At 67.2% G+C, this 115,343-nt stretch carries 102 protein-coding genes and 1 pseudogene (2 of these 103 cut by a window edge); 16 read left to right on the forward strand and 87 right to left on the reverse strand.

What is annotated here, in order from left to right; translation table 11 throughout:
• The 5 genes from BIZ42_RS18380 to acnA form a co-directional block, all read right to left on the reverse strand.
• Nucleotides 1–181: the 5' end (the start) of a crotonase/enoyl-CoA hydratase family protein gene (locus BIZ42_RS18380; protein ID WP_070427299.1), read on the reverse strand. Its footprint begins 689 nt before the window's first position; 181 of the gene's 870 nt are visible here — the first part of the coding sequence; its start codon is at nt 179–181; its stop codon lies off the left edge, out of view.
• A gap of 158 nt (nt 182–339) precedes the next feature.
• A complete protein-coding gene (locus BIZ42_RS18385) occupies nt 340–2,016 on the reverse strand; it encodes a long-chain fatty acid--CoA ligase (RefSeq protein WP_046273435.1) in 1,677 nt (558 codons plus the stop codon).
• 199 nt (nt 2,017–2,215) lie between these two features.
• On the reverse strand, nt 2,216–2,881 hold the full coding sequence (locus BIZ42_RS18390) for an AAA family ATPase (RefSeq protein WP_070427300.1): 666 nt from the start codon (nt 2,879–2,881) through the stop codon (nt 2,216–2,218).
• A complete protein-coding gene (locus tag BIZ42_RS18395) occupies nt 2,881–3,252 on the reverse strand; it encodes a type II toxin-antitoxin system prevent-host-death family antitoxin (RefSeq protein WP_070427301.1) in 372 nt (123 codons plus the stop codon). The genes BIZ42_RS18390 and BIZ42_RS18395 overlap by 1 nt, the downstream gene beginning before the upstream one ends.
• A gap of 193 nt (nt 3,253–3,445) precedes the next feature.
• The gene (acnA, locus tag BIZ42_RS18400) at nt 3,446–6,202 is read right to left on the reverse strand and encodes an aconitate hydratase AcnA (RefSeq protein WP_070427302.1); all 2,757 of its coding nucleotides are present in this window, start codon (nt 6,200–6,202) and stop codon (nt 3,446–3,448) included.
• A gap of 284 nt (nt 6,203–6,486) precedes the next feature.
• On the opposite strand from acnA, the gene BIZ42_RS18405 reads away from it, so the two are divergent.
• Genes BIZ42_RS18405 through acnB form a run of 3 tightly spaced genes read left to right on the forward strand, consistent with a single transcriptional unit; the run spans nt 6,487 to nt 9,752 of the window.
• Nucleotides 6,487–6,711, forward strand: coding sequence for an AbrB/MazE/SpoVT family DNA-binding domain-containing protein (locus tag BIZ42_RS18405; protein WP_019182937.1), 225 nt, complete (start codon nt 6,487–6,489; stop codon nt 6,709–6,711).
• Nucleotides 6,712–6,718: 7 nt separating this feature from the next.
• Entirely contained in the window at nt 6,719–7,117 is a 399-nt protein-coding gene (locus BIZ42_RS18410; protein WP_019182936.1) for a type II toxin-antitoxin system VapC family toxin, read from the forward strand.
• Between the two features lie 49 nt (nt 7,118–7,166).
• A complete protein-coding gene (acnB, locus tag BIZ42_RS18415) occupies nt 7,167–9,752 on the forward strand; it encodes a bifunctional aconitate hydratase 2/2-methylisocitrate dehydratase (RefSeq protein ID WP_070427303.1) in 2,586 nt (861 codons plus the stop codon).
• A gap of 104 nt (nt 9,753–9,856) precedes the next feature.
• Here acnB and BIZ42_RS18420 read toward each other — a convergent pair whose 3' ends face one another.
• Nucleotides 9,857–11,110, reverse strand: coding sequence for a LysR family transcriptional regulator (locus BIZ42_RS18420; protein WP_070427304.1), 1,254 nt, complete (start codon nt 11,108–11,110; stop codon nt 9,857–9,859).
• 101 nt (nt 11,111–11,211) lie between these two features.
• Between BIZ42_RS18420 and BIZ42_RS18425 the strand changes: the two genes are divergently transcribed.
• The 6 genes from BIZ42_RS18425 to BIZ42_RS18450 all read left to right on the forward strand — a co-directional run bounded on the left by BIZ42_RS18425 (nt 11,212) and on the right by BIZ42_RS18450 (nt 17,594).
• The gene (locus BIZ42_RS18425; protein ID WP_070427305.1) at nt 11,212–11,883 is read left to right on the forward strand and encodes a 4-carboxy-4-hydroxy-2-oxoadipate aldolase/oxaloacetate decarboxylase; all 672 of its coding nucleotides are present in this window, start codon (nt 11,212–11,214) and stop codon (nt 11,881–11,883) included.
• Nucleotides 11,876–12,931, forward strand: a complete 1,056-nt coding sequence (locus BIZ42_RS18430; protein WP_070427306.1) for a 4-oxalomesaconate tautomerase — start codon at nt 11,876–11,878, stop codon at nt 12,929–12,931. Before BIZ42_RS18425 ends, BIZ42_RS18430 begins: the two co-directional genes overlap by 8 nt.
• Before the next feature lie 42 nt (nt 12,932–12,973).
• Complete coding sequence (gene dctA, locus BIZ42_RS18435; protein ID WP_046273429.1) at nt 12,974–14,287, forward strand: C4-dicarboxylate transporter DctA; 1,314 nt, start codon at nt 12,974–12,976, stop codon at nt 14,285–14,287.
• A gap of 76 nt (nt 14,288–14,363) precedes the next feature.
• Nucleotides 14,364–15,659 carry a carbohydrate porin gene (locus BIZ42_RS18440; protein ID WP_070427307.1) on the forward strand — a complete coding sequence of 432 codons (1,296 nt, stop codon included), beginning with the start codon at nt 14,364–14,366 and terminating at the stop codon, nt 15,657–15,659.
• A gap of 23 nt (nt 15,660–15,682) precedes the next feature.
• Nucleotides 15,683–16,705 (forward strand): amidohydrolase family protein, encoded by a 1,023-nt coding sequence (locus BIZ42_RS18445; RefSeq protein ID WP_070427308.1) that lies wholly within the window; start codon nt 15,683–15,685, stop codon nt 16,703–16,705.
• A 13-nt stretch (nt 16,706–16,718) separates the two neighbouring features.
• Nucleotides 16,719–17,594 (forward strand): amidohydrolase family protein, encoded by an 876-nt coding sequence (locus BIZ42_RS18450; RefSeq protein WP_237393529.1) that lies wholly within the window; start codon nt 16,719–16,721, stop codon nt 17,592–17,594.
• A gap of 23 nt (nt 17,595–17,617) precedes the next feature.
• On the opposite strand, the gene BIZ42_RS18455 is transcribed toward BIZ42_RS18450, so the two are convergent.
• From BIZ42_RS18455 to BIZ42_RS18785, 68 genes and pseudogenes are all read right to left on the reverse strand, one after another.
• Nucleotides 17,618–18,688, reverse strand: coding sequence for a chemotaxis response regulator protein-glutamate methylesterase (locus BIZ42_RS18455; protein ID WP_070427310.1), 1,071 nt, complete (start codon nt 18,686–18,688; stop codon nt 17,618–17,620).
• Nucleotides 18,685–19,281 carry a chemoreceptor glutamine deamidase CheD gene (cheD, locus tag BIZ42_RS18460; protein WP_019182926.1) on the reverse strand — a complete coding sequence of 199 codons (597 nt, stop codon included), beginning with the start codon at nt 19,279–19,281 and terminating at the stop codon, nt 18,685–18,687. The genes BIZ42_RS18455 and cheD overlap by 4 nt, the downstream gene beginning before the upstream one ends.
• Nucleotides 19,278–20,138, reverse strand: coding sequence for a CheR family methyltransferase (locus tag BIZ42_RS18465; protein WP_019182925.1), 861 nt, complete (start codon nt 20,136–20,138; stop codon nt 19,278–19,280). The genes cheD and BIZ42_RS18465 overlap by 4 nt, the downstream gene beginning before the upstream one ends.
• 53 nt (nt 20,139–20,191) lie before the next feature.
• On the reverse strand, nt 20,192–22,465 hold the full coding sequence (locus BIZ42_RS18470; protein WP_070427311.1) for a methyl-accepting chemotaxis protein: 2,274 nt from the start codon (nt 22,463–22,465) through the stop codon (nt 20,192–20,194).
• A gap of 180 nt (nt 22,466–22,645) precedes the next feature.
• Nucleotides 22,646–25,006 (reverse strand): methyl-accepting chemotaxis protein, encoded by a 2,361-nt coding sequence (locus BIZ42_RS18475; RefSeq protein WP_070427312.1) that lies wholly within the window; start codon nt 25,004–25,006, stop codon nt 22,646–22,648.
• Nucleotides 25,007–25,102: 96 nt separating this feature from the next.
• Nucleotides 25,103–25,486: a hypothetical protein gene (locus BIZ42_RS18480; protein WP_019182922.1), complete on the reverse strand. Its 384-nt coding sequence runs from the start codon at nt 25,484–25,486 to the stop codon at nt 25,103–25,105.
• A gap of 173 nt (nt 25,487–25,659) precedes the next feature.
• Nucleotides 25,660–26,151, reverse strand: coding sequence for a chemotaxis protein CheW (locus tag BIZ42_RS18485; RefSeq protein WP_019182921.1), 492 nt, complete (start codon nt 26,149–26,151; stop codon nt 25,660–25,662).
• 159 nt (nt 26,152–26,310) lie between these two features.
• Entirely contained in the window at nt 26,311–27,090 is a 780-nt protein-coding gene (locus BIZ42_RS18490; protein ID WP_070427313.1) for a flagellar brake protein, read from the reverse strand.
• Between the two features lie 183 nt (nt 27,091–27,273).
• Nucleotides 27,274–29,517: a methyl-accepting chemotaxis protein gene (locus BIZ42_RS18495; RefSeq protein ID WP_070427314.1), complete on the reverse strand. Its 2,244-nt coding sequence runs from the start codon at nt 29,515–29,517 to the stop codon at nt 27,274–27,276.
• A 387-nt stretch (nt 29,518–29,904) separates the two neighbouring features.
• Nucleotides 29,905–31,887, reverse strand: coding sequence for a chemotaxis protein CheA (locus BIZ42_RS18500; RefSeq protein WP_070427315.1), 1,983 nt, complete (start codon nt 31,885–31,887; stop codon nt 29,905–29,907).
• A gap of 45 nt (nt 31,888–31,932) precedes the next feature.
• Nucleotides 31,933–32,298 (reverse strand): response regulator, encoded by a 366-nt coding sequence (locus BIZ42_RS18505; RefSeq protein ID WP_019182916.1) that lies wholly within the window; start codon nt 32,296–32,298, stop codon nt 31,933–31,935.
• Complete coding sequence (locus BIZ42_RS18510; RefSeq protein ID WP_019182915.1) at nt 32,295–32,603, reverse strand: STAS domain-containing protein; 309 nt, start codon at nt 32,601–32,603, stop codon at nt 32,295–32,297. The genes BIZ42_RS18505 and BIZ42_RS18510 overlap by 4 nt, the downstream gene beginning before the upstream one ends.
• Before the next feature lie 88 nt (nt 32,604–32,691).
• Entirely contained in the window at nt 32,692–33,843 is a 1,152-nt protein-coding gene (locus BIZ42_RS18515) for a chemotaxis protein CheW (RefSeq protein ID WP_070427316.1), read from the reverse strand.
• On the reverse strand, nt 33,840–34,622 hold the full coding sequence (locus BIZ42_RS18520) for a ParA family protein (protein WP_070427596.1): 783 nt from the start codon (nt 34,620–34,622) through the stop codon (nt 33,840–33,842). The genes BIZ42_RS18515 and BIZ42_RS18520 overlap by 4 nt, the downstream gene beginning before the upstream one ends.
• A 170-nt stretch (nt 34,623–34,792) precedes the next feature.
• Nucleotides 34,793–35,638, reverse strand: a pseudogene (gene motD / locus BIZ42_RS18525) (flagellar motor protein MotD); the annotation flags it as partial.
• Nucleotide 35,639: 1 nt separating this feature from the next.
• Complete coding sequence (locus BIZ42_RS18530) at nt 35,640–36,380, reverse strand: flagellar motor protein (RefSeq protein WP_019182911.1); 741 nt, start codon at nt 36,378–36,380, stop codon at nt 35,640–35,642.
• Nucleotides 36,381–36,459: 79 nt separating this feature from the next.
• The gene (locus BIZ42_RS18535) at nt 36,460–38,313 is read right to left on the reverse strand and encodes a chemotaxis protein CheA (protein ID WP_070427318.1); all 1,854 of its coding nucleotides are present in this window, start codon (nt 38,311–38,313) and stop codon (nt 36,460–36,462) included.
• A gap of 5 nt (nt 38,314–38,318) precedes the next feature.
• Nucleotides 38,319–38,933: a protein phosphatase CheZ gene (locus BIZ42_RS18540; protein ID WP_070427319.1), complete on the reverse strand. Its 615-nt coding sequence runs from the start codon at nt 38,931–38,933 to the stop codon at nt 38,319–38,321.
• Nucleotides 38,933–39,325 carry a chemotaxis response regulator CheY gene (gene cheY, locus BIZ42_RS18545; protein WP_019182908.1) on the reverse strand — a complete coding sequence of 131 codons (393 nt, stop codon included), beginning with the start codon at nt 39,323–39,325 and terminating at the stop codon, nt 38,933–38,935. The genes BIZ42_RS18540 and cheY overlap by 1 nt, the downstream gene beginning before the upstream one ends.
• A 16-nt stretch (nt 39,326–39,341) precedes the next feature.
• On the reverse strand, nt 39,342–40,088 hold the full coding sequence (locus tag BIZ42_RS18550) for an RNA polymerase sigma factor FliA (protein WP_019182907.1): 747 nt from the start codon (nt 40,086–40,088) through the stop codon (nt 39,342–39,344).
• Nucleotides 40,085–40,972, reverse strand: a complete 888-nt coding sequence (locus BIZ42_RS18555; protein ID WP_019182906.1) for a MinD/ParA family protein — start codon at nt 40,970–40,972, stop codon at nt 40,085–40,087. The genes BIZ42_RS18550 and BIZ42_RS18555 overlap by 4 nt, the downstream gene beginning before the upstream one ends.
• Nucleotides 40,959–42,689, reverse strand: a complete 1,731-nt coding sequence (gene flhF, locus BIZ42_RS18560; RefSeq protein ID WP_070427597.1) for a flagellar biosynthesis protein FlhF — start codon at nt 42,687–42,689, stop codon at nt 40,959–40,961. Before flhF ends, BIZ42_RS18555 begins: the two co-directional genes overlap by 14 nt.
• Nucleotides 42,690–42,838: 149 nt before the next feature.
• Nucleotides 42,839–44,920 (reverse strand): flagellar biosynthesis protein FlhA, encoded by a 2,082-nt coding sequence (flhA, locus tag BIZ42_RS18565; RefSeq protein WP_026070046.1) that lies wholly within the window; start codon nt 44,918–44,920, stop codon nt 42,839–42,841.
• Between the two features lie 17 nt (nt 44,921–44,937).
• Nucleotides 44,938–46,068, reverse strand: a complete 1,131-nt coding sequence (gene flhB, locus BIZ42_RS18570; protein WP_070427320.1) for a flagellar biosynthesis protein FlhB — start codon at nt 46,066–46,068, stop codon at nt 44,938–44,940.
• A gap of 54 nt (nt 46,069–46,122) precedes the next feature.
• On the reverse strand, nt 46,123–46,875 hold the full coding sequence (locus BIZ42_RS19800) for a hypothetical protein (RefSeq protein WP_216636698.1): 753 nt from the start codon (nt 46,873–46,875) through the stop codon (nt 46,123–46,125).
• A gap of 48 nt (nt 46,876–46,923) precedes the next feature.
• Nucleotides 46,924–47,484: a hypothetical protein gene (locus BIZ42_RS19805; protein ID WP_216636699.1), complete on the reverse strand. Its 561-nt coding sequence runs from the start codon at nt 47,482–47,484 to the stop codon at nt 46,924–46,926.
• On the reverse strand, nt 47,481–53,783 hold the full coding sequence (locus BIZ42_RS18580; RefSeq protein WP_070427321.1) for an AAA domain-containing protein: 6,303 nt from the start codon (nt 53,781–53,783) through the stop codon (nt 47,481–47,483). The genes BIZ42_RS19805 and BIZ42_RS18580 overlap by 4 nt, the downstream gene beginning before the upstream one ends.
• 4 nt (nt 53,784–53,787) lie before the next feature.
• On the reverse strand, nt 53,788–54,447 hold the full coding sequence (locus BIZ42_RS18585) for a 4Fe-4S single cluster domain-containing protein (RefSeq protein ID WP_070427322.1): 660 nt from the start codon (nt 54,445–54,447) through the stop codon (nt 53,788–53,790).
• A complete protein-coding gene (locus BIZ42_RS18590; protein WP_070427323.1) occupies nt 54,444–56,276 on the reverse strand; it encodes an AAA family ATPase in 1,833 nt (610 codons plus the stop codon). The genes BIZ42_RS18585 and BIZ42_RS18590 overlap by 4 nt, the downstream gene beginning before the upstream one ends.
• Before the next feature lie 70 nt (nt 56,277–56,346).
• Nucleotides 56,347–58,491: a bifunctional diguanylate cyclase/phosphodiesterase gene (locus BIZ42_RS18595; RefSeq protein WP_070427324.1), complete on the reverse strand. Its 2,145-nt coding sequence runs from the start codon at nt 58,489–58,491 to the stop codon at nt 56,347–56,349.
• 179 nt (nt 58,492–58,670) lie between these two features.
• Entirely contained in the window at nt 58,671–59,462 is a 792-nt protein-coding gene (gene fliR / locus BIZ42_RS18600) for a flagellar biosynthetic protein FliR (RefSeq protein ID WP_046273537.1), read from the reverse strand.
• Nucleotides 59,463–59,473: 11 nt separating this feature from the next.
• Complete coding sequence (locus BIZ42_RS18605) at nt 59,474–59,743, reverse strand: flagellar biosynthetic protein FliQ (RefSeq protein ID WP_019184809.1); 270 nt, start codon at nt 59,741–59,743, stop codon at nt 59,474–59,476.
• A gap of 39 nt (nt 59,744–59,782) precedes the next feature.
• Nucleotides 59,783–60,565: a flagellar type III secretion system pore protein FliP gene (fliP, locus tag BIZ42_RS18610; protein WP_019184808.1), complete on the reverse strand. Its 783-nt coding sequence runs from the start codon at nt 60,563–60,565 to the stop codon at nt 59,783–59,785.
• Nucleotides 60,566–60,567: 2 nt separating this feature from the next.
• The gene (fliO, locus tag BIZ42_RS18615; protein WP_019184807.1) at nt 60,568–60,969 is read right to left on the reverse strand and encodes a flagellar biosynthetic protein FliO; all 402 of its coding nucleotides are present in this window, start codon (nt 60,967–60,969) and stop codon (nt 60,568–60,570) included.
• Complete coding sequence (gene fliN / locus BIZ42_RS18620; protein WP_046273536.1) at nt 60,966–61,304, reverse strand: flagellar motor switch protein FliN; 339 nt, start codon at nt 61,302–61,304, stop codon at nt 60,966–60,968. Before fliN ends, fliO begins: the two co-directional genes overlap by 4 nt.
• Nucleotides 61,301–62,308, reverse strand: coding sequence for a flagellar motor switch protein FliM (gene fliM, locus BIZ42_RS18625; protein ID WP_019184805.1), 1,008 nt, complete (start codon nt 62,306–62,308; stop codon nt 61,301–61,303). Before fliM ends, fliN begins: the two co-directional genes overlap by 4 nt.
• Before the next feature lie 8 nt (nt 62,309–62,316).
• Nucleotides 62,317–62,835, reverse strand: a complete 519-nt coding sequence (locus BIZ42_RS18630; protein WP_046273534.1) for a flagellar basal body-associated FliL family protein — start codon at nt 62,833–62,835, stop codon at nt 62,317–62,319.
• Nucleotides 62,836–62,956: 121 nt separating this feature from the next.
• The gene (locus BIZ42_RS18635) at nt 62,957–64,117 is read right to left on the reverse strand and encodes a flagellar hook-length control protein FliK (RefSeq protein WP_070427325.1); all 1,161 of its coding nucleotides are present in this window, start codon (nt 64,115–64,117) and stop codon (nt 62,957–62,959) included.
• Nucleotides 64,117–64,575: a flagellar export protein FliJ gene (gene fliJ, locus BIZ42_RS18640; protein ID WP_019184802.1), complete on the reverse strand. Its 459-nt coding sequence runs from the start codon at nt 64,573–64,575 to the stop codon at nt 64,117–64,119. The genes BIZ42_RS18635 and fliJ overlap by 1 nt, the downstream gene beginning before the upstream one ends.
• A 3-nt stretch (nt 64,576–64,578) precedes the next feature.
• The gene (locus tag BIZ42_RS18645) at nt 64,579–65,958 is read right to left on the reverse strand and encodes a FliI/YscN family ATPase (RefSeq protein WP_019184801.1); all 1,380 of its coding nucleotides are present in this window, start codon (nt 65,956–65,958) and stop codon (nt 64,579–64,581) included.
• The gene (locus BIZ42_RS18650; protein ID WP_046274284.1) at nt 65,955–66,590 is read right to left on the reverse strand and encodes a FliH/SctL family protein; all 636 of its coding nucleotides are present in this window, start codon (nt 66,588–66,590) and stop codon (nt 65,955–65,957) included. Before BIZ42_RS18650 ends, BIZ42_RS18645 begins: the two co-directional genes overlap by 4 nt.
• The gene (gene fliG / locus BIZ42_RS18655) at nt 66,587–67,573 is read right to left on the reverse strand and encodes a flagellar motor switch protein FliG (protein WP_026070041.1); all 987 of its coding nucleotides are present in this window, start codon (nt 67,571–67,573) and stop codon (nt 66,587–66,589) included. The genes BIZ42_RS18650 and fliG overlap by 4 nt, the downstream gene beginning before the upstream one ends.
• 13 nt (nt 67,574–67,586) lie before the next feature.
• Nucleotides 67,587–69,227, reverse strand: coding sequence for a flagellar basal-body MS-ring/collar protein FliF (fliF, locus tag BIZ42_RS18660; protein WP_019184798.1), 1,641 nt, complete (start codon nt 69,225–69,227; stop codon nt 67,587–67,589).
• Nucleotides 69,228–69,239: 12 nt separating this feature from the next.
• On the reverse strand, nt 69,240–69,602 hold the full coding sequence (gene fliE / locus BIZ42_RS18665) for a flagellar hook-basal body complex protein FliE (protein WP_070427326.1): 363 nt from the start codon (nt 69,600–69,602) through the stop codon (nt 69,240–69,242).
• A 798-nt stretch (nt 69,603–70,400) separates the two neighbouring features.
• Nucleotides 70,401–70,913 carry an SUKH-4 family immunity protein gene (locus BIZ42_RS18670; RefSeq protein ID WP_070427327.1) on the reverse strand — a complete coding sequence of 171 codons (513 nt, stop codon included), beginning with the start codon at nt 70,911–70,913 and terminating at the stop codon, nt 70,401–70,403.
• A gap of 198 nt (nt 70,914–71,111) precedes the next feature.
• Nucleotides 71,112–72,608: a sigma-54 dependent transcriptional regulator gene (locus BIZ42_RS18675; protein WP_070427328.1), complete on the reverse strand. Its 1,497-nt coding sequence runs from the start codon at nt 72,606–72,608 to the stop codon at nt 71,112–71,114.
• Nucleotides 72,605–72,982, reverse strand: a complete 378-nt coding sequence (locus tag BIZ42_RS18680) for a response regulator transcription factor (protein ID WP_026070040.1) — start codon at nt 72,980–72,982, stop codon at nt 72,605–72,607. Before BIZ42_RS18680 ends, BIZ42_RS18675 begins: the two co-directional genes overlap by 4 nt.
• A gap of 14 nt (nt 72,983–72,996) precedes the next feature.
• The gene (rpoN, locus tag BIZ42_RS18685; protein WP_070427329.1) at nt 72,997–74,409 is read right to left on the reverse strand and encodes an RNA polymerase factor sigma-54; all 1,413 of its coding nucleotides are present in this window, start codon (nt 74,407–74,409) and stop codon (nt 72,997–72,999) included.
• A gap of 263 nt (nt 74,410–74,672) precedes the next feature.
• Nucleotides 74,673–75,305, reverse strand: a complete 633-nt coding sequence (locus BIZ42_RS18690) for a response regulator transcription factor (RefSeq protein ID WP_026070039.1) — start codon at nt 75,303–75,305, stop codon at nt 74,673–74,675.
• Nucleotides 75,306–75,392: 87 nt separating this feature from the next.
• The gene (locus BIZ42_RS18695) at nt 75,393–75,974 is read right to left on the reverse strand and encodes a PilZ domain-containing protein (RefSeq protein WP_019184792.1); all 582 of its coding nucleotides are present in this window, start codon (nt 75,972–75,974) and stop codon (nt 75,393–75,395) included.
• Entirely contained in the window at nt 75,971–76,267 is a 297-nt protein-coding gene (locus tag BIZ42_RS18700) for a hypothetical protein (protein ID WP_070427330.1), read from the reverse strand. Before BIZ42_RS18700 ends, BIZ42_RS18695 begins: the two co-directional genes overlap by 4 nt.
• Nucleotides 76,264–76,680, reverse strand: coding sequence for a flagellar export chaperone FliS (fliS, locus tag BIZ42_RS18705; protein WP_070427331.1), 417 nt, complete (start codon nt 76,678–76,680; stop codon nt 76,264–76,266). Before fliS ends, BIZ42_RS18700 begins: the two co-directional genes overlap by 4 nt.
• A 128-nt stretch (nt 76,681–76,808) precedes the next feature.
• Nucleotides 76,809–78,191, reverse strand: coding sequence for a flagellar filament capping protein FliD (gene fliD, locus BIZ42_RS18710; protein ID WP_070427332.1), 1,383 nt, complete (start codon nt 78,189–78,191; stop codon nt 76,809–76,811).
• A gap of 454 nt (nt 78,192–78,645) precedes the next feature.
• Nucleotides 78,646–79,869: a flagellin gene (locus tag BIZ42_RS18715; protein WP_070427333.1), complete on the reverse strand. Its 1,224-nt coding sequence runs from the start codon at nt 79,867–79,869 to the stop codon at nt 78,646–78,648.
• An 81-nt stretch (nt 79,870–79,950) separates the two neighbouring features.
• Nucleotides 79,951–81,168: a flagellin gene (locus tag BIZ42_RS18720; RefSeq protein WP_070427334.1), complete on the reverse strand. Its 1,218-nt coding sequence runs from the start codon at nt 81,166–81,168 to the stop codon at nt 79,951–79,953.
• A 72-nt stretch (nt 81,169–81,240) separates the two neighbouring features.
• On the reverse strand, nt 81,241–82,464 hold the full coding sequence (locus tag BIZ42_RS18725) for a flagellin (RefSeq protein ID WP_070427335.1): 1,224 nt from the start codon (nt 82,462–82,464) through the stop codon (nt 81,241–81,243).
• A gap of 339 nt (nt 82,465–82,803) precedes the next feature.
• Nucleotides 82,804–84,006, reverse strand: a complete 1,203-nt coding sequence (gene flgL / locus BIZ42_RS18730) for a flagellar hook-associated protein FlgL (RefSeq protein ID WP_070427336.1) — start codon at nt 84,004–84,006, stop codon at nt 82,804–82,806.
• On the reverse strand, nt 84,003–85,883 hold the full coding sequence (gene flgK, locus BIZ42_RS18735; protein ID WP_070427337.1) for a flagellar hook-associated protein FlgK: 1,881 nt from the start codon (nt 85,881–85,883) through the stop codon (nt 84,003–84,005). Before flgK ends, flgL begins: the two co-directional genes overlap by 4 nt.
• A gap of 8 nt (nt 85,884–85,891) precedes the next feature.
• Nucleotides 85,892–87,106 carry a flagellar assembly peptidoglycan hydrolase FlgJ gene (gene flgJ, locus BIZ42_RS18740; RefSeq protein WP_070427338.1) on the reverse strand — a complete coding sequence of 405 codons (1,215 nt, stop codon included), beginning with the start codon at nt 87,104–87,106 and terminating at the stop codon, nt 85,892–85,894.
• 1 nt (nt 87,107) lies between these two features.
• On the reverse strand, nt 87,108–88,319 hold the full coding sequence (locus BIZ42_RS18745) for a flagellar basal body P-ring protein FlgI (RefSeq protein ID WP_237393531.1): 1,212 nt from the start codon (nt 88,317–88,319) through the stop codon (nt 87,108–87,110).
• 67 nt (nt 88,320–88,386) lie between these two features.
• Nucleotides 88,387–89,079 (reverse strand): flagellar basal body L-ring protein FlgH, encoded by a 693-nt coding sequence (flgH, locus tag BIZ42_RS18750; RefSeq protein ID WP_070427340.1) that lies wholly within the window; start codon nt 89,077–89,079, stop codon nt 88,387–88,389.
• 22 nt (nt 89,080–89,101) lie between these two features.
• Complete coding sequence (gene flgG, locus BIZ42_RS18755) at nt 89,102–89,887, reverse strand: flagellar basal-body rod protein FlgG (protein WP_019184780.1); 786 nt, start codon at nt 89,885–89,887, stop codon at nt 89,102–89,104.
• Nucleotides 89,888–89,992: 105 nt separating this feature from the next.
• A complete protein-coding gene (locus BIZ42_RS18760; protein ID WP_019184779.1) occupies nt 89,993–90,748 on the reverse strand; it encodes a flagellar basal body rod protein FlgF in 756 nt (251 codons plus the stop codon).
• A gap of 32 nt (nt 90,749–90,780) precedes the next feature.
• Nucleotides 90,781–92,004 carry a flagellar hook protein FlgE gene (gene flgE / locus BIZ42_RS18765; RefSeq protein WP_070427341.1) on the reverse strand — a complete coding sequence of 408 codons (1,224 nt, stop codon included), beginning with the start codon at nt 92,002–92,004 and terminating at the stop codon, nt 90,781–90,783.
• 31 nt (nt 92,005–92,035) lie between these two features.
• Nucleotides 92,036–92,722, reverse strand: coding sequence for a flagellar hook capping FlgD N-terminal domain-containing protein (locus tag BIZ42_RS18770; RefSeq protein ID WP_070427342.1), 687 nt, complete (start codon nt 92,720–92,722; stop codon nt 92,036–92,038).
• 26 nt (nt 92,723–92,748) lie between these two features.
• Nucleotides 92,749–93,156: a flagellar basal body rod protein FlgC gene (flgC, locus tag BIZ42_RS18775; RefSeq protein WP_019184776.1), complete on the reverse strand. Its 408-nt coding sequence runs from the start codon at nt 93,154–93,156 to the stop codon at nt 92,749–92,751.
• A gap of 3 nt (nt 93,157–93,159) precedes the next feature.
• Complete coding sequence (flgB, locus tag BIZ42_RS18780; protein ID WP_070427343.1) at nt 93,160–93,555, reverse strand: flagellar basal body rod protein FlgB; 396 nt, start codon at nt 93,553–93,555, stop codon at nt 93,160–93,162.
• A 159-nt stretch (nt 93,556–93,714) separates the two neighbouring features.
• Nucleotides 93,715–94,659 carry a chemotaxis protein gene (locus tag BIZ42_RS18785; protein ID WP_070427598.1) on the reverse strand — a complete coding sequence of 315 codons (945 nt, stop codon included), beginning with the start codon at nt 94,657–94,659 and terminating at the stop codon, nt 93,715–93,717.
• A 105-nt stretch (nt 94,660–94,764) separates the two neighbouring features.
• On the opposite strand from BIZ42_RS18785, the gene flgA reads away from it, so the two are divergent.
• From flgA to BIZ42_RS18805, 4 genes are all read left to right on the forward strand, one after another.
• The gene (flgA, locus tag BIZ42_RS18790) at nt 94,765–95,412 is read left to right on the forward strand and encodes a flagellar basal body P-ring formation chaperone FlgA (RefSeq protein WP_070427344.1); all 648 of its coding nucleotides are present in this window, start codon (nt 94,765–94,767) and stop codon (nt 95,410–95,412) included.
• 109 nt (nt 95,413–95,521) lie between these two features.
• A complete protein-coding gene (gene flgM, locus BIZ42_RS18795) occupies nt 95,522–95,824 on the forward strand; it encodes a flagellar biosynthesis anti-sigma factor FlgM (RefSeq protein ID WP_019184772.1) in 303 nt (100 codons plus the stop codon).
• A 2-nt stretch (nt 95,825–95,826) separates the two neighbouring features.
• A complete protein-coding gene (locus BIZ42_RS18800) occupies nt 95,827–96,159 on the forward strand; it encodes a hypothetical protein (RefSeq protein ID WP_026070037.1) in 333 nt (110 codons plus the stop codon).
• Nucleotides 96,160–96,243: 84 nt separating this feature from the next.
• A complete protein-coding gene (locus BIZ42_RS18805; protein WP_026070036.1) occupies nt 96,244–97,467 on the forward strand; it encodes an ATP-binding protein in 1,224 nt (407 codons plus the stop codon).
• Between the two features lie 168 nt (nt 97,468–97,635).
• Here BIZ42_RS18805 and BIZ42_RS18810 read toward each other — a convergent pair whose 3' ends face one another.
• Nucleotides 97,636–99,393 (reverse strand): EAL domain-containing protein, encoded by a 1,758-nt coding sequence (locus tag BIZ42_RS18810; RefSeq protein WP_070427345.1) that lies wholly within the window; start codon nt 99,391–99,393, stop codon nt 97,636–97,638.
• Nucleotides 99,394–99,397: 4 nt separating this feature from the next.
• Complete coding sequence (locus tag BIZ42_RS18815) at nt 99,398–101,503, reverse strand: PAS domain S-box protein (protein ID WP_070427346.1); 2,106 nt, start codon at nt 101,501–101,503, stop codon at nt 99,398–99,400.
• 150 nt (nt 101,504–101,653) lie between these two features.
• Here BIZ42_RS18815 and BIZ42_RS18820 point away from each other — a divergent pair, with 150 nt between their 5' ends.
• Entirely contained in the window at nt 101,654–104,440 is a 2,787-nt protein-coding gene (locus BIZ42_RS18820) for a bifunctional diguanylate cyclase/phosphodiesterase (RefSeq protein WP_070427599.1), read from the forward strand.
• Between the two features lie 367 nt (nt 104,441–104,807).
• Here the strand turns inward: BIZ42_RS18820 and BIZ42_RS18825 are convergent, their stop codons facing one another.
• The 8 genes from BIZ42_RS18825 to BIZ42_RS18860 all read right to left on the reverse strand — a co-directional run bounded on the left by BIZ42_RS18825 (nt 104,808) and on the right by BIZ42_RS18860 (nt 110,926).
• Nucleotides 104,808–105,215 carry a hypothetical protein gene (locus BIZ42_RS18825; RefSeq protein ID WP_237393532.1) on the reverse strand — a complete coding sequence of 136 codons (408 nt, stop codon included), beginning with the start codon at nt 105,213–105,215 and terminating at the stop codon, nt 104,808–104,810.
• Nucleotides 105,216–105,286: 71 nt separating this feature from the next.
• Nucleotides 105,287–106,369 (reverse strand): GAD-like domain-containing protein, encoded by a 1,083-nt coding sequence (locus BIZ42_RS18830; RefSeq protein ID WP_070427347.1) that lies wholly within the window; start codon nt 106,367–106,369, stop codon nt 105,287–105,289.
• Between the two features lie 153 nt (nt 106,370–106,522).
• Complete coding sequence (locus tag BIZ42_RS18835) at nt 106,523–106,828, reverse strand: hypothetical protein (protein WP_070427348.1); 306 nt, start codon at nt 106,826–106,828, stop codon at nt 106,523–106,525.
• 98 nt (nt 106,829–106,926) lie between these two features.
• The gene (locus BIZ42_RS18840) at nt 106,927–108,117 is read right to left on the reverse strand and encodes a methyl-accepting chemotaxis protein (RefSeq protein WP_019184765.1); all 1,191 of its coding nucleotides are present in this window, start codon (nt 108,115–108,117) and stop codon (nt 106,927–106,929) included.
• A gap of 134 nt (nt 108,118–108,251) precedes the next feature.
• On the reverse strand, nt 108,252–108,866 hold the full coding sequence (gene hflD, locus BIZ42_RS18845) for a high frequency lysogenization protein HflD (RefSeq protein WP_070427349.1): 615 nt from the start codon (nt 108,864–108,866) through the stop codon (nt 108,252–108,254).
• The gene (gene mnmA / locus BIZ42_RS18850) at nt 108,863–110,002 is read right to left on the reverse strand and encodes a tRNA 2-thiouridine(34) synthase MnmA (protein ID WP_070427350.1); all 1,140 of its coding nucleotides are present in this window, start codon (nt 110,000–110,002) and stop codon (nt 108,863–108,865) included. The genes hflD and mnmA overlap by 4 nt, the downstream gene beginning before the upstream one ends.
• On the reverse strand, nt 109,999–110,460 hold the full coding sequence (locus BIZ42_RS18855; protein ID WP_070427351.1) for an NUDIX hydrolase: 462 nt from the start codon (nt 110,458–110,460) through the stop codon (nt 109,999–110,001). Before BIZ42_RS18855 ends, mnmA begins: the two co-directional genes overlap by 4 nt.
• Nucleotide 110,461: 1 nt before the next feature.
• Nucleotides 110,462–110,926, reverse strand: a complete 465-nt coding sequence (locus tag BIZ42_RS18860) for a hypothetical protein (RefSeq protein WP_019184761.1) — start codon at nt 110,924–110,926, stop codon at nt 110,462–110,464.
• A gap of 94 nt (nt 110,927–111,020) precedes the next feature.
• Here BIZ42_RS18860 and clpS point away from each other — a divergent pair, with 94 nt between their 5' ends.
• Together clpS and clpA are read left to right on the forward strand one after the other, a co-directional pair.
• Complete coding sequence (clpS, locus tag BIZ42_RS18865; RefSeq protein WP_019184760.1) at nt 111,021–111,353, forward strand: ATP-dependent Clp protease adapter ClpS; 333 nt, start codon at nt 111,021–111,023, stop codon at nt 111,351–111,353.
• A 379-nt stretch (nt 111,354–111,732) separates the two neighbouring features.
• Nucleotides 111,733–114,012 carry an ATP-dependent Clp protease ATP-binding subunit ClpA gene (clpA, locus tag BIZ42_RS18870; protein WP_019184759.1) on the forward strand — a complete coding sequence of 760 codons (2,280 nt, stop codon included), beginning with the start codon at nt 111,733–111,735 and terminating at the stop codon, nt 114,010–114,012.
• 96 nt (nt 114,013–114,108) lie between these two features.
• Here clpA and BIZ42_RS18875 read toward each other — a convergent pair whose 3' ends face one another.
• The 3 genes from BIZ42_RS18875 to aat form a co-directional block, all read right to left on the reverse strand.
• Entirely contained in the window at nt 114,109–114,477 is a 369-nt protein-coding gene (locus BIZ42_RS18875; RefSeq protein WP_070427352.1) for a hypothetical protein, read from the reverse strand.
• Between the two features lie 212 nt (nt 114,478–114,689).
• Nucleotides 114,690–114,908, reverse strand: coding sequence for a translation initiation factor IF-1 (infA, locus tag BIZ42_RS18880; protein WP_005409596.1), 219 nt, complete (start codon nt 114,906–114,908; stop codon nt 114,690–114,692).
• 86 nt (nt 114,909–114,994) lie between these two features.
• Nucleotides 114,995–115,343 carry the 3' portion of a leucyl/phenylalanyl-tRNA--protein transferase gene (aat, locus tag BIZ42_RS18885; RefSeq protein ID WP_070427353.1) on the reverse strand. 401 nt of this gene lie beyond the right edge of the window, so only the last 349 of its 750 coding nucleotides appear in the window; its start codon lies beyond the right edge, outside the window; the stop codon is at nt 114,995–114,997.

Here is a 115,343-nt window from a genome sequence, read left to right on the forward strand (position 1 = left end):
TGCGGGTGATCGCGCTCATGAAGTTCCACATTTCATCGAGCATGTCCTTGCGGCAGCACGGGCGGATGCCGCTGGCGGCATCGGCATGCATGAACAGCCAATGGGCATCGTCGTTGCCGGTGGTTTCAGTGCGGATGGTGGCGTAGCGGTGGTTGACGGGCAGCTTTTCAATGGTGCTCATGGCGATTTCCTCGGAGGCTGGCCCGCTGGGAGGACGGTGGGCGGCGGGCCTGACGGGTCCACACGCCGCGATCCTACACCCCCGGCATCTCACGCAATGCAAAAGGCCCCCGCCGTTGCCGGCAGGGGCCCTGTGAAGATGCAGCCGTTGGGGAACCGTTACGGCGCAGGGGTATCGCGCAGTTCGCGGCGCAGGATCTTGCCGACGTTGGTCTTGGGCAGTTCCTTGCGGAACTCCACGATCCGCGGGTGCTTGTAGCCGGTCAGGTTCGCGCGTGCATGTTCCTTGACCATCTCGGCGGTGAGGTTGGGGTCCTTCTTGACGATGACCACCTTGACCACTTCACCGGACTTCTCATCGGGCACGCCCACCGCCGCGACTTCGAGCACGCCGGGCATCATCGCGATGACGTCTTCGACCTCATTGGGGTACACGTTGAAGCCGGACACCAGGATCATGTCCTTCTTGCGGTCCACGATGTAGAAGAAGCCCTGCTCATCCATCCGTGCCATGTCGCCGGTGTGCAGCCAGCCCTCGGCGTCCACCGCCTGCGCGGTATCTTCCGGGCGCTGCCAGTAGCCCTTCATTACCTGCGGGCCCTTGATGCACAGCTCGCCGACTTCGCCGACGGCCAGCGTCTTGCCGGCGTCATCCTTGACGCAGGCATCGGTGGACGGGATCGGCAGGCCGATAGCACCGTTGTACTCGGCCAGGTCGAGCGGGTTGATGCAGGCGGCCGGCGAGGTCTCGGTCAGGCCATAGGCCTCGACCAGGGTGACGCCGGTGACCTTCTTCCAACGCTCGGCGACGGCGCGCTGCACCGCCATGCCGCCGCCCAGGGTGACCTTCAGCGAGGAGAAATCGACCTCGTCGAAGCCCGGCGTGTTGAGCAGGCCGTTGAACAGCGTGTTGACACCGGTGATCGCGGTGAAGCGGGTCGCCTTGAGCTCCTTGACGAAGCCCTTCATGTCGCGCGGGTTGGTGATCAGGTAGTTGCAGCCACCGAACTTCATGAAGACCAGCCCGTTCGCCGTCAACGCGAAGATGTGGTACAGCGGCAGGGCGGTGATGATCACCTCCTTGCCCATCTCGATCCCCGAGGCGGAGATCCAGGCCGAGGCCTGCTGCATGTTGGCGACCAGGTTGCGGTTGGTCAGCATCGCGCCCTTGGCCACGCCGGTGGTGCCGCCGGTGTACTGCAGGAAGGCGACATCGTCGTGGTCGATCTCGACCTTGGGCAGGGTGTGGCGGCTGCCCAGCTTGAGCGCCTGGTTGAAGCGGATCGCGCCGCGCAGGCTGTAGTTGGGCACCATCTTCTTGATGTACTTCAGGACGAAGTTCACCACGATGCCCTTGGCGCCGAGCATGTCGCCCAGGCCGGTGGTCACCACCTGCTTGATCGGGGTGTCGGCAATGACCTGCTGCACGGTGTCGCAGAAGTTGTCCACGACCACCAGCACGGCCGCGCCGGAATCCACCAGCTGGTGCTTGAGCTCGCGGGCGGTGTAGAGCGGGTTGACGTTGACCACGGTCAGGCCGGCACGCAGCACGCCGAACGTGGCGATCGGGTACTGCAGGCAGTTGGGCATCATCAGGGCAACGCGGTCGCCCTTCTTGAGCTGCAGCTCACCCAGCAGATAGGCGGCGAACTGTTCGACCAGTGCGTCCGTTTCCCCGTAGGTCAGGACCTTGCCGAAACTGGAGTAGGCGGGGCGGTCGCGGAACTTGGCCACCGAAGTGTCGAAGACGGCCGAGACCGAATGGAACTCGTTGACGTCGATCTCGGCGGGTACGCCTTTGGGATAGCTCTGCAGCCAGGGTCGTTCCAGACTCATATTCCCCCTCCAGGAAACGTGGATGATGTAAAGCGATGACGGAGAGTATCCGTCGTTTCATGCCTCGGCAGCATACCGTCCCGAATGGAAAACGCGAAGGGCCGGTGAACAACGGCGGCAGCGGGGCCGCGGGGCAGGGTGGCGCCGGCGATAAATGACGTTTGCAGCCGCATGTGTTCGCTCATCCGTCCATCCCTGCTCATCGCGGCGGCTCGTCAGCGCAGGTGTCGTGGCACTGCAGTGCAGCTTCCAGCACCGGCACGGCCCAGTCGGGTGTCTGCCGCAGTTGGGCGGCGTCATCGGCCGCAGGCCAGGTCAAACGGCCACCGTCCATCTGCAGCACAAGCTGTGGATCGGCAACCGGCTGGCCAGGACCGGCCTCTACACTGTTGTCGTACACCTGCAGCTGTGCAAGCGCTGGCAGCAGGGCGATCAGGTTCTGCAGCGCCAACGGGTAGCGGCGGTGGATGTCCGCATCGCTGATCGGGTGGCCACCGGCCGCAACGCGTGCGCGCACCCGTGCGATGTGCTGCTGGGGCGAGGCCAGGCCGCAGTACCAGACCAGTACGTCATGCGTGGCGCAGGCCTCGGCCAGGGTCGCGGCGATCGACTGCCCGCCCAGGGTGGTTTCGAAGGCGTGGTTGCGGCGTTCGGCGATGGCAGAGCGCAGCCGGCTGAAGCCTTCCGTCCACGCCCGGCCATTGGCCTCGCGCTGATTCATGCCGAATTCGCGGCACAGCTGGCGGGCCCAGTCGTCGGGATTGAACCAGTCCAGACCCGCCTGGCGGAGCAGATGCCCCCCAATGGAGCTCTTGCCTGCGCCGTTGACCCCTGCCAGCACGAACAGGAAGGGCCGTGCAGGCATCAGTAACCGCTGCCTGCGGCCACCTTGCCCTTGAGGCGTGCCGGCTTGCGCAGCAGCGCGCGCGCCTTGTTGGCGGCCGCGGCGCTGTCCAGCACGGCAAGGCGATCATCGAAGCGCTGACGGAGCTGCTGCAGGGCCGGGGCCTGTTCGCGCAGGGACGCGAGGTCCCGCTGCAACGACACAACCTCGGCCTGCATGGCCTGGTACTGCTGGGCGGACAGAATGACGGCCTGCGGCTCGTTGTGATTGGTGACCAGTACGGCCTGCTGTTCGCGGACGTCCTGCATCACCTTGCGCCAGTGCTCCTTCACCGTCGAGGCGGTGGTGCGGGTCAGCTCGGTGATCGGGTCGAACTTGAGCGCGTGCAGCATGGCGGCGGCTCCCTGGCGGATGGCGCCCAGTGTAGCCCGATCCGTACGAATTGGGAGAAATATGGGATTTATGAAATTTATGAAAATGAAGACTGGCGGCGGGAACGCCAAACAGCAGCAAGGGGGCGTGTGCCCCCTTGCTGTCGTGCGATCCCTCTACCGGAGAGGGCGTAACTGGCGCCGTGCCAGGCGCTTACTTCTTTCCGGCCAACTGACGCAGCACGTACTGCAGCAGGCCGCCATGCTTGAAGTACTCCACTTCCTTCGGCGTGAGCAGCATCACGTGGGCCTCGAAGGTCTTCTTCGTGCCATCGGCCTTGGTCGCGGTAAGGGTGGCCGTCTTGCTGGCACCATCCTCCAGGCCGGTGATGTCGATTACTTCCGAACCATCCAGGCCCAGGCTCTGGGCGTTGTCGCCGTTCTTGAACTGCAGCGGCAGCACGCCCATGCCGACCAGGTTGGAGCGGTGGATGCGCTCGAAGCTCTCGGCGATGACCGCCTTGACGCCCAGCAGGTTGGTGCCCTTGGCCGCCCAGTCGCGCGAGGAGCCGGTGCCGTATTCCTTGCCGGCGAAGACGACCAGCGGGACGCCCTCGGCCTTGTACTTGACCGCCGCATCGTAGATCGCCAGCTTCTGCGGCTCGCCGCCATCGTTCGGGAAGTACAGGGTGTTGCCGCCTTCTTCGCCGCCGAACATCAGGTTCTTGATGCGGATGTTGGCGAAGGTGCCGCGCACCATGACGTCATCGTTGCCGCGGCGGCTGCCGTAGCTGTTGAAATCGGCCGGCTGCACGCCGCGCTCCTGCAGGAAGCGGCCCGCCGGGGAATCCTTCTTGATGTTGCCGGCCGGGGAGATGTGATCGGTGGTGATCGAATCGCCGAACAGGCCCATCACCCGCGCCCCGTGCACGTCGTCGATGTGGCCGACGTCCATGGTCATGCCTTCGAAGTAGGGCGGGTTCTTGATGTAGGTCGAGCTGCCGTCCCACTCATACAGATCGCCATCGGGCGACTTGATGGTGTTCCAGCGGGTGTCGCCCTTGAACACGTCGGCATAGTTCTTCTTGAACATCTCAGGCCCGATGGTCGCGGCAATCACATCGCCGATTTCCTTGTTGCTCGGCCAGATATCGCGCAGGTACACCGGCTGCCCATCGCTGCCCGTGCCCAGCGGCTCGGTGGTCAGGTCGATGTCGGTGGTGCCGGCGATGGCGTAGGCGACGACCAGCGGCGGGCTGGCCAGGTAGTTCATTTTGACTTCCGGGTGCACGCGGCCTTCGAAGTTGCGGTTGCCCGACAGCACCGAGGCCACGACCAGGTCACCGGCGGCAATGCCGGCACTGACTTCGGTCGGCAGGGGGCCGGAGTTGCCGATGCAGGTGGTACAGCCGTAGCCGACCACGTAGAAGCCGACCTTCTCCAGCTCGGTCAGCACACCGGCTTTTTCCAGGTAATCGGTGACCACGCGCGAGCCTGGGCCGAGCGAGGTCTTGACCCACGGCTTGCGGTCCAGGCCCTTGGCCGCCGCGTTGCGGGCGAGCAGGCCGGCACCGATCATCACCGCCGGGTTGGAGGTGTTGGTGCACGAGGTGATCGCGGCGATGACCACCGCGCCATCCTTCAGCCGGAATTTCTGGCCATCCAGTTCGACATCGCTGTAACCCTTGGCCAGCTGTTCGTTGCCGACCGCCGCGCCGCCACCTTCGTTGACGAACTTGGCGACATCATCGTTGCGCTTGTCGCGGTTGGTGGTCAGGCCGACGAGGTTCTCGCGGTAGTTCTGCTTGACGTCTTCCAGCAGCACGCGGTCCTGCGGGCGCTTCGGGCCAGCCAGCGACGGCTTGACCTGGCCCATGTCCAGTTCCAGCGTGGCGCTGTAGCTGGCGTGCGCGGTGTTGGCGTCATGCCACAGGCCCTGGGCCTTGGCATAGGCTTCCACCAGCGCGATCTGCTCCTCGCTGCGGCCGGACAGGCGCAGGTAGGTCAGTGATTCTTCATCGATCGGGAAGATGCCGCAGGTGGCGCCGTACTCCGGGGCCATGTTGCCGATCGTGGCACGGTCGGCCAGCGGCAGGTGCTGCAGGCCTTCGCCGAAGAACTCCACGAACTTGCCGACCACGCCGTGCTTGCGCAGCATCTGGGTGACGGTCAGCACCAGATCGGTGGCGGTGGCGCCTTCGGGCATGCGGCCGGTCAGCTTGAAGCCGACCACCTGCGGGATCAGCATCGACGACGGCTGGCCCAGCATGGCCGCCTCCGCTTCGATGCCGCCCACGCCCCAGCCGAGCACGCCGATGCCATTGATCATGGTGGTGTGGCTGTCGGTGCCGAACACGGTGTCCGGGTACGCAACGGCCTTGCCATCCTTGTCTGCGGTCATCACCACGCGGGCCAGGTTTTCCAGGTTCACCTGATGGACGATGCCGGTGTTGGGCGGCACCACCTTGAAATTGTCGAACGCCTTCTGGCCCCAGCGCAGGAAGCCGTAGCGTTCCTGGTTGCGCTGGAATTCGATCTTGCCGTTGAGATCCAGCGCATCGGGCGTACCGAACACATCGACCTGCACCGAGTGATCGATCACCAGCTCGGAGGGGATCTGCGGGTTGATCTGCTCCGGGCGTCCGCCGAGCTTGACCACGGCATCACGCATCGCGGCCAGATCGACCACGCAGGGCACGCCGGTGAAATCCTGCAGCACCACGCGCGCGGGCATGAACGCGATCTCGATGTCCGGTTCGGCCTTGGGATCCCACTGGGCGACGGCCTGGATGTGGTCCTTGCCGACGGTCACGCCGCCATCCTCGTGCCGGAGCAGGTTCTCCAGCAGGATCTTCATCGAGTAGGGCAGGTGGGAGATGTCGAACGTCTGTCCGAGCTTGGGCAGGCTGAAGTAGTCGTAGGTGGTGCCGCCGACGTCCAGCTGGCTGCGGGTGGAGAACGAATCGCTCATTGCAGATGACTCCTCTTGCGGATGGCTTGCGTTGGCCCGCCCGAGGCAGACCTGCTTGCGTTCGCCGCTGACCGGTAGGCCCGCGATCGTCCTGAGTATGAACGATTCAGGGCGGTGCCCACCTGCGGCAGTTGGTCTCAGGCTACATGGAGATATGTATCCCTCATGTCACGGATGAGACAGATCCTTTCTGTGCCAAGGGTCTTGGCGGCCAGATCAGTACTCCAGTGGAAGTATGCCCCCGGAAGTATGTATAATTTGTGCATACTTTGGAGGGCGTACCGATGGAAGCTACCGTTGCAGAACGCGGGCAGATCACCTTGCCCAAGGCGGTCCGTGATGCGCTTGGCCTGACCAAGGGCACCCAGCTGAAGGTGGAGCTCGAGGGCAGCCGCATCATCCTGCGCAAGAGCGTGGACGATGCGATCTCCCGTGCCCGCGGCAAGTTCGCGCTGGATGGTTTCGATTCGGCCGAAGCAGCCGTGCGCGCGGTCCGCGACGAGGAATGAGCGCGTGATGATCGCCGTCGATTCACCGGTGCTGATCGAGCTGCTCAGCAATGGCCCGCAGGCCGACGCGGTCGAAGCGGGCCTGCGCCAGAGCCTGGTCGGCGGGCGCGTGGTGATCTGCGGGGTGACCCTCGCCGAGATCTGCGCGTCGCTGCGCGGCGGCGCCGAAGTGCAGGAGGCGCTGGAGGAAATGGGCGTCCACTTCAGTCCGCTGGAGGCCAAATCCGCATTGCGCGCCGGTGAGATGCACCGCCGGCACCGGCAGCGGGGCGCCAAGCCACGCGGGCTGGATGAATTCATGGTCGGGTCGCATGCACTGCTGCAGTGCGATGGCCTGATCACCTGGAACGACACGTTTTACCGCGACTACTTCAAGGGCCTGAAGCTGATCGTGCCGCACGCCTGAGCCCATACTTTTAAACCGCATTCTTTCAAAGAATCACCCGGGAGTTGTCATGTTGGAAGCCTACCGCCACCACGTAGCCGAGCGCGCCGCGCTTGGCATCCCGCCGCTGCCGCTGAGCGCCCAGCAGACGGCCGACGTCATCGAGCTGCTGAAGAACCCGCCGGCGGGCGAAGCCGAGTTCCTGCTGGAACTGCTGACCCACCGCGTGCCGGCCGGCGTCGATGACGCCGCCAAGGTCAAGGCCTCGTACCTGGCCGCGATCGCGCTGGGCAGCGAAGTCAATCCGCTGATCACGCGTGAGCGCGCCACCGAACTGCTGGGCACCATGCTCGGTGGTTACAACGTCGCCCCGCTGGTGCAGCTGCTGGACGACGCCACCGTCGGCGCGATCGCCGCCGATGCGCTGAAGAACACCCTGCTGGTGTTCGATGCCTTCCACGATGTGCAGGAAAAGGCCAAGGCCGGCAATGCGAACGCCCAGGGCGTGCTGCAGAGCTGGGCCGATGCGGAGTGGTTCACCAGCCGCCCGCAGGTGCCCGAGAGCCTGACCATCACCGTGCTCAAGGTGACCGGCGAAACCAACACCGATGACCTGTCGCCGGCCCCGGATGCCACCACCCGCCCGGACATCCCGCTGCACGCCCTGGCGATGCTGAAGAACAAGCGTGATGGCATCGAGCCGGAAGAAGACGGCAAGCGCGGTCCGGTCAAGTTCATCGAATCGCTGAAGGACAAGGGCCACCTGGTCGCCTACGTGGGCGACGTGGTCGGTACCGGTTCGAGCCGCAAGTCGGCCACCAACTCGGTGCTGTGGTTCACCGGCGAAGATATTCCGTTCATTCCGAACAAGCGCTTCGGCGGCGTGTGCCTGGGCTCGAAGATCGCCCCGATCTTCTACAACACGATGGAAGACGCCGGCGCCCTGCCGATCGAACTCGACGTGTCGCAGATGAACATGGGCGATGTGATCGAGCTGCGCCCGTACGACGGCAAGGCGCTGAAAGACGGCGCCGTCATCGCCGAGTTCAAGGTCAAGTCCGACGTGCTGTTCGACGAAGTGCGCGCCGGTGGCCGCATTCCGCTGATCATCGGCCGCGGCCTGACCGCCAAGGCGCGTGAAGCGCTGGGCCTGGCCCCGACCGATCTGTTCCGCCTGCCGATGGACCCGCCGGATACCGGCAAGGGCTTCTCGCTGGCGCAGAAGATGGTCGGCCGCGCCTGTGGCCTGCCGGAAGGCAAGGGCATGCGCCCGGGCACCTACTGCGAACCGAAGATGACCTCGGTGGGCTCGCAGGACACCACCGGCCCGATGACCCGTGACGAGCTGAAGGACCTGGCCTGCCTGGGCTTCTCGGCCGACCTGGTGATGCAGTCGTTCTGCCACACCGCCGCGTATCCGAAGCCGGTGGACGTCAAGACCCACCACACCCTGCCGGAGTTCATCTCCACCCGTGGCGGCATCTCGCTGCGCCCGGGCGACGGCGTGATCCACAGCTGGCTCAACCGCATGCTGCTGCCCGACACCGTCGGCACCGGCGGCGACTCGCACACCCGTTTCCCGGTGGGCATTTCGTTCCCGGCCGGCTCGGGCCTGGTCGCCTTCGCGGCCGCCACCGGCGTGATGCCGCTGGACATGCCCGAATCGGTGCTGGTCCGCTTCAAGGGCACGATGCAGCCGGGCGTGACCCTGCGTGACCTGGTCAACGCGATCCCGCTGTACGCGATCAAGTCCGGCCTGCTGACCGTGGCCAAGGCCGGCAAGAAGAACATCTTCTCCGGTCGCATCCTGGAAATCGAGGGTCTGCCGGATCTGAAGGTCGAGCAGGCGTTCGAACTCTCCGATGCCTCGGCCGAGCGTTCGGCGGCCGGTTGCTCGGTGCACCTGAACAAGGAGCCGATCATCGAGTACCTCACCAGCAACATCACGCTGCTGAAGTGGATGATTGCCGAGGGTTACCAGGACGCCCGTTCGCTGGCGCGCCGCATCGAGAAGATGGAAGCCTGGCTGGCCAACCCGGAGCTGCTGGAGCCGGATGCCGACGCCGAGTACGCCGCCGTCATCGAGATCGACCTGGCCGACATCCACGAGCCGATCGTGGCCTGCCCGAACGATCCGGACGACGTCAAGACGCTGTCCGACGTCGCCGGTGCGGCGATCGACGAAGTGTTCATCGGTTCGTGCATGACCAACATCGGTCACTTCCGTGCGGCGGCCAAGCTGCTGGAAGGCAAGCGCGACATCCCGACCAAGCTGTGGGTCGCCCCGCCGACCAAGATGGATGCTTCGGAGCTGACCAAGGAAGGCCATTACGGCACCTTCGGCACCGCCGGTGCCCGCATGGAAATGCCGGGCTGCTCGCTGTGCATGGGCAACCAGGCGCAGGTGCGCGAGGGCGCGACGGTGTTCTCCACCTCGACCCGCAACTTCCCGAACCGCCTGGGCCGCAACTCCAACGTGTACCTGGGCTCGGCCGAGCTGGCCGCGATCTGCTCGCGCCTGGGTCGCATCCCGACCAAGGAAGAGTACATGGCCGACATCGGCGTGCTGGATGCCAGCAGCAAGGACATCTACCGCTACATGAACTTCGACCAGATCGAGGACTATCAGGACGTGGCCGGTACGGTTGCTGCCTGATCCGACGCCGGGCGCTGCCCGGCTTCGGTAACCCATCGGTCACTGGCCGATGGATGAAACACGAAAACACCCGGCGCGAGCCGGGTGTTTTTTCATGTGCACGATCAGGTCGCTGGAAACCGGAACGGCCAGGCGTCGTCGGTCACCTCGTTGCGCTCGGCACAGACCTGGCGGAACGTTTCCACGAACGCCTGCTGCAGCCGGGTGGGGTGCCAATCGGCGCGGGTGGTGAGGCCGATGCGGCGGCGCAGGTCATCACCGGCCCGCCCGACCTCGCAGAGCAGGCCGGCGCGACGTTCGAACACGAACTGATCGCGCGACATCAAGGTGAGCCAATCATCTTCGAGCAGCAGGCCGCGCGTGATCAACACCGAACCACACTCGATGCGTAGCCGCGGCGGTTCGTGGCCGTGCTGCCGGAACATGTGTTCCCAGCGCGCCCGCACCGGTGCGCCGGTCGCGGCGATCACCCACGGGTAGTCCAGCAGCCGGGCAAAGCCGAAGCCCTTGGTCGCGGCCAGGGGGTGGCCGCTGCGCGCGACAATGACCGGGTCGTCGTCGAACAGCCCTTCCTGGGCGATATCGCGCACCGGCAGCCTGTCGCGCATCGCGCCGATCAACAGGTCCAGGCTGCCCTCGCGCAGATCGCCCAGCAGTTCCGCGTAGGGGCCTTCGATCACGTTCACCGTGGCGCCCGGATAGGCCCGCGCGAAGCGTGCCAGTACCTGGGGCAGCAGGATCGCCCGCGCCAGCGGCATGACCCCCAGCGAAACCCGGCCGCCCTGCTGCGAGCGCAGCGAGGCGAGTTCATCGATGCCGGCGCCGAGTTCGGACAGGGCCAGCCGGACCAGGCGCAGCATGCGCGTCGCCGCCGGCGTCGGTTGCACGGTCTTGCCTCGGCGCACGGTCAGCGGTGTTTCGATCACCTCGGACAACTCGTGCACCGCACGGTAGATCGCGGGCTGCGACACGCCCGCGCGACTGGCGGCCAGGGTGAAGCTGCCGGCCGTATCCACCGCCGCCAGGGCGCGCAGCTGGCCCAGGGTGACGCGGCGTTCGACAGCCGGCATCGCCGGCAGCCGCTGTGCGCGACGGGCCACGCGGACGCCGTGCGTGATGTAGTCCAGCGCGCGTTCGATGCGGGGGACCAGCAGGTCGGCCGCCTCGGTGGGCGACATGCCACCGGGCTGCCGGTCGAACAGCGGCGCATCCAACTGTTTCTCCAGCCGCGCGATGGCCTGGGTCAGGGCCGGCTGGGACAGGTTCACGTGCGGAGCGGCGGCGCTGATGCCGCCGTGGTGGTAGACGGCGGCAAGGGCGTGCAGATGCTTGAGATTCAGATCCATAGGGCTGCTCATGGATCAACTATAACCAAAACCAATGGCTGTTTCGAAAAACGATCTTGAGGGGGCAGACCGGGCGACGACAGACTGCGTCATCGTCAACGAAGGATGGATGGATGTCCCGCGTAGTCTCTTCTATCGAACGCGCTGCTCCGGCGGCGATCCAGGTGCTGGCAGAGGCCGGTGTCGCCACCGCGCACGAAGCGCAGGGCCGCAGCGGCCTGCTGCATCCACGGCTGCGCCCGATCTACAGCGGCGTCCGCATCGCCGGCAGCGCGGTCACTGTGTCGGTGCCGCCGGGCGACAACTGGATGATGCACGTGGCGATCGAACAGCTGCGCGAGGGCGATGTACTGGTGGTCGCGCCCACCAGTGATTGCACGGACGGCTACTTCGGCGATCTGCTGGCGACCTCGGCCCAGGTGCGCGGCTGCCGCGGGCTGGTGATCGATGCTGGCGTGCGCGACGTGCGTGACCTCACCGCGATGGGCTTTCCGGTCTGGAGCCGCGCGGTCCACGCACAGGGCACGGTCAAGGAAACGCTGGGTTCGGTGAATGTGCCGGTGGTCTGCGGCGGGGCGCTGGTCCAGCCGGGCGACGTGGTGATCGCAGACGATGACGGCGTCTGCATCGTGCCGCGTGCCGATGCAGACCGGGTAGCCGCCGACGCACGGGCGCGCGAGGCGCGCGAGGCCGACAAGCGCGAACGCCTGGCCAGGGGCGAGCTCGGCCTGGACATCTACCAGATGCGTGAGCGCCTGGCGGCCAAGGGCCTGCGCTATGAGTAAGGGCGTGCGCGCGATGTGGATGCGCGGTGGCACCTCCAAGGGCGGGTTTTTCCTCGCGTCGGAGCTGCCCGCCGCGCCGGCCGCGCGTGATGCCTTCCTGCTGCGTGCGTTCGGTTCGCCCGATCCGCGCCAGATCGATGGCATGGGCGGCGGCGATCCGTTGACCTCCAAGGTCGCCGTCGTGGCGCCTTCCAGTCGCGCCGATGCCGACGTGGAGTACCTGTTCCTGCAGGTCTTCGTGGACCAGGCCGTGGTGAGCGATGCGCAGAACTGCGGCAACATGCTGGCTGCGGTCGGCCCGTTCGCGATCGAGCGCGGGCTGGTTGCCGCCACCACGGATCAGACCGAGGTGCGCATCTTCATGTGCAACACCGGTACGCTCGCGGTGGCCAGCGTACAGACGCCGCAGGGCAAGGTGGCCTATGACGGTGAGGCGCGCATCGACGGTGTCCCTGGCAGCGCCTCGCCGGTGCCGCTGGCCTTCGCCGATGTTGCCGGCTCCAGCTGTGGTGCCCTGCTGCCGACCGGCCAGGCCGTGGATGTCATCGACGGCGTGCAGGTGACGCTGATCGACAACGGCATGCCGTGCGTGGTGCTGCGTGCCGGCGATGTCGGGATCAGCGGGCATGAGGACCGCGCAACGCTGGATGCGGACGAGGCGCTCAAGGCACGGCTGGAGGCCATCCGCGTGCAGACCGGCCCGTTGATGCGGCTGGGCGATGTCCGTGCCCAGTCGGTGCCCAAGATGATGCTGGTGGCCGCGCCGCGCGCGGGCGGGGCGATCAGCGTCCGTTCCTTCATTCCGCACCGCTGCCACGCCTCCATCGGCGTGCTCGGGGCAGTGACGGTCGCCACCGCCTGCCTGCTGCCGGACTCACCCGCGCACGCCCTGGCGGTGCTGCCCGGCGGCCTGCACCAGACGCTGGAGATCGAACATCCCAGCGGCAGCACCGCGGCCGTGCTTGATCTGGATACGGCCGGGCAGGTGTCCCGCGCCGCCGTACTGCGCACTGCGCGGAAGCTCTTCGACGGCGTGCTGTTCGACTGAATACGCACGACGTCCTTATTCTTGTGACCTGGGAGGGTTGATATGACCGTTGTAGAGAAGCGGCCGAGCCGCTTCGGCATTGTTGGCCAGCTCTGGTTCCAGGTGCTGGCCGGTACGCTGATCGGTGTGTTGTTGGGGTGGCTGCAGCCAGACATCGGCTCGGCGATGAAACCCTTCGGCGACGCCTTCATCAAGCTGATCCGGATGATGATCGGTCCGATCATCTTCGTCACGGTGGTGCATGGCATCGCCGGCATGCGCGACATGCGCAGCGTGGGCCGCCTGGCCTTGAAGTCGCTGATCTACTTCGAAGTCATCACCATCCTGGCGCTGATCGTGGGCCTGGTCGTGGTCGATGTCTGGAAGCCCGGCGCCGGCATGAACATCGACCCGGCCACGATCGACATGGCCAGCATCCAGGGCTACGTGCACAGTGCGCACGACCAGTCGATCGTGTCCTACATCATGGCGATCATCCCCAACACACTGGTCAGCGCCTTCACCGAAGCGCATGTGCTGCAGGTGCTGTTCGTGGCGGTGCTGTTCGGCGTGGCGCTGGCCTCGATCGGCGAGCGCGGCGCGCCGGTGATGAAGGTGATCGAGTCGACCTCGGGCGCGCTGTTCAAGATCATCGGCTACATCATGTACTTCGCCCCGATCGGTGCGTTTGGTGCGATCGCCTTCACCGTCGGCCAGTTCGGCGCGGGTTCGCTGCTGTCGCTGGGCGAGCTGATCATCGAGTTCTTCGTGGTCTGCGGGCTGTTCACCGTGCTGGTGCTGGGCAGTGTGTGCTGGTGGACCGGCGCCAGCCTGTGGCGGCTGCTGGGCTATCTGCGCGATGAGATCGTGATCGTCGCGGCGACCACCTCCACCGAAACGGTGCTGCCGCGCCTGATCGAGAAGATGAAGAAGCTGGGCTGCGAGGAAGGTGTGGTCGGTTTCGTGATCCCCGCCGGTTACTCGTTCAACCTGGATGGCACCTGCCTGTACCTGACCACCGTGGCGCTGTTCCTGGCCCAGGCGACCAACACCGAACTGACCGTCTGGCACCAGCTGGGCCTGATCGCGGTGCTGCTGCTGACCTCCAAAGGGGCGGCTGGCGTGGCCGGTGCGGCATTCGTGGTGCTGGCGGCGACGCTGGGCACGACCGGCACCATTCCGGTGGCGAGCATCGCGTTGATCCTGGGCATCCACCGGATCCTGGCCGAGGGGCTGACCTTCGTGAACCTGATCGGCAATGCGATCGCGGTGCTGGTCATCGCCAAGTGGGAAGGCAAGCTGGATGAGAAGGTGCTGGCCGAGCAGATCGGCACCCGCCGCCTGCGCCGCCGCGTGCTGACCGCCGCCACGGTCTGATCCTCCCGCCGCGGCGCTGCCGCGGCCTCCCGACATCCATCCGTTGCGCGGCTCCGGCCGCGCACAGGAGGCGCTTGTGTCCCGTTTCTCCCGCAACACTCTTTCCCTGCTGGTGGCTGCCAGCCTGGCGGCGCCGGCGTTCGCCGCGTCCTCTGCAACCCAGGGCGGTCTGCCTGATGGCGTCGATCTCACGCTGGACCTGGTCGGCAACGTCGCCTCCAATCCGGTCGGCGGTGTCGAGCAGGGCACCGAAGGCTCGTACTGGGTGATGGCCCAGTCCAAGCTGGATCTGGACACGCTGTGGGGTATCCACAACACCGAGGTCGACGCGCAGTGGGCCTGGTTCGCCGGCCGCAACCTGGCACGCGAGAAGATCGGCAATTCGATCAGTGCCCAGCAGACCTGGCGGCCGGTGGCCGGCGGGCGCCTGACCCGCCTGACCCTGCGCCACCGCTTCGACAACGGCCTGAGCATCATCGCCGGGCGCGCCCCGGTGAACAGCTACTTCAACAGCTCCGCGCTCAACTGCGTGTTCATGAGCAACGCGATGTGCCTGACCCCGTATGGGGCGATCACCGACCTGGGCATCACCGCCTACCCGAACGCGTCCTGGGCCGGGATCGTGCGCTACGACGTAAACGAGCGCTGGTATGCGCAGGCCGGCGCGTTCGACTACAACAACGAGTTGAACAAGGCTGGCAAGAACGGCCTGGACTTTTCGGTGGGCGAGGGCACCGGCACCATCACCGCCTATGAAGTGGGTTACCAGACCAGCTTCGCCAATGACCGCCTGCCACGGACCTACCGGCTGGGCATGTACCGCAACAGCGATGGGGGCAAGAGCTCCTACTACGACGCCGACGGCAACTCCGCGGCGCTGACCGGCAGACCGACCGCCGTGCAGGACGGTGCGCGGGCGGGCGGGTATGCGATGGCCGACCAGACCGTCTGGCGTGGCGAAGGCAAGCGCAACCTCGCACTGTTCGCACGGGCATACGTGAACACGGGCAACGAAGCGCCGATCGATACCTTCTTCTCGGCCGGCTTCGTCAAGACCGGTACGTTCGCCGGCCGCGAGCAGGACACGCTGGCGATGTTCGTCTCCAACACCCATTTCAGCGATGAACAGATCGACTTCCTGCGCGCACGGCGCACCCGAAACGGCGGTAGCGGGGCTCCTCATGCGGACGAAATCATCGCCGAACTCAGCTATGGCTGGGCCGTGCACAAGGGGATCCGCGTGATGCCCAACCTGCAGTACGTCATCAACCCCGACCCCATCTACGCGCCGACCCGCACCACCGACATCCCCGATGCGCTGATCGTCGGGCTGCGCGTGGACATCCACTTCGCCCAGCTGTTCGGCTGGTGATTCCTCCGCCACGAGGCCCTTGCATGATCATCGACTGCCACGGTCACTACACGACCGCCCCCGCCAGCCACGACGCCTTCCGCAAACAGCAGATCGCGCACTACAACGATCCCTCGCTGCCTGTGCCGGTCTATCCGGACATCAGCGATGCGGAACTGCGCCAGAGCGTGGAGAGCAACCAGCTGCGCCTGCTGCGCGAGCGCGGTGCGGACATGACCATCTTTTCCCCGCGCGCCAGCACGATGGCCCACCACATCGGCGATGAACGGGTCAGCGCCGAGTGGACCCGCCGCTGCAACGACCTGATCGCCCGCGTGGTGGCGCTCTACCCGGAAACCTTCATCGGCGTGTGCCAGCTGCCGCAGTCGCCTGGCGTGCCGATCGCCCACTCCATTGCCGAGCTGGAGCGCTGCGTCAACGAACTCGGCTTCGTCGGCTGCAACCTCAACCCCGACCCGTCCGGCGGACACTGGACCGGCCTGCCGCTGACCGACCGCGCCTGGTATCCGTTCTTCGAGAAAATGGTGGAACTGGACGTGCCGGCGATGGTGCATGTCTCCGGCAGCTGCAACGCCAATTTCCATGCCACCGGCGCGCACTACCTCAATGCCGATACCACGGCGTTCATGCAGTTCCTGCAGGGCGACCTGTTCCGTGACTTCCCCGACCTGCGCTTCATCATCCCGCATGGCGGCGGCGCGGTGCCCTACCACTGGGGGCGCTTCCGCGGGCTGGCCGACATGCTGGGCAAGCCGCCGCTGAACGAGCACGTGATGAAGAACGTGTTCTTCGATACCTGCGTCTATCATCAGCCGGGCATCGATCTGCTGTTCAAGGTCATCGACATCGACAACATCCTGTTCGGCTCGGAAATGGTGGGCGCGGTGCGGGGCATTGATCCGGAGACCGGGCGGTTCTTCGACGACACGCTGCGCTACGTGAACGCGCTGGGCCTGTCCGAAGGCGACCGTTACAAGGTCTGCGAAGGCAACGCGCGACGCGTTTATCCGCGCCTGGACGCACAGCTGAAGGCAAGGGGTCTGTGAAATGACGACGTTCGTGAAAGACGCTGACTGGCTGGATTTCTGCCCGGAGCCGAGCGTGCCCGGTTTCGTGCCGCCGTCCGGGGCGGTGGATGCGCATTGCCACGTGTTCGGCCCGGGCGACCGGTTTCCGTATGCCCCCGAGCGCAAGTACACCCCGTGCGATGCCGGCAAGGAGCAGCTGTTCGCGCTGCGCGACCGGCTGGGTTTCGAGCGCAACGTGATCGTACAGGCCACCTGCCACGGCGCCGACAACAGCGCCCTGGTCGATGCGCTGCGCAGCGCGGAAGGACGCGCCCGTGGCGTGGCGACCGTGCGTGACAGCGTGACCGATGCCGAGCTGCAAGCGCTGCACGAAGCTGGCGTGCGCGGGGTCCGCTTCAACTTCGTCAAGCGGCTGGTCGACCCCAAGCCGGATGCCTACTACCGCGCGATCATCGAGCGCATCGCGCCGCTGGGCTGGCACGTGGTCGTCTACTTCGAGGCGGCTGACCTGGCCGAACGCTGGGACTTTTTCACCTCGTTGCCGACCACCGTGGTGGTGGACCACATGGGGCGCCCGGACGTCACCCAACCCGTGGATGGCCCGGCGTTCCAGCAGTTCGTGCGGCTGATGGCCGAGCACCCGAATGTGTGGAGCAAGGTGAGCTGCCCGGAGCGTCTGTCACGGAGCGGCCCGCCGACCTACGACGACGTGGTCCCGTTCGCCCGTCATCTGGTGGAGCGCTTCCCCGATCGCGTGCTGTGGGGCACGGACTGGCCGCACCCGAACCTGAAATCGCATATGCCCGATGACGGCACGCTGGTGGATGTCATTCCGCGGATCGCGTTGACCGCCGAGCTGCAGCGCAAGCTGCTGGTGGACAACCCGATGCGGTTGTACTGGGCATAGGGCCAGCGGGCGGTCCGCCGCGGTCAGCTGCGCGCCAACGCCATCAAGCGCTCGGCGATCCGCTCCAGCGGCACCATTTCCTCGGCCGCGCCGATCCTCACCGCGCTGCCGGGCATGCCCCAGACCACGCTGGTGGCCTCGTCCTGCACCAGGGTCGGGGCGCCGGCGTTGCGCAGGTCCAGCAGGCCGCGGGCGCCGTCGTCGCCCATGCCGGTCAGGATGGCGCCGATGGCGTTGGCCCCGGCACTTTCGGCCACCGAGCGGAACAGCACATCGACCGCCGGCTTGTGGCGGTTGATCGGGGGGCCATCGTCGATCCGGCAGCGCCAGCGGGCACCGTCGCGGATCACGCGCAGGTGCTTGCCGCCAGGGGGCAGGTAGGCGTGGCCGGGCAGCACCGCTTCACCGTCAGTGGCCTCGCGCACCGACATCGCCGAATGGCGGTCCAGGCGCTCGGCGAAGGGCGTGCTGAACTGCGCCGGCAGGTGCTGGGTCATCACCACCGCCGGGGCGTCTGCCGGCAGGCCCTCCAGCACCACGCGCAGGGCTTCGGTACCCCCGGCCGAGGCACCAATGGCGATCAGGCGGTCGGTGGTGCGGAACTGGATGGAGCGGGGCACGGCCACGGGCGCAACGGCATCGAGCGTGATGCGCGGCGGGTTCGGCCGCGACAGGGGCCGCACCCGCGAGCGCGCGGCCATCTTGACCTTGGCGATGATCTCCTCGGCGTAGCCCTGCAGACCGCGGGCGACGTCGAGCTTGGGCTTGGAGACGAAGTCCACCGCGCCCAGCGCCAGTGCCTGCAGGGTGGTGTCGGCACCGCGCTCGGTCAGCGAGGAAATCATCACCACCGGCAGGGGGTGCAGGCGCATCAGGTTTTCCAGGAAGGCCAGCCCGTCCATGCGCGGCATTTCCACGTCCAGCGTGATCACATCCGGCGCCAGGCGCTTGATCTTCTCGCGCGCCAGCAGCGGATCGGCCGCGGTGCCGACCACCTCGATACCGGGATCGCTGGCGAGGATCTCGCTGAGCATCTGGCGCACGACCGCCGAGTCGTCGACGATCAGGACCTTGCAGGGCACACCGTGGCTCATTCGAACAGCTCCACGCCACCGGTGACGGGGGCTTTGGACAGGCGGGCGCGCACGGCCGATTCGGTCGCGGCCACTTCGGCTTCGTGGGCGTGCGGCAGTCGCTGCACCACCACGCGCCCGGTATCGGCGAAGAACCACACCTTGCGCGGGTGGATGCCGCACAGGTCCTCGGCGATGATCGGGATGTGCTCGGCCTGCAGGTACTGGCGGACGAACTCGGCGTTGCGGGTGCCGACCGGATTGCTGGTGAATCCCTTGAGCACGTTGGCACCGCCGAACACTTTGGCCTCCAGGCGCTTGCGGTGGGCGCCGCGCTTGAGCAGGTCGTTGATCAGCAGTTCCATGGCATAGCTGCCGTAGCGTGCAGGCGCGCCATCACCGACGTTGCCCTCGGGCAGCAGGAAGTGGTTCATCCCGCCGATCTTGAGCACCGGATCGCGCAGGCAGGCGGCCACGCAGGAGCCCAGGGTGGTGGTCAACGCGGTGGCGTCGTCCACGGCCAGGTACTGGGTCGGCAGCAGCTTGGCCGCGGTGACCTGGAAGCGGCTGTCGAAGTACCGCATCACCTCGTCGTTGCGGATCGGCAGACTCATGCCGGCGCTCCCGGCGCGCGTTTGTACAGCGTGCGGCCACAGGGCTGGATCAGGTCGGCGGCGTGCAGGTAGTTCTCCGAGTGGCCGGTATAGAGCAGGCCGTCATCGCCCATGTGCTGGATGAGCCGCGAGAGGATGCCGCGCTGGGTGGGTTTGTCGAAGTAGATCATCACGTTGCGGCAGAACAGGGCATCGAACGGGCCGCCAACGTCGTAACGGGTGGCGAGCAGGTTGAGCGGGCGGTAGTCGATCAGGTCGCGCAGCGCGGGGTTGACCCGGCAGTGACCTTCGTTGGGACCGGTGCCGCGCTGGAAGTAGCGCTTGCGGATCGCCGGATCCAGCCCGGCAACGCGGTCGATCGCGTAGACGCCGCGGCTGGCGGTGGCCAGCACCTGGGTGTCCACGTCGGTGGCCAGGATGCGCACCGGCGGCTTGAGCGTGCCAAACGTCTCGCAGGCGGTGATCGCCATCGAGTAGGGCTCCTCACCGGTGGAGGCCGCGCACGACCACAGCTGCAGCGTGCCCTGGCCGGCGCGCAGGCGCAGTTCCTCGGCCAGCTTCTCGAAGTGGTGCGGCTCGCGGAAGAAGGCGGTCAGGTTGGTGGTGAGCGCATTGGTGAACGCCTGCCATTCGTCGCCGCCGTGGGCCTCAAGCTGGTCCAGGTACTCGCTGAAACTGCGCATGCCCAGCGCCCGCAGCCGGCGCGACAACCGGCCGTAGACCATGTCGCGCTTGGCCGGCGCCAGTGAAATGCCGACCCGCTGGTAGATCAGTTCGCAGACGCGGCGGAAGTCGCGGTCGGCGAACTCGAATTCGCGAGCGTTCGGTGAAGCGGCGTTGGCGGGGGGCGTGGACACGGGCGGACTCGCAGGGGAAGGGGATGCGGCGACCGGGTGATCGCCGCGGGCACTCAGAACTCTTGCCAGTTGCCGTCATCGGCCGGCGTGCTGCGCGCGGGACGCATCGGCGTGGCGGCACGCGGGGCCGCCGGCGTTGGGCGGCTGGCGGGACGCACCGGCGGCATCCCGGCAACCGCGCGGGCGGTGACCGCGCTGACGGCCTGCGCGACCTGGTCGTCCAGGCGGAAGATGGCCACGGCATCGGCCAGCTGGGTGGCCTGTTCTTCCATCGCGCGGGCGGCAGCCGTGGCTTCTTCCACCAGGGCGGCGTTCTGCTGGGTGGTCTCGTCCATCTGCACCACGGTCTGGTTGACCTGGTCGATGCCGGCGGACTGCTCCTGCGAGGCCGCCGAGATCTCGGCCATGATGTCGGTCACGCGCTGCACCGAGGCAACGATCTCGCCCATGGTCGCGCCGGCCTGGTTGACCAGCTGCGAGCCTTCGGCGACCTTGCCGACCGAGTCGTCGATCAGGCCCTTGATCTCCTTGGCCGCACCCGCCGAGCGCTGGGCCAGGGTGCGCACTTCGGAGGCGACCACGGCAAAACCACGTCCCTGTTCCCCGGCACGTGCCGCCTCCACCGCGGCGTTCAGCGCCAGGATGTTGGTCTGGAAGGCGATGCCGTCGATGACCGAGATGATCTCGGCGATCTTCTTCGAGGAGGTCTGGATCGCGGCCATGGTGGTGACCACTTCGCCGACGACATGGCCGCCCTGGGTGGCCACGGTGTGGGCGCCGATCGCCAGCTGGTTGGCCTGGCGCGCGTGCTCGGCGTTCTGGCGCACGGTGGAGGTGAGTTCCTCCATCGAGGCCGCGGTCTCTTCCAGGTTGGCAGCCTGCTGCTCGGTACGGCGCGAGAGATCGCTGTTGCCGGTGGCGATTTCGCCGGCGGCGAGGTTGATGCTGCCGGCGGCCTCCTGGATCTGGCCGACGATCTGGGTCAGCTGCGCGACAGTGGCGTTGGCATCGTCGCGCATGGTGGCGAACACGCCCTGGAAGTCGCCGTGCATGCGCGCGGTCAGATCACCCTCGGCGATCGCCGAGAGCAGCTGGGAGAGCTTGCCCAGGTTGTCATCGCTGACCTGCATCATCGCGTTGAGGTGGCCGATCATCCGGCGGAAGTCGTGATCGAAGCGGGCGGTGTCGCCACGCTGGCTGAAATCGCCGGCGGCGGCCGCCGCGGCCAGGCGCTGGATCTCGCCGTTGATGTTGCCCAGGTTCTGCTTGACCGCATCCACGGTGGCGGTGATGGCGGCCTTCTCACCGGGGTAGCGCGCGATGTCCGCGCTGAGGTCGCCCTGCGCGTAGCGTTGCACCACCGCCAGCACCGCATCCATGGTCTGCACGTGTGCGCCGACCAGGGTATTGGTTTCATGCACCATCAGCCCGTACTCACCGGGGAAGGCGGTTTCGTCCATGCGATAGCCGGTGCTGCCGGCATCGTGGCGGCGGGCCATCTCGCGCTGGCCGCTGATCACCGCATGCAGCTGTTCCTGCATGCGCGCCATGCTTTCCAGCAGGCGGCCGGGCTCGTCGTGCGCCTGCTCGCCGATGCGGCTGTCCAGCTTGCCGCGGGCGATGCTTTCGGCCACGTGGGTGGCCTGGCGCAGGGGCAGGGTGATGCGATTGCCGATCAGCCAGCTCAGCCCCAGCACGATCAGCACCACGGCGCCGCCACTGGCGGTCATCACGGCAGTGAAGGCCAATGCGTCGGACTGCACGTCATCCATGTACACGCCGCTGGTGATGACCCACTGCCACGGGGCGTACATGCCGGCGTAGGTGACCTTCTCGATCAGGGCGTCATTGCCGGGCTTGGTGGTCTTGTAATACGTGTAGCCGCCGCCGGTCCTGGCCATGTCGACCTGCTGCAGATAGATCGGCACGCCGTCCTTGGAGGTGTAGTCCTTCTGCACCTTGCCCACGCGGTCACGCGCAAAGGGGTGCATCAACAGGGTGTAGTCGGTGCCGAGCACGTTGTAGTACGCGCTGTCATTGTCGGCACGCATCACGTCCAGCGCCTGCAACGCCGCTGCCTTGGCGGCCTCTTCGGTCAGCTCGCCGGAACTGGCCAGTCGGGTGTAGTGCGCCAGGATGCCGTAGCTGAGTTCGACCTGGGTCTTCAGCGCTTCCTTGCGGGTTTCGGCAAGGTCCAGGTACTGCATGCGGGCAGCAATGATCGCCAGCGCGATCACGCCGACGGCGATCAGTGCGGTCAGCAGGTTGAGCTTGCGCCTGACGGACAGGTTGGAGAAGGACTGGTTCCAGCGGCTGAGTAGATTCATGGGCAGGGGTCTTTGATCGACAGACATGTCGCGGCAATGCTGTTATCGGCCGCAGGTCGCCACGATTGAGTCCGCTCGACTGAGCGTATTCAGGTTGCGGGCGGCGCCGCAGTGGAACGCGCAGAAAAAAGGCCCCGATGCGCATGCATCGGGGCCTTTCCGCGTGGTGCGTAGCGAGGCTTAGAACTCCTGCCAGTCGCCGTCGGCCAGTTCGGTGGCCACCGGGCGCGAGGCCGGGCGACGTACCGCGGCCTGCGCCAGCGGTGCACGCACGGCGCGCGGCGGTGCGGCCACGACCGGCGCCGGGGCGATCTCCTGCTCGTCGAGCTTGAAGATGGACACCGCATCGGTCAGGTGGCCGGCCTGTTCTTCCATGGCACGGGCAGCGGCGGTGGCTTCTTCTACCAGCGCGGCGTTCTGCTGGGTGGTCTCATCCATCTGCACGACGGTCTGGTTGACCTGCTCGATGCCGGCCGACTGTTCCTGCGAGGCTGCGGAAATCTCGGCCATGATGTCGGTCACGCGCTGCACCGAGGCGACGATTTCGCCCATGGTGGCGCCGGCCTTCTGCACCAGCGCCGAGCCATCGTTGACCTTGCCGACGGAGTCGTCGATCAGGCCCTTGATCTCCTTGGCCGCGCCGGCCGAACGCTGGGCCAGGGTGCGCACTTCCGAGGCGACGACCGCAAAACCACGCCCCTGCTCGCCGGCTCGCGCAGCTTCCACCGCGGCGTTCAGCGCCAGGATGTTGGTCTGGAAAGCGATGCCATCGATGACCGAGATGATCTCGGCGATCTTCTTGGACGAGGTCTGGATCGCACTCATGGTGGTCACCACCTGGCCGACCACATCACCGCCCTGGGAGGCGACGGTGTGTGCGCCGATGGCGAGCTGGTTGGCCTGGCGGGCGTGCTCGGCGTTCTGGCGTACGGTGGAGGTCAGTTCCTCCATCGATGCGGCGGTTTCTTCCAGGTTGGCGGCCTGCTGCTCGGTGCGGCGCGACAGGTCGCTGTTGCCGGTGGCGATCTCGCTGGCGGCCGAGTTGATCTGCTGGCTGGAGTGCTTGATCCGGGTGACGATGCCGCTGAGCTGTTCGGCGGTGGCGTTGGCGTCGTCGCGCATCCGGGCGAACACACCCTGGAAGTCGCCGTGCATGCGCACCGTCAGGTCGCCCTGCGAGAGCGAGGCGAGCAGGTTGGAGACCTGTTCGATACTGGCCGAGTTGGCATCCAGCAGACCGTTGAGCTGCTGGGCCAGCTGCAGGAAGAAGCCTTCCTTTCCGTCGCTGTCGATGCGGCCGGAGAGGTCGCCGGCCGCTGCCTGGGCGATCACGCGGGCAACTTCGGCTTCCACCAGGGCTTCAGGGGTACGGTCGCGCCATTCGATGACGTGGCCGACGGTCTCGCCCTGCTCGTTGGCGATGGAGGAGATCACCTGGGCGAACTGGGCCTGGCCGAACTGCATCGGGCGGCGGCTGACGCCGTGCTGCTGCAGCTGTGCCAGCGTGCGGGGATCGATCTCGCTGCCATGTTCCAGCGTCGCGGCCGACTTGCCGATCAGCGAAGCGGCGGCGTCGAAGTCCGGCAGGTCCTTGCGGATGTCGGCTTCGTACTGGCTCAGGGTCTGCTGCAGGGCGCGGTTGCTGTAGACGATGGTGTGGTGGGCATCGGTCAGGTAGACGCCGGTGGAGCTGTAATCCAGCGCGGTGCGGATGCGCAGGTTCTCGCGGGCGATGGCCTGGTCGGTTTCGGTGCGCTCGCGCAGGTCGCGCTGCATGCGCTGCATGGCCTGCAGCAGATCGCCGACTTCATCCTTGCGGCTGACGTCGATATGGCCGTCCAGCTTGCCGCTGGCGACATCGTTGGCGACCGAGACGGCGCCGCGCATGCTGCCCACCAGCGAACGGGCAAACAGATACACCAGCACCAGGCCCAGGGCGGCGCCGCCCAGCAGGGTGATGACGGTCAGCGTGGCCGAGGCGGCGTAGGTGGATTCGGCTTCCTCGCGGGAGGCGCGTGCGAGACGGTTGTCTTCCGCAATCAGCGCTTCGAGCGCCGCCGAGGCCTTGCGGTGCTTGGCGCGGGTTTCGCCGACGAAGGTGTCCACGGCATCGTCGGGCAGGTCCAGCTCGAGCATTTCGGTAACGGCGTCGTAGGACGCCAGCGAATCGGTCCAATCCTTGGCGAAGGTGTCAAACAGCTTCTTCTGCTGGGGATTGTCGATCAGCGCGGGGTATTTCTTGATCGAGGCGTCGATCTGGGTGCGAAGCTCCGCGGCGCGGGCCTTGGCTTCGGCCTTGACGTCATCGCTGGCGCGGATGAGGCCCTGGTAGGCGGAGTTGCGGTACTCGCCGACCATGCCACGCAGCTCACCGGCGGTGCGGATGCTGTCCATCCGGGGGCCGGCCAGTTCGGTGGTGACGTTGTTGAGTGAGTGCAGGCCACGATAGGCCACGATGCCCTGCAGCAGCATCACCAGCAGGAGGACGCCGAAAGTCAGCATCAACTTGGGCATCAGTTTGAGGTTGTTGATCCACGGCATGGCAGGTGCGGTCTCCAGTGGCAAACGCGTCCGGCCGTCGGGGCCGGTTGCAGCGACCACGCCGGCCAGGGCCGGCGTGGCAGGGCGAACGGGCAGTTACTTGATGTTGGCCAGCTTCAGGCCGGCCGGCGAGCTGACTTCGATTTCAGCACGCGAGGCATCGCGGGCGATCTTGCCGATCACGCAGACGGTCTTGCCTTCCAGCGATTCCAGCGGGAAGCTGAACTTGTCGCGGTTGGCGCCGGCGATGCGGGCCGAGAAGGTGTGGCGCGGGAACGCGCCGCCCATGTACAGGAAGGTCGGCTGGCCTTCGGAGCCTTCGGCGTAGCGGGCCTTTTCGACCTTGCCGCAGACCATGCCGTCCTTGCCGACCGAGCGCGGTGCCAGTTCCGGCGGAATCATTTCACCGGACTGGGCGAATGCAGTGGAGGCGGAAGAGGCGATCACGGCGACCGAGAACAGGGCAAGCAGGGACTTCATCGGGAAAATTCTCCGGGGATATGGGCAAGGTGGCCCGGCCATGGGCGATCCAGTGCAGCCGGGTTCTGAAACCAGCTATCGGCCGGTCAGGGGGGAACTGAAGCAATTTTTTCGACGGTGGCCGTTGCAGACGGCGGCAGCGGCGTGACTGCCGTTTTTCTGTGACGGATGTCTCAGGCGGCGACGTCGTCGATGACCGCTGCCTGGCCCATGTCGGCGCTGTCGAGCAGGGTTTCGATATCCAGCAGGATCAGCATGCGGTCGTCCTGGGTGCCGATGCCGGAGATGAAGCGGGTATCGACGGCGGCGCCGAATTCGGGGGTCGGGCGGATCTGGTCGGCGGCGAGCGGGATGACGTCGGAGACGCTGTCCACGACGATGCCGACGACGCGGTCTTCGACGTTGAGGACGATCATCACGGTGAAGGCATCGTAGGTGGCATTTTCCAGGCGCAGTTTGAGGCGCAGGTCGATGACGGGGACGATGGTGCCGCGCAGGTTGATGACGCCTTTGATGTAATCCGGGGCATCGGGCACGCGGGTGACGGAGTCGTAGCCGCGGATTTCCTGGACTTTGAGGATGTCCACGCCGTAGTGCTCGGCGCCGAGGGTGAAGCTGAGGTACTCGCCGCCGTCGCTGGCGGCGTTGCTGTTCTTGTCGTTCATCGAGGGGTCCTGGGTCGGGCGTGGCGGTCGAAAAACCGGGGGTCACGCTGGATATCGGCCTGCCCGGGGGCGACTTTAGCTCCCACCCACCCCAATCCTGCCTTCAGCCGGGACCATCAGTCGCATGGATGCGGCGACGCCGTGCCTTTGAAGCAGCGATCAACTCTCCCCGTTCTTCCGCGCACTCCGCTGCCGGTCGATACGGAAGATGTAGCGCTGGATCGCACTGTCGCCGCCGCGCGGGAGGTCGTCGAAGCGCATGCCGATGCGCTTCATCTCCGCCCCGTTGGGCAGTTTGAGCGCCAACTGGTTGCAGACGATCAGCGAGACGTGCAGCGGGCTGCCGTCGGGGAGGTCGAGCCGGGCGGCGTAGCGTTTCTGCAGGGAGAACACGTTGCAGTCCACCGGCACCGTGACGGCCAGGCCACCGCCGCTGATGTCGACCACGCGCAGCTGGAGCGCTTCGCTGCGATCTTCGTTGACCGGGAACTGCAGGTGCGGGGAATCGGTGATCGGCGTTTCCAGCCGGTACAGTTCGCGGCGTTGCAGGTGCACCAGCTCCTGGGGGAACGGCACGCGGAAGGCGACATGGCCTTCGTTGCGCACGCGCTCCAGCCCGTCCAGGCGGAACCGGACCATCACCCGGTCCAGCTGGGCGAAGCAGAGCAGGTGGCCGGCTTCTTCGGCGGCGCGGTTGGAGGGCTCGGACGGGCTGCCGTCGAGCAGCAGCCAGTCGTCGTCCGCGTCCAGTTCCAGGACGGCCGTGGGGAAGGACTGGTCACGGCCGCCGAGATGGGCGTTGATCAACGAACGCTGGTCGATCAGCGCCTGCAGCAACTGCCGGATCTGGCGGGGGTTGCGGACCAGGTACCTGTCATCCATGGCATCGTCGTGGATGCCATGGGGGCGGTCGTGTGCGTCGAGGCTGCCTTCGGACATGGAATCTGCTGGGTTGGGCGGGTGCCGGCAGGCGTAGATGCCGGGGCTCTGTCCGTTTATCGGCAGTAGTTCACATTTATGTAGGGGCAATTGCAGCGCGGCGGTGCGCGATGGCCCTGCCGAAACGACGACACCCCGCCGGAGCGGGGTGTCGAAGGGCGCGTGATCACGTGGCAGGCGCGATCAGAACTCCTGCCACTCGGTGTCGTTGGCCAGGGCCGGTTCGCGGGGGCTGACCCGGCGCGGTGCGGTAACGACGCTGCGCGGCTTGGCCGCTGCGACGGCTCGTGGCGCGGCCGGTGCATGGACCACGGTGGCCGGTGCCGTGTGCCCGTGGCTGTCCAGCTTGAACAGTGCGACAGCGTCGGTCAGGTGACCGGCCTGTTCTTCCATGGCACGGGCGGCGGCAGTGGCTTCTTCCACCAGCGCGGCGTTCTGCTGGGTGGTCTCATCCATCTGCACGACGGTCTGGTTGACCTGCTCGATGCCGGCCGACTGTTCCTGCGAGGCCGCGGAAATCTCGGCCATGATGTCGGTCACGCGCTGCACCGAGGCCACGATTTCGCCCATGGTCGCGCCGGCCTGGTTGACCAGCTGCGAGCCTTCGGCAACCTTGCCGACCGATTCGTCGATCAGGCCCTTGATCTCCTTGGCCGCACCGGCCGAACGCTGGGCCAGGGTGCGCACTTCCGAGGCGACCACGGCGAAACCACGGCCCTGCTCGCCGGCACGGGCCGCTTCCACCGCGGCGTTCAATGCCAGGATGTTGGTCTGGAAGGCGATGCCGTCGATCACGGTGATGATGTCGGCGATGCGGCGCGAGGAGGCATCGATCTCGTGCATGGTGCTGACCACGCGGCCCACCACGTCACCGCCCTGCGAGGCGACCGAGTGCGCGCCGATCGCAAGCTGGTTCGCCTGACGGGCGTGTTCGGCGTTCTGGCGCACGGTGGAGGTCAGTTCCTCCATCGACGCGGCGGTTTCTTCCAGGTTGGCGGCCTGCTGCTCGGTACGGCGCGACAGGTCGTTGTTGCCCGAGGCGATCTCGCCGGCCGCGGTGCTGATGCTGGAGGAGGCCTGCTGGATGCGGCCGACGATACGGGTCAGCTGGGCGACCGTGGTGTTGGCATCATCACGCATCGAGGCGAACACACCGCGGAACTCACCCTGCATGCGGGCGGTCAGGTCGCCGTTGGCGATCGACTGCAGCAGGTGCGACAGCTGGGACAGGTTGCCGTCGGCGACCTGCATCATGGTGTTGAGGTGCTCGATCATGACCCGGAAGTCGTGGTCGAAGCGCGTCGCATCGCCACGCTGGGTGAAGTCACCGGCCGCGGCCGCCTGGGCGAGCGCCTGGATCTGGGTATTGATCGCCAGCAGGCTGGCTTTGGCCGCATCCATCGATTCGTGCAGGATCGCGCGGCTGCCGGGCAGGCGGCGGGCATCGGGCGAAAGGTCGCCGGCGGCGTACTGGTTGAGGACGTTGATCGCGTCCTTGATCGCATCCAGGTGCTCGAAGATCACCGTATTGATGCCGACGGCCAGCTGGCCGTACACGCCGGGGAAATCTTCCGGGATGCGGTGGCTGATGTCCGGGCCGGCGTGCATGTCGACCATCTGCTGGGTCTGCTCGGAGAAGCGGCGCAGCATCACGGTCATGTCGCGGGTGGCGGCCAGCATCTTGCCCGCTTCATCCCTGCTCGTGGCCTGGATGTTGACCGACAGGTCACCACGGGCGACCGACTGGATGGCGTGCACGGCCTGGCCCAGCGGGCGGGTGATGGCGCGCGAGATGACCACGCCCATCACGGCGGCCAGCAGCGACAGCAGCACGATGCAGCCGATGATCGCGTAGACGCTGTTCTGGTGGGTAGCGTTGGCCGTCTCGATGCGGCTGGCCATCACCCCGTTGCTGAACTCCCCCAGCTCCTTGAGCGCGGCGAACAGGGCGCGGCGTGCCGGGCGGGACTGCTCATCGGAAATCTGCTGGGCGGTGACGCCGTCGCCGGCGGCGATGGCTTCCTTGATCAGGCCGTTGGCCTTGAAGTAATCGGCGGTGCGCGCGGCGACCACGTCATACAACTGGCGTTCCTTGTCGCCGGCCGGCAGTGCGGCATATGCGGCCAGCTCGGCATTGACGACCTTGCCGGTGTCGGCCATGCGCTTGTCGTAGTCGGCAACCGACTCGGGTTTGTCGAGCACGGTCAGCTGCGCCATTTCGTAGGTGCGGAACTCGCCGAGCTGCGCGCGCACTTCGCCCAGGTGCTGCACCGAGGGAATGTCGTTGGTGCTCATCGCGCGCAGCTGTGCGTTGGCCTCGCCCAGGCGGACCAAGGCGAAGCTGCCCAGGGCCAGCGTCATCAACGTGGTGAGGGTGAACCCTACCGCCAGCTTGCGGGCGATGGGCAGGTCGTGGAACCACTTCATGGTTGAAACTCCGGGCAGGGCAGTGGCGCACAGCCGTGGGGTGCTGGGCGGAATCAGCGGGGTGGGAGAGGGTGGAGCGCAGGCGCGAGCCGGTTGCCGTGGTCGCTACTTCGGATAGCGGCGTCGATCCGTTGCAACTTGATAGTGCGGCGTCACATTTTTTTCACGAGCCCAGCTGCGGTTCATCGGCCGCCGATGGTTGCTGTTGCAAGGGTTGCGGGCGGATGGGCCGTACCGTGGCGAACGGTTGGCAGGACAACCACGAGGGCGAGGCGCTCGATGAAGTTCACACTTTCCGGCCCATGCGCATGGGACCGAGCGCCCACGAACGAACGCCGCCGCTCCCGGGGGAGCGGCGGCGTCGGGACCAACGCGATGGCAGCGGCGTTACGCGGCCTGCGGCACCTTGAGCGAACGCACGAGGCCGCCGATGTCCACGATCAACGCGACCCGGCCATCGCCCAGGATTGTTGCACCGGACACGCCGCTGATCCGCCGGTAGTTGTTCTCGATGTTCTTGACTACCACCTGCTGCTGGCCGACCAGTTCGTCCACTTCCAGCGCGATCTTCTGGCCATCGCCCTCGACGACGACCACCAGCGGATCGTCCAGCGCGCGCCCGCCGTAGCCGTAGTACTCGCTGAGCGAGAGGATCGGCAGGTACTCGCCGCGGACGCGCAGCACGCGGCCTTCGCCCGCCATGGTGCGCACATCGTCGGCCTGCGGCTGCAGGGCTTCGAGGACGTAGGCCAACGGCAGGATCAGGGTTTCGCCGGCCACCGAGACGGTCATGCCATCCAGGATCGCCAGCGTCAGCGGCAGGCGGATCAGCACGCGGGTGCCGTTGCCGGCCTGGCTTTCCAGCTGCACCTCACCGCCCAGTGCCTGGATGTTGCGGCGGACCACGTCCATGCCGACGCCACGCCCCGACAGATCCGTGACGGCATCGGCGGTGGAGAAGCCCGGCTGGAAGATCAGGTCCCACACCTGCGCGTCGGTGGGGTTGTCCGGCACGCTCAGGCCACGCTCGAGCGCCTTGGACAGGATCTTGTCGCGGTTCAGGCCGCGGCCGTCGTCGCTGACTTCGATCACGATGTGCCCACCCTGGTGCGAGGCGGCCAGCGTGATCGTGCCGGTTTCGTCCTTGCCCGCCTCGCGACGCACGTCCGGCATTTCCAGGCCGTGATCGATCGAGTTGCGGACCAGGTGCACCAGCGGGTCGGCGATCTTTTCGATCAGGCCCTTGTCCAGCTCGGTGCCTTCGCCGATGGTGCGCAGGCGCACGTGCTTGCCCAGGCGCGAAGAGAGATCGCGGACCAGGCGCGGGAAACGGCGGAACACCGCATCCACCGGCAGCATGCGCACGCCGATGACCGCTTCCTGCAGATCGCGGGTATTGCGTTCCAGCAGGTCCAGCCCGGTCAGCAACTGCTCGGCCTGTGCCGGATCCAGTGCGTGCGAGACCTGCTTGAGCATGGCCTGGGTGATGACCAGTTCGCCGACCAGGTTGATCAGCGCATCGACCTTGTCCACGCTGACGCGGATCGAGGTTTCAGCTTCGTGTGCGGCGGTGGCCGGTGCTGCTGCGGCCGGTGCGGCGGGGGCGATGGCGGGGGCGACGGCAGGCTTGGCCTCGGCCGGCGCGCTGGTGGCCAGGCTCGGCGGCGCGGCCGGACGGATGTCCAGTTCGCAGTCGTCCACGACCCAGGCAAAGGTATCTTCGATCTTGCTGCGCGGCACCTTGCCGACCAGCCCCAGGTCCCAGGCCAGGTGCGCTTCGAGCGGATCAAGCTGGTCGAAGCCGGGCAGGCGGTCCAGGCGCGCGGCAACCTGCAGCGAGCCCAGGTGTTCAAGCTCGCGGATGATGCGCAGCGGGTCGTTGCCGCTCATGAACAGCGACGGTGCCGGCACGAAGCCGATCTGCCACGCCTCGGGCGTGTCATCGACCTTGGCGGCGGCGACCGGCGCCACGGCGGCGGCCTGCCCGGAGAGCACCGCTTCCAGGCGCGCCTTGACCTCGGCAACCGCCTGCGGGTCTGCCGCCTGGCCGTGCTCGGCTTCACGCAGCAGGGCGCGCAGCACGTCCACCGAGGCCAGCATCGCGTCCACTGCGGCCGGCTCCAGCGCGCGCTTGCCGGCACGCAGTTCGTCCAGCAGCGTTTCCAGCACGTGGGTCAGCGCGGCGATCGCATCGAAACCGAACGTGCCGGCGCCGCCCTTGATCGAGTGCGCGGCACGGAACACCGAGTTGATGATCTCCGGGTCCTGCTGTCCCGATTCGAGCGCCAGCAGGCCAGCTTCCATCGCATCCAGCCCCTCGCGGCTTTCTTCGAAGAAGGTGGCGTGGAAACGTTGCAGATCCATGCTCATGGTGCGGGGTGTCCGGTTGCGAGGGGAGGGAAAGGTGAAGCGGGATCAGCCCAGGACTTTCTGGACGGTGGCCACCAGCTGTTCCGGATTGAACGGCTTGACCAGCCAACCGGTGGCACCGGCGGCCTTGCCTTCGGACTTCTTGTCCGCAGCCGATTCGGTGGTCAGCATCAGCATCGGCGTGAACTTGTATTCGGCCAGCTGGCGCAGCTCACGGATCAGCGAGATGCCATCCATGTTCGGCATGTTGACGTCGGTGACCACCGCGTTGAAGCGTTGGCCCTTGGCACGCCCGAGGGCGACCGCGCCGTCTTCGGCTTCCTCGACGGAAAAGCCGGCCGAGGTGAGGGCGAAAGAGACCATCTGGCGCATCGACGCCGAATCGTCCACCACCAAGATACGTGCGCTCATGCAGCGTTCTCCACAGATTTCAGGTTGTCATGGGGTGCATCCAGGCCGAGGGCCTGGGTGACGCCGAGCAGTCGCGCGGCATCACGGAAGGTTGCGGTGCAACCGTGGAATCCGGTGGGATGCCCGGCCTTGCGGCGGGCCTCGACGAATGCGCACAGCACCTGCACCGAGGCGGTATGGATACGGCCGATCTGGCTGGCATCCAGCGTCAGATCGCCGGCCTGATCCACCAGGGGGGCCAAACGTGTTTTCAGCTCGGTGCTGGTCTCGATACCGAGATCATCACCCAGGGCCACAGTGCTCATCATTGCTCCGGACAAACGGTTCCGAGAGAGATAACGGCCCGAACCCACAAAGCTTTAGGGGCGGCGTGGGCGATCGCGTGGGTGCCGGTCAGTTCAGCAGCTGGGTCGCGTCCAGCAGGATCATCGGCTGGGCGCCGCACCGGGCCACGCCACGGAACAGGTCGTTGGAGATCTGGCAGATGCGGGCGGTATCGGGGGGCTCGATCTGGGAATCGGTGAGATTGGCGACATCCTCCACGGCCGATACGCGCAGGCCCATGGTCTCGCCGTTCTCCTCCAGCACCACGATGCGGGTGTTGGCGTCATTGCCGGCCGCACTGCTGCCCAGGTGGAGGCCCAGGTCCATTACCGGCACGACCTGGCCACGCAGGTTCATGATGCCCAGCATCGCCGGGGAGGTGCCGCGCAGGGGCAGCAGCGGCACGGGCAGGACCACTTCCTGGACCTTGAGCAGTTCAAGCGCGTAGGCCTGGGCACCGCAACGCAGACGCAGCCAGCGCGAGGTGCGCTCGCTGGCACGGCGGTTCTCGCGCGGGCTGGAGGCCGGGTCGCGTGCCTGGCGCTGCAGCTCTTCCCAGCTGCCGGGCCGGCTCTGTGCCAATGAGGGCGTGCCGGCACGGGCGCTGGTCGCCGCCGGCATGGGCGGCATCGAGGACATCTGCCGGGCAATCGGCGCGCGGGCCGCTGGCGCGGCGGCGGGTGGCGCGACAGGCTCGGGCAATTCGGCTGGCGTGCTGGCGCCTGCGGGCATGGGATCGGTTTCGTAGACAACCTCGGGCGGCAGGTCGTTCCAGCTGGGGCGCGCTTCTTCGGCGGGCGCGGGCATCGCGCCGCTGAGCAGCGGATCGTTGCGCAGTTCGTCGAGCAGGTCGTCGAATCCCGGTGCAGGCGCGCTGATGGCAGCCGAAGCTGCCTCGGCGTCCAGTGCAGCGCCCGCGGTGGGCAGCGTCATGGCGCCGCTCAGCAGCGGATCGTCGCGAAGCTCATCGAGCAGGTCACGGAAGCCTGGCGGGACAACCGGGTCGTCTGCCGCCGGCGCTGTACCAGCGGCGGTCTGTTCGTCGGTCGCCGGCGCCGCGTCGGCGCTGGCCGTTTCGACAGTCGCAGGCGCGGCGTCGAGGCCGCCGGTCGCTTCGACGGTGTCGGCCGTCGCGACGGCCACCGGTGACGCTGCCGGCGGCGGCATCGCGTCGCCAAGCAGCTGCTCCAGGTAATCGTCGAGCACGCCGGCGGTGTTCATGCCGCGCGCTCCATCTGCTGTGCATCGTCGGCCAGGATCCATTCCAGCGCGCGGCGATACGCGGCCAGGCCACGGCCGGGGTAATCCTCCGATTGCGGCGGCACGGTCAGGCTGGCGGCATTGCAGATGCGGGTATCGACCGGAATCGCGTCTTCCCAGACGCGATGGCCATGCTTGTCCTGCATCAGTTTGACGGTCTCGTTGCCGGCGCGGGTGCGGCGGTCGAACAGGGTCGGCAGGATCGACATCGGCAGCGCGCGGCGGCGCGAGCGCTCGACCATCTCGCCGGTGCGGACCATGCCATCCAGGCCATGCAGGGCGAGTGGCTCGGCCTGGGTCGGGATGATCAGGCGGTCGGCCGCGGCCAGTGCGTTGATCATCAACAGGCCCAACGTGGGCGCGCAGTCCAGCAGGATGTAGTCGTGCTGGCCCTGGTGACGGCCGAGCGCGTTCTGCAGGGCCAGGCCGAGGCCCGGCTGGTTGGCGCTGCGCCGTTCCAGCGTGGCCAGTGCCGCCTGTGCGCAGACATAGTCCAGGCCCGGGATGTCGCTGTGGCGGGCGAGGGTGGGCAGCTCGGCCGGCGGCGTGGCGAACAGCTCCAGCACACCCTGCGGCGGCGGATCCAACGGCACGCCGAAGGCGCGGGTCAGCGAGGAATGCGGATCCAGATCGATCAACAGCACGCGGTGGCCCTGCGTGGCCAGGCCGCGGCCGAGTGCGAGCGTCGTGGTGGTCTTGCCCACGCCGCCTTTCTGATTGGCAACAGCCCAGATACGCATGCGGTTCACTCCTTCATTGCGGGCGGAACGGCGGCGCCAACGCGGCTGCCGGCCGGCACCGGTGGCAACTGCACCGGTGCGATGGGGGTAACGGGGGTAACGGGGTTGCCGGCGCTGGGCGCCTTGGCGGCATCAGTGGCGTCGGCGTCGGCGCTGAGGCGGTCGGTGATCGGGTCGATGCTCTGCGCCGTGTCGGCCAGGATGATCACCATCACCCGCCGGTTGCGGTTGCGGCCTTCGGCGCTGGCATTGTCTTCGCGCGGGCGGAACTGGCCGTAGCCGACCATCGCCAGGCGTGCCGGCTGCAGGCCCTGGTCGGCGAACAGGTGCACCACGCTGGCCGCGCGTCCGGCCGAGAGCTCCCAGTTGGAGGGGAACAGCGAGGTGGCGATCGGGATGTTGTCGGTATGGCCTTCCACGCGTACGCCGTTGGGCGCGTCACGCAGCACTTCGGCCAGCTTGGAGAGGGTGTCGCGCGCGTGAACATCCAGCGTGGCCGAGCCGGTCGGGAACAGGATGTCGCTGTTGATCTCCACCTCGATCCACAGCTCGGTGCGGCGCACGGTGATCATGCCGCGTTCGATCAGCGGTGCCAGGGTGGCGGTGAGCTTGTCGGCGATGCCGTTGAGCTGGCGCTCGGCACGCTGCAGCTGTTCCTGGTTGCGTATCGAGACCGGCATGCGCATCTGCGAGGCCATCGCCGGCAGCAGGGTCGGGTCGTTGCTCGGTGCTGGTGCGGAGGGGCCGATCCGGTTTCCGGCCTTGATCACCGACGGGCTGTCCCAGCCACCGCCCTGGACCTGCTGGTTGCCGACCTGCACCGGGTTGATCGTGCGCGGCGCGCCACCGAAGGCGGTGGTCAGCGCATCGGCCATGATCCGGTACTTGCCTTCGTTGAGCGAGGAGATGGCGTACATCACCACGAAGAAGGCGAGCAGCAGCGTCATGAGGTCGGCATAGGGGATCGCCCAGGCCTCATGGTTGGCGTGCTCTTCGTGGTGCCTGCGGCGGGCCATGTCAGTGCAGGAACCCGGACAGGTTGGTTTCGATGTTACGCGGGTTCTCGCCCTGGGCGATGGAGATCAGCCCTTCGATGATCATCTCGCGGTCGCGGCTGTTGTGATGGATCACGCTCTTGAGCTTGGCCGAGACCGGCAGGAACAGCAGGTTGGCCGAGGCGATGCCGTAGATGGTGGCGGTGAACGCCGCGGCGATGCCATGCCCGAGCTTGCTCGGGTCGGCCAGGTTCTTCATCACCGCGATCAGGCCGAGCACGGCGCCGATGATGCCCAGGGTCGGGGCGTAGATGCCCATGCCCTCGAACACCTTGGAGGCGGCCAGGTCCTGGCTTTCCTGGCTGCTCAGTTCAATTTCCATCATGTGCCGGATGGTCTCCGGCTCCACGCCGTCCACCAGCAGTTGCAGGCCTTTGCGCAGGAACGGATCGTCCTGCGCATCCACCTGCGCTTCCAGGCCGAGCAGGCCCTGGCGGCGGGCGATGTTGCTCCATTCCACGATCTGCTGGATCAACTGGCGACGGTCACTGCTCGGCGGCCGGATCACCCAGCGCACGATCTTGAACGCATGCTTGAAGACTGCCGGCGAGGTGTGCAGCAGGATCGCGGCGATCGTGCCGACGATGACGATCACGAAGGCGGCCGGCGACCACAGCGACGCCAGACCGGCTCCCTTGAGGATGCTGCCGCCGACCAGCGAGGCCAACGCGAGGAATAGTCCAATGAGGCTGAGTCTGTCCATGGGTCCGTTATCGGCTTGTATGAATGGGACTTGAGACGCCGAAGGAATCCAGTGATGCGGCGGTCACACTTTCACGCGGTCAATCGTGGTGGGTGCGCAGTCCATCCACGTCCAGGATCAGCGCCATCCGGCCATCGCCGATCAGGGTGGCACCGGCATAGCCGCGCAGGCCACGCAGCGCCTTGGGCAGGGGTTTGATCACCACTTCCTCGCGGCCCCGCACCTGGTCGACCACCAGGCCGAAGCGGGCTTCGCCGGCCTGCAGCACCACGATGGTCAGCAGCGAGGAGGGCATCGGCTCCACATCCAGCCAGTGGCGCAGATCGACCAGGGCCAGCGTGTGCGACTTGCGGTCCAGCACGGCGCGACCATCGAACCAGCCCAGCGAGCTGTTGGGCGCATGCAGCACCTCCATCACGCGGGCCAGGGGCAGGGCGTAGACGTCTTCGCCGGCCTGCACCAGCAGGGTCGGCAGGATCGCCAGGGTGAGCGGCACGCGGATCATGAAGCGGCTGCCACGGCCCAGCTCGGACTGGATCTGGATCTGGCCGCTCAGCTCGCGGATGCGCGACTGGACCACGTCCATGCCCACGCCGCGGCCGGAGATGTCGGTGACCTGCTGTTTGGTCGAAAAGCCGGGCAGGAACACCAGGTGCAGGCATTCTTCGCTGCTCAGGCGAGCGGCCGCTTCCGGATCGATCAAGCCTTTCTCACGCGCCTTCTGGCGCAGGCGTTCGGGATCGATGCCGGCACCATCGTCCTGCACCTCGATGCTGACGTAGTCGCCTTCCTGCTGGGCCGACAGGCGCACATGGCCGCTGCGCGGCTTGCCCTGGGCTTCACGCAGCTCCGGCATTTCCACGCCGTGGTCGATCGCGTTGCGGACCAGATGCACCAGCGGATCGGCCAGTGCTTCGACCAGGTTGCGGTCCAGCTCGGTTTCGGCGCCGATCAGCTCCAGCTCGACTTCCTTCTTCAGCGAGCGTGCGACATCGCGGGCCACCTTGGGGAAGCGCGAGAACACCTTGCCGACCGGCTGCATGCGGGTACGCATGACCGCCGACTGCAGGCGCGCGGTGGCGATGTCCAGCGTGGACACCGCGCGGTCCAGTTCTTCATCGTGCAGGCGCGCACGCAGGGTCTTGAGGCGGTTGCGCGAGAGCACCAGCTCGCCGATCAGGTTGACGATCGCATCCAGGCGCTTGGTATCCACGCGCACGGTGTGTTCGGCTTCGGCGACCGGTTTGGCCGGGGCCGGCTTGGCGTTCGGCGCCGCCGGGGCGGCCACGGCGCGCGGGGCCGCGGCAGGCACGGGCGCAGCGCCAATGGCCTTGGCACCGGGAACGGCGCCGCCATGCAGCTGGTCAAGCAGGGCTTCGAACTCGTCCTCGCCAATCAGGCCGTCGTCCTTCTTCGACACGGCCACGGCGGTCGGCGCGGCGCCGCCATGCAGCTGGTCGAGCAGTGCTTCGAACTCATCATCGGTGATCAGCTCGCCACCGCCGCTGCCGGCGCTGGCGGCGCTGGCGGCAGCCGCGGGCGTCGGGGTGGCCGGACCGTTGACGTCGAACTGGGCGATCAGTTCCGGCGGGGCATAGCCCGGCTCGGTTCCGGCCGAGACCGAATCCAGCATCGACTGCAGGTAGTCCAGCGACTGCTGGGCCGCATCGAAGTGGTGCGCCTGCAGCGTGGCCTGGCCCGAACGCGCCATGCCGAGGGTTTCCTCGGCCGCGTGGCACAGCTCGACCATCGCCTGGATGCCGAGGAAGCCGGCACCGCCCTTGAGCGTGTGGAAGCCGCGGAACACGGCATTGAGCTGGTCGGCGTCCTGGGGCGCCTGCTCCAGCGACACCAGCTGTTCGCCGAGGCGGTCCAGGATTTCCTGGGCCTCGAGGATGAAGTCGGCAGCGATATCGTCTGGAACAGCACTCATGGTCGTTACAGTCCCAGGTCCGAGAGCAGGTCGTCGGCGTCGTTCTGTGACACCGCATGGCGATCCAGGCCGTTCACGGCCGGACCGGCCAGGCCGTTGTTGTCGCGCTTCTTCTCGTCTTCCTGCGGCGGCAGGCCGAGCGCACCGAAACCTTCATGCACGCGGCGCACGATCCCCACCACGCGGCGGATGATCTGGCCGGTGAGGTCCTGGTAGCTCTGCGTCAGCGCGATTTCGGTGAGATTGTGACGGATGCGGTCGAGCTGTTGGCCCTGGTCGGGCGTCAACCCGTTGGCGCGCAGCTGTTCGGTGAGCGAGCGACATTCCTCGGCCAGGTCCAGCGTGCGGTGGGTGGCCTGTTCGGTCATCGCCACCACGTGGTCCAGGCGCGCGCAGGCGTCATCCAGTTCGCCGGCTTCGCTGGGCAGGCTGGGCAGCTCGCCCAGGGCCTGGCCGAGTTCGCGGGCCAGGCGGTTCAGGCCGGCCATCATCGGCTGCGTGCGCAGCGCGGCGAGGGCGTCGATTTCCCGGCGCCAGCCGGCTTCGTCGCCACTTTCCAGGGCGGCCAGGGCATCCTGCAGGCGCTGCACCAGCGCGGATTTGTCGCTCAGGGTCTCCATCAGGCGCTCGCCGCCAGGCGTTCGAAGATCTTGCCGAGCTTCTCTTCCAGGGTCTGTGCGGTGAAGGGCTTGATGATGTAGCCGTTCACGCCGGCCTGGGCCGCTTCGATGATCTGCTCGCGCTTGGCTTCGGCGGTCACCATCAGCACCGGCAGGGTCTTGAGCTTGGCATCGGCACGCACGGCCTTGAGCAGGTCGATGCCGGTCATCACCGGCATGTTCCAGTCGGTGACCACGAAATCGAACGGCTGGCTCTGCAACATCGCCAGCGCGGCATGCCCGTCCTCGGCTTCGGCCGTATTGGTGAAGCCCAGATCGCCCAGCAGGTTCTTGACGATACGACGCATGGTCGAGAAGTCGTCGACGATCAGGATACGCATGTTCTTGTTCAAAGCACTTTCCTCGATTTCAATGGTTCTCGAGGCCGGCGTCTGCCGCCTCGAAGATCTTCAGCCGGCCCCGCAGGCGCAGCACGGCCTGGCCATGGATCTGGCACACGCGCGATTCGCTCACACCCAGTACGGCGCCGATCTCTTTCAGGTTCAGTTCCTGCTCGTAGTACAGCGACAGGACCAGCTGTTCGCGCTCGGGCAGCAGGCCGATCGCGTTGCCCAGCTCGCGCCCGAACTCGCCGCGTTCCAGCACCTGCTGCGGGGTCGGGCCGCCCTGGGCGACGGTGTCCAGCTCGCCCTGGTCTTCGATCCGCGATTCCAGGCTCAGCACCTGGCCGCGCGAGGCGTCTTCCATCAGCCGCAGGTAATCCGGCAGCGGCATGTCCATCGCGGCCGCCACTTCGGTGGCGCTGGCGGCGCGGCCGGTGCTCTGCTCGAGGCGACGGATGGTGGCGGCGGCATCCCGGGCACGGCGGTGGACCGAGCGCGGCACCCAGTCGCCCCGGCGGATCTCGTCGATCATCGAGCCGCGGATACGGATCGAGGCGTAGGTCTCGAACGAGGCGCCCTGGTCGGCGTCGTAGCTGCGCGAGGCCTCGATCAGGCCCATCATGCCGGCCTGGATCAGGTCGTCCACTTCCACGCTCGCCGGCAGGCGCGCGGCAAGATGGTGGGCGATCCGCCGGACGAGGTCCGAGTGCTGGGCAATGCACTCGTTGGCCGCGGTCCGCTGGACCTCTTTGTATTGTGCTGCGCCCTTCATACCGTCACCCCGCGTTGCTTGAGGATGCGTTCCAGGAAGAACTCGACCCCGCCACGCGGCTCGGTCGGGGCCTGCCAGCGGGCGGTGCGGCGCGCGATCTCGGTCAGCGCCAGGGCGGCCGGGCTCGACGGGTAGGCCTTCACCACCGGCTGCTGGCGCTGCACCGACAGGCGCAGCCAGTCATCCTGCGGCACGCAGCCCAGGTAGTTCAGCGAGACATCGGCGAGGAACTTCTCGCACACGCGGGATAGCTTCTCGTACAGCACGCGGCCTTCGTTCGGGTCGCGGACCATGTTGGCCACCACCTGGATCCGGTCCACGCCGCGCTCGCGCGAGAGCACCTTGATCAGGGCGTAGGCATCGGTGATCGAGGCCGGCTCGTCGCAGACCACCACCACGGTGTCCTGCGCGGCCTGGCAGAAGGTGAGCACGCCATCGGTGATGCCGGCGGCGGTGTCCACGATCATGATGTCCAGCTCGCGCTCGAGCTCGGAGAACACATTGACCAGGCCGACGTGTTCGGCCGGCTGCAGTTCGGCCATGTGGCGGCGGCCGGAGGCAGCCGGGACCACCAGCACGCCACCGGGGCCTTCCATGATCACTTCTTCCAGCGTGCAGCGCCCGGCGACCAGGTCGGCCAGGGTCACCTTCGGCTGCAGGCCCAGGATCACGTCGATGTTGGCCAGGCCGAGGTCGGCGTCCAGCAGCAGCGTGCGTTTGCCCATGTCTGCCAGCGCCACGGCCAGATTGGCCGAAACGTTCGTTTTGCCCACGCCGCCCTTGCCGCCGGTGACGGCGATGGTGCGGACCGGGCCCAGCGGCTGGCTTCGGGTAGCCGACAACGGGAAGGTCTTGGTCAGCTTGGCGTACTCACGCGACGGCATGGTTCAACTCCGGGTTGCAGGGCATATCGGCCGCGCGGCGCAAATCTTCAAGGCGAAGTACAAGATTGGCCGCACTGGCACGGTGCAGGTCTTCAGGAACGTCCTGGCCATCGGTGACCCAGGTGATCGGCAGGCGGTGGTCCACGGCCACCGACAGGGCGCTGCCGAAGCGGCCGGTCTCGTCCAGCTTGCTCAGCACCACGCCCTGCGGGTTGGCGGCGCTGAAGCGGCGGACCACCTCGTCCATGTCGCCGAAGCTGGTGTTGGCCGGCAGCACCAGCAGGGTGCGGATCTGCTGGGCCGCGCGCAGCCACTGCAGCTGGGCGGCCAGGGCGCGGTCACGCGGGCCCAGGCCCGCGGTGTCGATCAGGACCAGCTTGTAGTCCTTCAGGCGCTCCAGCAGTTGGTTCAGATCGCTGCCGCTGCTGGCCTCATGGACCGCGATGCCAAGCTGCCGGCCGAAGCCGTACAGCTGCTCGCGGGCGCCGATGCGGCCGGTATCGGTGGTGACCAGGGCGACATCGCGGGCCGCATGCGCCTCGGCGAAGCGCGAGGCCAGCTTGGCGATGGTGGTGGTCTTGCCGGCGCCGGTGGGGCCGACCAGGGCGATCACGCCGCCGGCGTCGAGCGGGTCGACCGGGGCGATCGGCAGCTTTTTGGAGAGCAGGCCGAGCATCAGCCCGCGGCCGCGGTGGGCTTCGGTGTCCAGCGGAATCTGCATGGCCACGTCGCGGCTGATGCCGGCATCGAAGCCGTACTCGTCCATCAGGTCCAGCGCGGCGGCGCGGACCGGCGAGCCGCGCAGGCGCTCGTCGGTGAAGCGGTTCATCTCGCGCTCGATGACCTGGCGCATGCCGGCCACTTCGTGACGCAGCTGGCGGATCTCTTCGTCATCACGCTGCACCACCACCAGTTCGGCGGCCGGCTGCGGCTGGGCCTGCGCCGGTTCGGCGACAACGGCGGGCGCCGGGTTTTCGGCACGCGCCTGGGCGACCGTGTCCGGCGCTGCCACGACGCTCTCGGCAGCAGGCAGGGCCGGCGGCACGGTGACGCTGACCGGCAGCGGCGGCATCGCCACGGCGGCGGCCGGCACGTGCATCTGGAAGTGCGGTTCGTCGTCCATCGGCGGGTCGATGACGAAGCGCGCGCGGTTGATCGGCGGGTTCACGGCCGCCACGGTGGGCTCGGCGACAAGCGGCTCAGGCTGCAGCAGCGCTGGCGACGCGGCCGCGGCCTGCTCGACATTGAACGGCGCGAAGATCTGCTCCGGCAGCGACGGTTCGTTGACGGCCGGGCCGACGCTGGCACGGGCCAGGGTGGCGGCGAAGCCACTGCTGCCCGGCGGCGGCACGATCTCGTTGGCGGTATCCAGGGTGCGACCGGTGGCGCCGACGGCGGCGCGGGCCAGCGCGGCGACGGCCGAGGTGGTCGCGGCCACCGGCTCGGGCGCGGCGACCGGGGCCCTGCGGCGGGTCACGGCGGCGATCACGGCATCGGCGGCGCTGCGCGGGCGCGGCACCGGCGGTGGGGCCACGTCCTTGCGGGCCGCTTCCAGCGCACGCTGCACGGCGCTTTCGTCATAGTTGGCCGCCGCCACGATTTCGACACCTTCCTCGATCCGGCGGTTGGACAGGATCACTGCGTCCGGTCCGTGTTCCTTGCGCACCAGGTTCATGGCCGAGCGCATATCGGAGGCGACGAAGCGTTTGATTTTCATGCTGTGGTACCGGGACTGGGGCGGCGGAGTCGTGGAAGGGAAACGCTGGTTGTCGGTGGTCTGCACGGTCAGGGAGTCCCTTTATTTCCTGCTGCGGTGAAATCGAATGAGGTGTCTGTTTTCTGTCGCGGTACCGTCGGGCGTCCGGCTCAACTGATCGTGCCGACCAGCTTCAACCGTTTGTCCTCGGGCACCTCGCTGTAGGCGAGTACGGACAGCGAGGGGACGCTGTGGCGTACCAGCCGTGCCAGCGCCGCACGTACCGGGCCAGGCACCAGCACGACCGCGGGCTCGTTCTTCGCTTCCTGCTTGCCGACACATTCGGCCAGGCTTTGATGCAGTCGCTCGGCGAGTCCGGGTTCCAGCGCGGCGCCGTTGCCCTGCGTGGACTCCTGCAAGACCCGTTCCAGTTGCGGGTTGAGGGTGAACACCGGCAGCTCCGGCGACATCCCGGCGATCTCCTGCACGATGAAACGGCCCAGCGCGTTGCGCACGGCAGCGGTGAGCACGGCCGGGTCCTGGCTGGTCGGCGCGCTTTCCACCAGCGATTCGACGATCTTGCGCAGCTGGCGGATCGGGATGCGCTCGATCAGCAGGTTCTGCAATACCCGCACCACGGCCGACAGCGGCAGCGACTTGGGTGTCAGGTCTTCGACGAGCTTGGGGGCGCTCTTGGCCAGGTTGGCCAGCAGCTGCTGCACTTCCTCGTGGCCGAGCAGCTCCGGGGCGTGCTCGCGGATCAGGTGCGACAGATGGGTGGCGACCACGGTGGCCGGGTCGACCACGGTGTAGCCCATCGATTCGGCATTGGCGCGCTGGTGCGGCTGGATCCAGGTGGCATCCAGGCCGAAGGCGGGATCCTTGCCGGCAATGCCTTCCAGCGTGCCCAGCGCACTGCCCGGGTCCAGCGCGAGTTCGCGGTCGGGATGGATCTCCGCGGTGGCCACCGGCACCCCGTGGATCAGCAGGCGGTACGCGGTCGCCGGCAGTTCCAGGTTGTCGCGGATATGCACCGAGGGAATCAGGAAGCCGATGTCGTGGGTGAGCTTGCGGCGCACGCCCTTGATCCGGGCCATCAGCTCGCCGCCCTGGTTCTTGTCCACCAGCGGGATCAGCCGGTAGCCGACTTCCAGGCCGAGCGGGTCGACCGGGCGCAGTTCGTCCCAGGTCAGCTCGGCGGTGGGCGAGGGCGCTGCACCGGGCAGGCCGAGGGTATCGGGGCGATTGGCGGCCGGGGAATCAGCCGCCGCGGCCTGGGCGGTGCTCTTCTTCCACGCCTTCCAGGCGATGAAGCCCAGGATGGCGGCCAGCGTCAAGAAGGCGACGTTGGGCATGCCCGGGACCAGGCCGACGACTGCAAGGATCGCCGCGGCGATGGTCAGTGCGCGGTACTGGCCGAATACCTGGCCCATCATGGCCTGGGCCATGTCCTGAGAGCGCGAGGCGCGGGTGACCAGCATGGCCACCGCCGAGGACACCAGCAGGGCCGGCAGCTGGGCCACCAGGCCGTCACCGATGGAGAGCAGGGTGTAGGTCGCGGCGGCATCGCCGAAGGGCATGCCATGCTGCAGCACGCCGACCGCCAGGCCGCCGACCAGGTTGATGAACAGGATCAGGATGCCGGCGATCGCATCGCCGCGGATGAACTTGCTGGCACCGTCCATTGCGCCGTAGAAGTCGGCTTCCTCGCGGACCTCCTCGCGGCGGGCCTTGGCCTCTTCACGCGTCAGCAAACCGGCGTTGAGATCGGCGTCGATCGCCATCTGCTTGCCGGGCATGGCATCGAGGATGAAGCGTGCGGTCACTTCGGACACGCGGCCGGCGCCCTTGGTGATCACCACGAAGTTGATGATGGTCAGAATCGCGAACACCACGATGCCGACCGCGTAGTTGCCGCCGATGACGAACTCGCCGAACGAGGCGATCACCTTGCCGGCGGCCTCGTGGCCGTTCTGGCCGTGCAGCAGGATCACGCGGGTGGAGGCCACGTTCAGCGCCAGCCGCAGCATGGTGGTGATCAGCAGCACGATCGGGAAGATGGTGAAGTCCAGCGGGCGCTTCACATAGACCACCGCCAGCAGCACCATCAGCGAGATGGCGATGTTGAAGGTGAACAGCGCGTCCAGCACGGGCGGCGCCAACGGCACCACCACCATCGCCAGCAGGGCCAGCACGATCAGCGGGGCACCCAGCCCGTGGCGGATCATGTCCAGCGCGCGGCGCGCGTTCATGCCGGCCGGCTGCGCGCTCATGGGCGGCCCCCCTTGCCGAATTCATCGATGTCGATGCTGGGCGCTGCCGGCATCGGGCCGGTCTGCCAGCCGCGCAGCTGGTAGACATAGGAGAGCACCTGGGCCACGGCCGAATACAGTCTCACGGGAATTTCCTTTCCAAGTTGACCTTCCCGATACAAGGCGCGTGCCAAAGGCGGGGCGGAGACGATGGCGACCTTGTTGCCATCGGCCACCTCACGGATGCGCAGGGCGGTTTCATCCACGCCCAGGGCCACCACGGTGGGCGCCCCCATCTTTCCGCCTTCATATTTCAGGGCGACCGCGTAATGGGTGGGATTGACCACCACGACATCGGCGGTGGGCACCGCTTCCATCATCCGGCGGTTGGACATCTGCTGCTGCAGCTGGCGGATGCGGCCCTTGACCTCCGGGCTGCCCTCGCTTTCCTTCATTTCGCGGCGCAGCTCTTCACGGGTCATCTTCAATTTGCGCATCCAGTTCCAGCGCTGGTAGGGGGCATCGATGGCGGCCAGCAGCATCATTGCGCCGCCGGTGGCGAGCATGAGCTTCAGGGTGAAGCCCAGGCCGTGGATCATCGCGGCCTCCAGTGGCTGGTTGAGCAGGTCACGCAGCGAGCGGATGCCGTGCCACACCACCAGCCCGGCGGCGGTGCCGACAAAGGCGATGCGCAGCAGGGACTTGGTGAACTCGGCAATCGCTTCCGGGCCATACAGGCGCTTCATGCCGGCCATCGGGCTGAGCCGCTTGAAATCGGGCATCAGCGATTTGTTCGACCAGCGCAGCCCGCCCATCGCCACTGGCGAGAGGAAGCAGGCCAGCAGACAGATCACGAGCAGCGGCCACATGGCCACCAGCAAGCGCAGCATCAATTCGCCGAAGTGCCCGAACAACGCCTGGGGATGCAGGCGCAGCCCCGGCTCGGGGCTCAGCGCGACCTGCATCCAGGTCTTGGCGTTGCGGGCGATGGTGCCGGAGAAGGCCATCAGCGCCAGCACACCGGCACCGAACACAGCCGCCGTCGCCAGCTCACGCGAACGCGGGATGTTGCCCTGTTCCCGGGCATCGCGCAGGCGTTTTTCGGTAGGTTGCTCGGTCTTTTCGCCGGCTTGTTCGTTCTCGGACATGGGCTGCACGACACGGGGGATTACCCGGGGTCGTGCAAGAACCGTTCCGTGACGTCAGATCGAGCCGCTGCGCGCGTGCGACACCTGCACCTGTCCGGACGGCGTCGCGGTGGCGATGGCCTCCTTCAAGGGCACCTCACCCACGCCCAACGCCCGTTCGACCACCAGCTCAGTGCCTTGACCGTGCAACAGCGCCTGCAGCCGTCCGAACTCGCCGCACCACAGGGTTTCGATGTCGCGGTCGCGGCTGCGGTCACGGTCGGCCGCCAGCGCCACGGCCCGGACCTGCAGGCGCCCACCGTCGGCCTGGCCGCCTACTTCAACGCCATAGCCGGGGGTGGCGGCTTTCTTGAGCACCACCGCGCCATTGTCCTGCCATGCGGTGGCCATGCCTTCGCGCACTTCATAGCCGAGGCTGGCCAGGCCGTCGAGTACGGCCTGGCGCCGGGAAACTGCCGCCAGCGCCTGCTGGTGGCTGGCAAGGGCGGTATCGCACTGCTGGGTCAGCGCGGTCAGCAGCGGCAGCGCGGTGTCGGTACTGCACGCGCCCACCTGGGCCAGCAACGGCGCATGGTCAAGCGGGTCCAGTGCCGCCAGCCTGCTGGCCACATCCTGCAGCCGCTCCAGCTGCACGCGGCGCTGGGCGAACGCGGCCGAGGCGGCGGCCAGTTCCAGAACCAGGCTGTCCAGCAGCAGGTTGCGCCGCTGCGGAGCGGTTTCCTGCTCGGCGTGGTGCAGCGCCTCCAGGTAGGGCGCGGCGACTGCCGGGCCTTGCAGTACCTGCAGTTCGGCGATGTAGCGGTCCACGCGCAGCAGGCGCGCCTCGCGTCCGGGATCGGCGGGTTGCGCGGCGGCCTAGTCGGCCAGCGTGGGGATGGGCGCCGAGGTCTGCAATGCGGCTGCCAAGGCGCGCTGGCCGTTGCTCAGGGTTGCCTGCTCCTCCGGGGGCGCAAGGAGGGCGAAGGCACGGGCCAGCACCGCCTCTGCGTCAGCACCGGGGTGACCGTCGGCCAGTGCCCGTAGCGCCTGCAGCAGGCCGGCGTCTGCATCGACGGGTCGATCCTGCAGCGTTTTGAGCACGGCCGCCGCGTTGTCGCGCTGCCGCCGCTGCTGCTGGCGGCCTGCCGCGGCGCGGTCTACGGCGCGCCCCTCGCGGTCGCGGGTGTCGGCCTGCAGGAAGGCGATTTCGGCCTCGATCAGTTGCGCATACCGCGTGTTGTCGCTGTCTGCCAGTAGTGCCTGCAGCGCCTGGCGGCGTGCCATGACGGCGGCCACGGCCGAGGCGTCACGCTCGCCGACCTGCTCGCACTGCGCCTGCCAGCGCGCTATCGCCTGGTCCAGCCGGTGCAGCATCGCCTCGCGCAGGGCCAGCAGTTCTTCGGCAGTCACGATACGGACGACTTTGGGACCACTCATGGCAGGGTTTCCGGTTGCATGGGGGGAGGCGGGGGCGGCACCGGGGCGGGGGCCATGGCTGCCTCGATGGCAACGCGCAGGCGTGCCCGTTCTGCCTCGCCGTCGTGGTACCAGGCATGCGAGGACACCCGGTGGATGCCGCCGATGGCGCGACGCAGGACCGAGGGTCGCCAGATTTCACGGGCGCGGGCATGCGCCAGCAGCGGGTGACTGGGCGCATCGCATTCGATGCCGATGGCGAAGTTGCCGGTGTCGGGGTGTTCGATGGCGAAGTCCAGCCCGAATGCATCGCCTTCGCTGGCTGCGGCCGCATTCCATCCCAGCGACTGCAGGTAGGCACCGACGATCTGCGTGAACCCGTCGGCGGGCGCCGCGTGGGTGCGGTTTGCCACGCTGCGGTCGGTCTGCAGGCGATCCAACAGCCGTGCGCTGCCGTCGAACTCGCCGGCACACAGGGCGCGGGCGTACTCCAGGTAACCCTGCAGGTAGTCGCGCGGGCTGGCCGGGGCGCGCTGGGTGTTGAACAGGTCGGAGATGTCGGCGATCGGCATCGAGGTGATCATCACCACCCGTTGCCGGGCGCGGGTGACGGCCACGTTGAGGCGGCGCTCGCCGCCGGTCTGGCCGAGCACGCCGAAGTTGCGCCGGAAGGTGCCCTGCGCGTTGCGGCCGAAGGTGGAGGAAAACACGATGATGTCGCGCTCGTCGCCCTGTACGTTTTCCACGTTCTTGACGAAGACCGCCATGTCCTCGCCGTCTTCGCTGCGCTCGCGTTCCTCGGCGAATGCGGCGCGGAAGGCGGCATCCTGCCCGGCGCGCTGCTCCAGGTGTTCCTCGATCAACTCGGCCTGCTTGCGATTGAAGGTGACCACGCCCACCGAGGGGCGCACGGCATAGGGCTGTTGCCACAGTTGGGCCAGGTACTCCACCACACGCGCCGCTTCGGCAGGGTTGCTCTGGTGCTGGTACACACCGTCGACCTGGATCAGTTCCAGCGGCTTGATCCGCGCGATGCTGCTGCGCGGATGACGTACCGGCACGTTGAGCCGGTTGCCGTAGAAGGCCGCATTGGAGAAGCCGATCAGTTCGCGGTACGCCGAGCGGTAGTGGATCTGCAGCGTGGTGCTGGGCAGGGCATTGCGGGCCAGCTGCAGCAGGTCCGGGCAATCCTTGATCTCGCGCCGGTTCCAGGTTTCCTCGAAGGCGTCGCGCTGCTCGGCATCGACCTCGGCGTCGGGCTCGTCGCCATCGAAGACCTCTGCTTCATCGCTTTCCACCCGGCTGGAGAAGAAGGCGGTGGGCGGCATCTGCTTTTCATCACCGCTGACGACCGTGACCCGGCCACGGAACAGCGTGGGCAGGGCGAACTCGACCGGCATCTGCGAGGCCTCGTCGTAGATCACCGTGTCGAAGAGCCCCGCCTGCAGTGGCAGCACGCGGCTGGCCACGTCCGGGTTCATCAGCCAGACCGGGCGCAGGTGCATCAGGCCCAGTTCGCTGCCCAGCTCGATGAACTCGCGCAGGCGGCGCGAACGGCGCCCGGTCAGCCGGGTGACGTCTTCCCACTGCTTGCGGTTACCCAACGGCTGCAGGTCGATGTGGGTGCCCAGCATCTGGCGGTTGAGCCGGCGCATCTGCTGGTCGGCCGCGGCCAGGCTGGCGACCTTGGCCTGGGTTTCATCCTGGCCGAACTGCAGCGCCGGGTTCGCCTGCTCCATGCGGTGCTTCCAGCCCAGCCGTGCTTCGCGATGCAGCAGGCGGCGCACGGCCGGCTCCAACGCGTCGCTGGCAAGAGTATCCAGCTGCGGTTGCAGCTGGCGCAGCAGTGCCAGCAGCTCCAGGTCTGCGCTTGACAGCTGCCCGGCGCGCCCGCGGAAGGCCTGGTAGGCAGCCAGATGGGGCAGGGCATCGTGCAGGTGCTGCAGCGCCTGGGCGTTGCTGTGGTTGTGGGCGATGGCGGCGGCCAATGCATCGACCAGCGCCTGCTCCAGCCAGTCGGCCAGCAGTGCGAGCTGCTGCGCGCTGGCATGGCGGGCGGCATGCCGGGCGAGCGAGGCATCCAGGTCCTGCAGCAGTGCGTCCAGGTGCGCGCGGTCGCCCGCCAGGGCTGCGTCGTCGGCCTGCTGGGGGCGCGGCGACTGCGCCAGCGCTTGGGCAAGTGCCTGTACATCCAGCAGTTGGCGCCCGCTGGCGCGTGCCATCGGGCCCAGCGCGATGCCGGTCTGTTGGTCAACCGGGTCCAGCGCCAGCTGCTGGTGCAGGCCGGCCAGTTCGGTGCGCAGCGGGCGCAGGCGCGCTTCCAGCGTCGCGGCGGCCAGCAGTGCTGCGGTGCCCGCTTCCCCCATCACATGGGACTGCGCCTGCAGGACGCGGTTCACCCGTTGCCGGCGCAGCAGGTGCAGCGGGTTGATGCGCGCCAGCAGGCCGCGCGCGCCCAGCACGCGCGCGGCATCGCGCTGCAGCCGCGCAAGCGTGCGCTCGTCGACGCTGGCGAGCGCCGGCGACAGCGTGCTGGAGAACGCGTCAAGGTCGAGCGCCGCCACTGCCTTCTCGATCTGCTGCAGCCGGTCCAGCGCGATGTCGCCGTGACTTGGCTGGCCCGCGCGCGCGGTGCGGAACAGCGGCAGCCAGCGTGCCAATCGGCTCCGTTGTGCGTCATCCAGGCCGAGCAGGGTCGCCACGTGCGCCGACTTCCAGGCCTGGTGCGGCGCGGGATCGTCCAGCTCGAAGCTGGCCGGGTGCGCCAGCAGGATCGCCTGCCGGTGCTGCTCGGCCGCAGTGAACGTCTGCAGGGCGGCAACGAACGCGGCGAGGGTGTCCGCGTCGGCCGCGAAGGGGCGCAGCTGCGCCAGCGGGCTGCCCTCGTAACGGGCCGGCAGCCACAACCGGATCAAGGGCGCGCAGGCTTCTTCGCGCTGCACCAGGGTGGGCAGGTCCAGTGCCAGCAGGCGCTGGCGCAGGGCGGGCAGGACCAGCGGGGGCGTACCGGCGTCCAGCGCGATCAGTTCGCCGAGCAGGCGCCGGTAGCTCAGCCCGGTGGCGTCGTCGATCTGGTGCAGGCTGTGCTGGTGGCGATCCAGTTCGCCTTCCAGTGCCTCGATCCGCGCGGCCACCTGCTGGCGCTGCTGCTGCCAGGCCGTTTGCGTGGCGCCGGCGGTGAACAGGGCATCGAGCTGCTCGCGGATGCTGCGGATGACCGGCTCGCGGTCGCGGTTGACGTCGTTGAGCATGACCACGCGCTGGCCCAGCCCTTCGGCCACCAGGCGCTTGTGCACCACTTCCAACGCCGCATGCTTCTGGCAGACGATCAGCAGGCTGCGTTGCCGGCCGATCGCGTCGGCGACCATGTTGACGATGGTCTGGCTCTTGCCGGTGCCAGGCGGACCTTCGATCAACAGGCCCGGTCCCTGCCGTGCCTGCAGCACCGCCGCTTCCTGCGAGGGATCGCTGGCCACGGTGAAGTAGCGTTGCAGCTCCGGCGTGGCAGGCGAGGCCGTGCCGTCGGTGTCGGTCGGCGGTGCCAGCCGCAACGCGGTTTCCAGGCCGGTGCCGGACGGCGACAGAACCTTGAGCTGGCGCAGGTCTTCGCCGATGGCCTGGCCCATGAACGTGACATGGAAAAGTACCGCGGCGCACTCCAGTTCGTCCTGGTAGGGCACCACCTCCACGCTGCTGGGGGGCAGGCCGACCAGGCTGCGCGAGCGGATCGTGGCCAGCATCCCGAAGGCATCCATCACATCGGCGGCCCGGATCGCCGAGCGGCCCAGCAGTTCGTCGGCGGTGCTGCGCCAGCGCTTGCAGGTTTCGGCACCCAGCACGCTTTCAAGCGCAGGGTTGAGCCGCACCTCCTCGCGTTCGCCATCGAAGGCCAGCCCGACCTGGCCGCGCGTGCCTGGTTCCAGCAGCAGCGTGGCCGGCCACAGCAGCAGCGGAATGATGCGGGTGCGCGAGGTGCCGCGCGGATCGCGGCTGAGCAGGAACGGAAAGCCCAGATACAGCCCGTCGATGCCGGTGTCGCGCTTGTACAACGCGCTCTGCCGTGCCAGGGCCATCAGGCGGGGTTCCAGCAGCGGGTTGCGCTGGAACGATTCGGGGTCCAGCTGCACGGCGCGCGCGTTGCGTTGCAACAGGTGATCGAGCAGCGCGGCGGCGGGGCGCCGGGCGCTGTCCACGTCGTGCATGTCCACGCGTGCGGTGGTCTTGCCGATGCTCATGCGCACCAGCGGGCCGCGCATCACCGCGGTGACCACCTTCTTTTCGAAGAAGTCCAGGATCTGCGAGACGTACTGCTGCTTCTGCGGCTGCAGCCAGCGGCTGGCGGGCACGGCCAGCACCACCAGGGCGCGCGCCAGCGGCATGCGCCGTTCCAGCCGGAACTGCTCGGCCCAGCCATCCACCACCGGCAGGCCGGAGCGGGCGAAGCCCAGGATGCGCGCGTCCACGCTGCGATACAGCTCGGTACGCGGGTGCTGCAGCAGGGCCGCGGCTGCGTCGCTGTCGAAGGCGTCCAGACCGGCGCTTTCGGCGAGCGTGGCCGCCTCGGCAAGGATGGCCTCGGCGCTGCGGAACTGGCCGATTTCCGCGCTCAGCAATACGATCAGGTCTTCTTCGGCCACCACCCGGCGCTCGGCCAGCGACAGCAGCCCGGGATGCGCGGTGTCAGGCAGCAGGCGCTGGCGTTCCTGCCATTGCGAGGCCAGCTTGGCCCGCGAGGTGGACAGCAGGTAGACGCGCAGGGATTCCTCGACCAGGGCGATGTGCTGGTGCAGCGCGCGCTGGCGTACGCTTTCCTCGCGCCGCTTGAGCCTGCACAGCCAGTTGTCGGTCTGCAGGTGTTCCAGCAGGTTCGGTACCGAACCGCTGATCAGCCGGTAGCCCTCCAACGGGTGCTCAAGCAACCAGCCGGGTGTGACGATGTCGCCCCGATGGATCAACGGCATTTCCGGGTTGAGCACCTTCAACGCCAGCATCAGCCGGAAATCGTCCTCGATGCCTTCGTGGCGGGCAACCTGGCGCAGCCCCGCGACGCGGGTGGCAGGCAGGCCGACCTGCTCGGCCCAGGTGACGATCGCCCCGCGCAGCAGGTGGTCCAGCGCCTGGTCCCAGCCATCGGCCTGCGCGGCGGCCAGCGCGAACACGGCCGGGCGATGATAGCGGCGCGTGCCCAGCGGGAGGCTGGCGCCGTCGCCCTCATCGTGCGCGTGCTGCGCCGCCGGTGGCGCCGGCACGGCGATGCCGGCCAACCAGTCGGCCACCTGCGGCCATTGCCAGCGCTGGTGGCGATCGCGGGCCAGCAGCCCACGCAGCAGCAGCGCCAGCTCCGGATCCAGCGTTTCCGGAATCGGGACACCATTGGCCAGCACGTGGATCAGGAACGCATTGGGATGGATGCCGTCGAAGCAGGCGCCGTCGGTGAGCTGTTCGAGCAGGATCATCCCCAGGCTCCACCAGTCCGACGCCGCTGCCACGCCACCGGCGATCGCCTCGGGCGCCATGTAGCGGCTGATCTCCAGGGGCGAGACGATGTCCAGGTCGAACTCGGACAACCGGGCCGAACCGAATCCGCTGATCACCAGGTCCAGTGGCGCGCGCGCCCGCACCAGCAGGCTGGCCGGGCGCAGGTCGCGGTGGCGCAGCCCGGCTTCGTTGAACGCATGCAGCGCCTGGCCCAGTTCGCTGACGATATGCCGGACCGCATCGCGGTCGCCGATCACGCTGCCCAGTTCGGCCAGGGTGCCACCGGTGAGCATTTCCACCACTTCAAACGCGCGGTCATCCCAGCGCCCGGTGGCGATGATCTCCGGCACGTGCGCGCGGGGCAGGCGGCGGATCACATCGTAGATGGCCGGGTCGGGCTCGGCACCGGGGCGGTACAGGGTCAGCACGGCCTGCACCGCCGTGGTGGTGTGTTCGGTTTGGTAGCGGTCACGCACGCCGTCGGTGCTGCTGATCTGGCGCAGCAGCCGCCAGCCATCGATGACCGTTTCGCTGCTGTCGGCCACCGGAGGCGGCAGGTCCGCCGCCGCCGTCCCATCGGTCGCGCTGGCGCCGCAGTGCAGGCACATCAGGTCGCCGGGGGTCATCGGGTGGCCGTTGTCGCAGACCACCTCCGCGGCAACGGCGCCGACCGTCGATGCCTGCACCGCTGCCTGGGTGACCACGCTCTGCGGCCGCCAGCCGTCGGGATGGATCGGCTCGCCGGCCAGATCCCAGCCGCACGCGTGCGCATCGACATGGCCTTCGCAGAACATCTCGGCCAGCGCGCGTTCGGTGTGGCAATTGGGGCAAAAACGAATCATGGACTTACTCGACTGGACGACGCGATGAAGTGTGTGCGCTGGTCTGTACCTGGTGGCCCTGCGCGCGCAGCAGCTCGCGCAGGCGCAGCAGGTCGCCGCGGCGTGGGATGCCGGCCATCCAGACGGTGCCGGTGGCATCGAACATCAGGTCAAGTGCCTTGTCGGCCGGCGTGCTGGCCCGCTCCAGGCCGGCCAGGCGCGACCGACCCAGCGCGGTGAGCAGGGTGAGGCGCTGGTTGTCGCTGCCGCGCAGCGCCAGCGACTGGTCCGCCTGTTCGAGGTAGGGGTCGCTGATCACCGCATCGATCAGGTCGCGCGCCTGGTCCAGCATGGGCTGCAGCGTTTCCAACGGGTGGCCGCTATACACCAGGATGTCCGCGGCGGTGCGTTGGCGCAGTCCCACCAGCATCTGCAGCAGGGCGTCGAACTGGTCGAACGGCTCGCCGCCGGAAATGGTGATGCCGTCGGCCTGGTCCAGCCACGGGGCCACCTGCTCGAGCAGGGAGGCCACGTCCACGACGGTGCGCCCCGGCCCCCAGGTGTCGGCTGAAATGCAGCCGCTGCAGCGGATGCTGCAGCCCTGGAACCAGATGCCCAGGCGTTGCCCCGGCCCCAGCGTGGTCACCGGGAAATGCACGCGCGACAGCTGCAGGGGACGGTTCAACCGCGTTCCAGGTTGAGTACGTTGGCATCCACCGCAACGATGGTGAACTGCTGGCCGGGCTGCGCGTCCTGGTCGAACAGGGCACGCGCCAGCGGGTTGAGCAGGTGCGCCTCGAGCTGGTTGCGGATGCCGCGCCCGCCGTTGGAGAGGTCCTTCAGGCATAGCGCGCGAAGCGCGTCGCGGGCCGGCGCGGCCAGGGTCACGCGCAGGTGCTGGGCCTGCAGGTCGGCCAGGGTTGCGTCGACCATCTGGTCGAAGATCTGCATCGCGACCTCCTCGCGGATGAAATCGAACACGATGATGTTCTCGCCGATCCGGTTGAGGATCTCCGGCCGGTTCAGGACCAGTTTGAAGTGCCGGTCGATTTCGTCGTGCACTTTGCTCTGCACCTGTTCGAAAGGCTCGCCGGGCAGCACGTTGGCCACGCGCTCGCCATGCTCGCCCTGACGGTAGATGCCCAGATTGGAGGTGAACACGATCAGCGCCTCGGAGAAGTACACGCGGTCGCCACGCCCGGACGTGAGCACGCCGTCATCGAGGATCTGCAGGAACTTGTCCAGGATGCGCGGATGGGCCTTCTCGATCTCGTCGAACAGGACCACGCTGAACGGCTTCTCGCGGATGGCGTTGGTCAGTTCGCCGCCCACGTCGTAGCCCACGTAGCCGGGCGGCGCGCCGATCAGTCGCTGGTCGGCATGCTCGGCGCTGAACTCGGACATGTCGAACCGGATGTAGGCGCTTTCGTCGCCGAACAGCAGGCTGGTGACGGTCTTGGCCAGCTCGGTCTTGCCCACGCCGGTGGGGCCGGCCAGGAACGCCACGCCGCGCGGCCGGTTGCCCTTGCGGCTTGCACCCACGCCGGTCATGGCGCGCTTGACGATGTCCAGCATGTGGGTCACCGCATGGTGCTGGCCCTTGACCCGTTGATGGACGAACGCGTCGCCCATGCGGATGCGCTGCCGGTCAATGCGCAGCCAGGGGTCTTCGGTGACCCCGACCTTGTAGCGGCGCACGGCGTCGCCGATCTGGTCTACCGCCACCCCTTCGACCCGGGCCAGCTGCGCGATGGCACTGAGGTCCAGCAACAGCAGCCCCTCGGTGCTCTGCACGAATGCATCCACCGCCTGCGCGGTGGCCTGGGCACTGGCGTCCGGCGCACCGGCCAGACCCTTGAGCAGCGCCGGGGCCAGTGCGCGCCGGGTGAGCTGGTCCGGCTTGGCCACCGGAATGTGGCGGATGCGCGGGTTGCCGACCAGCAGCCAGTCGGGCAGGTCACCTTCCTTCTCCACTACCCAGAGCACCGTGTTGAAGAACGGCTTGCGCTGCACGCTGCCCGGTCGGCTGCGTGCCTGGTGGGAGAGCACCAGGGCCTGGGTGAACAGCTGGTGTTCGGCGGCGCTGAGGGCGTCGCTGCGCACTGCCAGGCGCGAGGCGAAATCGATGATCACTGCCACCGGCTCGCCTTGGCGCACGACCAGCCGCTGGAGCGTGGCACTGAGCAGGTCGATACCGGCGGGCGCGGCGCCGTCCACCGGGGTCAGCCCCAGCGATTGCAGCAGGGCGATGCCGCTGGCGGGATCGGTGCCGGGGCGTTCCAGGGCGCGGAAGCCGGCCAACGGATCCCAGCCCAGCACCTGCGCATAGCCCTGGTCGAGCAGGGTGTTGCACAGGGTCTGATTGAAGCTCTGCGCGGTGACCGTACCCGGTGCCACTTCGGCGGCCTGCAGGTCGCGGATGTTCCCGGAAAGCACGAACTGGCTCTTCAAAGGAAGGAAACGAACAAGATCGCGCTGCCAGCGCGGACCTTCAAACACATTCTTCCCTGACATCCTGCTGCCTGCTGTTCCCATGGTAGGGGGCAGGGTATTGCGCGCAGGCGCCAATTTCCAGCGCGTGCGGCTAGCCTGTTGCCGCGCCTGGCCGTGCCTGCGCCTTCCATCCGGCGGCGATCTCCACCCGCGGGCGCGGGTGGTCATGCAGCTGCATGAACCGCTCCGGGTCCACCGGGCGCCCCAGCAGGTAACCCTGCAGGTAGTCGCAGCCCAACCGTTCCAGGTAGGCGCGTTGCCCGGCGGTCTCGACGCCTTCGGCCACGATGTCCATGTCCAGCGCGTGTCCCAGCGCCACGATCGCCGAGACGATCACCACGTCTTCGGAGCTGTTCTCCAGGTCGCGTACGAAGGCGTGGTCGATCTTGATCTCGGTTGCCGGCAGGCGCTTGAGGTAGAGCAGGCTGGAGTAGCCGGTACCGAAATCGTCGATGGAGATGCCCACGCCCAGCGCCGCCATCGCCAGCAGCAGCGTCAGGCTCGCCTCGGTGTCGCGCATGACCGTGTTTTCCGTGATTTCCAGGATCAGCCGGCGTGGTTCGATCCGGTGGGTCTGCAGCGCCTCGCGCACTTCCCGCAGCAGGTTGGGCGAGGCGAACTGGATCGGGGAGAGGTTCACCGAGACCGTCCAGCCGTCATGCCCGGCGTCGTGCCACACACGCAGCTGGCGGCAGGCTTCGTCCAGCGCCCACCGGCCGATCTCGTTGATCACGCCGCTGCGCTCGGCCAGGCGGATGAAGCGGTCTGGTGGAATCAGCCCCTGCTGGGGATGGCGCCAGCGGATCAGGGCTTCAGCGCCACTGACCGACTGCCCGGCCACGCGGGTCTTGGGTTGATAGTGCAGGAACAGCTGCTCGGTGCCGATCGCGCGGCGCAGGTCGGCCAACAGCTGGAACTGCTGTTCGGCGCTGTCGTTCATCCACTCGGCGAACAGCACGTAGGCATTGCGCCCAGCCTCCTTGGCCTGGTACATCGCGGCATCGGCGAAGGCCATCAGCTGCCGCTCGCTGGCGGCGTGGTCCGGACAGATCGCGATGCCGACGCTGGCCGTCACCTGCAGATCGTGGCGCGGCAGCAATGGCTCGCGGCCGACGGTCTGGAGGATGCGGCTGGCCAGTGTCGCCACGTCTTCGTCGTTCTCGATCGGCACCACCAGCACGAATTCATCGCCGCCCAGCCGCGCCAGCATGTCCGCCGGGCGCAGCAGCTTGCGGGTGCGGTCCGCCACGGCGACCAGCAGGGCGTCGCCGGTCTGGTGGCCGTAGGCATCGTTGACCTGCTTGAAGCCGTCCAGGTCCATGAACATCACCGCAAACCGTCTGCCGCGCTGCTCCGCTTCGGCCAGGGATTGCTCGATCCGCTGCTGCAGCAGGCGGCGATTCGGCAGGCGGGTGAGCGGGTCGTGCAGGGCCGCCTGGGTCAGCTCGGCGTAGGCATCGTCAAGCGAACTGCTCAGGTCGGTGTTGCGCAGACGCAGCAGCTGGGCCTCCATGCGCTGGTCCAGCCAGGACACGATCAGCACTACCGCCAGGATCGCGATGGTCAGGGCCAGCACCACCAGTGCCAGCCACTGCGCCTGCAGGCCCTCTCCGCCGGCGGCACCGCAGATGCTGCCCGCGGGGAAGCGGGCGGCGGCCATCCCGGTGTAGTGCATGCCCACGATCGCCGTGCCCAGCACCAGTGCCGGCGCGGCACGGTCGCGCAGGCGGCGATGGCTGCTGCGCAGGCGGAAGGCGATGAACAGCGCGGTCCAGGAGGCGACCACGGCGATCAGCAACGACAGGGCCACCCAGCCGGGGTGGTAGTCGATGCCGGGCTGCATGTGCAGCGCGGCCATGCCCAGGTAGTGCATCGCCGCGATGCCGCTGCCCATCAGCAGTGCGCCAAGGGCGAGGCGGCCGTGCGGCAGGGTCGGTTGCGAGACCAGCCACAGCGCGAAGATGGACGAGGCCATCGCAGCCAGCAGCGAAACCGTGGTCAGGCCGAGCGCATAGCCGAGTGGGATGGGCAGGCGGAAGGCCAGCATCCCGATGAAATGCATCGACCAGATGCCCAGCCCCATCGCGCAGCCGCCGCCGATCAGCCACAACCAGGTGGTACGGCGCGTGGCCGCGGTGGTGACGCGGCCGGCCATGTCCAGCGCAGTGAACGAGGCCAGCACGGCAACCAGGAATGACACGATCACCAACCACGGGGTGTAACTGCCGATCAGCATGGATGACGCTCTCCTTGGTCAACGCCTGAGCGATACGACAGAACGCGCCGCCATCAGCGCAGAGCGCGGGTGAAGATTTCGTCGTCAGCCAAGACTAACGCCACGCACCGGGGGGATCGCAAGTGGCAGGCGTGCAGGGCGATGCGGTAACCACGCGGTTGTCCCGCACGTGTCCCGGGTCAGCGGCTGACGCTGTCGGCGGCATCGAACGCCGCATCGAACAGGCGCTGCACGGGCGGGCCCATCTCACCGGCCAGCACGGTCAGCAGGAACAGCCCCAACAGCAGCGCGACCGGCAGGCCGAGCTGGATCGGGTTCAACGCGGGCGCTGCACGGGCCAGTACGCCGAAGGCCAGGTTGATCGCCAGCATCGCCACGGTCAACGGCAGCGCCAGCGTGAGCGCGCCGCGGAACACCTGCAGCAGGAACGTCGGCGCGATGCTCAGGAATGCCTGGGGGTCGGGCAGCGAGGTGCCGATCGGCAGGGCCTTGTAGCTGTCCATCAGCAATGAGATCAGCGCCAGGTGGCCATTGGCGGTGAAGAAGAGCAGGCCGAACAGCAGATAGAACCATTGCCCGATCACGCCGGAGCTGCCGCCACGCAGCGGGTCGCTCATCTGCGCGAAGGCCAGGCCGGTCCCCTGCGCGACCAGCTCGCCGGCCATCGCACCGGCCTCGAACACCAGCCGCAGCACGAAGCCGATCGACACGCCGATCGCCAGTTCGCGGGCAATGGTCAGCACCGTGGCCGCATCGAAGCCGGTCCATTCCGGCACCGGCGGCAGCATCGGCGACAGCGCGATCGCCAGCGCGCCGGCCAGCAGCACGCGGATCCGGGAGGGCACCGCGCGGGTGCCGATCAGCGGCATGGCCATCAACATCGCGCCGATGCGCAGCATCGTCCACAGGATCGTGCCGATCATGCCGAAGGCCTGCAGGCCGTCGGCGGCCATCTGGGTCGCGGAATCCACGGCGGCTGGCCTCAGCCGATCAGGTGCGGGATGCGCTGGAACAGCAGCGTGGTGTATTCGACCAGATGGCCGATCAGCAGGCTGCCCAGCGCAAACAGCACCACGGTCAGTGCCGCCGCCTTGGCGACGAAGGCGATGGTCGGCTCGTTGAGCTGGGTCGCGGCCTGGACCACGCCGACCACCACGCCGACGATCAGCACGGTGAGCAGCAGCGGGCCGGCGACCCACAGCACGGTGATCAGGCCACCACGGAGTTCGGTCAGGGCAAGTTCGGGCGTCATGTCGGTCTCGGGTCCGTATCGATCAGCAGGGCAGGGCGGTCAGACCGCATTGAAACTGGCGGCCAGGGTGCCCACCACCAGGACCCAGCCATCCACCAGCACGAACAACAGGATCTTGAACGGAGCGGAGACCAGCATCGGCGAGAGCATCATCATGCCCATCGACATCAGCACGCTGGCCACGACCAGATCGATGATCACGAACGGGATGAAGATCAGGAAGCCGATCTCGAAGGCGGTCTTCAGCTCGCTGGTGACGAACGAGGCGACCAGGATCGGGAACGGAATGGCATCCGGGCTGGAGTAGGTGCCGTGCCCGGCCATGCCCGCGAAGGTCATCAGATCGGTCTCGCGGATCTGCGCCAGCATGAAGGCGCGTAGCGGCTGGGTGGTCAGCGTCCAGGCGGTCTGGAAATCGATCTCGCCGTTGAGGTAGGGCGCCATGCCGCTGCCCCACGCCTTCTGCCACACCGGCAGCATCACCATCGCGGTGAGGAACAACGCCAGGCCGAGCAGCACCTGGTTGGATGGGGTCTGGCCGGTGCCCAGTGCCTGGCGCAGCAGGCCGAGCACGATGATGATGCGGGTGAAGGCGGTCAGCACCAGCAGCATCGACGGGATCAGGGTGATCGCCGTCATCAGCAGCAGGGTCTGCAGCGGCAGGCTCACCGGCTGCCCGCCGATCTTGCCGACATTCACATCCGGCAGTGCGGGCACGCCCGGCACGCCGGGCGCTGCCCAGGCCAGGGCGGGCAGCGCGCACAGCAGGGCAGTCAGCAACAGCGGCAGGTAACGGGTCCAGGAGGTACGGGGGCCACGCATGTTCAGGGTTCCTTGCGCAGCCGCTGTTGCAGCAACTGGGCGAAATTCGGGAGTTGTTTGAAATCGGGAAGGCGCGCCGGCGCCGGCGGCGGCAGGGGGTCGGGAAGCTGATGCAGCGTATTGATGCCGCCGGCCGTGACGCCCAGCAGCAGCTGGGTGCCATTGACCTCGACCACCACCACGCGCTCCTTGGCGCCGACAGTGAGGCTGGCGACCACGCGCAGCCCCTCGGCCGGGCGGAAGCCGCTGCCGGGCATGCGCTTGAGCAGCCAGCCCAGGCCGACGATCAGTGCCAGCACGCCCAGCAACGCCAGCACCGCACCGAACATGCCCGGTGCGGCGGCGGCATGCTGGCCGACCTTGACGGTCGAGGCGCCGGCCGCGATCAGCAGCCCGGCACTCAACGCAGTCTCCGGATCCGTTCGCTCGGGCTGACCACGTCGGTCAGGCGCACGCCGAAGCGATCGTTGATCACCACCACCTCGCCATGGGCGATCAGGGTGCCGTTGACGAACACGTCCAGCGATTCGCCAGCGCCGCGTTCCAGTTCCACCACCGAGCCCTGGTTGAGCTGCAGCAGGTTGCGGATCGGCAGGCGCGCGCGGCCGACTTCCAGCGACAGGGTCACCGGTACATCCAGGATCACATCCAGGTTGAGCTCGTCGCCGACGCTGGCGTCGTCCGACTGCAGCTGGGTGAACTGTGCCGGTGCCGGCTCGTTGGATTCGATATCGTTCATTGCGGGTCTTCCTGCAGTACGGGAACGCGTGGGCGGATGCCCGGGGGATGGGTGGCGGTGATCTTCACCGCGTTGAAGCCGTTGGCGACGCCGAACTCACCGGTGAACACCGGCACGTTTTCCACGCACAGCGGCACCTGCTTGGGCAGCTCGATCGGCAGCACGTCACCGATCTTCAGGCGGGTCAGGTCGCGCAGGCTCATGCGCTTGGTGGCGAGCACGCTGGAGAGCGTGACTTCGGCGATGTTGAGCTGCTCGCGCAGCATCACGCCCCAGCTGGCGTCGCGGTCGTTGCGGTCGCTCTGGATACCGGCGTCGAGCAGCTCGCGGATCGGCTCGAGCATCGAGTAGGGCAGGGTGACGTGGATATCGCCGCCACCGCCATCGAGCTCGACATGCAGGCGGCAGACCACCACGTACTCGCGCGGCGTCACGATGTTGGCAAAGTGCGGGTTGATTTCGGAATTGATGTATTCCAGCTCCACGTCCATCACCGGCGCCCAGGCTTCCTGGAGGTCGGCGAAGGTCTGCTTGAGCAGCAGGTGGATCACGCGCATCTCGGTGGCGGTGAATTCGCGGCCTTCGATGCGGGTCGGGTAGCGGCCGTCGCCGCCGAAGAAGTTGTCCACGATCGCGAACACCAGCGTCGGCTCGAACACGATCAGCCCGGTGCCGCGCAGCGGCTTGAAGCGGATCAGGTTGAGGTTGGTCGGCACGTACAGCGAGTGCATGTAGTCATTGAACTTGATCAGCTCGATGCCGCGCACGGACAGTTCGGCCGAACGGCGGATCAGGTTGAACAGACCGATGCGCCACAGGCGCGCGAAACGCTCGTTGACCATTTCCAGGGTCGGCATGCGGCCGCGGATGATGCGGTCCTGGCTGGCGAAATCGTACGAGCGCGCCTCGCCGGGCGTGGGCGCGTCGATGTCGGTCTCGACCGCACCGGAATCCACGCCGTGCAGCAGGGCATCGATCTCGTCCTGGGAAAGCAGGTCATTCATGGTCGCCCTTACTGGGTCACGAAACTGGTGAACAGCAATTCGTCGGCACCGGGCTTGCCGGTCTCGGCCTTGAGCAGCTTCTGCACTTCGGCCAGGGAACTGGCCTGCAGGCGCTCTTTGCCGGCGCGGTCGGCGATGTCGCTCGGCTCGACCTGCGAGAACAGCATCAACAGCTTGGCGCGGATGGCCGGGGCATGGAGCTTGATCGCTTCCATCGCGGCCGGGTCACGGCTCATCAGCTGCACTTCGACCTGCAGGTAGCGCGGGCCGTCGAAGCTGCTGTTGAGGTTGACCACGAACGGCGGCTCCAGGCCGAAGTACTGCGCCGGGGCAGGCACTGCGGATTTGCTGGCAGCCGGCTTGGCGGCCTTGTCGTCGTGCTTGGGCTGGGTGAAGTACCAGACTCCGCCACCGGCGGCGCCGGCGGCGAGCACCGCGGCCAGGGCGGTGACCAGGAGCGGACTGCGCGGCTTGGCGGCCTTGTCCTTCTCGGCGGATTTCTTGGTTTTATCGGCGGCTGCGGCCACGAGGGGAAGCTCCAGAGGATTGCTTCCTGCCTACATGCAAACGGTGTGCCTGAATGCCGGGGATCGGGTGCGTCGGGTTTCTGGCGGCGCGGTGGAGGCCGCGCCGCCGCACCGCGCCGGGTCACGCGTAGGCGTCGACCAGGCCGCGCTGGCGGATCAATTGCGAGGGCGACAGCGTGGTCTCGGCCAGTGACGGTTCTCCGTCCTCGCCGGTCATCCCGCTGCCGGCGTTGCCACGTCCGCCGTCCGGCGCGGTCTGCTGTTGGCCCACGTCGGCATGGCCAAGCTGGAAGCCCTGTTCGCCGAGCAGCTCGCGCAGGCGCGGCAGGCTGCTTTCCAGTGCGTGGCGCACATCGGCATGGGCACTGGTGAAGCTCGCATGGACCTTGTCCCCATCCAGCTGCAGGCGCACGTCGATCGGGCCGAGGTCGTTCGGGGTGATCTTGATGTGGGCGTGGCCGATCTTCTGGTCCGCCAGCCAACCGACCCGGGCGCCGACGGCATCATCGAAATCCTCACCGCCCAGGTGTGGGGTGGCGGTGGGGGAGCCGGTGAACAGGCTGGCCATCACCGGCTTGGCTTCGGTCATGCCGTGCAGGGCATGCAGCAGCGGCGTGGCCGGTGCATCCGGACCGTCGGCGGTTGCCGCGGTCAAGGCATCGGTGAAGGTCTTGAGCAGCGGGGCATCGTCGGACGCGGCGGCGTCCGCAGTCAGGGCGGGCAGTGCGATGCCGCCCTCGGTGGAGGGGCTGGGAGGTGCAGGCGCTGGTGCGGCACCGTCGGCCGCCTGGGCGCCCGCCGTCAACGTGGGCAAGGCCGCATTGGCGCCCGTCGCCGGGCCGGCGAGGCCTGCCACGGCCGGGGTCGGCGCGGGTACCGGCAGGCCGTTCAACGCCAGGCCAGCCAGGCCCAACGGTGGCCAGGCGGCCTCGGTGTCGTCCGCTGGCTCGGCGGCGGGCTTTTCGGCGCTGGCCGATGCTGGGGTGCCGGCGTCGGCGGGAGCGGGCGTGTCCTCGGCAGTCCTGGCACCGGACGTGGCAGGACGCGTTGCTGCGTGCTTGTCCTGGCGCGATGTGTCTGTCGCCGCGTGCTTTCCGGCATCGCGGCTGCTGCCCGCCTTGCGCGGCGTATCGCTGCGCGGTGCCTCGCTGCCGGGCTTGAGCAGTGCGTCAAAGTCCCGACGGTCGCCGTTGCGGTTGTCGTTGCTGTCGGCCCGGGCACCGGAAGGCGTGCTGCCCGCGTTCTGTGCCGGCGCGGCGCCGCCGAGCAGGGCGGCGGGCATCACGGGGTCCCTCCGTTCTCGCCGTCTTCGCGCTGTGACTGGCGCGAGCGACGCGCACCCAGGTCATCCATCTCGCGCTGGTCGCGGCGGTCGGTGACGACCTTTTCCTGGGCGCGGTAACTGGCGGCCAACTGTTCCAGCACCTGCTTGTCACGGCTGGCCAACAGCAGGCGGGCGCGTTCGGCGTCGACCTTTTCGCGGTTGTTGTCCACGGTTTTGCGCTGCTGGGCGACCGCGCTGTCCAGGCGATCCAGGAATGCGCGGCGGTTCATCAGCTGGGCCGGGCTGGTGGCCGACATCTGGGCGCCGGCGTATTCCTCGGCGTAACGGCGTAGCTCATCCAGGCGCGACACATGCGTGTCGAGCGCACGCTGGCGCTCGGCCAGGTCGCGGGCGACCTCGTCTTCGTGGTCCTGGGCTCGTTTCAGCAAGGGGTCGAAGCGCTTGGATTGGATCATGGCTTAAGTCTCTGGTTCCACCAGCCGCTTGAGGGCGGCCTGACTGTGCGGCAGGTCGGCGGCCTTGCCGACGTCCTGGCCGAGGAATTCAACGATGTCCGACCAGCGCTCCAGCGCTTCGTCGGTGGCCGGGTCATTACCGCGCTGGTAGGCGCCGATCGCGATCAGGTCGCGGTTGGACGAGTACGCCGACACCAGCCGTTTGAGCTTGCGGATGCGCAGGCGCCACGGTTCGTCGGCGATTTCCGTGACCACGCGGCTGACCGAGGACTCCACGTCGATGGCCGGGTACAGCCCGCTGTCGGCGACCCGGCGCGAGAGCAGGATGTGGCCGTCGAGAATGGCGCGTGCGGCATCGGCGATCGGATCCTGCGGATCATCGCCTTCGGTCAGCACGGTGTAGAACGCGGTGATCGAGCCGCGGCCCTTGGCGCCGTTACCGGCACGTTCGACCAGGGCGGGCAGCTTGGCGAACACCGACGGTGGGTAGCCGCGGGTGGTGGGGGGCTCACCCACGGACAGGCCGATCTCACGCTGGGCCTGGGCGAAGCGGGTCAGCGAATCCATCAGCAGCAGGACGTTCAGGCCCTGGTCGCGGAACCACTCGGCGATCGCGGTGGCGCGGTAGGCGCCGTGCAGGCGGGCCAGCGGCGGACGGTCGGCCGGGCTGGCGACCACCACGGCGCGGCGCAGGCCCTCTTCGCCCAGCGTGCTTTCCACGAAATCGCGCACTTCGCGCCCACGTTCACCGATCAGGCCGACCACGATGACGTCGGCCGCGGTGTAGCGGGTCATCATGCCCAGCAGTGTCGATTTGCCGACACCGGAGCCGGCGAACAGGCCCACACGCTGGCCGCGCCCGATCGGCAGCAGCGCGTTGATCGCACGCACGCCCACGTCCAGTGGCTGGGTGATCGGCTCGCGCGCGAGCGGGTTGATCGAGACGCCGGCCATGCCGACGGTGCCTTCGGCGCGGATCGGGCCCTTGCCATCCAGAGGCACCCCGTCGCTGTCGATCACGCGGCCGAGCAGGCCTTCGCCCACTTCCACGCCGCCGCGGCCGAGCGAGGGCACGACCCGCGCGTTGGGCAGCAGGCCGTGCAGTTCGGCGCTGGGCATCAGGTAGGTGCGTTCACCGGCGAAGCCGACGACTTCGGCATCGACCCAGCCGCCATCGGCAACTTCCACCTTGCAGCTGGCACCCATCGGTGCCTCGCAGCCGACCGCTTCCAGGGTCAGGCCGACCGCGCGGCGCAGCACGCCCTCGCGGATCAGGCCACGGCCGTGCGCGGTATCCGGGCGGATGTTGTCCAGCCGCGAGGCCAGCCGCAGGTTGCGGGCGGCGGTCCAGTCGGCGGGCGGGGGCAGGGTCTCGGTGTTCATGGGGTGGTTCCGGCTTTGCGGATGACCGCATCCAGTGCGCCGCGCAGGCGTGCATCCAGCGTGCCGTCGATGCGTACGGCTTCGGCGTGTACGCGCAGGTCGCCGCGGCTCAGGCTCAGGTCCGGGGTGAGGCGTTGGTTCGGGGCCAGGTTGAGCACCGGGGCCAGCGCGGCGATGTCGTCCGGGTGCAGGCGCACTTCCACATCGCGGCTCGCGCCGCCGACGGCATCCACCGCTTCGTTGACCAGCTGCGCCAGCAGTTCCGGCTCGGCTTCATAGGCCCGCCCAACCAGGTTGCCGGCCACGCGCACTGCCAGCTCGCCCAGCGCGGCGACCACTTCGTTCTCCAGCCGCACCAGCGGCCGGCTGAAGTTGTCCAGGATGCCTTCGATCTGTGCGATCAGGCGGCGCACCTCGGCCTGGCCCTGGGCCAGCCCTTCGGCGTGGCCCTGATCGAAGCCGTCCTTCTCGGCACTGTCCTGGATCGCCTGGATCTCTTCCAGGGTGGGCAACTGCAGCAGCGGCTCCGGCTCGTGGTCCGGATCGGGTTCGGTGAGCTCGAACTGTTCTTCCGGTGGCGGCTCGGGCACCGCGAGCAGGTCCGGGGCAAGCCAGCGCACGGCATTGTTCACAGCATGGCCTCCGCGTTGCCACCAATGGTGACCGTGCCTTCATCGGCCATGCGCTTGACGATGGCCAGGATCTCGCGCTGCGCCACTTCCACATCCGACAGGCGCACCGGGCCCCGGGCTTCCATGTCTTCAAGCAGGATTTCAGCGGCACGCTGGGACATGTTGCGGGTGATCTTGTCGCGCACCTTGATGTCGGCGCCGCGCAGGGCCAGGCCGAGGCGCTCGCCGCTGACTTCGCGCAGCACCAGCTGCAGTTCGCGGTCGTCCAGGTCCACCAGATCGTCGAACACGAACATCAGGTCCTGGATGCGGCCGCTCAGCGGTGCATCGATGCGGGCGATCTCGCCCAGGATCGCCTGGTCCTGCCCGCTGTCCATGAAGTTCAGGATGTTGGCCGCACACTGCACGCCGCCCACGTTGGACGACTTCAGGTTCTGGTTGCCGGCGAACTGGCGTTCCATGATCTCGTTGAGTTCATTGAGGGCGTTCGGCGGAATGCCGTCCAGCGTGGCGATACGCAGCAGCACGTCCACCCGGGTGCGCTCGGGCAGCAGCTTGAGCGCGTCGGCGGCCTGGTCGGTTTCCAGGTGGGCCATCACGATGGCGATGATCTGCGGGTGCTCATTGCGGACCAGGTCTGCGACGGCACGCGGATCCATCCACTTCAGCGCGTCCAGGCCGGTGGTGTTGCGACCCAGCAGGATGCGGTCGATCAGGCTGCCGGCCTTTTCGGTACCCAGCGCCTGCACCAGCATGTTGCGGATGTAGTCGTCCGAGCCCACGCCCAGCGAGGTCTTGGAGCCCAGCTCGCTGCCGAACTGGTCCATGACCCGCTCGACCTGTTCGCGGGTGATGTCGGTCATGGTCGCCATGGCGATGCCGATCTTCTGGACTTCCTTGGGCTCCATGTGGCGCAGCACTTCGGCCGCGTCCAGTTCACCCAGCGAGAGCAGCAGGACGGCGGCGCGCTGCACGCCGGTCAGCGGGGGAGGTGCATCAATCATTGGCCACCCAGCCCTTGACCACCTGGGCCACGCGCTTGGAATCGGTCTTTACAGCTTCACGCGCCATGCGCAGTCGTTCCTCGTAGGAGTCCACCGGCAATGCCAGCGGTTCATGTCCGGCCGCGTGCAGGCGTTCGCTGCCGATCGCGGGCAGGCCCTCGCCGTCATCGACCAGCTGCACATCGGCACTGTGGGGTTCCAGCGCGTCGTCCTTGGGCTTGGTCTGCCCGGTGATCGAGCGCAGCGCCGGGCGCAGCACGCCGAACACCAGGGCCAGCACCACGATCGCGCCGAGCAGCAGACGCAGTGCGTCCTGTACCTGCGGCAGCTCCCACCACTTCGGCCCTTCGACCGGGGTGACCTCACGCACGAACGGGGCATTCATCACCGAGACCGTGTCGCCACGCTCGGCATCGAAGCCGACCGCCTGCTTGACCAGCGCTTCAACGCGGGTCAGTTCGGCCGCGGAGAGGGCCTGGTCGGTCATCTTGCCGTTGGCACCGGCGCGCGGCACGTTGTCCACCAGCACCGCCACCGACACGCGCTTGATGCGACCGGCCGGTTGGCGGGTGTGCTGCAGAGTGCGGTCCAGCTCGTAGTTGCGGGTGGCGTTCTTGGAGGTTTCCGTCGGTGCCTGCGCGGTGGCCGGGGCGGCCGCCGGGCCGGGCGGGGTGTTGCTGGCGGCGCCGGGCACGCCCTGTGGGCCGGGCACGTTGCTGCTGTTTTCGCTCATCTGCTCGCTGCGCAGCTTCTGCGGCTCGCCGTTGTAAAGCTCACGGGCTTCTTCGATCACCGAAAAATCCATGTCCACGCTGACTTCCGGATTGACCCGGCCCGGGCCGGTCATCGGCTCGAGCAGCTCGCGGATGCGCTGGTTGAACGAGGTTTCCTGGCGGCGCACCTGTTCGAACTGGGCGGCATTCATGGCCGCTTCGCTGTTCGGGTCGGAGACGCTGAGCATGCGCCCGCTCTGGTCAACGACGGTAACGCGCTCGGGCGCCAGGTCCGGGATGCTGGCGGCGACCATGTGCACGATCGCATCGATCTGGCCGCGTTCGAGCTGCTGGCCACCGCGCAGTTCCAGAACCACCGAGGCACTGGCCACGTCACGCTGGCGGGTGAAGGCGCTGGGCTTGGGGATGGCCAGGTGCACGCGCGAATCACGGACCGGGCGCAGCGTATTGATGGTGCGCGACAGCTCGGTTTCCAGCGAGTGCTGGTAGCGCGCGTTTTCCATGAACTGGCTGACGCCGAAGCCCGGGTCGCGCTCCATCAGCTCAAAGCCGAGGCGGCCGCTGTCGGTCAGGCCGGAGCCGGCCAGCTTCAGGCGCGCATCGTGCAGGTTCTTTTCCGGCACGGTGATGCCGCCGGTGGCGGGATCCAGCTGGAACGGAATCTGTGCCGCGCGCAGCAGGTCGGTGGCCTCGGCCGTGGCCTTCTGGTCCAGCCCGGTGTACAGCGGCACCATGCCCGGCTTCTGCGACCAGAAGAACACGAACAGGCCTGCCGCCACGGCCACGGCGATCATCGCCATCAGGCCAAGCCGACGGGTGATCTGCAGGCTTTGCAGCCGGTCGAACCACTGCCCAGCCTTTTCGGTGTTCAGCGATTCTTTGGAGAGCGACAGGGCCATGCGTTTCTATCCTTACAGCGGCATGTTCATCACGTCCTGGTAAGCCTGGACGAGACGGTTGCGGACTTCCACGGTGGCGCGGAAGGCGATCTGGGACTGCTGCGAGGCGACCATGACCTTGGCCAGGTCCGCACCGGGTTCACCCAGTTCGAAGGCCTTGGCCAGGGCGCCGGATTTCTGTTGCGCATCGTTGACGCCGGCGATGGCGCCGCGCAGCGTTTCGGTGAAGCTCGGGCCCTGGATCTCCTGGGGGGACACCAGACCCTGGATGGCATTGCTGCGCGGCAGCTCCGTCAGCGGGCTGACGGCGGGCTGCCCCATCTGGGTCTGGAAGGTGCGGATCTGAGAAAGGATCGAGGTGACGGAGTGCGACATCTGGAACGTTCCGAAGCAGGGGTGGGTTACACCGGGAGACGTTGCAAGTGCCGTGCCGAAACCGGGTTTCGATTCAGTGTCGTGAGGATTGTTGTTGTGCTGGCAGGGCTGCGCCCTGCACCTGCCGAGGCCACGTCAACGTCAACGTCAAAAGCTGGTCTGCTGAGGGTTGGCGGGGTGGGTCCGCTTGAGGGGGGCGCCGTAAACCCGTCCATGGGGGCTTGGTCGCGGAATCCATGCCGCTCACACCCCCTCAACCGGACCCCACCCCGCCTTCGACAGTTGGCCGCGATCTGTTGAAAGCTGCAGCTGGTGGAGCTGGTGCTTGGGGGCTGCTGATGGTGGGTGCCGACCGTTGGTCGGCACGGGCTCTGACCCCCTGGGAGGCGTCATTTAACCGGCGTCGGTTTTCCGGCCTGGGGCTGCAGGGTCCAGCGGTCGGAATTCTGGCGATGGCAAATGCAAAGGGGGCGGATCCCTTTACATCGGAAAGGGCTCCGACCCCTCCGGGATCGCGCGGGGTTGAAGCCCTCCGGGAGGGGGGCAGACCCCGATGTCTGCGGTTCAACCGGGCCCGCACTGAGCATGGATTCCAGTATTTCCAGCATGGAGCTTTCAAAGGTCTCGCTCATCGCGTTCCTCGGTGGAAATCGCGACCCTTGAGGCTATTGCGCGCCGGGGCGAAGCGCATTGGGGACAGTTGCAAATCCCACAAACACCAACGCCCGGGCAAGCCCAGGCGTTGGTCCTCCCCTCCACGCCGGCAGCATGACCGGGAAAGCTTGTCTGAGCCTGTCGCTACCAAGGATAGCTGAGATCGATCCCGAGCGACCGGTGTAGTTCAACCTTCTCGGAAGACAGAGGAAAGAACCCCTCTGACAGCTCGTAAAGGCAGGTGGGCCAGAAGTTGTTCTCGTCGGCCATTGATGTGGTATCGCACTTGCGGAACGCTGCCTCAAGCTGCACGAGCGTGGACTCCTCAACGTCACCACTGGCGTTCAACACGGTCCGGATTGCTGTCATGAACGCCTGATGGAAGGCTGCGAAGCGCCGTAGATCTGAATTGCAGTACTGGGGCACTGCTTCGGAATCGATGCGGAGAACTCCGACTGAGCCATCTTTGAGGTCGACGAAGAAAAGCCCGGCCAACACGTGTCCGAAGATCGCCAGCATGCAATCGTCCATCTCGCATCGCTGCAGACGCGAATGGAACTTCGTGTTGTTGTAGGCATACGGCTCAAGGCGATCAGATAGCCGCTGCATTTCGAGCAGCAGGGGGGATTGATCGATCTCCTCCTGGCTGATCGGCATGAAGTCCAGCGTTGGCGGACGGTTTGAGTTCTCCATATAAGGAAGGCTACCGTGAAATTTCGCCGGTGCCATTAGGAGAAGTTGCAAACGCAGCTCGGCGGCTGGATCCCTATCCACGCACGGCGTGGATCTACTGACTGGGATCGCGTGGGGTCAGAGCCCTCCCTCCGGGAGGGATCCGACCCCGGTGTACTGCGCTCAGCCGGCCAGTTCGGTCTGGTCGCGTTCGATCCCGTATTTGCGCAGCTTTTCCACCAGGGTGGTGCGGCGCAGGCCGAGCAGCTGGGCGGCATGGGCGACGACGCCCTGGGTGCGCTCCAGCGCTTCGTTGATCAGGTTCAGCTCGATGTTGGCCATGTGGTTGCGCAGATCCAGGCCGTCATCGGGCAGGGCCGGGGCGCGGGCGACCGGGCCGGTGCCGTTGTCCGTGGCCGTGCTGCCCGGTGCACCCGGGGTGTGGAAGGAGAAGCTGCGCAGGTCCAGCCGCTCATCGGCCTGGGCCGGCGCTGCTGCCGCGGGCACGGGTGCGGCGGCCGCGAAGTCGCCGCGATAGCGGGCCGGCAGATCCTGCACGCGCACGTTGCCGCTGGGGTGCAGCACGGCCAGGCGTTCCACCAGGTTGGTCAGCTCGCGCACATTGCCCGGCCATTCGTAGGCGGCCAGCGCCTGCAGGGCTTCGCCGGTGAAACGCACTTCACCACGGCCGGTACGGGCCAGCTGCCCGGCAATGGTGGTCACCAGCGCCGGCAGGTCTTCGCTGCGCTCGCGCAGTGCGGGCACATCGATGGGGAACACGTTGAGGCGATAGAACAGATCCTCGCGGAACTTGCCGTCGGCGATGCGCGATTCCAGGTCGCGATGGGTCGCGGCGATCACGCGCACGTTGCAGCGGATGGTCTGGTTGCCACCCACGCGCTCGAAGCTGCGCTCCTGCAGCACGCGCAGCAGCTTGACCTGCATCGGCAGGCTCATGTCGCCGATTTCATCGAGCAGCAGGGTGCCACCTTCGGCCATTTCGAAACGGCCCTTGCGTGCGCTCAGCGCGCCGGTGAAGGCGCCCTTTTCGTGACCGAACAGCTCGCTTTCCAGCAGATCCGGCGGAATCGCGCCGCAGTTGATCGCCACGAACGGACCATCGCGACGCGGCGAGCGCTGGTGGATGGAGCGCGAGACCACTTCCTTGCCGGTGCCCGATTCACCCAGCACCAGCACGGTGGTGTCGAACGCGGCCACCTGCTCGATCATCCGGCGCAGCTGGGTGACCGCCGCGCCTTCACCGGTCGGCCCCTGTTCCTGCACGGCGCCGGCCTGGTGCTCGGCATCCAGGCGCTTGAGGCTGGCGCGACGCAGCAGGCCTTCCATCTGTGCATGGCGCAGCGGCGCTTCCAGCGGCCACACATTGGCTTCGTGCAGGCCGTACTGCTGGGCGAAAGCGGTGGTGTCGCCGTCGATCAGCATGACCGGCGGCGGCAGCGCGCCCTTGCCCAGCCAGGCAAACAGTGCATCGCTGCGCTCGGAACCGTCCAGGCCACCGATGATCGCGGCCATCCAGTCGTTGGGGCGGTGGCGGGTGATGTCGAAATCGTTGGCGTCGGCCACCCAGCGCGGGTTGAAGTCCATGAACTCCAGCAGGGCGACGGTGCGCTCGGCGCGGACGGCGTCGTTGTCCAGTACCAGGATGCGGGATTCGCTCATGATCCGTTCCCCTTCAGGCCTTCCAGGATCGGCATCACTTCCTGGATGTAGGACAGCTTGCTGACGAAGTTGTCGGCACCGGCGCGAAGGGCATGCTCGCGGTGTTCGGCGTCATCGAAGTGGCTGGCGATGACGATGTAGGGCGCGTCATCCTGCGATTTGATCAGGCGGGTGGCCTGCAGGCCGCCCATCTCCGGCATGGCCAGGTCCATCAGCACCACCTTCGGGCGCAGCGACTCGGAGCGTTCGATCGCTTCCAGGCCATTGGCGGCGCTGCCGATCACATCGAGCCAGTCGACCTTGCGGAAGTGGCGCATGGCGGCGTTGATGAAACCTTCGTGGTCGTCGACCAGCAGGACGGTGAGCTTGTTCATGTCTTCCATTTCCTTCAGCCCACCCGGGCCAGGAGGTGCGGGGTGCTGGCATGGCTGCGGCGGCGTTCGCGCGCCGGGGCGATGTCCAGTTGTTCGCGGTATTTTGCAACGGTACGGCGGGCGATGTTCACCCCTTGGCGCGAGAGCAGGCCGGCGATCGCTTCGTCGGCCAGCGGCCGGGCGGCCGGTTCGGACTCGATCAGGCGGCGCACCATCGCTTTCACGGCCTGGCCGGAGACACTGGCGCCTTCCAGGCGCACCGCGAAGAAGTGCTTCAGTTCCAGCGTGCCACGCGGGGTCTGCAGGTACTTGCCGGTGGTGATGCGCGAGACGGTGGACTCGTGCATGCCGATTTCGTCGGCCACTTCCTTCAGCGTGAGCGGTGCCATCGCTTCTTCGCCACGGGTCAGGAAGCCGGCCTGGCGCTCGATGATCACCCGCGCGGTGCGCAGCAGCGTGTCGTAGCGCATCGACAGGCCGCGGGTCAGCCAGCGGGCCTCCTGCATCATGTCGCGCAGCGGCTGTGCGGCGTCGCTGGTCTCGGCCAGCGCCTGCTCGTACTGCGGGTTGATGCTGAGGCGGCGGCTGGTGGCCGGGTTGAGCGCGACGCGCCACTGGCCATCGGCGTGCCAGGCGACCACGTCCGGGATCACCACCCCGTTGCTGTCCGGCAGCAGGCTCTCACCCGGGCGCGGCTGCAGCGAGAGGATCAGGCGGACGGCTTCATGGATGTCGGCGACTTCGGCATCCAGCTGCTTGGCCAGCGCCGGGTAGTCGTGTGCGGCCAGCGCGGCCAGGCCATCGTCGAGCACCCGCTGGGCGAGGTGGCGGGCCGGCACGCGGCCGGGCAGGCAGCGCAGCTGCACGCTCAGGCATTCATGCAGGTCCTGGGCGGCCAGGCCGACCGGATCGCCGTGCAGGATCTGCTGGCGCACCGCTTCCACGCCGGCCGCATCCACATCGCAGCGCGCACTGGCCAGCAGGGTCAGCTGGGCGAGCGGGGCATCCAGATAGCCGGCGTCGTCGCAGTGCTCCAGCCAGAAACCGGCCACGGCCAGCTCGCGGGCATCCATTTCCATCGCCAGGCGCTGCAGGGCGCGCAGCTGCGGATCAGACGACTCACCGGCCGCCACGCGCTGCATGCGGTCATCGTCGCCGTCCTGCCAGCCGGCACCGGGCACGTCCCACAGGGAGGATTCCGGCAGTTCATCGAAGGCGGCCACGTCCTCGGTGGTGCTGGCCGGATCGGTGTCGGCAGCGACCGGTTCCGGCGCCTCTTCCAGTTCCAGCAGCGGGTTGGTCTCCAACGCGCGGCGGATTTCCAGTTCCAGCTGCATGCCATCCAGCTGCAGCAGACGGATGGACTGCAGGAGCTGAGGGGTGAGGTGAAGCTGCTGACCCATCTGGGTCGACATGGAGGCTTTCAAGGTGGTTCCCCGTTCGCACCGACTCCCCGGTGCGTTATGGAACACATCTTGCTTGTGTTCCCGTACACCGGGAATCAGGGGGTTCCTGAGTCGGGTCGTCAAATGCCTGACAGCGTGTAGGGGATATCCCGACATCGGCGCGGTATTTTGACGGGCGTTGGCGCGCAGGCCTTGTCTTTCTGTGCCCAGCCTGCCGGCCGGGCTTCAAAAATCCGTCACCCTGCGTCGCGGGGAAGCCGTGTGTGCCGGAGAACCGGCGCTGATCACTCCAGCTCGTGCTGGTGCCGGGCAGCGAGCAGCACCAGGTCATTGGCGCGGCGGCAGCCCAGCGATTCCATCATCCGGGCGCGATGGGTTTCCACCGTCTTGACGCTGATGCCCAGGTCCGCGGCGATTTCCTTGTTGCTCTCGCCCTTGCCGATACGGCGCAGGATCTCGCGCTGCCGTGGCGACAGGGCTGCAACCCCGACCGGTTTTTCCCTGCCCAGCATGGGGGCGAGCATCTTGGCCGAGATCTGCGGGCTCAGGAACACCTGGCCGGCATGCGCGGCGCGCAACGCCAGTTCCAGTTCCTGCGGCGCGGCATCCTTGACCACGAAGCCGACCGCGCCACGATCCAGCGCATCGCGAACGTGCACGGCATCGTCGTGCATGGTCATCATCACCACGCGCGAGCCGGGCGTCCGCAGGAGAATGTCGCTCAGGGCCTCCAGCCCGGTACGGCCGGGCAGGGACAGGTCCATCAGGACGACATCCGGGGAATGCTGCACGCTCAGCTGCAGCGCCTGCTCGGCGTTGCTGGCCTCGGCGATGACCTCGACGTCGGCAAAGCCCTGCAGCAGACGGCTGAGGCCGGCACGGACCAGGGTGTGATCATCGACGATGAGAACGCGCACAGGCTGCTTGGGGAGCGGGGAGGCCGTCACCTTAACGGAGTGAAGGCCTACCGCCAAGCCGAATGCGTCACAGTCGGAGCCGTACGGTCAACGCAGGCGACGTGCTTCTGCGATCTGGCGACGGTGCAGCCGGAACAGATGCCGCTCCAGGGCCATCTCCAGCGCATCGCTGAGCCCTTCGAAACGCAGCCACAGATAGTGCGCGCCGGAGCCATTGGCCGCTTCGGCCACGATCACCACGGGCAGGTCGATATGGTCGGGCAGCCAATCGCAGGGCTGCAGGCGGATGACGCCCATGCTGCCCGGCGCGGCGCCGCTGCGGCTGCCCTGTTCCAGGCGGATGCCACGGCGTGACCAGCGCAGGGGGCGCAGTGGCAGGTCCTGCGCACTCTGCCGTACCAGGCGGCCCAGCAGCACCATGACCAGATCGAGCTTGGCTTCCAGGCGCTGCACCTGCAGGGTGGCATCGCTGCGGTCGTCATGCCCGTCATCGCCGCGGGCATCCTCCACCAGCGCCACGCTGCGCAGCAGCGTCTCGGCCGTGCCGGGGCGGATCACTGCGCTGCCGATGCGGAACTCGGCCGGCAGCGCCACTTCGCAGCTCAGCGTCTCATCGAACAGCTCGCTTTCGGCCGGGTGATGGATGGCGCTGGTGCGAAGCTCGTTCATGACAGGGATTCTGCCGTCAGGTACGCCTGCGCGGCGCGAAGGGACTGGTGCCCACTATGGATGTGGCGGCTGGCCTCTTCGCGCTGCCGCATCATGAACAGCATGATGCGCTGCTGGCGTGCCTGCAGTGAGGACAGCCCCGGCACGTCGGACAGGGCTGAAGGACCGGCCAGATAATTGCGCTGGGCGGCATCGAGCGCATCCAGCTGCAGCCCGGCCTCATCGAAATTCTCGTCGTGCAACGCCGTTTCCAGCGCGTCGAGCCGGGCGTTCAGCGCGCCGAGCGAACTCATGGCGCGGCCTGCGCCGTGTGGCGCTGTTGCTGCGGAATGGCGTTCCAGGCCGAGTCGATCTCGCCCAGCAGTTCGAGGGCCTCGGTCAGCGCAGCCGGGTCGTTGTGCAGGTTGGCTTCGGTCAACCGGTGCATCACGTAGTCGTACAGCGAGGACAGGTTGCCGGCGATCTCGCCCCCGGCCTCATGGTCCAGCGACCCGTTGAGGTGGCCCACGATGGCGCAGACCTCGCCGATCGCCTTGCCCTTGCGCGCCTGGTCGCCACGTTCCAGGCAGGCCAAGGCCAGTCGCAGGCGCTCGCAGGCACCAGCGAGCAGCAGCGCCACCAGCTTGTGCGGGTCGGCATCGGTAACCGAACTCTGCACGCCGACCTTGCGGTACTGCTCGGTGAATTGACGGTTGGAACCGTACATCAATCATGTCTCCTTCATGCGGGGCCGCGAAGTTCGCGACATCGTCGGCACCGGGTGGAGCCTGCGAGGTGTCCTGCCAGTGATATCGGCAGCGGGCCGGTTCAACTTGAGTCCGCTGCCGCGATCGATCAACCGCTGAGCTGCGAGAGCTGCGAGGTAAGGCTGGACATTGTCTGGCTCATCTTGCTCATCAGCGCATCGAGCGCGAGGAACTGCTTTTTGTAACGTTCGGATACGCCTTCCATGCGGACATCGAGCGCCTTGCGGCGCTTGTCGATGTCCGTCAGCGTATTGTTGATGCTCTTGGTGCGCGAGACGAAGGCGCCTTCCTTGCCGACGGTGGTGCTGACGTAGCCATCCACCATCGCAAACAGCTTTGCCGCCGCCCCGTCATCACCGGTGAAGGCCTCGCGCACGGCACCGCCCTGATTGACCAGGGCCGCGTCGAACTTGGCGGTATCCAGCACCAGGCTGCCATCGGCATTGGGATAGGCACGGGTCTGCAGGCCGATCTTCTTCGGGTCCAGGCCGGCGGCCGAGAGGTCCTTGAGAATGCCGCCCATCATGCTGCGCAGCTGGCTGGAGGCGCCGCGCATCTGCGCATCGCCGGTCAGCGAAGAGGGCTCCTTGTTCTCGATGTCATACTTGGTCGCGGTGTTGATCGCCGCGATGGCGCCGTTGTACGCGGTCACGAAGTCCTGCATCACCTTGCGCGCCGCGGCGACGTCGGTGGTGATGGTGACGGTGCTTTCGCCGGTCTTCTTGAGGTTCAGCGTCACGCCCGGCACCACGTCGGTGACGGTGTTTTCGCTGCTGGTGACCTCCACGCCGTCGATCAGCAGCCTGGCGTCCGCGGCGGAGGTCCGCTCGGACAGGCTGTTGGCCAGAGCGGTGAGCTTGGCATTGGAGGGGTCGGCGGTCAGCTTGATTGCATTGGCCGTACCGGACTTCTCCTGGGAGATCGACAGGAACTGGTTGTCGCCCGAGGAAATCAGCGTGGCCTGGACGCCAGAGGCGCGCCCCGCCTTTTCGATCTTGGTGCGGATCGAGCTGAGGGTGTCGTCTGCTTCGACGTTGATGTTCAGCGTCTTCTGCTTGTCGCCCACGCCCACGGTGAGCGTCAGGGTTCCGGCGCCAAACGTATCCGTCTTCGGGAGCGAGGTGTCGGCAATCCACTTGTTGGCCGTGGCGAGTTCCTTCACGTCAATGGCGTGGGAACCGGCGGCCGCCGCATTCGTGCCGCTGACCGTCAATATCTCGTCTGTACCGGATTTGCTCGCCGAGAAGGTACGTGCATCGAACGCCGTATTGGCCTTCAGCGCTTTCAATGCCGTGTTCAGGGTGTCGAACGCGGATTTGACCGTGCCGATCGCCGAGAGCTGCATCTTGGCCTTGGACTGCTGCAGGTTCAGTGCGTTGTCCGCCGGCTTGCGATCCGCCGCCACCAGGCTGCTGACCATGCCGGAAATGTCCAGTCCTGAACCGATGCCGCCGTAACCGAAGTCCGCCACGTTGTATCTCCTGTTTATAGCCGCTGCCGTGAAGTCGCAGGGCGATGCCATCAACGAAAGTAGCGGCCGTAGCCGCCGGGTCTTTAGAACCACGTTGATGCAGGAGTTGTGCCAGCCAGGGCAAGGGCGGGTTTGGCACGCCGGTTGCAGGAACCCTGGTGCGGGGGCGGCGGTTCGCGCCTCTGATAGGTGGTCTGTAAAAAACCCTCCTCCAATGCAGAGGAGGGGTCAGGCTACTGAAAAGCGGGGGGAGACGAAGCCACCCGGGGTGTTCAGTCAAACAAACAGCGCTGATAACAGTTCTGCCGCAGGGGCGGGCCATGGCCACGATGATGTGGCGACCGGGAGAGAGTCCCGTCCCATGGCCATGGCCCGTTCCTGCGCGTGCATTGCGATGCCTCGGGTTGCCCGCGCCGCCGGCCGAAGCCGGCGGCGGGGACGATGCAGGCGTGGATCAGCGCAGCAGGCTGAGCACGTTCTGCGGCACCTGGTTGGCCTGGGCCAGCATGGCCGTACCGGCCTGCTGCAGGATCTGGGTGCGGGTCAGTTCTGCGGTTTCCTTGGCGAAATCCGTGTCCTTGATGCGGCTGCGCGACGCGGACAGGTTTTCGGTCGAGGTCTGCAGGTTGGCCACCACCGAGGTGAAGCGGTTCTGGATGGCGCCGAGGTCTGCGCGGGTGTTGTTGATGGAGCTGAGCGCGCTGTCGACGATCTCCAGCGCCTGCTGTGCACCAACGACAGTGCCGATGTCGAGGTTGGAGAGATGGGAAGCCGCGCTGCCTTCAGTCAACTGCGTGGTCTTATCGTCATCAGCGGTCACACCGGAGACTTTCAAATCCGCGACGACGATGTCCGCCTTCACCGCAGTGAGGGTGACTTTGCCCGGGTCAACGGTTCCGTCCGCCTTGGTCGCGGCAGCAGCATGCACGCCGGTCTCACCGATCTTTGCGTTGATTGCGGTTGAGATGGCCTTGACGGCATTCTCTGTTGTGGTCGCCAATGCTGCTGCCACTGCCACAGTATCCGTGTCATCCGCGGCAGTAACCACATCAAACTTGATCTCACCGAGTGCGATTGCCCCGATCTTGGCGTCAGCGATCTTGCCCGAGGCGAGCGATGCATCTCCTGTCAGATCAATGCTGCCTGCAGTCGCAAAAGTAGTGGAGCCGAGCGAGCTTGCTTTCGCATCGACGACCTTATCGATTGCAATGGCCTGGCCTGCGTTTGCACCGACCTGGAACAGCTGACTGGAGAAAGAGCCGTCCAGTAGTTTGGTGCCATTGAACTCCGACTGCTTGGCCACACGGTCAATTTCACTGACAAGCTGGGTGACTTCGGCCTGCAGTGCCTTGCGATCGCTGGCGGAGTTGGTGGCGTTGGACGACTGGACAGCCAGTTCACGGACGCGCTGCAGATTGTTGCCGATTTCGCTCAGCGAGCCTTCGGCGACCTGGGCCAGCGAGATGCCGTCGTTGGCATTACGGATGGCCACGTCGGTACCGCGGATCTGGGTGCCGAAACGCTCGGAGATCGCCAGGCCAGCGGCGTCGTCCTTGGCGCTGTTGATGCGCGAACCCGACGATAGGCGCTGGATGGTGGTGGCCAGGGAGCTGCCGCTGGTGCTCAGGTTACGCTGAGCATTCAACGACATCGTGTTGGTGTTGATGACTTGTGCCATGGTGGTTTCCTTTGGCGGTGGATCGTGAATCGATCGTTACACCTGCGCCGAATCTCTCGGCGCAGGTGTTTGGAGTGCGGCTTAGCGCAGCAGGCTGAGCACGTTCTGCGGCACCTGGTTAGCCTGGGCCAGCATGGCCGTACCGGCCTGCTGCAGGATCTGGGTGCGGGTCAGCTCTGCGGTTTCCTTGGCGAAATCCGTGTCCTTGATGCGGCTACGCGACGCGGACAGGTTTTCGGTCGAGGTCTGCAGGTTGGCCACCACCGAGGTGAAGCGGTTCTGGATGGCGCCGAGGTCCGCACGGGTGTTGTTGATCGATTCCAGCGCCTTATCAACGACCTCCAGAGCGCGCTGGGCACCGACTACCGTGCCGATGTTGAGGGTCGAGAGGGTTGAGCTATTGTCAGTCTCCTCGCCGATTTGAACTGCCGTAAGGCCAGTCATCGCCGCCGGGACGTTGACTTTTGCTTTTGCAATGCCGGCGTCGTCCAAATCAGCTTTCACGGAGCTGAGAGTGATCTTCCCTGCATCGACAACGTCATCGGTAACTGACTGGGCGGCATGGACGCCGGTCTCACCAATCTTCGAGTTAATGGCAGAGACAACAGCATTGAGAGCATTCTGGACAGTGGCCGCCTGAGCCGCGTCGTCGTCTACACCGATGCCCTGTTCGAATTCAATGGTGCCTAGGCTGATGCCGCCGATATCAAGACCTTCCAGCTTACCGGAGGTCAGGTCCATATCTGCCGCGAAGGCTAGCGTGCCATCGGAGGAAAACGCCGCGCTCCCAAGCGAGTCAGTCTTCGCATTCACCACCTTGTCGATGGCAATAGCCTGACCTGCATTTGCGCCCACTTGGAACAACTGGCTGGAGAACGAACCATCCAGCAACTTGGTGCCGTTGAAGTCGGACTGCTTCGCAACGCGATCAATCTCGCTGACCAGCTGGGTGACTTCGGCTTGCAGAGCCTTACGGTCGCTGGAAGAGTTGGTGGCATTGGACGACTGGACCGACAGCTCGCGGATACGCTGCAGGTTGTTGCCGATTTCGCTGAGCGAACCTTCGGCAACCTGGGCCAGCGAGATGCCGTCGTTTGCATTGCGGATGGCCACATCGGTGCCCCGGATCTGGGTGCCGAAACGCTCGGAGATCGCCAGGCCAGCGGCGTCGTCCTTGGCGCTGTTGATGCGCGAACCCGACGACAGGCGCTGGATCGTGGTGGCCAGGGAGCTGCCGCTGGTGCTCAGGTTACGCTGAGCATTCAACGACATCGTGTTCGTGTTGATGACTTGTGCCATGAGGAAGGGTCCTTGAGCAGTTGCACGTGAGTTGGGTTAGCCGCTCCTGACGTGCTTCAGGAGCGTCGCATGTCAGCGCTGCAACAGGCTGAGCACGTTCTGGGGAACCTGGTTGGCCTGAGCCAGCATGGCGGTGCCGGCCTGCTGCAGGATCTGGGTACGGGTCAGTTCCGCGGTTTCCTTGGCGAAATCGGTGTCGCGGATGCGGCTGCGCGAGGCCGACAGGTTTTCCGAGGAGGTCTGCAGGTTCGCAACGACCGAGGTGAAGCGGTTCTGGATGGCGCCCAGATCGGCGCGAACGCTGTTGACCGATTCCAGTGCCTTGTCGACGATCTCCAGGGCCTGCTGTGCACCTGCAACGGTGTCGATCTTGATGTCAGAGACATGCGACGGACCGCCACCCGCGGCAGGCGTGTTCAAGGCGACGGGAGGCGTCCCGGCGGAAGTAACGGCCACGTCGGTCACCTTGTTGTCTGCCTTGATCGAGGTCAGGGTAATGACGCCAGGAGTGGCAACACCCGCCGCGTTGGTCTCTTGTGCAGCATGCAGACCGGTTTCACTCAACTTGCCGTTGATGGCCGCCATCATTGCCTTGGTGGCGTTTTCCTGATTCTTTGTCGCGGTCGCCGCTTGTTCCGCCGTGGTACCGGCGGGGACGGTGTAGTCGAACTCGACATCGCCGATACTGATTTCACCCACCATCACGCCTCCGATCTTGCCCGCTGCAGCGGTAACTGCTGCAGCGTTGAGCGTGATGCTGCCGGCGTCGACGAAGGTGGTGGCGCCCAGTGAGGTCGCCTTCGCATCCACCACGCTGTTGATCGCAATCGCCTGACCCGCATTCGCACCCACCTGGAACAGCTGGCTGGTGAAACTGCCATCCAGCAGCTTGGTGCCGTTGAAGTCGGACTGCTTGGCGACGCGGTCGATTTCGCTGACCAGCTGGGTCACTTCGGCCTGCAGCGCCTTGCGGTCGCTGGTGGAATTGGTTGCGTTGGAGGCCTGTACAGCCAGCTCGCGGATGCGCTGCAGGTTGTTACCGACTTCGCTCAGCGCGCCTTCGGCGACCTGGGCCAGCGAGATGCCGTCGTTCGCATTGCGGATCGCGACATCGGTGCCGCGGATCTGGGTGCCGAAGCGCTCGGAAATCGCCAGGCCGGCGGCGTCGTCTTTTGCGCTGTTGATGCGCAGGCCCGACGACAGGCGCTGGATGGTGGTAGCGAGCGAGCTGCCGCTGGTGCTCAGGTTGCGCTGAGCGTTGAGCGACATCGTGTTGGTGTTGATTACCTGTGCCATGGGTCGTCTCCCTTATTGGAATCCCGGTGGTGAATGGAACGAAGCGCCGCCGTTTTTTTGTTTTTGGCTGTGTGCTTCGCTGTTGCCAAATCAATAACGGCGCTTTGTCAACAACCTTTAGGCGGAGATTCAAGCGGGTTTGCAGGGCGGGGACAGACCGCTGGATTTCACGGGCGGCAGGAGGTTCCGGGCACGGCACGGGGGCCGCTTCAGGCCTCCAGGTGCACGGGAAGGGCGCCCAGGCGACGCCCGGCCGGCGATACGCCAGCCCAGAACGAAAAAGGCCGCGATGCTCAAAGCATCGCGGCCTTCAGGCCGACCAGGTTGTAGGGGGGGGGCTCAGCGGATCATGTTGAACAGCGACATCGACTGCATCTGCGAGAACAGGGTCTGGGCCGCCTGCAGGGCGGTCTTCTCCAGCTGGTACTGGCTCAGCGCGTCGGCGTAGTCCAGGTCGCGCATCTCCGAGAGGGTGGTCTTGAGCGTGACCACGTTCGATTCCCGCATGTCCGAGGCATTGTCCAGCGCCTTGAGCTGGGCACCGCCGGCGGCACGGGAGTCGATCATCCGCTCCGAGGCGCGGGCTACGTCGCGCAGCCCGCTCTGCAGCAGGTTCTGCTGGGCCGCCTGCTGGGCGGGGGTGCCGGTATCCATCTTCAGGGCGCCGATCAGTGAATCCAGGGTGCCGAAGATATCGCGGCTTGACGCGGGGCTGACCTCGAAGATATCGCCGGCGGCAGGCGCACCCTCGATATGCAGGCGCACCCCGTTGACCACCAGGTCGTCGCCGGTCTTGAGCGTCCCGCTGGACACCACGGCGCCACCGGCGTCGAGCAGGTCATAGCTGTCTGTGCCGGTGAAGCGCACGTTGAAGCCCTCGCCATTCCAGCTGCCGTCGCTGTCGCGGGTGATGTTGGTGAGCACGCCGCTGCCGGTGTTGCCGGCGGCGGCCTTGCCGTCCACGTGCCCGTCACCGGTGACGATGCGCATGAAGATCTCGCTGCCGGGCAGGGCGTCCTTCACGTAGGTATCCGGACCCACTTCCACTTCGCGCTGGTTCTGGTCGCCGTTGTAGACAATGCGGCCATCGACCTGGCTGAAGGGCGGGCTGGCGTCATCGGTACCACCGAACAGATAGCGGCCGGTGCCGTCGGTACTGTTGGCCACCGCGAGCAGATTCCCGCGGATTGCCTCGATTTCCGTGACCATCGACTCCTTGTCGGCGGCGGCCAGGCCCGGATTGTTGGCATAGATGGTCAATTCGGTGATGCGACCCATCATATCGCCGACCTGGGCCAAGGCGTTTTCCTGCAGGCCGAGGCGGTTCTGCACGTTACCCGCGTTGAGCTGCATGCGGTCCAGCGATGCCAGGGTACGGTCCAGGCCGACCGCCGTACCGGCCGAGACCGGGTCGTCCTTGGCCGACACGATCTTGCTGCCGGTGGCGATCTGGCGCTCGAGGTGATTCATCTTTGCCTGCGAAGCGAGCATCAGGGACACCGACTGATTGAACATCATGCCGGTGGAAATGCGGTTGTTCATCGCGAGACGGCTCCGAGGATGGTCTGGAACATGGTGTCGGCGGTGGAGATCAGCTGCGAGGCGGCCTGGTAGGCCTGCTGCAGGCGGAGCATGTCCGAGGCCTCTTCATCCAGGTTCACGCCGGAAATCGAGTCGCGTGCCGCCTGGGCCTGGTCGGTGATCACCTGCTGTGCCATCAGGGAATACTCGGCCGAGCGCGCCGCCGCGCCGACCTGGGTAGTCAGTCCACCCAGTGCGCCACTCAGGGTGATCGTGCCGTCATTGAAGGTCTTGGCCTGCTCGACCTTGGCCAGCAGCAAGGCATTACTGTTGTCCGAAGAACCGGCCGGGGTCGGCCCGATGGTGAAGGTGTCCCCCTGCTTGGGTGCGCCGTCCAGCACGAAGCTCCAGCCGTTGGCGGTGATGGTCTGCCCGGCGGTGTAGGTGTTCGGGCCGACGCCATCGATCGTGTATTCGGTGGCACTGGTGAACACGATCGCCGCAGGATTACGCAGCGCCGGGTTGCCCGCATCGGTCACCTTGACCCCGGTGAGCTTGCCGGTGCCGGTGTTGGCCATCGCGGCGCTGCCCTTGATCGGCGCGGCGGCGGCGATGCGCGAGGTGTCGGTGATCGCCACTTCCATGCTGCCGGCCACGCCTGCGGTGGGCTGCAGCAGGAAGCGGTCGTCCTTGGCCGGCGTACCACTCATGACCAGGCTGACGCCATTGAGCACCAGCGGGTCGGCTGCGGTGCCGGTGCCGGTCATCGGGATCGTGGCGCCGGTGTCGGCGCGGGTGGCCTGCCACTGGGTGCCATCGAACTTCATCACGATGTTCTGGCCATCCAGCTTGGACAGGTCGCCGAAGCTGGCGCTCATGCTGGCGGTGCCGGTGTTGCTGCTGTTGGCAGTGATGCGTGGGTTGCCGATGGTGAAGAAGTCGCCGCCCATGTTGCCGTACAGATCCGCGCCCTGGCGGTGGACGTCGTTGAAGCTGCTGGCCATGCCGATCGCCAGCTTGCCCAGCTCGGCCTGCGCCGGGGTCAGCACGGTATTGCGGAACTCCAGCAGGCCACCGATCTGGCCACCGAGGGTCTTGCCATCGATGGTGATCTTCTGGCCCTGGCTCTCCAGCGCCAGCTGCAGGCGCTCGGGCTGGTACGGATCGGTCACGGTAGTGACCTTGGAGGCGGTGGTGCCGACCACCAGGGCCTGGCCGCCGGCGGTGTAGACATTCATGATGCCGCCGTCCTGCATCACCGCGTTGCCGCCGGTGTAGCCGACCAGGTTGGCGATCAGCTGGTCACGGCGATCGAGCAGGTCCGGGGCCGCCGTGGCTGCGTTGCTGCCGATGGAACCATTGAGCTGGGCGATCTCCTGGGCCAACCGGTTGATCTCGGTGGCGCCGGCGATCAGGCCGTTGTTGACCTCGCCATTGAGGTTGTTGAGCTGGGTATTGAGCTGCTGGAAGCGGTTGGCCAAGGTCTTGCCGCTGTCCAGTACGTTCTGCCGGTCGGCGCTGCCCGAGGCGTTGGATGAGAGTCCGCTGACCGAATCGAAGAAGTTCGACCAGACCCCGGCCACGTTGGTGGAGGCGTCGGAGAACATGGCATCGACCCGGTCGGCCATCGTGGACAACTGCTTCAGGCGCGCCAGTTCACCGCTGCCATCGAGCAGGCGCGAGATGGCCAGCTGGTCCGCGACGCGGCGGACATCGGTGATGCGGGTGCCATTGCCGACGTCGCCATACCCGTAGTTCTGCGGATTGGCGGTGGCGAAGTCCACCTTCTGCCGGCTGTAGCCAGGCGTTTTGATGTTGGCGACGTTGTGGCTGGTGGTCGCCAGGGCCCGCTGGAAAGCGAGCAGGGCGCTGGTGCCGGTGGAGAGTACGCTGGACATGGGTTACCTCAACGACGGATGACACCCAGCCCGGTCGGGCTGGCGGTGCTGGCAAAAGTGCGGCCCAGGCGCTCGCCGGCATCGCTCACCGCCGCAACGGCGCGCTCGATGGTCGGTCCGCCGGCGATCGCGGCGATCTTGGCCGCGTAGGTCGGGTCAGTGGCGTAGCCGGCGCGCTGCAGGCCCTGCGCGAAGCTGCGCACGTCGCTGCCGGCCTGCAGGGCGTTCTGGTAGCGCGGGCTGGTCTTGAGCAGGCGCACGTAGTCGGCGAAGCTCTCGCCCACCGAGTTGTAGGCGCGGAAGCTCGCCGTCTCGTTGCGGCGCACGCCGTTGACGTACTCGTGGGTGCCGCTGGTGGCGCGCTCACCTTGCCAGCCGTTGGCCTTGATCCCGAACAGGTTGTGCGAGCTGTCACCGCCACTGCGGCGGACCAGCTTGCGGCCCCAGCCGGTTTCCAGCGCGGCCTGGGCGACCAGCGCCTTGGCATCCACGCCCAGTTCGCGCGCGGCCTGTTGCGCATGGCCCCAGATGCTGGCAACGAAGCCGGCCGGGGTATGCGGACCCAGTTCGGCCGCGGCGGTGGAGGCGGCCAGGTTGTCGACGGCGCTGGGGCCGCTGGCCGCTGGGCGGGTCACACCGCTCCAGCGGTCATCGCCCATGGCCCAGTCGGCGCTGGCTGGGTCGCTCCCGGCGGCCGCCGCATAGGGATCGCTGCGGCCGATCGCCTCATGCATCTGGCTGCTTTCACGGCCAGCGATCAGGTCCAGCGCGCGTTCCATCGGCTGCAGCACGGCAGAGGGTGCCTCGCCGTTCAACTGCTGCAGCAGGTCGGCCTCGCGCGGCGCGGGCGGCGCGGCACTGGCCGGCAGGGGCATGCCGGCGGCCGGTGCATTGAGGCGGTAGGCGCGCAGCGCCGCGGCCGGATTTGGCGTGGTGTCGACCGGCTTGGCCGCCTCACCTTCGGCGCCGCCCAGGTGGCGCGCGATCATGCTCGACAGCCCCAGGCCGCGGCCGCGGGTCATCGCATCGGCGATCTTCTGGTCGTACATCTCGCGGAACATGGTGTTTTCGCCGGGGAACAGCGAATCGCCAAAGCTCGCCTCGCGCATGCTCTTGATCAGCATCTGCGCGAACTGGCCTTCCAGCTGGCGGGCGACCTTGTCGACCTTGGCCGGGCTGTTGGGCTGGGCGGGATTGAGTTCCAGGGCCGGTTGGATGCGCATGTCAGATCACCTCGAGTTCGGCACTGAGCGCGCCGGCCTGCTTGAGGGCTTCCAGGATGGCGATCAGATCGCCCGGGGCCGCGCCCACGGCATTCACCGCGTGCACGATTTCATCCAGGGTGGTGCCGCCGTTGAACTTGAACATGCGGCTGCCATCGTTGGTGGCGGTGATGGTCGACTGCGGCGTCACCACGGTCTGGCCGCCACTGAACGCGCCCGGCTGGCTGACGTTGGCGTTCTCGTTGATGGTCACGGTCAGCGAGCCATGGGAGATCGCCGCGGCGCCCACGCGCACCTGCGCGCCGATCACCACCGTGCCGGTACGCGAATTGACCACCACCTTGGCCGGCGCACTGCCGGGGGTCAGTTCCAGGTTCTCGATGCGCGCCAGCAGGCCGATGCGTGCGCCCGGGTCGGACGGCGCGTTGACCGCCACGGTGACGCCATCGATCGCACGCGCGGCGCCTTCACCAAAGGCATTGTTGAGTGCCGCCACCATCCGCGAGACCGTGGTGAAGTCGTTCTTGTGCAGGTTCAGGGTGATGTCGCCACCGCCGCTGAAGACATCCGGCAGCGCACGCTCGACGGTGGCGCCATTGGGAATGCGCCCGACGCTGGGCACGTTGACCGACACGCGCGAGCCATCCTTGCCCTGCGCACCGAAGCCGCCCACGATCAGGTTGCCCTGGGCGATGGCGTAGACCTGCCCATCGGCACCGCGCAGCGGCGCCATCAACAGCGAGCCGCCGCGCAGCGAGACCGCGTTGCCTACCGAGGAAACGGTGATGTCGATCGGCTGGCCGGGCTTGGCGAACGGCGGCAGCTCGGCATGGATGGCCACGGCCGCCACGTTCTTCAACTGCGGATTGACGTTGGCCGGCACGTTGACGCCCAGCTCGCCCAGCAGGTTCTTCAGGCTCTGCACCGTGAAGGGCGCCTGGCTGGTGCGGTCGCCGCTGCCATCCAGGCCGACCACCAGACCGTAGCCGACCAGCGCGTTGCCACGCACACCGCCGACCTGGGCCAGGTCCTTGATGCGTTCGGCGGAGGCGGGCGCCACCAGCGCGAACACGGCCAGCAGTGCCAGCACGGCACGCGTCGCGCCGTGCGACACCACGCGTCGTTGCTGCGACGTGTAGAGCGACGCCGCGCCCCATGACCGATGGGCGCCGGTGGGCTTGGCGCGTCGCCACGCGCCCAGTGCCGACCGCATCGCCTCGGTGCACCGCTCGGGGCTTCGCTTCGCGCAAATGAGGGAGAAGAGGGAGGTCATGTCAGGCTCAGTACGGCGCCAGCGCCGAGTTGAAGAAGCGGCTCAGCCAGCCCATCGCGTTGGATTGGGCGATCGCGCCGCGGCCGCCGTAGACGATGCGGGCATCGGCAACGCGGCTGGAGGGAATGGTGTTGTCCGGGAAGATGTCCGCCGCGCGCACGATGCCCTGCACCTGCACCAGCTCATCGCCGCGGTTAAGGCGCAGGTTCTTGGCGCCCTGCACGACCAGGTTGCCGTTGGGCAGGCGCTGGATCACCGTGACGGTCACGCTGCCCTGCAGGCGGTTGCTCTGCGCGCTGGTGCCCTTGCCGGTGAAGTCGCGCGAGCCGGCGGCGCTGGCGCTGAGGATGTCCTTGCCGCCCAGCGTCACCGGGGCACCGAAGATCGTCGGCGTGCCGATGCTCAGCTCCGACTCTTTCGAGGTGGAGGTGTTGGCGGTGGTCTGCGCGGTGGTGTTCTCGGTCAGGGTGATCGTGAGCAGGTCACCGACATCGCGGGCGCGTCGGTCCGAGTACAGCTGCAGGCCCGGGCCGGCGGCGTAGATCGCACCGGCCGTGGCCTGGGCCGAGGCCGGCATGATCGGTTCCACCGGCGCCATGGCCGGGTAGGGGCGGACATCGCCGGCGATCACGCAGCCCCCGAGGGTGGCGATGAGGACGGCGGCGGCGAGCAGGCGGAGGATAGGGGCAAGACGCGACATGGCAGGTTCCCGGGTCGACCGATCAGACGTTCTGGTTGAGGTAGCCGAGCATCGCGTCGGTGGTGGAGATCGCCTTGGCGTTCATTTCGTAGGCGCGCTGGGTTTCGATCATCGAGACCAGCTCTTCCACCACGTTGACGTTGCTGCCTTCCAGCGCACCCTGCACCACGGTGCCCAGGCCGTTGAGGCCGGGATTGCCGTTCTGCGCCGGGCCGGAGGCGGTGGTTTCCAGGAACAGGTTTTCACCGCGGGCCTGCAGGCCGGCCGGGTTGACGAAGTCGGTCAGGGTCAGTGCGCCGATTTCCACCGAGGCGGCGTCGTCGGCCATCTTCACGCTGATCGTGCCGTCGGTGCCGATGGTCAGCGACTGCGCGCCTTCGGGAATCTGGATGCCCGGCTGCACCGGGTAGCCGCTGTTGGTGACCAGCTCGCCATCCTGGTTGCGCTGGAACGAGCCGTCGCGGGTATAGGCCGAGGAACCGTCCGGCATCTGCACTTCAAAGAACCCGCGGCCGTTGACCATCACATCCAGTGCGCGGCCGGTCTGCTGCTGGCTGCCCTGCTCGAAGTTCTTGGCGGTGGCCACCACGCGCACGCCGGTGCCGATCTGCAGGCCGGTGGGCAGCTGCGTCTGCGCCGAGGACGCACCGCCCGGCTGGCGGACCTGCTGGTACAGCAGGTCTTCGAAACTGGCACGGTCCTGCTTGAAACCGGTGGTGTTGGTGTTGGCGAGGTTGTTGGAAACCACCGACATGCGCGTCTGCTGCGCATCCAGTCCGGTCTTGGCGATCCACAATGCCTGGTTCATGGCGTCATTCCTGTGTTGTAGCGGGTGGCCGCGTGGTGCGGCCCTTGCGAAGGGCAATGCATGGCGCGTGCCAGAACCGCGCCGGGATTACGTCACGGCGCGCGGTCAACCGCCCAGGCGCAGCAGGCTGTTGGCGCTGCGCGCGTTGTCATCGCCGTGCTTGATGACCTTCACCTGCATTTCGTACTGGCGCTGCAGCTGGATCATCTGCACCAGCGCACCGGCCGCATCGACGTTGCTGCCTTCCAGCTGACCGCTTTCCAGCGACTTGCCCTGGGCCTGCACGAAGGGCTGCTGCGGGTCGTTGTTGCGCATCAGCCCATCCAGGCCGCGTTCCAGCCGTGCGTCGTCGGCCTGCACCACGCGGATGCGGCCGATGTTGGCCATCGTCTGCGGGCCTTCGCCCAGCGGGATGATCGAGATCGTGCCGTCGTTGCCGATGTCCATCGCCTGGTGCGGCGGGATCGCGATCGGGTTGCCGTTCTCATCCAGTACCGGATGGCCGCCGGCGGTCACCAGCTGGCCATTGGGCGTGATCGACAGCGCCGCGCCGCGGGTATACGCCTCGCCGCCATTGGCGCCCGGTGCCTGCACGGCCAGCCAGTTGCCGGCCTGCAGGGACAGATCCAGCGGGTTGCCGGTGATCTGCTGGGCGCCCATGCGCCGGTTGAAGCCGGCATCCACGTGCAGGGCATCCACGCGCGAGGCATAGCCGGTCCCCTTGATCGGGAAGGCCTCGGTGTTGGCGAGCGCCTCCTTGAAGCCGGGGGTATCGGTGTTGGCCAGGTTGTGCGACAGCGTGCCCTGCGCCTGCAGGGAGGCGCGTGCACCGGTCATCGCCACGTAGAGTGCCTTGTCCATCGGTGTAGTCCCGTGTTGCGGTCAGTGGCTCATCAACGCAGGTTGATGATGGTCTGGGTGATCTGGTCCTGCGTGGAGACCATCTGCGAGTTGGCCTGGAAGTTGCGCTGGGCGGTGATCATGTTGACCAGCTGCTCGGTCAGGTCGACCGTGGAGGCTTCCAGCGAACCGGCCTGGATCTTGCCCAGGTTGGAGCTGTCCGGCGCAGCGGTACGCGGCGTGCCCGAGGCGAAGCTTTCCGTCCACAGGTTGTTGCCCTTGGCTTCCAGGCCCTGTGCGTTGTTGAAGGTGGTCAGGGCGACCTGGCCCAGCGCCTTGTCATCGCCATTGGAGTAGCGGGCGTAGACGATGCCCTCTTCGGAGACGGTGATCTCGTTGAGCTTGCCCGCCGCATAACCGTCCTGCTGGGTGTTGCGCAGCGCGAACTTCTCGCCGTACTGGGTCGAGCCGCTCAGGTTCAGCGACATCGACAGCACGCCGGCGCCGGTGGTCGGGATGAACGGATCCATGACGATCTGGCCGTTGGCCGGGCTGGTCAACGCACCGCTGTCGGAGAACTGCAGCGTGGTCGGGGTCCCAGCGGCCTTGCCGTCCACGTAGTTGTAGACCTGCCACTCGTTCGGGTTTTCGGTCTTCACGAAGTAGGAGGTCTGGGTGTGGCTCACGCCCAGCGAGTCGTATACGGTAATGCCGCCGGTGGAGTGGTTGTAGCTGTTGGAATCGGTCGGGTCGAAGGCGGCGACCGTCGGCTGCTTGGCGTTGGCCGGCAGGGTGAAGCTCACATCGACCTTGCCGGTCTGCCGCGGCGGGCTGTCGGTGGTCATCAGCTGCAGGTCGGTCAGGCGGCCGGCATCGAAGTTGGTGCCGTCCGCATTCGGGGCGAACACCTGCAGGCGCGCACCGTCCGGGTTGGTCACGTAGCCGGCCTGGTCGGTCCGGAAATTGCCGGCGCGCGAGTACACGCGCTCACCGTTCATGGTCAGGGTGAAGAAGCCTTCGCCGGAGATGGCCATGTCCAGACTGCGTCCGGTCTGTTCGTTGTTGCCCTGCGCAAACTGCTGGGCCACGTTGCTCACCCGCACGCCGGAACCGACCGCGTTCTTTGACAGGCCATAACTGGTGGCCGAGAACAGATCGGCGAACTCCGCGCGCGACTGCTTGAAGCCGGTGGTGTTGACGTTGGCGATGTTGTTCGCGGTGACGTTCAGATCGGCATTGGCTGCGTTGATGCCGGACAACGAGACGTTGAAGCCCATGGGATGCTCCTGTGGATGCGGGTAAGGCGGCTCAGCTGATGCGGAGCACGTAATCGATCGGGGCCGTGCCCAGACCCTTGAGGTTGAGGTACAGGCCGTCCGTGCCGACCGTGACGCTCTCTACCGGGGCCTGCACGTAGGTGTTGAGCTTGGTCTTGGTGCCGGCGGTATCGGTGTGCGAGGCGGCGATGGTGTAGGTGCCTTCGGCCATGCGGTTGCCGTTGGCATCCTTGCCGTCCCAATCGAAGGTGACTTCGCCGGAGGCCTTGGCTTCCACGCTGATCTGGTTGACCTTGACGCCGTTGGCATCGGTGATGTCCACCGTCACGAAGCCCGCACCGGGCGCGGCGACCATGCCGGTCACATCGCCGTCCTTCTCCAGGGCCAGCTTTTCCGACGGCACCAGCACTTCGTGGCCGACCAGGGCCGCGCCGCGCAGGATCTGGTCGCTGGACATCGAATCCTGGAAGCCCTTGACCGTGTTGTTGAGGTCGGTGATGCCCTGGACCTGCGACAGCTGCGCCATCTGCGCGACCATCTGGGTGTTGTCCATCGGCTTGAGCGGATCCTGGTGCCGCAGCTGCTCGGTCATCAGGCGCATGAAATCGGCCTGGTCCAGGGTGCTCTTCTTCTTGCTGGTATCGCTGTTGGGCGCGTTCAGGCCCAGTGCGGTGTAGATGTCGCTGCTGCTCTGGCCGACGCCGGTGGTGCTGCTCATGGGAGGGGATTCCTGCGGTTAGAGGGTCAGCGACCCATGGTCAGCGTGGCCAGCGCCAGTTCCTTGGCGGTGGTCAGCATTTCCACGCCCGCCTGGTAATTGCGCGAGGTGGAGATCAGGTTGACCATCTGCGCGACCGGGTCCACGTCCGGCTGGTAGATGTAGCCATCGGCATCGGCCAGCGGGTGGCCCGGCTCGTAGCGCTGGATCGGCGCGGCGTTGCTCTGGCTGATCTCCTTGACCTGCACCGTGGTGATGTTCGGATCGTTGCGGCTGGTCACCGACTGGAAGATCGGCTCCAGCGGCTTGTAGACCGCATCGGCCGAGCCGGCGACGGTGTCGGCATTGGAGAGGTTGGAGGCGATGGTGCTCATGCGCACGGACTGCGCCTGCAGCGCGGAACCGGCGATGTCGAAGATGGGCAGATTGCTCATGGCTTACTGCCCCGTGATCGCGGTGAGCATGGAGCGCACCTTGGATTCGACGAAGCTCAGCGAGGCGCGGTACTCCAGCGCGGCGCGGCCGTAGGCGGCACGTTCTGCATCCGGGTCGACGGTGTTGCCGTCGATGCTCGGCTGCACGCCTTGCTTGGCGATCTGGAACGGGTTCAATCCGTTGCCGATCTCATAATGCTGTTCGTTGGTGGTCCTCATCAGACCGTTGGCATCCAGCCCCTGGGCATTGCGCAGGGCGGCATCGAAGTCCAGGTCCTGGGCCTTGTACCCGGGGGTGTCGGCGTTGCTCAGGTTGCTGGCGATCAGCTTCATCCGCTGCTCGCGCAACGGCATGGCCTGGGCGTGGACACCCAGATAGTTCGAAATCAGATTGGGCATGACGCACTCCCACGGGACGATGCCTGGGGCAGTGCAAGCGGCGTGCCAGAGGGGGCGGCGGGCCGGTCCCCGGCGGCGTTTTCACGCCGGGGTGGATCCACGCCGGGCGTGGATGTCGCCTAGCGGCCGGGGGTCATTCCGGCCGCGGTGGGCGGCGTGTCATGCCGCCATCGCCACCTTGCGCAGGCGGTCCAGCAGGAAGTCCGCCAGCTCGTGCGGGGAGTACTTGGCCACGAACGCGTTCGCGCCGACCCGTTCCACCATCGCGTTGTTGAACACGCCCGACAGGGAGGTGTGCAGCAGCACGTACAGGCCGGCCAGGCCCGGGTGACGCCGGATTTCCGTCGTCAGGGTGTAGCCGTCCATCGCCGGCATCTCGATATCGGAGATCACCATGGCGTAGCGCTCGGCCGGGTTCTCGCCCGAAGCATGGATCTGCAGGAGGTGATCCAGGGCCTGCTTGCCGTCCGAGAGCAGGGTCGCCCCGACCCCCAGCTGGTCCAGCACGCTGCGGATCTGCTGGCGGGCCACGCGCGAGTCGTCCACCACCAGCACCTGCATCGGCGGGGCATCGGGGGGCAGGGCCATGGAGGGATCCAGCACCGCCTCGCCGCGGATCTCGGCGATGTCGGCCAGCACGCTTTCCACGTCGATCACCTGGATCAGCTCGCCCTGGAAACGGGTCACGGCGGTCAGGTAGCTCGACTCGGCGCCCAGTTCCGGCGGCGGGTGGATGTCTTCCACGGCGATGTTGACGATGCGTTCCACACCGCTGACCAGGAAGCCCTGGATGGAGCGGTTGAACTCGGTCACCACCAGGTAGCCGGGCGCCTTGTCGGCATCGGGTTCACGCTCGGGGTGGCCGATCGCCAGGCCCAGGTCCAGCACCGGCACCGAGCGGCCACGCACATCGGCCACGCCGGCGAACTGGCTGGGCAGTCCCGGCACCTGGAACAGGCCGGGGCGGCGCAGGACTTCCTGCACCTTGAAGACATTCACGCCAAAAAGCTGACGTCCACCCAGCCGGAACAGCAGCAGGGCCAGACGATTGTGGCCGGCCAGGCGCGTACGCTGGTCGATGCGGTTGAGCAGGTCATGGGACATGGCCTTGGTATCGGCGGCACCACCGATGACTTGAGCGCGCCGTGCGCACGGCTTCGGCACGGCCCTTGCATCGTGCTGCCCATGTTCCTTGCCCGTGGAGTGCCCATGCGTTCTCTTGTCCTTGCCGCGCTGCTGCTGGTGGCGCCTGCCTGGGCCGCCGGTGGCTGGCAACCCGTGGACAGCATCCGCCAGGCGGCGCTGGGCACCCTGCCGGCCGGCAGTGAAGGTGACACCACGCTGGACTCGGCACTGCGCCTGCCGGCCTGCGGCCAGCCGCTGGCGGCCCAGCCGACCGGCAGCAGCACCGTGGAGGTCAGCTGCCCCGATGCGGGCGGCTGGCGCCTGTTCGTGCCCGTGAAAGTACGTCGCAACCAGACCGTGCTGATCCTCAACCGTGGCGTGGCCGCTGGAGAAACCCTCTCGGCGGCCGATATCACCACTGGCCAGCGTGATGCGGCACGGATCGCCGGTGCTGCGCTGGCCGATCCGGCCGCCGCGGTCGGTCGCGTGGCACGCAGGACCCTCAGTGCGGGCAGCCTGCTCTCGGCCAATGACCTGGTCGCGCAGCGGCTGGTGCGGCGGGGCGACAGTGTCGCGCTGGTGTCGCGGCGGGGCGGGGTGGAGGTCCGGGTAGCCGGACGCGCCATGGCCGATGCCGGCGAGAACGAGCGGGTCTCGGTCGAGAACCTGTCCTCGCGCAAGATCGTGCAGGGCACAGTCGTGGCCAGCGGTGACGTTTTAGTGACGCGCTGAACACCAGTGTGAATACGCGTCACTTTCCCCGCGAAACCTGCAATATTCCCCTAAAGATGGCGTCCGCCCGGCCGTTATCCCTTGTGAACCGCATTCCCAGGACAACTCCATGAGCCAGAAAATCGACGGCAACCTCCCGGCCACCGCCCATCTGCGCAGCGTCGCTCCGGGCAACAAGCCGAGCGTCAGCACCGATGCCCCGGCCCGCCCGGTGGAAGCCGCTGACAGCCTGCGCCTGACCGGCGAAGCGACCAGCCTGCAGACCCTGCAGCGTGAACTGTCCTCGGCGCCGGCGATCGATGCCGGGCGGGTGCAGGCGGTGCGCGAAGCCCTGCAGAACGGCAGCTACAAGATCAATCCTGACGCGATCGCTTCGCGCATGCTTGAGCTGGACCAGCAGCTGCAGGGATGAAGCTGGCGATGAGCGAGCCGCTGCAGCGCCTCAGCGATGCCCTGGACGTCGAACGCCAGGCCTTGGTCGAGCATGACGTGCACGCGCTGATCCGTGCGACCGGCGCCAAACTGGAAGCGCTTCGGGCGCTCGAGGCCGCGCTGCCGGTCGGCCAGGCAGAACGCGTGCAGGAACTGGCCGAGCGCAACCACGCCAACGGTGTGCTGCTGTCGCGCCGCCGCCGCGAAGTGAACTGGGCCCTGCGCCAGCTCGGCCGCAGTGAAGAATCCTCGGCGTATGACGCCAAGGGCCAGTCGCACATCCTGCACACCCGGCGGCCCCTCGCGGTCGCCTGATCTCCCTGTCTGGCGGCCCCGGGCTGCCGATGTGAACGTCACCGCGTATATTGAGCGCCTGTTTCCAGCCGCCTCGATGTGACCGTGACCGTAACTTCCACCCTTGTCACCGCCCCGTTGCCTCCGCATCCGGTCCTGCTTGCCCTGTTCGAGCGGATCAAGGAGGGCGTGCTGCTGTTCCGCGAGGATGGCAGCGTGGCCCTGGCCAATGCCGCGGTCAGCGAGATCCTCGGCCAGGCCGAACGCGATGCCGAGCAGACGCCGGCGCAATGGCTGCGCCAGCTGCTGCCACCGGATGCCCTGGAACATGCGCGCCTCAACGGCCACTGGAACGGCAGCCTGCCGGTCGGCGAGCGCATGGTCATTGCCCATGTCTACCACCACGACGACGCTGGCCAGCGGCACTACCTGGCGTTGTTCCGACGTATCGAGGGCCAGGAAGACTACGAGCGCGAACTGCAGCAGCGCCATGCCGAACTGCGCCAGGCCTACCTGCGCCTGAACGGCACCCAGGAAAAGCTGCTGCAGTCGGAAAAGATGGCCTCCATCGGCCAGCTCGCTGCCGGCGTGGCGCACGAGATCAACAACCCGATCGGTTACGTGCATTCCAACCTGGGCAGCCTGCAGGAATACCTGCGCAGCCTGTTCACCGTGATCGAAGCCTACGAGCGCGCGTTGCGTGCGCCGGACCCGAAAGCACTGATTCCGGAAATCGACGACATCCGTCAACGCTTCGACATCGACTTCATCAGCCGCGATCTGCCGCAGCTGATGGCCGAATCACGCGAGGGCATCGAACGGGTGACCCGGATCGTGCGTGACCTGAAGGACTTCTCGTATTCCGGCCGCGATGAATCGTGGAAGCTGGTGGACCTGCATGCGGGCCTGGAATCCACGATCAACATCATCTGGAACGAGCTCAAGTACAAGGTCGCCCTGCACCGGGAGTTCGGCCAGTTGCCGCTGGTGGAGTGCCTGCCTTCGGAATTGAACCAGGTCTACATGAACCTGCTGCTCAACGCTGGCCACGCCATCGCCGACCGCGGCACGATCCACGTGCGCACCGGTGTGGACGGCGACACGGTGTGGGTGGAATTCGAAGATACCGGCGGCGGCATCTCACCGGACCTGCGCCAGCGCATCTTCGATCCGTTCTTCACCACCAAGCCGGTTGGCAGCGGCACGGGGCTGGGCCTGTCGATCTCCTACAGCATCATCAACAAGCACCACGGCCGCATCGATCTGGAGAGCACCCCGGGCGTGGGCTCGAAGTTCCGCGTGGTGCTGCCGATCAAGCAGCCGCGCTGAGCCGGCAATGGTCGTGCCGGCCGCTGGCCGGCATTGCACGGGCTTTCAGGTATCGCGTTCGGTTGAGCAAGAGCAGCCGACCAACGGTCGGCTCTACCTGGATATCTGGCGCGTGCAACGTAGAGCCGACCGTTGGTCGGCTGCCGCGTCAATCCGCCTCAATCCGACTCAGTCCCCGTCAACCGCCGGCAGCGCTGCCACCGGTGCGGTGTTCGCCCGGCGTTGTTCCTCGTGCGTGCGGAATGCCTGGTGGATGTGCTTGCGCAGCTCATCATCGTTCCAGGGCTTGGTCAGGAACCGGTAGATCGCGCCGCGGTTGATCGCGTCGGTCACCGTGTTGAGGTCCGTGTAGCCGGACAACACCAGGCGGATCGTGTCCGGGTAGAGCATCTTCACCCGGCCGAGGAACTCGGTGCCGCTCATGTCGCTCATGCGCTGGTCGGAGAGGATCACCTGCACATCGTTGATGGCCAGCAGATCGAAGGCATCGCGCACGTTGCCGGCGGCCAGGATGCGGTAGCCGTCGCGGCGGAACAGGCGCACCAGCGAGCGCAGCACGTTCTCTTCGTCGTCCAGCAGCAGCAGCGTGCGGTCCGGACGGGTCTCGGCAAAGGCTTCCGGGCGCAGGTAACGGCGGCGCAGGGTCATCCCGGCGGCGTCTGCGGACATCGGCTCGCCGAACAGATATCCCTGGAACACATCGCAGTCGTTGCGGCGCAGGAAGCCCAGCTGTGCCTGCGACTCGACGCCGTTGGCGATCACCGTCATGCCCAGTTGGTGGCCCATGGCGATGATCGCGCGCGCGATGGCGGCCTCGCGATTGCCGGCCGGCGCGCTCTTGATGAAGCTGCGATCGATCTTGAGCTTGTCCACGGGATAGCGGACCAGCGCGCTGAGGCTGGAATCGCCGGTGCCGAAGTTGTCCAGGCTCAGGCTGATGCCTTCGTTGCGCAGGTTGACCAGGGTCTCGTGGACGAAGTTGACGTTGTTGGTCAGCGCGCTTTCGTTGATCTCCAGCGTCAGCATCTGCGCCGGAACGCCGGCCGCCTGCATCAGCGACATCACCTCGGCGAAGAAGTTCGGGCGCAGCAACTGCAGGGTGGAGACGTTCACTGCGATGGTGAAGTCATCAAACCCCTGGTCGCGCCACAGCCTGGCCTGCTTGAGCGCGCCTTCCAGCACCCAGGTGCCGATCTGCACGATGATGCCCAGCCGCTCGGCGGTACGCATGAAGCGCTCGGGCACCAGCATCCCCAGCGTGGGCGACTGCCAGCGCAGCAGTGCCTCCATGCCCACCACGTGGCCGTCGCGGGCGCTGACCAGCGGCTGGTAACGCAGCTTGAGCTCGCCGTTGGGGATCGCATCGACAATCTGGCGCGCGATGATGCTTTCGCTGTGCGCGCTGGAGGGCGTATCCACGGCGTGGATGCGCACCGCGTTGCCGCCTTCGCGTGCGGCCTGGTACAGCGCATCTTCGGCGTGGTCGAGCAGGCGCGAGACACCGGTGGCGTGTTCCGGGCACAGGCTCACGCCCAGCTTGCCGGTCATGAACAGGGTGTAGGGCAGCACCGACAGCGGCAGCTCCAGTTGCTGGCGGATTTCCTCGGCCAGGTCTTCGGGCAGTGGCATGTCGGCGGTGCGCGGCACGGCCAGCAGGAATTCATCGCTGCCGTGGCGCCACAGCTTGCCGCGGCCACGCAGATGGTGCTGCAGGCGCTGGGCGACCAGCACCAGGGCCTGGTCGCCGACTTCGGCGCTCATGTTCTCGTTGACCGAGGCGAAGTGGTCGATGTCCACGTGCATCAGCATCAGCGGCGTGCCGCCGGACGCGGCCTCGGTCACCATCGCCTGCAGTTCGGGATTGCCCGCGCCCAGGCGGGCCGGGGCGTCCTCGATGCTGACCAGGGGCAGGGAAGGGTTCCACATGAGCTCAGTGTTCCAGTGCGTCGTGAGCCGTCGCGCCGGTGGCGCGGTACGGCAGGTAAAGGTCGATCAGGGTACCGGCGCCATGCGCCGATTCAATGCGTAATGTGCCACCCACGCTCTGCGCGCGCTCGCGCATCACGATCAGGCCCAGCCCGCGTGGGCCATCCGGGTCGAAGCCCTCGCCGTCGTCGCGGACCTGCAGGTGCAGGCCGTGGTCGTCCACATCGCGCAGGTGCAGGTTCACCTGGCTCGCACGCGCATGGCGCAGCACGTTGGTCAGGCTTTCCTGGGCGATGCGGAAGCAGGCCTGTTCGATGTCGCCGGCCGGGCGCCGGGGCAGGGACTGGATATCGGGCAGCAGCTCGATCGCCGCCGAGCGGAACAGCACGCCGGCCTGCCAGCGCAGCGCCGCTTCCAGCCCGAGCGCATCCAGCTGCGGCGGGCGCAGCAGGGTCGAGATGTCGCGCAGCTTGCCCACGGTCGCATCGGCCAGTTGGATGATCTGGGCCAGGTCCTCGTCGCGGCGGGCGGCGTCCTGCTCATCCTGGGCCGCATACGCGGACAGTTTCATCGCGGTGATCGCCTGGCCGATATCGTCGTGCAGATCGCGCGAGATGGCGCGGCGCTCGTCTTCCTGCAGCGAGAACAGCCGGCCGGCCATGGCCTGCAGCTCGCGGTTGCTGGTTTCCAGCGCCTCGCGGATGCGCTCGGGCTCACTGAGGTCGCGCACGATCAACAATTTGCAGTTGCGGCCGCCATACCGCACATCGCCGACCGCCAGGCCGGCCTGGAACGCCTGGCCGTTGAAGCGGCGCATGCCGATCACCTCGCCGGCCCCGCCATGGTGCAGCGGCAGCTGGGCGAACAGCTGGGCGCGTACACGGGGCAGATCGTCGGCGGTCACCAGCGCGGCCAGCGGCTCGCCGAGCAGGGTGTTGTGGCCATACCCGAACTGCGTGGCGGCGCAGGCGTTGGCGTACAGCACGTGTTCTTCGGACAGGATCACCACGCCATCGGGCAGCACCCGCACCAGCTCGCGGAACTGCTCTTCGCGCTCACGCAGCAGGCGCCGCGACTGCTCGCGCTCGGTGACGTCCTGCAGGGTGCCCAGCACCCGCGGGCGCCCGGCATCGTCCTGGCCGCTCTCGGCGCGCAGGTGGACCATCAAGGCGCGCCCGTCCATTGCCAGCAACGGCAGCAGCACATCGATCTGCACCGGTTCGCCCGAGCTCATTTCCTGCAACAGCTGTTCGCTGAGCGCGGCGGTGGCCGGATCGGCGGGCACCAGCAGTTCCTCGAAACGGTGCCAGCGCCGGGCCTCCGGCGCGCGCCGCCCCAGCAGGCGGTAGACCTGGTTGGCATAGCGGCCCAGCCCGGTGGCCGGATCGATCTCCCACGCGCCGATGCGCGCCATCTCGTGCGCTTCCTCCACGCGGGCCAATGCCTGGTCGCGGCGCAGCAGGGCCTGGTCTTCGCGGGTACGGTCGATCGCGATCAGCAGTCGCGCACGGCGGCCACCGTAATCGATGAAATTGCTGCGCATCTCCATGCGCCGGGTGCTGCCATCACTCAGGCGCAGATCGGCGGTGATCACGCACAGCTGCTCGGGGTTGGCGCGGATGTGGTCCAGCTTGGCTTCGAGCAGGGCCTCGTGACCGGGCGGCCACAGTGCCGTGATCGGCATCGCGGTGAAGGTTTCCCGGCTGTAGCCGAAGAAGCCCGCCGCCGCCGGATTGACGTCCAGGATCGCCAGCGATTCCAGGTCATACACCAGGATGGGGCCGGGATTGCCTTCGAACATCTGCCGATGACGGGTTTCCGAACTCTCCAGCCGCGCATGGGCGTGCAGCACGTGCTGGGCCAGCGGCCGCAGCAGCAGATAGATCAGCGCCGCACTGGCGACCACGAAGAACGTGCCCTTGATGGTCTGCCACTGCGCCGCGGTCTGCAGGTCGCCGGCCACCACCTTGACCGCCGCATCGCTGCACAGGATCCACACCAGGGCCAGCACCAGGTAGGCCACGACCACGCGCCAGCGGTCGCGGCGCAGATCGCGGGCCAGGCGCGTGTCGTCAGCGGGTGCGGAAGGGCCTGGCAGGTGGGTCGGCATGGGGCAGGGCGGGGCCAGTCGGACAAGGCGAGCGTCATCTTACCTGCCCGGGGTGAGGATGCAGGTCGCCAGGGAACTCAATAATCCGCAATCTCCGCCGTTAACGATTGCGTTCCCCGGTTGTCGGGTGCGTTTTCGGAGTTACAGGGCGTGGACCAAGGCATTATCGCGAGTCTGCTGCAGCACCCACTGGCCTCGGCGCTGGTGATCCTCGACCGTGCCGGTCGTCCGATCGCCGCCAACCCGGCCGCGCGCGAGCACGGCCTGCCGGCAACCGTCGCCGCGTACGGCGAGGTACTGGAAGACCTGCGCCTGCTCGCCGCGGACGGCGGGCTGGTGCCCTGCCAGCTGCCCGGTGGGCCCGGTGGCCGCTTCGATGGCTGGATGCGCGCCGTGCACGATCCGGATGGGCATCTGCTGGCCTTCACCCTGAGCGTGCCCGAGCCGGTCGCCGCCTATGCCGGCAGCCGTTGGGAAGTCGCCCTGGATCATGCCGGGCACGGGCTGTGGGACTGGGATCTGCCCAGCGACAGCGTGCGCCGCTCGCGGCGTTGGGATGGTCAGCCCATCGAGGACTCCCACAGCCATGCCGAGGGCGTGAGCGCGCTGCTGGAGAACGTCCACCCGGACGACCAGCCGGCGGTGCGGCTGGCGATGGATGCGCACCTGCGCGGCGAGAGCGAGGCCTATACGGCCCAGTTCCGCGCCCGGCACCCCGATGGTGAGTGGCGCTGGGTGCTGGATCGGGGCCGGGTGGTCACCCGCACGGCCGATGGCCAGCCGCTGCGCATGGTCGGCACCCATACCGACATCCAGGCCCAGAAGCAGATGGAAGTCCAGCTGCGCGAGCAGCAGGTGCAGCTGCGCGAAGCCCAGCGCATCGCCAGCATGGGCAGCTGGTCCTGGGATCCGGAGGCGCGCCGGTTCTGGTGGTCGCCCGAGTTCCGCGTGCTGCTGGGCACCGGCGAAACACCGCCGCACGGTCGCCGCCATTGGCTGCGTCAGCTCGAACCGCAGTCGCGCGGCCGGTTGCGCAATGCCTGGCGCCGGATGTGGCGCGACGGTGCGGCCACCACGCTGGAGCTGGAGCTGATCCGCGACAACGGCGCGCTGCACCTGCGCGTGTGGATGCAGCCGCTGATCGGGCCGGACGGTCGCATCCAGCGCCTGCTGGGCCAGGTCCAGAACATTACCGAACAACACCAGACCGATGCGCTGATCCGCTGGCGTACCGAGCTGCTCAACCGCGTCTCGGCCCTGGGTCGTATCGGCGGCTGCGAGATCGAGGTGGGCACCCGCCACATGCAGTGGACCGAGGAGTGCTACCGCATCCACGGGCTGCGCAAGGAGCCGATCAGCCTTGACCAGGCCCTGAGCCTGTACACCCAGGATTCGCGTGATGCGTTCGAGGCGGCGCTGGTGCGGATCGCCGAGGGTGGCCTGCCCGAGCAGCTGGACCTGTGCTTCTACCGGCAGTCCGGACTGCGCATCTGGGTGCAGGTGCTGATCGAGCTGGACCGCCGCGACGGCCTGCCGACGCGGTTCGTGGTGCTGTTCCGTGACATCACCCGTGAGCGCGAAGCCAACGAGCGCATCGAACTGCTGGCCCATTACGACCTGCTCACCGGCCTGCCCAACCGGATGCTGCTGCGCGAGCAGACCGCCGATGCCATCGAGGTGGCGCGCGATCGCGGCAGCCCGCTGGCGATGCTGTTCATCGACCTGGACGGCTTCAAGACCATCAACGACACCTTCGGCCACGCCACCGGCGATGCGCTGCTCAAGGCGGCCGCCTCGCGCCTGCACCAGAGCCTGCGCAACAACGACCTGTTCGGCCGCTTCAGCGGCGACGAGTTCATCGTCGTGCTGCGCGACCTTGCCGCACCCGAAGACGCCGGCCATGTCGCGCGCAAACTGATCGCCTCGCTGGCCGAGCCGCTGCACCGCGGCGAGAGCACGCTGAAAGTCGGCGCCAGCGTCGGCATCGCAATGCTCGATGAGAGCCGCCAGGATTTCGAATCGCTGCTGCGCGCCGCCGATGCCGCCATGTACGCGGCCAAGGAAGCCGGGCGCAACACCTACCAGTATTACAGCCAGGACGCCCTGGCCAAGATCCAGCGCAAGCTGGAGATCGAGCACGCACTGCTCGGCGCGATCGAGCGCGAAGAATTCACCCTGGCCTACCAGCCGCTGCTGCATGCCGAGAACGACCAGCCGCCAGCCATCGAGGCCTTGCTGCGCTGGCATCGCCCCGGGATCGGCTACTGCAGCCCGGCCGAGTTCATTCCAATTGCCGAGAAGTGCGGCGAGATCGTGCGGATCGGTGACTGGGTGCTGGCCGAAGCCTGCCGCCAGGCCGCCGCGTGGGACGCCGCCGGCCTGCAGTTCGACCGCGTGGCGGTCAACGTGTCGGCCGTGCAGCTGCGCGACCGCGGGTTCGCCGAACGCGTGATCGACATCTGCCATGCCCACGGCTGGCCGCCGCAGCGCCTGGAGCTGGAGCTGACCGAGTCGGCCCTGATCCGTGACACCGACGTGCTGCGGCACTGCTTCGATGTGCTCGAGCGCCACGGCGTGCCGCTGGCGGTCGACGACTTCGGTACCGGCTTCTCGAACCTGCACTACCTCAACCGCTTCCCGGTGGGGCGCCTGAAGATCGACCGCAGTTTCGTCCAGGGCATGCTGCATGACGCCGGCACGGCCGAAGTGACGCAGGCGATCGTGCACCTTGGCCACGCGCTGGGCATGAAGGTCGTCGCCGAAGGCGTGGAGACCGAGCAGGAGGAGGCGATGCTGCGCCGCCAGGGCTGCGATGAGATCCAGGGCTACCTGTACTCGCGCCCGCTGGCGCCGCGCGATCTGGCGCAGTGGTTGAAGGCCGGCGACACGCGTATCGCACCGCTGGAGGCGGTGGTCGCGCTGAGCCACGCCGTCTGAGCGCGCGCGACCCGCGGCCCATTGGCCGGACGCGGACGGTCCGCAGTGGAGCCAACCGTTGGTCGGCCGTTTCCGCGGCAGCTGACCAACGGTCGGCTCTACCTATCCACGCGTCCGTATTGGGTCCTGACGCCGGGGCCCCGGTATCTTCGCAACCGTGTCGCCTTCGTAGGTCTGCACGGCCATGCGGTAGATGTCAGTCCAGCCGTCATCGGCCCCCGGTCCCCACCGTTCTTCATGCCGTTCCTTCTTCAGGCCGGTATCGCTGCTGGCCGGCGAGGGCAGAGAGGACAGCCCGACAGTGGCGTATCCAGATCGGGTGCCGCTGGACCCCGATCGAACAGGGAGGTGCGCTGCTTGGATGCCCTCATTCGTCGGTCAGATCGCTGAGATCCAATATCACCGGCGCAACGCTGTGCTTCACAATGTCGCGGATCTTTCCCGCGTAAGGACGCAGCGAATAGGAGCGAATGGTGTGAATAGGATTGAACTCCAGCCAGGTGCAGGAGGAATGCCCGATGATTACCGGCATGTTGAAGTTCACGTCCTTCGGGTCATCCAGCGGGAGCATCCATTGGCCGCCATGACAGGTACGGACACATTCCCCCAGGTATCGAGCGAATACCACATGCAGGGCGGAGCATTCGTCTTCATCGAGGGTCGCGACCATGACGTCGTGGAGCTCCTCAAGACGATCAAGGTTTTCCACACGGCCATCCAGATCCACGCCCCGCGCCTGCGCCTGATCGATCAGCCAAGCCAGCTGGCCGTCCATGAGCATCAGAAAGTCGTCAAAGGTCTCAAGTGCGCGTTTCCCGGTCAATGTTCATGAGGGTCTGCCAAGCATCACCGCGTCCCCCAGTGCCTTGACCATTCCCATGCCTTGAACGCGTCCTGCCGGATCAGTCGGGTCTCCCAGCCTTCCACCAGGCCCTCAGGGCCGGGGGTGTAGACGTCATCTGCCGCCAACGGACCCAGCCTGTCGCGGGTCATGGCATACACCGAGTCGCCCTGCGTGTCCGTCACGTCCAGCTCTTCCGGCTCAAGCAGGGTCAGCAGAAAACGCAACCGCCCATTGCGCTCGTCAGCGTCGCTTGCCGCGAGCATCGACGGGTGCACCTGGATGGCACCGGTGTATGGGTCGGCAATGATTTCCACGGCGGTGTTCTCACCGCAGACGAAGACTTGGCCGAAGGCCGTTACTGCAAATGCATGGAAGGTATCAACGCCTTCCAGACGGCTGTTCACCAGCAGCGGCGCAAGTGTGGCGGAATAACGCTCAGGATCGACCAGCATCAACCGGTCTTCCAGGTAGCGCGCCAGACCGTCGCGTTGCCACAGCGCCAGCAGCGTATCAGGCAGCCGACCTTGCCAGCGATCAAGCAGAGCGCCATCCACCGGTTCGCCCGCCGTGCTGGCAGTGAATGCGGCCAGGAACCCCGGCAGGTCGTCCGGTACGCGATGCGCCACCGCCTGCAGATCGGACCGATCCCGCTGCGGTGTCGCCATCTTCAACAGCTCAAGGGAGCCGAGCAGCGCCTGCGCACGCATCCCCGACGCATCGTCATCAGCACGCGTGACGACGGCCATGGCTGGATCCCGCCCTTGCAGCAGGGTGCCTGCCGGAAATCCCTGCCATTGGGCTTGCAGAACCAGGAAGCGGGCACTTCCGTCGCCTTCATCGTCTTCAAAGACAATGACCGGTGTGCCGTCTTCAAGCTGTGCGGCGGAGACCTCGACTGTGGCATCGACAGTGCCCAGTGCGGGGCTGGTGACGTCGACGAGCGCTGCGTAGCGCTGCTGAAATCCCCCGGTCTCGTCGATGGTGGTGCTCAGCGCCTGAAGCGTTGCCGGCTCCAGGATCCACGGTTGCGCATCGTCCGCGAACGGTTGAAGGACGATTGCGAGGCGCAAGGCAGGCGTCATCATCGCGCTGGGGTTTGCAGGGAGGAACGCGGAGGTTGATGGCAGCCGCGGCAGATGTCGATGCTGCTTGTCGCAATCGACCGGCGTTTCAGTAGATCAACTCAGGGCGCGACCGAGTGCGCTCGGCCACCCGCAGCGCAGATCGGGCAGGCAGCGTCAGCGCGCCGCCGCATCCAGATCATCGCCGCTCAGGCCCAGGTCCCAGGCCAGCCCGGCCAGGGCGGGGTCGACGGCGGAGGGCAGGGTGACGATGCCCGGCGCGGGGCGCTTGGCCAGCTGCGCGAGTTCCTGCTGGGCCAGCTGCTCCAGCCGTGCGATCAGGGCGCGGCCCTGCAGCGGAGCAACCGGCGCTGCCGCAGCGGCAGGCGCTGCAACGGCGGTGACGGTCTCACTGCGCTGCACCGCCGGCTCCAGCTCGGCGGGGACAACGGATGCAACGGACAACACGGACGCGTTCAACATCGGGTAATCATCTGCAGCCAAGGCGGGTCGTGCAAGCACAACGGCCCCGGGGAAACCGGGGCCGTTGGCTGTGCCGGGGTCGGCACGGGACATCTGGATCAGAACAGCTCGACCGCGCCTGCGGCCATGCTCTGCTGGGCGACCGCCTTGTGCGGGGGGCGCTCCCACTCGGTGCGCATGTCACGCAGGCGGCTGCCGGTGCGCTGCAGGGCGGTCACGACCTCCTCGTCGAACACGCCGCCACTGCGATGCAGCAGCTCCTGCAGGGCGACGGCCTCGCGGTTGATCGCTGTCAGGCGGTCCAGGTGGGTGTGCACGCCGCCCAGGGCCTGGGTGGCGATGTCTTCGAACTGCAGGGCGCGCACGGCTTCAGCGACGCTGCTGTCGATGGCGCGACCGCATTCGGAGATCTCGCGCATGCCGTCACCGAGCGAGGCATTGATCTGGGCCACGTTCTCCAGCATCTGCGCCGCTTCGTGGCGCGCTTCGCGGGAACGGTCCATATCGCGGGAGGCCATGTGCGAGACCGTCTCGCGCACCTTGGCGATGGCGTCCTTGGAGCTGTGCGCCAGCTTGCGGATCTGCTCGTTGAAGGTGGTCGAGCGCTCGGACAGGTTGCGGACTTCGTCGGCGACCACCGCAAAGCCACGGCCGGCTTCACCGGCACGTGCGGCTTCGATGGCCGCGTTCAGGGCCAGCAGGTTGGTCTGGTCGGCGATCGACTTGACGTCCTCCAGCAGCGCGAAGATGCCATCCAGGTGCTGGGCCATCTGGTCGATGTGCTGCACGGTGTTGCTGCTCTGGCCGCTGACCTGTTCCAGCGCCTCGACCAGCTGCTCCATCCGCTGGCTGGCGTGCTGGGCGAAACGGGCCACGTCGACGCCGGCACCGCCTTCTTCGCCGGCGCGGTCGACGATGCGGGCCAGGGCCTGGCTCTGCTGGCGCGACTTGCGGTTCATCGCATCGAAGCTGCTGCCCAGGCCACCGACCGCATGACGGATCAGGTCGCGGGCACGTTCGACTTCGCCACGCGAGCCGTCGATTTCGTTGCCGACGAACGAGCGCAGCTCGGTCAGCAGCTGGTCCTGCTCGCGCATGATGCGGGCCTGCTCAGGCGAACGCTGGGTCTGGGCGCGGGCGCTCCACCAGGCAAACCCGAGCCAGCTGAGCGTCATCGTGCTCAGGATCGCCCAGCGCAGGGCGGCGGGCCACTCGAAGCCGATGGCAAAGGGAAGCAGAAGGGTCAGGACCAGGGGGGCGGCCAGGCGGATGAAGAGGCGTGAGTACATGGACGTTCTCGGGGAGGTGCACGGATGCTGTATCGGCCGTACCCCGGTTTGCTTTAGTCCTGCACCACACATTCGATCAAAAACCGCGCGTCCCGGCCCCCCGGGTGGAGCCACCCGAGGGGTGGCTGCCGAGCTCAGCGCAGCTGGCGCGCGACCGCTTCCAGCATCGTCTTGCGCGAGAACAGGAAGTCCCAGTACTGGCCGCCGGTCTGGCGCCACAGCACTGCCGAACGGACTGCGGCCAACAGCAGCGCACGGATCTCGGCGACCACGCCCGCCTGGCCGAGGTAGTGCGGGTTGCCCTGGACCATCACCCGCGGCTTGAGGTTGCTGATGGTGTCCGCGTACAGGCCACCCAGTGCGGCGAGCACGTCCGGGTGGGCGCTGTCGCCCAGCTCGCCGGCCTGGGCGCGGGCGCGCTCGATCCCGGTGCTGACCCTGGCCACGATCGCGTCCTCGCGCACGAAGCGGCGTTCAAGCTGCAGCACCGACAGCGCCAGGCGCGGCAACTGCTCGTCCTGGCCTTGGCTGCTGAGGTAGTTGTGCAGCAGGCGCAGGCCGGGGGCGACATTGCTTGCGCTGCCGTAGATGTCCTGCGGGCTGGCCGCATCGATGCGGAACACGCTCTCCACCGCGGTGCGGACCACGGCGGCTTCGGAGTGGCCGGTTTCGGCGATGCGGCGCACCTGCTGCAGGGCCTGGGCGATGCCGGCCAGAGCGAGTACGCGGTCGTCGACGGAAAAACTCATGCAGCAGATACCTCGAAAGGAGAAGGGGTGGCGCGAAGGCGTTGTTCCAGCGGCGCATCGGTGGCGGCGATGACGGCGCCACCAAGGCAGACCTCATCGTCATACAACACCAGCGATTGGCCCGGGGTGACGGCACGCTGCGGGCGCGCGAAGCGCACCTCCACGGTGCCATCGTCGCGCACGGTGACGGTGCATGGCTCGTCGGGCTGGCGGTAACGGGTCTGGGCGGTGCACTCGAAGCGGCGCGCGGGCGGGGCGCCGGCGATCCAGTGGGCGGCCTCCGAATGCAGGCGGGTGGACTGCAGCCACGGGCTCTCGCGGTCCTGGTCCACGTACAGCACGTTGCTGGCCACGTCCTTGCCGACGACGTACCACGGGGCCGCCGGCCGGCCACGCACGCCGCCGATGTTCAGGCCCTCGCGCTGACCGAGCGTGAAATAGAACACGCCAGGATGTTCGGCGATCAGGGCGCCATCGGGATCGCGGATCTCGCCCGTCCTGGCCGGCAGGTAGCGGCCGATGAACTCGCGGAAGTCGCGTTCGCCGATGAAGCAGATCCCGGTCGAATCCTTCTTGGCGTGGGTCGGCAGGCGTGCATCCCGTGCGATCCGGCGCAGGTCGTTCTTCTGCAGGTCGCCGATCGGGAACAGGGTCGCGGCCAGCTGTTCCTGGCCCAGCTGGTGCAGGAAGTAGCTCTGGTCCTTGCTGCGGTCGGCGCCGCGCAGCAGCGCCCAGCGGCCGCCCACCTGGGCGATCCGCGCGTAGTGGCCGGTTGCGATGCGTTCGGCGCCGAGCTCGCGCGCGGCGTCGAGGAAATGCTTGAACTTCACTTCGCGGTTGCACAGCACGTCCGGGTTGGGCGTGCGGCCGGCGGCGTACTCGGCCAGGAAATGCTCGAACACGCCCTGCCAGTACTCGCTGGAAAAATCGCGGAAGTGGAACGGGATGCCGAGCAGGCCGCAGACTGCCACCGCATCGCGGCGATCATCTTCGGCACGGCAGTCGCCACTGCCGTCATCGGCCCAGTTCTGCATGAACAGTCCCGCCACCGGCTCGCCCTGCTGGACCAGCCGCCAGGCCGCGACCGAGGAATCCACGCCGCCGGAGACACCAACCATGATCCGTGGGGGACTCATGCGGCCTCCTTGACGATGGAGAGCGGGTGGCGCTGGCCAGCCAGATAGTCGGCCACCACCTGCCAGACCAGCGGGCTGCGCAGCCGGCCGGGCTCGGCCTTCAGTTCGGCCGGGGTCAGCCACACGGCCCGCAGGATCCCGGTGTCCAGCGGACGGGCGGGATCGTGCGAGACCGGCTCGGCCGCATAGGCAAAGCGCAGGAACGGCGTGCCGTCCGGGGCGGTCCACTGGTAGGTGCCGATGAAGGCGCTCAGGCGCACCGTCCAGCCGGTCTCTTCCAGCGTTTCCCGGCACGCGGCGGCGGCCAGGCTCTCGTCGGGCTCCAGGTGGCCAGCGGGCTGGTTCAGCACCTGGCGGCCGTCGATCGCCTCCTCGACCAGCAACAGACGCCCGTCACGCACCACCACGGTGGCGACGGTGACATGGGGCGTCCAGCGCGGTTCCTGCACGGCATTCACCTCAGTATTCGTCCTGCTCGGTCAGCTCGAGCTCCATGGCATCGGCCGTACGCACGGCCGCATCGATCGCGTCGCTGAGCGCTTCGGGGGTGGCGTTGGCATCGACCTTCACCACGAACATCGCCAGCTGGTCCTGCTTCACCCAGGCGCCCATCTTGGCATCCTGCGAGTCTTCGAGCAGGCGGTTGGCCACCGCGGCGGGGAACTGCTTGCCCGGCGAATTGTAGGCCGGCGACCAGATCTCACGGATCCTGTGCTTGCCGAATTCCTCGACGGTGGAGCGCACGAAGGCCAGCTGGCTGCGGCCGTCATCCATGTCGAACACCATCTTGTAATCGCCGTCCTCGTCCACCTCGTAGGTGTACTTGAGCGTGTCCAGCGCTCGCCCGACGGCCTTGTCCGCTTCGGCCGCATGGGCGCCGGTGGCAGTGACGGCCAGCAGCAGTGCGGCAGCAATCCTTTTCATGAAATCCCTGTGAACATCTGGTTGGAGAGTGCAGATTGTGAAGGCCGCAGGGGGCAACGTCCAATCCGGCCGGGCGGGGCCCTATAATGGAGGGATGCCCCGCGAGACTTCCCACGAAACTCATCACGACCACGGCGTGCTGCTTGAGCCTGCACGTCCCGAGGTCGCGCCGCCGCCGCTGTACCAGGTGATGCTGTTGAACGACGACTACACCCCGATGGATTTCGTGGTGACGGTCCTGCAGCACTTCTTCTCGATGGACCTGGACCAGGCCACCCAGGTGATGCTCCACGTGCATACCCGCGGCCGCGGCGTGTGCGGGGTGTTCACCCGCGAGGTCGCCGAATCCAAGGTCGCCCAGGTCAATGAATTCTCGCGCATGAACCAGCACCCGCTGCTGTGCACGATGGAGAAGGCCAGCGGCTGAGCCGCCCCTGGCCTCGCCACAGGCGCGCCAGCGATCCGCACTGTTCCAGCCATGGCGACAGCCGTGCGGCCAGCCTCAGCCGAGCCGTAGCCGAGCCGCAGCCATTCGGTTCTCCGGCATCCGCACCCACCCTGAGCATCGCCGGGCTGCCGCCCGGCCGCTGCACGGGCCAGCGCTGGCCCGGGGTGGCGTCACGATGACATCACCATCACGTTGAAGCTGCCATTTCGTGGCGGCAAGTTCGTGCATGATGGAGGCCGTCGAATGGATCGGCGCGATCGGCGGAGTGCTAACGCCGTCTGAACGCACTGATCCGCTAGGGTGATGGAAATCGTGAAGGTTGGCCGCATATTGTTCCTAACTGCCGCCGGAGTTAATCATGTTCAGTAAAGACCTCGAACACACCATCGGACAGTGCTACAAGCGCGCCCGTGAGGCCCGGCATGAATTCATGACGGTGGAACACCTGCTGCTGGCACTGCTCGACAACCCGTCCGCCCAAGCCGTCCTCAAGGCCTGCGGTGCGGACGCCGAGCGCCTGCGCCAGGAACTGGAACAGGCCATCGAGGCATCCGTCTCGCGCCTGTCCGAAGATGATGGGCGCGATACCCAGCCGACCCTGGGCTTCCAGCGCGTACTGCAGCGCGCGGTCTACCACGTGCAGTCCTCGGGCAAGAAGGAAGTCACCGGCGCCAACGTGCTGGTCGCGATCTTTGGCGAGAAGGACTCGCATGCCGTGTACTACCTCAACCAGCAGGACGTGACCCGGCTGGATATCGTCAATTACCTCTCCCATGGCATTGCCAAGCTGGGCGAGGAGGGCGAAGTGCCGCCGGCCGCCGATGGCGAGGGCCGGGCCGAAGGTGCCGAAGGCGAGGGCAAGGGCGATGCCCTGGCCGAGTTCGCCAGCAACCTCAACGACCAGGCCCGCAACGGCAAGATCGACCCGCTGGTCGGCCGTGCCGATGAGATCGAGCGCACCATCCAGGTCCTGTGCCGCCGCCGCAAGAACAACCCGCTTTACGTGGGCGAGGCCGGCGTGGGCAAGACGGCGATCGCCGAAGGCCTGGCCAAGCGCATCGTGGAAGGGTCGGTGCCGGATGTGCTCGCCGATGCGGTGATCTATTCGCTGGACCTGGGCGCGCTGGTTGCCGGGACCAAGTACCGCGGTGATTTCGAGAAGCGCCTGAAGGGCGTGCTGACCGCGATGAAGAAGCTGCCCAACGCGGTGCTGTTCATCGATGAGATCCACACCATCATCGGTGCCGGTTCGGCCTCGGGCGGCACCATGGACGCCTCCAACCTGATCAAGCCGGCCCTGGCCTCGGGCGAGCTGCGCTGCATCGGCTCGACCACCTTCCAGGAATACCGCGGCATCTTCGAGAAGGACCGGGCGCTGGCCCGCCGCTTCCAGAAGATCGACATCGTCGAGCCGACGGTGGGCGAGACCTACGAGATCCTGCAGGGCCTCAAGCCCAAGTACGAAGCGCACCACGGCGTGACCTATGCCGATGACGCGCTGCAGGCCGCCGTGGACCTGTCGGTCAAGCACATCAACGACCGCCTGCTGCCGGACAAGGCGATCGACGTGATCGACGAGGCCGGTGCCCGCCAGCGGCTGCTGCCGGACGGCGAGCGCAAGGAGCTGATCGACATCGAGGAGATCGAGACCATCGTCGCCAAGATGGCGCGGATCCCGGCCAAGCAGGTCAGCGCCACCGACAAGGACGTGCTCCAGCATCTGGAGCGCAACCTGAAGATGGTGATCTTCGGCCAGGACCCGGCCATCGAGACGCTGTCCTCGGCGATCAAGCTGGCCCGCTCGGGCCTGGCCAATCCGGAAAAGCCGATCGGCAACTTCCTGTTCTCCGGCCCGACCGGCGTGGGCAAGACCGAGGTGACCAAGCAGCTCGCGCTGCAGCTGGGCATCGAGCTGGTCCGCTTCGACATGAGCGAGTACATGGAGTCGCATTCGATCAGCCGCCTGATCGGCGCCCCTCCGGGCTATGTCGGCTTCGACCAGGGCGGCCTGCTGACCGAGAAGATCGTCAAGACCCCGCACTGCGTGCTGCTGCTGGACGAGGTGGAGAAAGCCCACCCGGACATCTTCAACATCCTGCTGCAGGTCATGGACCGCGGTGTGCTGACCGACACCAATGGCCGTGAGGCGAACTTCAAGAACGTGGTGCTGGTGATGACCACCAATGCCGGCGCGGCCCAGGCCTCGCGGCGTTCGATCGGCTTCACGCGCCAGGACCATGCCACCGACGCGATGGAAGTGATCCGCAAGAGCTTCACGCCGGAGTTCCGCAACCGTCTGGATGCGATCGTGCAGTTCCAGGCGCTGGGCTTCGAGCACATCCTGCGCGTGGTGGACAAGTTCCTGATCGAGCTGGAAATGCTGCTGCAGGAAAAGCACGTCAGCCTGTCGGCCACGCCGACGGCGCGCGATTGGCTCGCCCACCATGGCTTCGATCCGCTGATGGGTGCCCGCCCGATGGCCCGCGTGATCCAGGACAAGATCAAGCGTCCGCTGGCCGACGAGCTGCTGTTCGGCAAGCTGGTCAACGGTGGCAAGGTCAGCATCGATGTGCGCGACGACCAGCTGTTCGTCGAGACCGAAGCCGAGCCGGAGCGTCTGCTGCCGGCCACGGTCTGACCGCGCGGTAGACGCCGCGCGGCAGATGCCTGCACCGTCATTGAAAAGCCCCCGCAAGGGGGCTTTTTTTCGGGTGCGCGGCAGCCTTCGGTGCGGCTACTGGCGGGCGCGCGCCTTGCGGGTGAATTCTTCGGCGGTGATCGGCTCGACCGCACTGATCGTGCAGCTTTGTCCGTTCGTGCGCAGCCTGCTGGCTCCTGCGCCACAGAGTTGGCCGTCCCGGCCGGGAGTGACAAAGGCCAGTTTCGGGGACATGGCTGCGCTGCTGCACGAGCGCTCGAAACGGACCAGGTAGTGCTGGTCGCCATTGCGGAGCAGTACATCGCGGTCGGCGCCATTGCGCACCAGCTGCTGATTCGGGGACAGGGTGATGCAATCGCCGGCAGCGGCCGGTTCGGCGGCCTGGAGCGAGGCAGCGGTGGCCAGGCAGGCAGCAAGCAGGAGCAGGGAAGGCAGGCGTTTCATGGCGGGGGCCATCGGGTCGGGATCCGGATTGGATCGAGTGCCACACTGGGCGTTTTCGCGCCAGGGCGAATCTGCATCAAGGCATCCTGACCGACGTCAGGGTGCACAGGGTCAGGGTGACGCTTGGCAGGGGTGGGGCGATGGCTGAATGGCGCCCACGCGAAAAGGCCAGCACCTGGCTGGCCTTCTGGCGGGAACAACCCCCGGACCGCTTATTTCATGCGGTAGGTGATGCGACCCTTGGTCAGGTCGTACGGGGTCATTTCGACCTTGACGCGGTCGCCCGTCAGGATGCGGATGTAGTTCTTGCGCATGCGGCCGGAGATGTGGGCGATGATTTCATGCCCATTTTCCAGTCGTACGCGGAAAGTGGTGTTCGGCAGCGTCTCGCTGACGGTGCCTTCGAACTCGATGGAGTCGTCTTTCGACATGTAGTCCTGTGCAGTTCTGTAACCGGCCGAGCTGGCCTGAAGAGCGGGCATTTTACGCGCGTCGGGCGTTTGATGCAAAGTTTTGGTTAAGGCCGGGCCCGCGTGGCCAGATCGGCCGCCGCCAGCGTCCCGAACAAATCCCGCCAATCGCCCGCGGGAGCTGGCTGTTGGACCTGTTCACGGACAAGGGCCAGGAAGCGTTGGCGTGGCCAGTGCTCGGCGCCCATGCGCAGCAGATGGTCATTTTCGACCTGTGCGTCGATCAGCGGCCAGCCCCAGCCGGCCAGCCGATGGGCCAATCCGGCCAGGGCGACCTTGGAGCCGCCGGTGGCCGCACTGAACATGCTCTCGCCAAAAAACATCCGGCCGATCGCTACGCCATAGATGCCGCCGACCAGTTGTCCGCCATCGAACACCTCCACCGAGTGCGCGAAG

The sequence above is a fragment of the Stenotrophomonas sp. LM091 genome, assembly GCF_001806305.1.
Classification (GTDB): domain Bacteria; phylum Pseudomonadota; class Gammaproteobacteria; order Xanthomonadales; family Xanthomonadaceae; genus Stenotrophomonas; species Stenotrophomonas bentonitica_A.

Bases quoted from the DNA above. Each gene is read 5' to 3' on its own strand.
- BIZ42_RS18550 (WP_019182907.1), bottom strand. From the start codon at position 40,088: ATGAAGGGCGCAGCACAATACAAAGAGGTCCAGCGGACCGCGGCCAAC.
- BIZ42_RS18835 (WP_070427348.1), bottom strand. From the start codon at position 106,828: ATGTTGAACGCGTCCGTGTTGTCCGTTGCATCCGTTGTCCCCGCCGAG.
- acnA (WP_070427302.1), bottom strand. From the start codon at position 6,202: ATGAGCGATTCGTTCTCCACCCGCAGCCAGCTGGACGTCGGCGGCACC.
- BIZ42_RS18475 (WP_070427312.1), bottom strand. From the start codon at position 25,006: ATGCCGTGGATCAACAACCTCAAACTGATGCCCAAGTTGATGCTGACT.
- BIZ42_RS18580 (WP_070427321.1), bottom strand. From the start codon at position 53,783: ATGATTCGTTTTTGCCCCAATTGCCACACCGAACGCGCGCTGGCCGAG.
- BIZ42_RS18555 (WP_019182906.1), bottom strand. From the start codon at position 40,972: ATGCCGTCGCGTGAGTACGCCAAGCTGACCAAGACCTTCCCGTTGTCG.
- flgE (WP_070427341.1), bottom strand. From the start codon at position 92,004: ATGGGCTTCAACGTCTCGTTGTCCGGCATCAACGCAGCCAATGCCGAT.
- BIZ42_RS18540 (WP_070427319.1), bottom strand. From the start codon at position 38,933: ATGGAGACCCTGAGCGACAAATCCGCGCTGGTGCAGCGCCTGCAGGAT.
- BIZ42_RS18505 (WP_019182916.1), bottom strand. From the start codon at position 32,298: ATGAGCGCACGTATCTTGGTGGTGGACGATTCGGCGTCGATGCGCCAG.
- BIZ42_RS18770 (WP_070427342.1), bottom strand. From the start codon at position 92,722: ATGAGCAGCACCACCGGCGTCGGCCAGAGCAGCAGCGACATCTACACC.
- flgA (WP_070427344.1), top strand. From the start codon at position 94,765: ATGCGTTCTCTTGTCCTTGCCGCGCTGCTGCTGGTGGCGCCTGCCTGG.
- flgB (WP_070427343.1), bottom strand. From the start codon at position 93,555: ATGCCCAATCTGATTTCGAACTATCTGGGTGTCCACGCCCAGGCCATG.
- dctA (WP_046273429.1), top strand. From the start codon at position 12,974: ATGACCGTTGTAGAGAAGCGGCCGAGCCGCTTCGGCATTGTTGGCCAG.
- BIZ42_RS18390 (WP_070427300.1), bottom strand. From the start codon at position 2,881: ATGCCTGCACGGCCCTTCCTGTTCGTGCTGGCAGGGGTCAACGGCGCA.
- BIZ42_RS18725 (WP_070427335.1), bottom strand. From the start codon at position 82,464: ATGGCACAGGTAATCAACACCAACACGATGTCGCTCAACGCTCAGCGC.
- BIZ42_RS18785 (WP_070427598.1), bottom strand. From the start codon at position 94,659: ATGTCCCATGACCTGCTCAACCGCATCGACCAGCGTACGCGCCTGGCC.
- fliJ (WP_019184802.1), bottom strand. From the start codon at position 64,575: ATGATCCAATCCAAGCGCTTCGACCCCTTGCTGAAACGAGCCCAGGAC.
- BIZ42_RS18425 (WP_070427305.1), top strand. From the start codon at position 11,212: ATGTCCCGCGTAGTCTCTTCTATCGAACGCGCTGCTCCGGCGGCGATC.
- BIZ42_RS18530 (WP_019182911.1), bottom strand. From the start codon at position 36,380: ATGGACAGACTCAGCCTCATTGGACTATTCCTCGCGTTGGCCTCGCTG.
- BIZ42_RS18385 (WP_046273435.1), bottom strand. From the start codon at position 2,016: ATGAGTCTGGAACGACCCTGGCTGCAGAGCTATCCCAAAGGCGTACCC.
- BIZ42_RS18680 (WP_026070040.1), bottom strand. From the start codon at position 72,982: ATGAACAAGCTCACCGTCCTGCTGGTCGACGACCACGAAGGTTTCATC.
- BIZ42_RS18495 (WP_070427314.1), bottom strand. From the start codon at position 29,517: ATGAAGTGGTTCCACGACCTGCCCATCGCCCGCAAGCTGGCGGTAGGG.
- infA (WP_005409596.1), bottom strand. From the start codon at position 114,908: ATGTCGAAAGACGACTCCATCGAGTTCGAAGGCACCGTCAGCGAGACG.
- hflD (WP_070427349.1), bottom strand. From the start codon at position 108,866: ATGAGTTTTTCCGTCGACGACCGCGTACTCGCTCTGGCCGGCATCGCC.
- flgH (WP_070427340.1), bottom strand. From the start codon at position 89,079: ATGTCGCGTCTTGCCCCTATCCTCCGCCTGCTCGCCGCCGCCGTCCTC.
- fliE (WP_070427326.1), bottom strand. From the start codon at position 69,602: ATGTCGCACTCCGTCACCTCGATCCTTTCTCAGATCCGCACCTTCCAG.
- fliM (WP_019184805.1), bottom strand. From the start codon at position 62,308: ATGAATGACCTGCTTTCCCAGGACGAGATCGATGCCCTGCTGCACGGC.
- BIZ42_RS18645 (WP_019184801.1), bottom strand. From the start codon at position 65,958: ATGAACACCGAGACCCTGCCCCCGCCCGCCGACTGGACCGCCGCCCGC.
- BIZ42_RS18500 (WP_070427315.1), bottom strand. From the start codon at position 31,887: ATGAGCATGGATCTGCAACGTTTCCACGCCACCTTCTTCGAAGAAAGC.
- BIZ42_RS18535 (WP_070427318.1), bottom strand. From the start codon at position 38,313: ATGAGTGCTGTTCCAGACGATATCGCTGCCGACTTCATCCTCGAGGCC.
- BIZ42_RS18590 (WP_070427323.1), bottom strand. From the start codon at position 56,276: ATGTCAGGGAAGAATGTGTTTGAAGGTCCGCGCTGGCAGCGCGATCTT.
- flgK (WP_070427337.1), bottom strand. From the start codon at position 85,883: ATGTCCAGCGTACTCTCCACCGGCACCAGCGCCCTGCTCGCTTTCCAG.
- flgG (WP_019184780.1), bottom strand. From the start codon at position 89,887: ATGAACCAGGCATTGTGGATCGCCAAGACCGGACTGGATGCGCAGCAG.
- BIZ42_RS18825 (WP_237393532.1), bottom strand. From the start codon at position 105,215: ATGGACGGCCAGCTGGCTTGGCTGATCGATCAGGCGCAGGCGCGGGGC.
- flgC (WP_019184776.1), bottom strand. From the start codon at position 93,156: ATGAGCAATCTGCCCATCTTCGACATCGCCGGTTCCGCGCTGCAGGCG.
- BIZ42_RS18485 (WP_019182921.1), bottom strand. From the start codon at position 26,151: ATGAACGACAAGAACAGCAACGCCGCCAGCGACGGCGGCGAGTACCTC.
- BIZ42_RS18715 (WP_070427333.1), bottom strand. From the start codon at position 79,869: ATGGCACAAGTCATCAACACCAACACGATGTCGTTGAATGCTCAGCGT.
- BIZ42_RS18700 (WP_070427330.1), bottom strand. From the start codon at position 76,267: ATGAGTTCGCTCGGCGCGCTGAACGCCCGGCTCGACGCGCTGGAAACG.
- BIZ42_RS18815 (WP_070427346.1), bottom strand. From the start codon at position 101,503: ATGCCGACCCACCTGCCAGGCCCTTCCGCACCCGCTGACGACACGCGC.
- BIZ42_RS18445 (WP_070427308.1), top strand. From the start codon at position 15,683: ATGATCATCGACTGCCACGGTCACTACACGACCGCCCCCGCCAGCCAC.
- BIZ42_RS18605 (WP_019184809.1), bottom strand. From the start codon at position 59,743: ATGACGCCCGAACTTGCCCTGACCGAACTCCGTGGTGGCCTGATCACC.
- BIZ42_RS18745 (WP_237393531.1), bottom strand. From the start codon at position 88,319: ATGCGGTCGGCACTGGGCGCGTGGCGACGCGCCAAGCCCACCGGCGCC.
- BIZ42_RS18520 (WP_070427596.1), bottom strand. From the start codon at position 34,622: ATGCGTATCTGGGCTGTTGCCAATCAGAAAGGCGGCGTGGGCAAGACC.
- BIZ42_RS18510 (WP_019182915.1), bottom strand. From the start codon at position 32,603: ATGAGCACTGTGGCCCTGGGTGATGATCTCGGTATCGAGACCAGCACC.
- BIZ42_RS18810 (WP_070427345.1), bottom strand. From the start codon at position 99,393: ATGTGGAACCCTTCCCTGCCCCTGGTCAGCATCGAGGACGCCCCGGCC.
- acnB (WP_070427303.1), top strand. From the start codon at position 7,167: ATGTTGGAAGCCTACCGCCACCACGTAGCCGAGCGCGCCGCGCTTGGC.
- fliN (WP_046273536.1), bottom strand. From the start codon at position 61,304: ATGAACGATATCGAATCCAACGAGCCGGCACCGGCACAGTTCACCCAG.
- clpA (WP_019184759.1), top strand. From the start codon at position 111,733: ATGTTCAGTAAAGACCTCGAACACACCATCGGACAGTGCTACAAGCGC.
- BIZ42_RS18420 (WP_070427304.1), bottom strand. From the start codon at position 11,110: ATGAGCAGCCCTATGGATCTGAATCTCAAGCATCTGCACGCCCTTGCC.
- BIZ42_RS18595 (WP_070427324.1), bottom strand. From the start codon at position 58,491: ATGCTGATCGGCAGTTACACCCCGTGGTTGGTGATCGTGTCATTCCTG.
- cheD (WP_019182926.1), bottom strand. From the start codon at position 19,281: ATGAGTCTGCCGATCCGCAACGACGAGGTGATGCGGTACTTCGACAGC.
- BIZ42_RS18675 (WP_070427328.1), bottom strand. From the start codon at position 72,608: ATGAGCGAATCCCGCATCCTGGTACTGGACAACGACGCCGTCCGCGCC.
- BIZ42_RS18410 (WP_019182936.1), top strand. From the start codon at position 6,719: ATGATCGCCGTCGATTCACCGGTGCTGATCGAGCTGCTCAGCAATGGC.
- BIZ42_RS19805 (WP_216636699.1), bottom strand. From the start codon at position 47,484: ATGAGTGGTCCCAAAGTCGTCCGTATCGTGACTGCCGAAGAACTGCTG.
- BIZ42_RS18695 (WP_019184792.1), bottom strand. From the start codon at position 75,974: ATGAACGAGCTTCGCACCAGCGCCATCCATCACCCGGCCGAAAGCGAG.
- BIZ42_RS18720 (WP_070427334.1), bottom strand. From the start codon at position 81,168: ATGGCACAAGTCATCAACACGAACACGATGTCGTTGAATGCTCAGCGT.
- BIZ42_RS18830 (WP_070427347.1), bottom strand. From the start codon at position 106,369: ATGATGACGCCTGCCTTGCGCCTCGCAATCGTCCTTCAACCGTTCGCG.
- flhF (WP_070427597.1), bottom strand. From the start codon at position 42,689: ATGAAAATCAAACGCTTCGTCGCCTCCGATATGCGCTCGGCCATGAAC.
- BIZ42_RS18515 (WP_070427316.1), bottom strand. From the start codon at position 33,843: ATGAACACCGCCGGCGTGCTCGACGATTACCTGGAGCAGCTGCTTGGC.
- BIZ42_RS18840 (WP_019184765.1), bottom strand. From the start codon at position 108,117: ATGTACTCACGCCTCTTCATCCGCCTGGCCGCCCCCCTGGTCCTGACC.
- flgL (WP_070427336.1), bottom strand. From the start codon at position 84,006: ATGAACAACCGCATTTCCACCGGCATGATGTTCAATCAGTCGGTGTCC.
- flhB (WP_070427320.1), bottom strand. From the start codon at position 46,068: ATGTCCGAGAACGAACAAGCCGGCGAAAAGACCGAGCAACCTACCGAA.
- mnmA (WP_070427350.1), bottom strand. From the start codon at position 110,002: ATGAGTCCCCCACGGATCATGGTTGGTGTCTCCGGCGGCGTGGATTCC.
- fliF (WP_019184798.1), bottom strand. From the start codon at position 69,227: ATGGCCCTGTCGCTCTCCAAAGAATCGCTGAACACCGAAAAGGCTGGG.
- fliP (WP_019184808.1), bottom strand. From the start codon at position 60,565: ATGCGTGGCCCCCGTACCTCCTGGACCCGTTACCTGCCGCTGTTGCTG.
- BIZ42_RS18470 (WP_070427311.1), bottom strand. From the start codon at position 22,465: ATGAATCTACTCAGCCGCTGGAACCAGTCCTTCTCCAACCTGTCCGTC.
- BIZ42_RS18860 (WP_019184761.1), bottom strand. From the start codon at position 110,926: ATGAAAAGGATTGCTGCCGCACTGCTGCTGGCCGTCACTGCCACCGGC.
- flhA (WP_026070046.1), bottom strand. From the start codon at position 44,920: ATGAACGCGCGCCGCGCGCTGGACATGATCCGCCACGGGCTGGGTGCC.
- BIZ42_RS18490 (WP_070427313.1), bottom strand. From the start codon at position 27,090: ATGTCCGAAGGCAGCCTCGACGCACACGACCGCCCCCATGGCATCCAC.
- flgM (WP_019184772.1), top strand. From the start codon at position 95,522: ATGAGCCAGAAAATCGACGGCAACCTCCCGGCCACCGCCCATCTGCGC.
- clpS (WP_019184760.1), top strand. From the start codon at position 111,021: ATGCCCCGCGAGACTTCCCACGAAACTCATCACGACCACGGCGTGCTG.
- BIZ42_RS18455 (WP_070427310.1), bottom strand. From the start codon at position 18,688: ATGAGCCACGGTGTGCCCTGCAAGGTCCTGATCGTCGACGACTCGGCG.
- BIZ42_RS18635 (WP_070427325.1), bottom strand. From the start codon at position 64,117: ATGCCCGCCGCCCTGCTCGGCGGCGCCGCGCCGGCACAGAACGCGGGC.
- BIZ42_RS18405 (WP_019182937.1), top strand. From the start codon at position 6,487: ATGGAAGCTACCGTTGCAGAACGCGGGCAGATCACCTTGCCCAAGGCG.
- BIZ42_RS18430 (WP_070427306.1), top strand. From the start codon at position 11,876: ATGAGTAAGGGCGTGCGCGCGATGTGGATGCGCGGTGGCACCTCCAAG.
- BIZ42_RS18395 (WP_070427301.1), bottom strand. From the start codon at position 3,252: ATGCTGCACGCGCTCAAGTTCGACCCGATCACCGAGCTGACCCGCACC.
- BIZ42_RS18670 (WP_070427327.1), bottom strand. From the start codon at position 70,913: ATGCCGATCAGCCAGGAGGAGATCGATCAATCCCCCCTGCTGCTCGAA.
- BIZ42_RS18875 (WP_070427352.1), bottom strand. From the start codon at position 114,477: ATGAAACGCCTGCCTTCCCTGCTCCTGCTTGCTGCCTGCCTGGCCACC.
- BIZ42_RS18480 (WP_019182922.1), bottom strand. From the start codon at position 25,486: ATGAAGTCCCTGCTTGCCCTGTTCTCGGTCGCCGTGATCGCCTCTTCC.
- BIZ42_RS18760 (WP_019184779.1), bottom strand. From the start codon at position 90,748: ATGGACAAGGCACTCTACGTGGCGATGACCGGTGCACGCGCCTCCCTG.
- fliS (WP_070427331.1), bottom strand. From the start codon at position 76,680: ATGTACGGTTCCAACCGTCAATTCACCGAGCAGTACCGCAAGGTCGGC.
- flgJ (WP_070427338.1), bottom strand. From the start codon at position 87,106: ATGCGCATCCAACCGGCCCTGGAACTCAATCCCGCCCAGCCCAACAGC.